This is a genomic window from Paenibacillus sp. FSL H7-0323, assembly GCF_038002725.1.
Taxonomy (GTDB): Bacteria; Bacillota; Bacilli; order Paenibacillales; family Paenibacillaceae; genus Paenibacillus_AQ; species Paenibacillus_AQ odorifer.
In genome coordinates, this window is the sequence record NZ_JBBODB010000001.1 from 4670959 (window position 1) to 4786301 (window position 115343).

Annotated in this window: 105 protein-coding genes, 1 pseudogene and 3 riboswitches (2 of these 109 only partly in view); of the genes and pseudogenes, 34 read left to right on the plus strand and 72 right to left on the minus strand. The window is 42.9% G+C overall.

The annotated features are described in order from the left end of the window. From MHH89_RS21095 to MHH89_RS21120, 6 genes are all read right to left on the minus strand, one after another. Positions 1-836, minus strand: the 5' portion of a protein-coding gene (locus tag MHH89_RS21095; protein ID WP_076181893.1) for a CdaR family transcriptional regulator. 199 nt of this gene lie to the left of the window's left edge; the window shows 836 of its 1035 coding nt (coding positions 1-836); its start codon is at positions 834-836; the stop codon falls past the left edge of the window. Between the two features lie 109 nt (positions 837-945). Next, positions 946-2097 (minus strand): glycerate kinase family protein, encoded by a 1152-nt coding sequence (locus MHH89_RS21100; RefSeq protein ID WP_076222377.1) that lies wholly within the window; start codon positions 2095-2097, stop codon positions 946-948. Positions 2098-2130: 33 nt separating this feature from the next. Beyond that, complete coding sequence (locus MHH89_RS21105) at positions 2131-3429, minus strand: GntP family permease (protein ID WP_076218260.1); 1299 nt, start codon at positions 3427-3429, stop codon at positions 2131-2133. Between the two features lie 211 nt (positions 3430-3640). Next, on the minus strand, positions 3641-4960 hold the full coding sequence (locus MHH89_RS21110; protein WP_036682206.1) for a nucleobase:cation symporter-2 family protein: 1320 nt from the start codon (positions 4958-4960) through the stop codon (positions 3641-3643). Next, positions 4954-5568: a xanthine phosphoribosyltransferase gene (locus MHH89_RS21115; protein ID WP_036682464.1), complete on the minus strand. Its 615-nt coding sequence runs from the start codon at positions 5566-5568 to the stop codon at positions 4954-4956. The genes MHH89_RS21110 and MHH89_RS21115 overlap by 7 nt, the downstream gene beginning before the upstream one ends. A 168-nt stretch (positions 5569-5736) precedes the next feature. Next, positions 5737-5840: riboswitch (purine riboswitch) on the minus strand. 160 nt (positions 5841-6000) lie between these two features. Continuing rightward, positions 6001-6948: a sugar-binding transcriptional regulator gene (locus MHH89_RS21120; protein WP_341088036.1), complete on the minus strand. Its 948-nt coding sequence runs from the start codon at positions 6946-6948 to the stop codon at positions 6001-6003. Between the two features lie 199 nt (positions 6949-7147). Between MHH89_RS21120 and MHH89_RS21125 the strand changes: the two genes are divergently transcribed. The 4 genes from MHH89_RS21125 to MHH89_RS21140 all read left to right on the plus strand — a co-directional run bounded on the left by MHH89_RS21125 (position 7148) and on the right by MHH89_RS21140 (position 11108). Then, positions 7148-8116, plus strand: coding sequence for a Gfo/Idh/MocA family protein (locus MHH89_RS21125; protein ID WP_076191635.1), 969 nt, complete (start codon positions 7148-7150; stop codon positions 8114-8116). 129 nt (positions 8117-8245) lie between these two features. Continuing rightward, complete coding sequence (locus MHH89_RS21130) at positions 8246-8788, plus strand: hypothetical protein (RefSeq protein WP_081387069.1); 543 nt, start codon at positions 8246-8248, stop codon at positions 8786-8788. A gap of 210 nt (positions 8789-8998) precedes the next feature. Further along, a complete protein-coding gene (locus MHH89_RS21135; RefSeq protein ID WP_076124110.1) occupies positions 8999-10207 on the plus strand; it encodes an MFS transporter in 1209 nt (402 codons plus the stop codon). 58 nt (positions 10208-10265) lie between these two features. Further along, a complete protein-coding gene (locus tag MHH89_RS21140) occupies positions 10266-11108 on the plus strand; it encodes an aldo/keto reductase (protein WP_076222381.1) in 843 nt (280 codons plus the stop codon). Positions 11109-11112: 4 nt separating this feature from the next. Here the strand turns inward: MHH89_RS21140 and MHH89_RS21145 are convergent, their stop codons facing one another. The 4 genes from MHH89_RS21145 to rlmN all read right to left on the minus strand — a co-directional run bounded on the left by MHH89_RS21145 (position 11113) and on the right by rlmN (position 14338). Then, a complete protein-coding gene (locus MHH89_RS21145; RefSeq protein ID WP_341088038.1) occupies positions 11113-12042 on the minus strand; it encodes an AEC family transporter in 930 nt (309 codons plus the stop codon). Between the two features lie 156 nt (positions 12043-12198). Beyond that, positions 12199-12678 carry a transcription elongation factor GreA gene (gene greA, locus MHH89_RS21150; protein WP_036682220.1) on the minus strand — a complete coding sequence of 160 codons (480 nt, stop codon included), beginning with the start codon at positions 12676-12678 and terminating at the stop codon, positions 12199-12201. Between the two features lie 222 nt (positions 12679-12900). Then, complete coding sequence (locus MHH89_RS21155; protein ID WP_036682221.1) at positions 12901-13188, minus strand: DUF6509 family protein; 288 nt, start codon at positions 13186-13188, stop codon at positions 12901-12903. A 79-nt stretch (positions 13189-13267) separates the two neighbouring features. Then, on the minus strand, positions 13268-14338 hold the full coding sequence (gene rlmN / locus MHH89_RS21160; protein WP_076181880.1) for a 23S rRNA (adenine(2503)-C(2))-methyltransferase RlmN: 1071 nt from the start codon (positions 14336-14338) through the stop codon (positions 13268-13270). A 155-nt stretch (positions 14339-14493) separates the two neighbouring features. On the opposite strand from rlmN, the gene MHH89_RS21165 reads away from it, so the two are divergent. Then, positions 14494-15552, plus strand: a complete 1059-nt coding sequence (locus MHH89_RS21165) for an endonuclease/exonuclease/phosphatase family protein (protein WP_076191625.1) — start codon at positions 14494-14496, stop codon at positions 15550-15552. Between the two features lie 16 nt (positions 15553-15568). Here the strand turns inward: MHH89_RS21165 and MHH89_RS21170 are convergent, their stop codons facing one another. From MHH89_RS21170 to MHH89_RS21185, 4 genes are all read right to left on the minus strand, one after another. Beyond that, positions 15569-16822: a polysaccharide deacetylase family protein gene (locus MHH89_RS21170; protein ID WP_341088040.1), complete on the minus strand. Its 1254-nt coding sequence runs from the start codon at positions 16820-16822 to the stop codon at positions 15569-15571. 5 nt (positions 16823-16827) lie between these two features. After that, positions 16828-17550, minus strand: a complete 723-nt coding sequence (locus MHH89_RS21175) for a hypothetical protein (RefSeq protein ID WP_076124118.1) — start codon at positions 17548-17550, stop codon at positions 16828-16830. A 175-nt stretch (positions 17551-17725) separates the two neighbouring features. Further along, a complete protein-coding gene (locus tag MHH89_RS21180) occupies positions 17726-18391 on the minus strand; it encodes a glycosyltransferase (protein ID WP_175617270.1) in 666 nt (221 codons plus the stop codon). Between the two features lie 134 nt (positions 18392-18525). Next, a complete protein-coding gene (locus MHH89_RS21185) occupies positions 18526-18882 on the minus strand; it encodes a nucleotide excision repair endonuclease (protein WP_036682230.1) in 357 nt (118 codons plus the stop codon). A gap of 255 nt (positions 18883-19137) precedes the next feature. Here MHH89_RS21185 and MHH89_RS21190 point away from each other — a divergent pair, with 255 nt between their 5' ends. After that, a complete protein-coding gene (locus MHH89_RS21190; protein ID WP_076124120.1) occupies positions 19138-20628 on the plus strand; it encodes a peptide MFS transporter in 1491 nt (496 codons plus the stop codon). A 67-nt stretch (positions 20629-20695) separates the two neighbouring features. Here the strand turns inward: MHH89_RS21190 and MHH89_RS21195 are convergent, their stop codons facing one another. Together MHH89_RS21195 and MHH89_RS21200 are read right to left on the minus strand one after the other, a co-directional pair. Then, positions 20696-22111 (minus strand): hypothetical protein, encoded by a 1416-nt coding sequence (locus MHH89_RS21195; RefSeq protein ID WP_076278256.1) that lies wholly within the window; start codon positions 22109-22111, stop codon positions 20696-20698. A 163-nt stretch (positions 22112-22274) separates the two neighbouring features. Then, entirely contained in the window at positions 22275-23027 is a 753-nt protein-coding gene (locus MHH89_RS21200) for an SDR family NAD(P)-dependent oxidoreductase (protein ID WP_038573803.1), read from the minus strand. Positions 23028-23214: 187 nt separating this feature from the next. Between MHH89_RS21200 and MHH89_RS21205 the strand changes: the two genes are divergently transcribed. Beyond that, positions 23215-23856: a TetR/AcrR family transcriptional regulator gene (locus MHH89_RS21205; protein WP_076124124.1), complete on the plus strand. Its 642-nt coding sequence runs from the start codon at positions 23215-23217 to the stop codon at positions 23854-23856. A gap of 124 nt (positions 23857-23980) precedes the next feature. Here MHH89_RS21205 and MHH89_RS21210 read toward each other — a convergent pair whose 3' ends face one another. From MHH89_RS21210 to MHH89_RS21220, 3 genes are all read right to left on the minus strand, one after another. Continuing rightward, positions 23981-25102, minus strand: coding sequence for a nitric oxide synthase oxygenase (locus MHH89_RS21210; RefSeq protein ID WP_076307563.1), 1122 nt, complete (start codon positions 25100-25102; stop codon positions 23981-23983). 139 nt (positions 25103-25241) lie between these two features. Next, positions 25242-25520, minus strand: a complete 279-nt coding sequence (locus tag MHH89_RS21215; protein ID WP_038573810.1) for a hypothetical protein — start codon at positions 25518-25520, stop codon at positions 25242-25244. A gap of 80 nt (positions 25521-25600) precedes the next feature. Then, entirely contained in the window at positions 25601-26422 is an 822-nt protein-coding gene (locus MHH89_RS21220) for a methyl-accepting chemotaxis protein (RefSeq protein ID WP_036682244.1), read from the minus strand. Positions 26423-26530: 108 nt separating this feature from the next. Here MHH89_RS21220 and MHH89_RS21225 point away from each other — a divergent pair, with 108 nt between their 5' ends. Both MHH89_RS21225 and MHH89_RS21230 read left to right on the plus strand, forming a co-directional pair. Next, positions 26531-27379 carry a metallophosphoesterase gene (locus MHH89_RS21225; RefSeq protein WP_076124127.1) on the plus strand — a complete coding sequence of 283 codons (849 nt, stop codon included), beginning with the start codon at positions 26531-26533 and terminating at the stop codon, positions 27377-27379. A gap of 185 nt (positions 27380-27564) precedes the next feature. Beyond that, on the plus strand, positions 27565-28671 hold the full coding sequence (locus MHH89_RS21230; protein WP_076278254.1) for a PdaC/SigV domain-containing protein: 1107 nt from the start codon (positions 27565-27567) through the stop codon (positions 28669-28671). Between the two features lie 63 nt (positions 28672-28734). Here MHH89_RS21230 and hmpA read toward each other — a convergent pair whose 3' ends face one another. The 9 genes from hmpA to MHH89_RS21275 all read right to left on the minus strand — a co-directional run bounded on the left by hmpA (position 28735) and on the right by MHH89_RS21275 (position 37251). Further along, a complete protein-coding gene (gene hmpA, locus MHH89_RS21235; RefSeq protein WP_076278253.1) occupies positions 28735-29940 on the minus strand; it encodes an NO-inducible flavohemoprotein in 1206 nt (401 codons plus the stop codon). A gap of 207 nt (positions 29941-30147) precedes the next feature. Then, the gene (locus MHH89_RS21240) at positions 30148-30984 is read right to left on the minus strand and encodes a YitT family protein (protein WP_036682251.1); all 837 of its coding nucleotides are present in this window, start codon (positions 30982-30984) and stop codon (positions 30148-30150) included. Between the two features lie 38 nt (positions 30985-31022). Continuing rightward, on the minus strand, positions 31023-31544 hold the full coding sequence (locus MHH89_RS21245; protein WP_076124132.1) for a VanZ family protein: 522 nt from the start codon (positions 31542-31544) through the stop codon (positions 31023-31025). Further along, positions 31544-32395 (minus strand): M15 family metallopeptidase, encoded by an 852-nt coding sequence (locus tag MHH89_RS21250; protein ID WP_076124134.1) that lies wholly within the window; start codon positions 32393-32395, stop codon positions 31544-31546. Before MHH89_RS21250 ends, MHH89_RS21245 begins: the two co-directional genes overlap by 1 nt. Positions 32396-32503: 108 nt before the next feature. Then, complete coding sequence (locus MHH89_RS21255) at positions 32504-33199, minus strand: response regulator transcription factor (RefSeq protein ID WP_076124136.1); 696 nt, start codon at positions 33197-33199, stop codon at positions 32504-32506. 112 nt (positions 33200-33311) lie between these two features. Continuing rightward, a complete protein-coding gene (locus MHH89_RS21260; RefSeq protein ID WP_076307566.1) occupies positions 33312-34319 on the minus strand; it encodes a sigma-70 family RNA polymerase sigma factor in 1008 nt (335 codons plus the stop codon). A gap of 141 nt (positions 34320-34460) precedes the next feature. Then, positions 34461-35495, minus strand: a complete 1035-nt coding sequence (locus MHH89_RS21265) for a C40 family peptidase (protein ID WP_076124139.1) — start codon at positions 35493-35495, stop codon at positions 34461-34463. A 177-nt stretch (positions 35496-35672) separates the two neighbouring features. Then, the gene (locus MHH89_RS21270) at positions 35673-36137 is read right to left on the minus strand and encodes a RidA family protein (protein WP_076132951.1); all 465 of its coding nucleotides are present in this window, start codon (positions 36135-36137) and stop codon (positions 35673-35675) included. Positions 36138-36192: 55 nt separating this feature from the next. Further along, positions 36193-37251: an LLM class flavin-dependent oxidoreductase gene (locus MHH89_RS21275; RefSeq protein WP_076278251.1), complete on the minus strand. Its 1059-nt coding sequence runs from the start codon at positions 37249-37251 to the stop codon at positions 36193-36195. A gap of 284 nt (positions 37252-37535) precedes the next feature. Between MHH89_RS21275 and MHH89_RS21280 the strand changes: the two genes are divergently transcribed. Continuing rightward, positions 37536-39200 (plus strand): histidine kinase N-terminal 7TM domain-containing diguanylate cyclase, encoded by a 1665-nt coding sequence (locus tag MHH89_RS21280; RefSeq protein ID WP_076124145.1) that lies wholly within the window; start codon positions 37536-37538, stop codon positions 39198-39200. Between the two features lie 55 nt (positions 39201-39255). Here the strand turns inward: MHH89_RS21280 and MHH89_RS21285 are convergent, their stop codons facing one another. Continuing rightward, the gene (locus MHH89_RS21285; protein WP_341088046.1) at positions 39256-39597 is read right to left on the minus strand and encodes a zinc ribbon domain-containing protein YjdM; all 342 of its coding nucleotides are present in this window, start codon (positions 39595-39597) and stop codon (positions 39256-39258) included. 221 nt (positions 39598-39818) lie between these two features. On the opposite strand from MHH89_RS21285, the gene MHH89_RS21290 reads away from it, so the two are divergent. Together MHH89_RS21290 and MHH89_RS21295 are read left to right on the plus strand one after the other, a co-directional pair. Next, positions 39819-40157 carry a DUF4234 domain-containing protein gene (locus tag MHH89_RS21290; protein ID WP_051491231.1) on the plus strand — a complete coding sequence of 113 codons (339 nt, stop codon included), beginning with the start codon at positions 39819-39821 and terminating at the stop codon, positions 40155-40157. Then, complete coding sequence (locus MHH89_RS21295; RefSeq protein ID WP_076124149.1) at positions 40138-40548, plus strand: DUF2752 domain-containing protein; 411 nt, start codon at positions 40138-40140, stop codon at positions 40546-40548. Before MHH89_RS21290 ends, MHH89_RS21295 begins: the two co-directional genes overlap by 20 nt. A gap of 12 nt (positions 40549-40560) precedes the next feature. Here MHH89_RS21295 and MHH89_RS21300 read toward each other — a convergent pair whose 3' ends face one another. The 7 genes from MHH89_RS21300 to MHH89_RS21330 all read right to left on the minus strand — a co-directional run bounded on the left by MHH89_RS21300 (position 40561) and on the right by MHH89_RS21330 (position 55972). Next, positions 40561-41214 (minus strand): response regulator, encoded by a 654-nt coding sequence (locus MHH89_RS21300; protein ID WP_076191591.1) that lies wholly within the window; start codon positions 41212-41214, stop codon positions 40561-40563. Beyond that, positions 41211-46292, minus strand: a complete 5082-nt coding sequence (locus MHH89_RS21305) for an AAA family ATPase (RefSeq protein ID WP_341088047.1) — start codon at positions 46290-46292, stop codon at positions 41211-41213. The genes MHH89_RS21300 and MHH89_RS21305 overlap by 4 nt, the downstream gene beginning before the upstream one ends. 84 nt (positions 46293-46376) lie before the next feature. Next, positions 46377-47012 (minus strand): response regulator, encoded by a 636-nt coding sequence (locus MHH89_RS21310; RefSeq protein ID WP_076124152.1) that lies wholly within the window; start codon positions 47010-47012, stop codon positions 46377-46379. A gap of 244 nt (positions 47013-47256) precedes the next feature. Further along, positions 47257-53070 carry an NPCBM/NEW2 domain-containing protein gene (locus MHH89_RS21315; protein ID WP_341088049.1) on the minus strand — a complete coding sequence of 1938 codons (5814 nt, stop codon included), beginning with the start codon at positions 53068-53070 and terminating at the stop codon, positions 47257-47259. 257 nt (positions 53071-53327) lie between these two features. Further along, positions 53328-53414, minus strand: a riboswitch (cyclic di-GMP riboswitch). 157 nt (positions 53415-53571) lie between these two features. Continuing rightward, entirely contained in the window at positions 53572-54138 is a 567-nt protein-coding gene (locus tag MHH89_RS21320; RefSeq protein WP_076282228.1) for a hypothetical protein, read from the minus strand. Between the two features lie 116 nt (positions 54139-54254). Further along, positions 54255-55292 (minus strand): EAL domain-containing protein, encoded by a 1038-nt coding sequence (locus MHH89_RS21325; protein WP_339245463.1) that lies wholly within the window; start codon positions 55290-55292, stop codon positions 54255-54257. After that, a complete protein-coding gene (locus MHH89_RS21330) occupies positions 55289-55972 on the minus strand; it encodes a Crp/Fnr family transcriptional regulator (RefSeq protein ID WP_076278248.1) in 684 nt (227 codons plus the stop codon). The genes MHH89_RS21325 and MHH89_RS21330 overlap by 4 nt, the downstream gene beginning before the upstream one ends. Before the next feature lie 135 nt (positions 55973-56107). Between MHH89_RS21330 and MHH89_RS21335 the strand changes: the two genes are divergently transcribed. After that, positions 56108-56959 carry a leucine-rich repeat domain-containing protein gene (locus MHH89_RS21335; RefSeq protein WP_341088051.1) on the plus strand — a complete coding sequence of 284 codons (852 nt, stop codon included), beginning with the start codon at positions 56108-56110 and terminating at the stop codon, positions 56957-56959. A 16-nt stretch (positions 56960-56975) separates the two neighbouring features. Here the strand turns inward: MHH89_RS21335 and MHH89_RS21340 are convergent, their stop codons facing one another. The 3 genes from MHH89_RS21340 to MHH89_RS21350 form a co-directional block, all read right to left on the minus strand. Beyond that, positions 56976-57965, minus strand: coding sequence for a sensor domain-containing diguanylate cyclase (locus MHH89_RS21340; protein ID WP_341088053.1), 990 nt, complete (start codon positions 57963-57965; stop codon positions 56976-56978). A gap of 38 nt (positions 57966-58003) precedes the next feature. Next, complete coding sequence (locus MHH89_RS21345; protein ID WP_076124162.1) at positions 58004-58798, minus strand: alpha/beta fold hydrolase; 795 nt, start codon at positions 58796-58798, stop codon at positions 58004-58006. A 427-nt stretch (positions 58799-59225) separates the two neighbouring features. Then, on the minus strand, positions 59226-59987 hold the full coding sequence (locus MHH89_RS21350) for an SDR family oxidoreductase (RefSeq protein ID WP_076124164.1): 762 nt from the start codon (positions 59985-59987) through the stop codon (positions 59226-59228). 203 nt (positions 59988-60190) lie between these two features. On the opposite strand from MHH89_RS21350, the gene MHH89_RS21355 reads away from it, so the two are divergent. Continuing rightward, positions 60191-60823 (plus strand): TetR/AcrR family transcriptional regulator, encoded by a 633-nt coding sequence (locus tag MHH89_RS21355; protein WP_254847725.1) that lies wholly within the window; start codon positions 60191-60193, stop codon positions 60821-60823. Positions 60824-60887: 64 nt separating this feature from the next. Here the strand turns inward: MHH89_RS21355 and MHH89_RS21360 are convergent, their stop codons facing one another. Genes MHH89_RS21360 through MHH89_RS21370 form a run of 3 tightly spaced genes read right to left on the minus strand, consistent with a single transcriptional unit; the run spans position 60888 to position 64430 of the window. Continuing rightward, positions 60888-62990, minus strand: a complete 2103-nt coding sequence (locus MHH89_RS21360; RefSeq protein ID WP_341088055.1) for a carbohydrate-binding domain-containing protein — start codon at positions 62988-62990, stop codon at positions 60888-60890. 23 nt (positions 62991-63013) lie between these two features. Beyond that, positions 63014-63694 carry a DUF4956 domain-containing protein gene (locus MHH89_RS21365; protein WP_076124168.1) on the minus strand — a complete coding sequence of 227 codons (681 nt, stop codon included), beginning with the start codon at positions 63692-63694 and terminating at the stop codon, positions 63014-63016. Beyond that, the gene (locus MHH89_RS21370) at positions 63687-64430 is read right to left on the minus strand and encodes a polyphosphate polymerase domain-containing protein (RefSeq protein WP_076105108.1); all 744 of its coding nucleotides are present in this window, start codon (positions 64428-64430) and stop codon (positions 63687-63689) included. The genes MHH89_RS21365 and MHH89_RS21370 overlap by 8 nt, the downstream gene beginning before the upstream one ends. Positions 64431-64737: 307 nt before the next feature. Between MHH89_RS21370 and MHH89_RS21375 the strand changes: the two genes are divergently transcribed. Further along, positions 64738-65415, plus strand: coding sequence for a response regulator transcription factor (locus MHH89_RS21375; RefSeq protein WP_076099753.1), 678 nt, complete (start codon positions 64738-64740; stop codon positions 65413-65415). Further along, positions 65415-66689 carry a sensor histidine kinase gene (locus MHH89_RS21380; protein ID WP_076124170.1) on the plus strand — a complete coding sequence of 425 codons (1275 nt, stop codon included), beginning with the start codon at positions 65415-65417 and terminating at the stop codon, positions 66687-66689. The genes MHH89_RS21375 and MHH89_RS21380 overlap by 1 nt, the downstream gene beginning before the upstream one ends. A gap of 59 nt (positions 66690-66748) precedes the next feature. Here MHH89_RS21380 and MHH89_RS21385 read toward each other — a convergent pair whose 3' ends face one another. Together MHH89_RS21385 and MHH89_RS21390 are read right to left on the minus strand one after the other, a co-directional pair. Next, on the minus strand, positions 66749-67504 hold the full coding sequence (locus MHH89_RS21385; RefSeq protein WP_339188947.1) for a class I SAM-dependent methyltransferase: 756 nt from the start codon (positions 67502-67504) through the stop codon (positions 66749-66751). Further along, positions 67501-68061, minus strand: a complete 561-nt coding sequence (locus MHH89_RS21390) for a hypothetical protein (protein WP_076124175.1) — start codon at positions 68059-68061, stop codon at positions 67501-67503. The genes MHH89_RS21385 and MHH89_RS21390 overlap by 4 nt, the downstream gene beginning before the upstream one ends. 95 nt (positions 68062-68156) lie before the next feature. Here MHH89_RS21390 and MHH89_RS21395 point away from each other — a divergent pair, with 95 nt between their 5' ends. Next, entirely contained in the window at positions 68157-69071 is a 915-nt protein-coding gene (locus tag MHH89_RS21395) for a phosphatidate cytidylyltransferase (protein WP_076132799.1), read from the plus strand. A 22-nt stretch (positions 69072-69093) separates the two neighbouring features. On the opposite strand, the gene MHH89_RS21400 is transcribed toward MHH89_RS21395, so the two are convergent. The 6 genes from MHH89_RS21400 to MHH89_RS21425 form a co-directional block, all read right to left on the minus strand. Then, entirely contained in the window at positions 69094-69777 is a 684-nt protein-coding gene (locus MHH89_RS21400; RefSeq protein ID WP_341088058.1) for a uracil-DNA glycosylase family protein, read from the minus strand. A gap of 73 nt (positions 69778-69850) precedes the next feature. Further along, positions 69851-71089: an amidohydrolase gene (locus MHH89_RS21405; RefSeq protein WP_076191571.1), complete on the minus strand. Its 1239-nt coding sequence runs from the start codon at positions 71087-71089 to the stop codon at positions 69851-69853. Between the two features lie 104 nt (positions 71090-71193). After that, a complete protein-coding gene (locus MHH89_RS21410; RefSeq protein WP_076124183.1) occupies positions 71194-71958 on the minus strand; it encodes a polysaccharide deacetylase family protein in 765 nt (254 codons plus the stop codon). Beyond that, positions 71958-72563: a YkoP family protein gene (locus MHH89_RS21415; protein WP_341088060.1), complete on the minus strand. Its 606-nt coding sequence runs from the start codon at positions 72561-72563 to the stop codon at positions 71958-71960. Before MHH89_RS21415 ends, MHH89_RS21410 begins: the two co-directional genes overlap by 1 nt. A gap of 22 nt (positions 72564-72585) precedes the next feature. Continuing rightward, positions 72586-73182, minus strand: a complete 597-nt coding sequence (locus tag MHH89_RS21420) for a sensor domain-containing protein (RefSeq protein ID WP_341088062.1) — start codon at positions 73180-73182, stop codon at positions 72586-72588. A gap of 182 nt (positions 73183-73364) precedes the next feature. Continuing rightward, the gene (locus MHH89_RS21425; RefSeq protein WP_076307574.1) at positions 73365-75155 is read right to left on the minus strand and encodes a helix-turn-helix transcriptional regulator; all 1791 of its coding nucleotides are present in this window, start codon (positions 75153-75155) and stop codon (positions 73365-73367) included. Between the two features lie 282 nt (positions 75156-75437). On the opposite strand from MHH89_RS21425, the gene MHH89_RS21430 reads away from it, so the two are divergent. From MHH89_RS21430 to MHH89_RS21440, 3 genes are all read left to right on the plus strand, one after another. After that, positions 75438-76046, plus strand: a complete 609-nt coding sequence (locus MHH89_RS21430; protein WP_076124191.1) for a LysE/ArgO family amino acid transporter — start codon at positions 75438-75440, stop codon at positions 76044-76046. Positions 76047-76212: 166 nt separating this feature from the next. Then, on the plus strand, positions 76213-77196 hold the full coding sequence (guaC, locus tag MHH89_RS21435; RefSeq protein ID WP_036682307.1) for a GMP reductase: 984 nt from the start codon (positions 76213-76215) through the stop codon (positions 77194-77196). 135 nt (positions 77197-77331) lie between these two features. Beyond that, positions 77332-78222, plus strand: coding sequence for a diacylglycerol/lipid kinase family protein (locus tag MHH89_RS21440; RefSeq protein ID WP_341088067.1), 891 nt, complete (start codon positions 77332-77334; stop codon positions 78220-78222). Positions 78223-78325: 103 nt separating this feature from the next. Here the strand turns inward: MHH89_RS21440 and MHH89_RS21445 are convergent, their stop codons facing one another. The 3 genes from MHH89_RS21445 to MHH89_RS21455 form a co-directional block, all read right to left on the minus strand. Next, positions 78326-79507, minus strand: a complete 1182-nt coding sequence (locus tag MHH89_RS21445) for a multidrug effflux MFS transporter (RefSeq protein ID WP_076124195.1) — start codon at positions 79505-79507, stop codon at positions 78326-78328. A gap of 272 nt (positions 79508-79779) precedes the next feature. Beyond that, positions 79780-80316, minus strand: a complete 537-nt coding sequence (locus MHH89_RS21450) for a DUF2798 domain-containing protein (protein ID WP_076124197.1) — start codon at positions 80314-80316, stop codon at positions 79780-79782. Then, positions 80313-80879 (minus strand): TetR/AcrR family transcriptional regulator, encoded by a 567-nt coding sequence (locus tag MHH89_RS21455; RefSeq protein WP_076278238.1) that lies wholly within the window; start codon positions 80877-80879, stop codon positions 80313-80315. Before MHH89_RS21455 ends, MHH89_RS21450 begins: the two co-directional genes overlap by 4 nt. Before the next feature lie 212 nt (positions 80880-81091). Between MHH89_RS21455 and MHH89_RS21460 the strand changes: the two genes are divergently transcribed. Beyond that, positions 81092-81490 carry a hypothetical protein gene (locus tag MHH89_RS21460; protein ID WP_076124201.1) on the plus strand — a complete coding sequence of 133 codons (399 nt, stop codon included), beginning with the start codon at positions 81092-81094 and terminating at the stop codon, positions 81488-81490. A 67-nt stretch (positions 81491-81557) separates the two neighbouring features. Here MHH89_RS21460 and MHH89_RS21465 read toward each other — a convergent pair whose 3' ends face one another. Next, a complete protein-coding gene (locus MHH89_RS21465) occupies positions 81558-82970 on the minus strand; it encodes an alanine/glycine:cation symporter family protein (RefSeq protein WP_036682317.1) in 1413 nt (470 codons plus the stop codon). Between the two features lie 230 nt (positions 82971-83200). Between MHH89_RS21465 and MHH89_RS21470 the strand changes: the two genes are divergently transcribed. Then, positions 83201-83542 carry a hypothetical protein gene (locus tag MHH89_RS21470; RefSeq protein WP_076221325.1) on the plus strand — a complete coding sequence of 114 codons (342 nt, stop codon included), beginning with the start codon at positions 83201-83203 and terminating at the stop codon, positions 83540-83542. Here the strand turns inward: MHH89_RS21470 and MHH89_RS21475 are convergent. After that, the gene (locus MHH89_RS21475) at positions 83501-84088 is read right to left on the minus strand and encodes an NAD(P)H-dependent oxidoreductase (RefSeq protein WP_036682318.1); all 588 of its coding nucleotides are present in this window, start codon (positions 84086-84088) and stop codon (positions 83501-83503) included. The genes MHH89_RS21470 and MHH89_RS21475 overlap by 42 nt on opposite strands. 121 nt (positions 84089-84209) lie before the next feature. On the opposite strand from MHH89_RS21475, the gene MHH89_RS21480 reads away from it, so the two are divergent. Further along, the gene (locus MHH89_RS21480) at positions 84210-84647 is read left to right on the plus strand and encodes a MarR family winged helix-turn-helix transcriptional regulator (RefSeq protein WP_076220469.1); all 438 of its coding nucleotides are present in this window, start codon (positions 84210-84212) and stop codon (positions 84645-84647) included. Positions 84648-85098: 451 nt separating this feature from the next. Here MHH89_RS21480 and MHH89_RS21485 read toward each other — a convergent pair whose 3' ends face one another. From MHH89_RS21485 to MHH89_RS21515, 7 genes and pseudogenes are all read right to left on the minus strand, one after another. Beyond that, entirely contained in the window at positions 85099-85980 is an 882-nt protein-coding gene (locus MHH89_RS21485) for an SMI1/KNR4 family protein (RefSeq protein WP_076124209.1), read from the minus strand. Between the two features lie 222 nt (positions 85981-86202). Beyond that, positions 86203-87120, minus strand: a complete 918-nt coding sequence (hprK, locus tag MHH89_RS21490; RefSeq protein WP_076124211.1) for an HPr(Ser) kinase/phosphatase — start codon at positions 87118-87120, stop codon at positions 86203-86205. 118 nt (positions 87121-87238) lie between these two features. Then, entirely contained in the window at positions 87239-88315 is a 1077-nt protein-coding gene (locus MHH89_RS21495) for an ankyrin repeat domain-containing protein (RefSeq protein ID WP_341088071.1), read from the minus strand. Positions 88316-88563: 248 nt separating this feature from the next. Beyond that, entirely contained in the window at positions 88564-88800 is a 237-nt protein-coding gene (locus MHH89_RS21500) for a YiaA/YiaB family inner membrane protein (protein ID WP_305953524.1), read from the minus strand. 57 nt (positions 88801-88857) lie between these two features. Then, a pseudogene (locus tag MHH89_RS21505) lies at positions 88858-89040 on the minus strand (YiaA/YiaB family inner membrane protein); the annotation flags it as partial. A gap of 229 nt (positions 89041-89269) precedes the next feature. After that, on the minus strand, positions 89270-89554 hold the full coding sequence (locus MHH89_RS21510) for an alpha/beta-type small acid-soluble spore protein (protein ID WP_036682328.1): 285 nt from the start codon (positions 89552-89554) through the stop codon (positions 89270-89272). Positions 89555-89629: 75 nt separating this feature from the next. Further along, a complete protein-coding gene (locus tag MHH89_RS21515; protein WP_076278308.1) occupies positions 89630-90817 on the minus strand; it encodes an MFS transporter in 1188 nt (395 codons plus the stop codon). A gap of 294 nt (positions 90818-91111) precedes the next feature. On the opposite strand from MHH89_RS21515, the gene MHH89_RS21520 reads away from it, so the two are divergent. Both MHH89_RS21520 and MHH89_RS21525 read left to right on the plus strand, forming a co-directional pair. After that, positions 91112-91693, plus strand: a complete 582-nt coding sequence (locus MHH89_RS21520) for a TetR/AcrR family transcriptional regulator (protein ID WP_076220826.1) — start codon at positions 91112-91114, stop codon at positions 91691-91693. 80 nt (positions 91694-91773) lie between these two features. Beyond that, complete coding sequence (locus tag MHH89_RS21525; RefSeq protein ID WP_076278234.1) at positions 91774-92493, plus strand: DUF4386 domain-containing protein; 720 nt, start codon at positions 91774-91776, stop codon at positions 92491-92493. Between the two features lie 8 nt (positions 92494-92501). Here the strand turns inward: MHH89_RS21525 and MHH89_RS21530 are convergent, their stop codons facing one another. From MHH89_RS21530 to MHH89_RS21565, 8 genes are all read right to left on the minus strand, one after another. Next, positions 92502-93086 carry a Crp/Fnr family transcriptional regulator gene (locus MHH89_RS21530; protein WP_076179254.1) on the minus strand — a complete coding sequence of 195 codons (585 nt, stop codon included), beginning with the start codon at positions 93084-93086 and terminating at the stop codon, positions 92502-92504. Positions 93087-93100: 14 nt separating this feature from the next. After that, a complete protein-coding gene (gene helD / locus MHH89_RS21535; protein WP_341088076.1) occupies positions 93101-95527 on the minus strand; it encodes an RNA polymerase recycling motor HelD in 2427 nt (808 codons plus the stop codon). 571 nt (positions 95528-96098) lie between these two features. Continuing rightward, on the minus strand, positions 96099-97685 hold the full coding sequence (locus tag MHH89_RS21540) for an ABC transporter substrate-binding protein (protein ID WP_076276301.1): 1587 nt from the start codon (positions 97683-97685) through the stop codon (positions 96099-96101). Positions 97686-97739: 54 nt separating this feature from the next. Beyond that, a complete protein-coding gene (locus tag MHH89_RS21545) occupies positions 97740-98621 on the minus strand; it encodes a carbohydrate ABC transporter permease (protein ID WP_341088078.1) in 882 nt (293 codons plus the stop codon). Between the two features lie 40 nt (positions 98622-98661). Further along, complete coding sequence (locus MHH89_RS21550; protein WP_036682339.1) at positions 98662-99582, minus strand: ABC transporter permease; 921 nt, start codon at positions 99580-99582, stop codon at positions 98662-98664. 196 nt (positions 99583-99778) lie between these two features. Continuing rightward, positions 99779-101359: a response regulator gene (locus tag MHH89_RS21555; protein ID WP_305953987.1), complete on the minus strand. Its 1581-nt coding sequence runs from the start codon at positions 101357-101359 to the stop codon at positions 99779-99781. A 5-nt stretch (positions 101360-101364) separates the two neighbouring features. Continuing rightward, on the minus strand, positions 101365-103101 hold the full coding sequence (locus tag MHH89_RS21560) for a sensor histidine kinase (RefSeq protein ID WP_076191558.1): 1737 nt from the start codon (positions 103099-103101) through the stop codon (positions 101365-101367). Positions 103102-103201: 100 nt separating this feature from the next. Beyond that, positions 103202-103636, minus strand: a complete 435-nt coding sequence (locus tag MHH89_RS21565; RefSeq protein WP_076191556.1) for an Lrp/AsnC family transcriptional regulator — start codon at positions 103634-103636, stop codon at positions 103202-103204. Between the two features lie 158 nt (positions 103637-103794). On the opposite strand from MHH89_RS21565, the gene MHH89_RS21570 reads away from it, so the two are divergent. The 5 genes from MHH89_RS21570 (at position 103795) to MHH89_RS21590 (ending at position 108105) form a co-directional block, all read left to right on the plus strand. After that, positions 103795-104259, plus strand: a complete 465-nt coding sequence (locus tag MHH89_RS21570) for a VOC family protein (RefSeq protein WP_036682343.1) — start codon at positions 103795-103797, stop codon at positions 104257-104259. A 385-nt stretch (positions 104260-104644) separates the two neighbouring features. After that, complete coding sequence (locus tag MHH89_RS21575) at positions 104645-105232, plus strand: class I SAM-dependent methyltransferase (protein ID WP_076191549.1); 588 nt, start codon at positions 104645-104647, stop codon at positions 105230-105232. 248 nt (positions 105233-105480) lie between these two features. Next, the gene (locus tag MHH89_RS21580; RefSeq protein WP_232061486.1) at positions 105481-106023 is read left to right on the plus strand and encodes a sigma-70 family RNA polymerase sigma factor; all 543 of its coding nucleotides are present in this window, start codon (positions 105481-105483) and stop codon (positions 106021-106023) included. Continuing rightward, on the plus strand, positions 106016-107176 hold the full coding sequence (locus MHH89_RS21585) for a DUF4179 domain-containing protein (RefSeq protein WP_076124235.1): 1161 nt from the start codon (positions 106016-106018) through the stop codon (positions 107174-107176). The genes MHH89_RS21580 and MHH89_RS21585 overlap by 8 nt, the downstream gene beginning before the upstream one ends. Positions 107177-107199: 23 nt before the next feature. Further along, a complete protein-coding gene (locus MHH89_RS21590) occupies positions 107200-108105 on the plus strand; it encodes a DUF5643 domain-containing protein (RefSeq protein WP_076278231.1) in 906 nt (301 codons plus the stop codon). A 104-nt stretch (positions 108106-108209) separates the two neighbouring features. Here MHH89_RS21590 and MHH89_RS21595 read toward each other — a convergent pair whose 3' ends face one another. Further along, positions 108210-109427 carry a HAMP domain-containing sensor histidine kinase gene (locus MHH89_RS21595; RefSeq protein WP_341088080.1) on the minus strand — a complete coding sequence of 406 codons (1218 nt, stop codon included), beginning with the start codon at positions 109425-109427 and terminating at the stop codon, positions 108210-108212. A gap of 182 nt (positions 109428-109609) precedes the next feature. Here MHH89_RS21595 and MHH89_RS21600 point away from each other — a divergent pair, with 182 nt between their 5' ends. Next, positions 109610-110761, plus strand: coding sequence for a metallophosphoesterase (locus MHH89_RS21600; RefSeq protein ID WP_341088082.1), 1152 nt, complete (start codon positions 109610-109612; stop codon positions 110759-110761). A gap of 165 nt (positions 110762-110926) precedes the next feature. Here MHH89_RS21600 and MHH89_RS21605 read toward each other — a convergent pair whose 3' ends face one another. Continuing rightward, positions 110927-112339, minus strand: coding sequence for an amino acid permease (locus tag MHH89_RS21605; RefSeq protein WP_076191542.1), 1413 nt, complete (start codon positions 112337-112339; stop codon positions 110927-110929). A 147-nt stretch (positions 112340-112486) separates the two neighbouring features. Beyond that, positions 112487-112569, minus strand: a riboswitch (glycine riboswitch). Positions 112570-112920: 351 nt separating this feature from the next. Here MHH89_RS21605 and MHH89_RS21610 point away from each other — a divergent pair. The 3 genes from MHH89_RS21610 to MHH89_RS21620 form a co-directional block, all read left to right on the plus strand. Then, entirely contained in the window at positions 112921-113859 is a 939-nt protein-coding gene (locus MHH89_RS21610) for an ABC transporter permease subunit (RefSeq protein ID WP_139331004.1), read from the plus strand. Between the two features lie 12 nt (positions 113860-113871). Next, positions 113872-114756: a carbohydrate ABC transporter permease gene (locus MHH89_RS21615; protein WP_076278228.1), complete on the plus strand. Its 885-nt coding sequence runs from the start codon at positions 113872-113874 to the stop codon at positions 114754-114756. Positions 114757-114828: 72 nt separating this feature from the next. Beyond that, a protein-coding gene (locus tag MHH89_RS21620; RefSeq protein WP_076282202.1) for a DUF3502 domain-containing protein crosses the window boundary here: on the plus strand, positions 114829-115343 show its start. It continues 1021 nt past the right edge of the window; the window shows 515 of its 1536 coding nt (coding positions 1-515); the start codon lies at positions 114829-114831; its stop codon lies beyond the right edge, outside the window.

Sequence of the window (115343 nt, forward strand, 5' to 3'; positions counted from 1 at the left end):
CCCGACTGATCCAGTAGAGCATAAATCGTCCCGGGCCGTTCTGCCCCGTCATAGGAGAGATGAATTAAGAATCTTAGTTCTTCATAAGTGTACAGTATCTTGAGCGGGTCGACTCTACTACCAACACTAATCGCCGCCTGGGCCTGTTCAAGTGAATAAGCAGCTAACTCCTCTGCTTCGCCAGAACCTATTCGCCCCACATTCGCACATGAATTTAGTTTTCCTATGAGCTCTTTATAAAGAAAAACATCCGTTATAAAAAAAACCGCCTTATCATTCTCCAAATTCCAGTAATGTGGATAGGACCTAAATACATTTTTGAATTCTTTTCCGTTCACATCGCCTTCCACTAGGATCGCCCAGCATTTTTTCTTAAGATCAAGCCCATAGCTGCCCGCCCGTTCCAGAAACTCAAGATCATATGCTTCTTTACGATAAGACAATTCATGATAAAATTTCACACGTTTTACTCGCTCATCCTGTTCCAGCTTGTTCCTTGCTTCCTGCTCAATAAGTAATATAGTAGTGACTCTGACCAGCTTACTAAACGGCCTAACCTCATCTGGATGTCCCGTAATACCTACCACACCCAAAACTTTATGATCTATAATAATGGGTTCATTCACCCCCGGCTTCATGCCGCTGCCATCCTCGTACACTTCAAAGACATGCCCACTTTGAATGGCTATTCTCGCTCCCTCATGTAAGGTTCCGACCCGTTTCAGATCTCCGCTTCCTACAATAAAGCCGCTCTCATCCATAACATTAATGTTATAAGGAACTACGCTCATCATTTCTTGTGCTATTTGTCCTGCGAGTGATTTCGATATCTTCATGTCTGTACCTCCTGTCCCTTTATATTCTACTCAGAAAGCTTCTACCTTAAAAAAGAAAAAAGGGGCTGACTCCGTTCAGTCAGCCCCTCTATCACTTTGTATAATTCAATCAGCTTCCTTGGTTCAACATGACTAACCTAGCCACATTCTCAGCCGTTCTTTCCAGATTCTCTTGCCCTTTATTCAAGGCATCCTCCAATGAAGCTGCACCTGGCATGATCCCAAAAATAGCATCAATCCCTTTATCATACAGCACTTCCGTCTGATCGCCGATCCGTCCCGCAAAAGCCAGCACAGGTTTATTATATTTCTTAGCTACCTCAGCAACGCCAAGCGGAGTCTTGCCATATTGGGTCTGGAAATCGATGCTTCCTTCCCCGGTCCACACCATGTCCGCCTGCTGCACTTTTTCTTCAAGTCCAGTATAGTCGATCACAAGCTCAATGCCTTTTTTTAATATTCCGTTTAAGAACACCACCAGTCCTGCCCCAAGGCCACCCGCTGCACCAGCACCAGGCATATCTATAATATCGAAACCCAATTGCTCTTTGATGACACTCGCATAATGATGCAGATTGCTGTCCAGCTGTTTGATCATATCCGAAGTAGCCCCTTTTTGCGGACCAAATACATTGGAAGCCCCGGTCGGACCACATAATGGATTCGTAACGTCGCAAGCCACTTCAACCTGTACTTCCTTAAGGCGAGGGTCAAATCCACTCAGATCAATACGGGCTAATCTGCCGAGCTCACCACCACCAAACAACAGCTCATTGCCTTCGGCATCCAGCAGCCTGCCGCCTAATGCCTGCACCATCCCGGCGCCTCCGTCATTGGTGGCACTGCCACCGATACCGATCAGCAGCTTGCTGACCCCACGATCCAGACATGCTTTGATTAATTGTCCTGTCCCGTAGGTGGTTGTAATCAACGGGTTACGTGTCTCAGGGGATACCAGCTGAATACCACTCGCACTAGCCATTTCCAGCACCCCTGTCAGCCCGTCTCCTGTGATTCCGTAGGATGCGCTAACTTCATTGCCCAGTGGCCCTTTAACTTTTGTTATATATACTGTACCTTCCGTTGCATCGACCAAGGACTGCATCGTTCCTTCGCCGCCATCTGCCATGGGTACATGAATACAAGTAATATTAGAATTTACTTTGTGAATGCCTTTTTCCATGGCTTCACAAGCTTCTTTGGCTGTCATGCTTTCCTTGAAAGAATCCGGTGCCAATACGATGACAAAGTCTTTATTCATAGAATATCCGTCCCTTCTAGTTGCAAATATAAATTATAGGATGAAGCCGTATAATATAGTGGCGACGATAGCCATCGTCAGACCCACGAGACTTTCATAAGGAATCAGTGACATCCGGTCCTTAATGTTCATCTTAACGGAATCAGCGGTCACGTGGAAGAAGTTACCGTGTGGCAGATGGTCAATAACTGTAGCCCCGGTGTGCACCATAATTGCTGCATTTAGCGGCGCTGTGCCCATCGAAAGAATAGCGGGACCAAATGATCCGGCAGCCACGATAGAAGCCGTAGAGGTTGATGCTGTAGCAGCCGCCATCAGGATCCCTGCAATTGGCGCAAGGAACGTTCCGGAAATCCCCATAGCCGTTATTGCATCTACAACAGTAGCACTCAAATCCGATTTCGAGATAATACCAGCGATAGCACCAGCACCAATCAGGATAATGGCTGTACCTGTCATTTTATTTAACCCTGAGGTTGTAAAAGAAATGATGTTCTTCGTTTGTTTCATAGCAATCAATCCAATAATGCCGGCAAGAGGCAAGATGATCATAGAATCGACTTTAAATGATTTCAGCAATTCAATATTTAGAATATTTCCGATTGGGTTAATGGCTAGAAGTAAAATAGCGACAACTGGAGCGACGATGGCACGGCCAAAGCTAGGTTTAACCTTAGTACTGTCTTCCTCTTTAGTTACAACGTCGCCCTCTGCAATTTTCACACCTTTGTTGACCAGCAGATTAGCAATAATAACAGTGACAATCAGACCCGCAATGGCTGGGATGAATCCATGAATCATGACCTGAGCCAAATCTACATCAAAGCCTTTAGCTACGGCAATGGTGTTCGGGTTCGGTGAAATAATGTTACCGGCTTTACCGCCACCGACCAGTGCGAGCAGCAAAGCGGTTTTGGAAATGCCGATCTTCTTACCTACGGACAAAGCGATTGGAGCGACAATAATGATAGCGACTGTGATGAATACGCCTACCGCTGTAATAATCATAGTTGCCAGCGCTATAGATAATAACGCTTTCTTTTCGCCAAGCTTATCTACTATGGTCTCGGCCATTCGTTCGGCTGCCCCTGATTCAATCAATACCCCGGCCAGCACACCAGCTGCGAGAACACGTACAACTGCACCCATAACACTATTCGTTCCGTCGATGACATATTGTACTGTCTCTGCAATGGATGCCCCGCCTAATATTCCTCCGGCAATCGCGCCTAAAAAAAGTGCGTAGACCGGGTTAACCTTTTTGAAAATCAATACGACGGCCAGAATCAATCCCGCAATCGCGCCCATCCAGTTAATTACTGTGCCTTCCATCTCTAGTTGCCCCCTAGTATAAGAATTTGACACTATACAGTGTGTAATTTGATAACGCTTTCTAAACTGAGTATACTGCGCTTACAAACCCAATAATATTGACGGGACAACCTATTTTTTTGTGCATATGCACAAGCTCTGAGCATGAGAAAAAGACCAAGCTTAGGTTTCAGCACACCAGAGCTTGGTCTTTTAACATGAATTAGACGTATTAAGAAACTTGAGTTTCTTTCGTTAGAACAGGGGCAGCAGGATCTTCTGCCAGAACATTATCCTTTGTCTTGGAGAGGAAGATATTCAGCACAATCGCTGTAAGGGAACCGGATACGATACCGTTTTGCAGCAGCATCCGAGCGAATTCAGGCAATTGATCGAACATTGCAGGTACTGTTGCCGAACCCAATCCAACAGCGATACTACAAGCGGCAATCAGCAGATTACCATCCTTGCGCAGATCTACCTCTGACAGAATCGACATCCCGGAAACAGCAACCGATCCGAACATCACGATCATCGCTCCACCCAGTACGGCATTGGGAATAACTGTTGTCAGAGCCGCCAATTTAGGCAGGAGTCCAAGCACAACCATAATCCCGCCGGCTGCAAAAATAACATTCCGAGTTTTGACCCGAGTCAGCGAGACCAGACCTACATTTTGCGAAAATGCTGTGTACGGAAATGCATTAAAGATCCCGCCCAGCATAATCGCCAAACCTTCCGAACGCAGCCCGTTTACGATCTGCTTTTGTTCCACTTTCTGATCCGTCACTTTACCAATCGCAAAGTAAACACCTGTGGACTCTACCATACTAACAATATTAACAATGATCATAGTGAAAATAGCCGTAAGATTGAACTGAGGCCATCCGAAGTAGAAAGGCTGTGCAACACTTACCCAAGAGGCTTCACCTACTGTAGAGAAACTAACAATGCCCATTCCATAAGCAATAATTGTACCCACTAAAAGACCTATCAAGACAGAGACCGAGCGAAGAAATCCTGTAGTAAAACGGTTAACCGCTAAAATGACCAGCAGCGTGATCAGTGCAAGCAACAAATTGCGGGGATTCCCAAAATCAGCGCTGCCTTCTCCGCCAGCTACGCTATTCATAGCTACAGGAATAAGAGATAACCCAATAATGGTCACGACTGAGCCCGTTACTATCGTTGGGAAAAACCTCAGTAGCTTCCCATAAAGGGGGGCCGCCAGTACCACGAATAAACCAGATAAAATAATTGCTCCGTACACCGTCGCCAAATTGTTGGCACTGCCGATAGCGATAATCGGCCCTACTGCCGTAAAGGTACATCCAAGAATAACCGGCAGCCTGCTGCCAAAATACTTAGTGCCCATAATCTGCAGCAAAGTAGCTAACCCGCAAGTAAACAAATCAGCTGCGATAAGATAGGCCATTTGGGTGGCATTCAGGTTCAGCGCGTTCCCTACGATCAGCGGAACAACAACTGCTCCGGCATACATCGCCAGTACATGCTGAAATCCTAACGCAAATACTTTTTTCTTGCTTAACATCTCGCACTCTCCTTGATTGGCTCTTTTGAACTTTCATTATCAATGAAGTGAATTTCACCTGGTGACATAGATGTAATCCGGGCTAAAGCATGGACTTCTATCCCTCTATCCTCGAGTAGACTCCGGCCTTCTTGGAAGCATTTTTCAATCACACAACCAACGCCAAGGAGCTCAGCGCCAGCCTCTTGCACGATATCAACCAGTCCAACAAGAGCAGCACCAGTAGCCAAAAAGTCATCTACAATAAGCACCTTATCGCTTGGTCCGATATATTTTTGCGAGACACTAACCATATAATCCTCTTTGCGTGTAAAAGAATGTACCGGCGCGGAATAGACCGCTTCAGATAAGGTCACTGCTTTCTTCTTCTTCGCATATACAAACGGTACGCCTAAGGCGATGGCCGTAGCCATGGCAAATTGAATGCCACTCGCTTCAATAGTGATGATTTTAGTGATAGGCAAATGTCCGAACAACCGCTTGAACTCCTGTCCAATTTGTAAGGCAAGCTCCGTATCCACCTGATGATTCAGAAATGAATCTACCTTTAGTACCGTATCTGATAAAATAAGACCCTCTTGTCTGATGCGCTCTTGAAGTACCTTCATAGTAAACTTGATCTCTCCTTCTGAATTAAAAACAAAAAAAGGACAAATCCCTTGAGTCGTTTCTCTCAAGTGAATTTGTCCTTCTGGGTTTTTGTCCCTTAGTGGTGTAACACTGCATAGTGTCCGCATCGCTCGGTCCAGTCCTTCCATAGTCAGGAAGCGGAACCCTAGATGCGCTATTTCACTCATAGTCGGATAATTACAGTGGTTATCCGGTAGAAACTTATGGGCCATATTCCCAAGATTATATGAGTTGACAAGCAAATATAAGGATAATGTATAATGTGAAACTTATATTTTTATAAATGTTCAAAATGAATACCTTGTATATCTTACACGCTCTGTCTGGTGCTTACAAGCAAAATTTTAAGCAATTTGCATGCCATTTTCAGGTTATTTTCACGAAATTCAATTGTTTACATTTAGTAGTTACTACTCCAATATCTTCTGCGCTGTTTCTTGGGTCGTTACAAGTACATTCATATAACCCCCATTTAGTGCCCCAAGGATCCCCGTTACCTTCTCAAGTGACTCCGCTACACCAATCGAATACCGTGCTTGCTTAATTTGCTCCAGCTCAATGGTCAGTGTTCGATCCGATATTCCGGTATGCACGGGAATCCCGTTGCCATCATAGAATCGTGAACAGATATCACCAGCGACCTTTCCATTCTCCAGCTCAGCAATCACTGCATCACCATAAAAACCGCGCCACGCCTCTTCCCCTTTCATTTCCGGCGATCCGATGCCGAACACAGCGATATCCAGATGGTCCCACGCCTTGGCAATGGTCTGATAATACTGGGAATTCATCAGTTGATCTCTAGTTTCCTTTTGCTCCGTGATCGCTGGAACATCAATCATTAACGAGCGCGCACCCCATTTTAGAGCAGCTTGATAACAGATGTTATTTACATGGTACCCGCTCTCCATCTTTCCTGATGGGCCGCCGACCGTAGGTACACAGGTTACAAAAGGTCTCTGGGCTTGTGTTAGGCTTTCTACAACGCTAGCTAAGCTGCTTCCCCAAGAAAACCCAATCGTATCTTTCGGGAGAAGCACTTGCTCGAGCCATCTCGCACAGGCTTGTCCTATAGCTTTGCGTTTAATCGTGCTGGACTGTGCAGGATCTACCTCCACAACAATGGCTTCCCGTAGCCCGAACCGCTCCTTCAACTCCTGCTCCAATGTAAAATGATCGCCAGTATCGTAATTAATAGTTATTGTAACGATCCCTTCTTCACGTACCCTCTTTAGCATCCTGCTGATAGTGGTACGATATATACCAAGTTGGCTGGAGATTTCACTCTGCGTTAAATTCTGTTCATAATACATTTGTGCTATTTTAATAAGCAGCTTCTTATCTTCTGTTCGATCCATGTTACAACGCCCCCGCGTATTCAACAGTTTGACGGATTTAGACCCCCCCCCCGCTATACTGTAGACGATTGTTTTGCACATTTATTATTATAATGCACAAATGTGCTTAATATTAAAACTTTTATGAAGATGAATGGTTCAGATGGAATCAAGGTATCTCTAAATAAAAACAAAAAATCAAACAAGTGAGGTGCTGGAAATGAACCCTTTAAAGTGGGCAATTGTCGGTCCAGGAAGTATAGCTGCCGAATTTGCGGCTGCGCTGAATGAAACGGGAGGAACGTTGTATGCGGTTGGGTCGCGAAGCTTGGAGAAAGCACAACAATTCGCTAATCAATATGGAGCCACGAAAGCTTATGGCAGTTACAGTGAAATGCTGCAAGATCCTGCAATTGATGTAGTGTACATCTCTACGCCACATAGCAATCATTATGAATACATCATTGAAAGCTTACAGAATAACAAACATGTTCTCTGCGAAAAAGCAATCACGGTGAACAGCAAACAACTTCAAGAAGTCACCCGACTTGCCGCTGAAAAGGATCTGGTTGTGGCCGAAGCTATGACCATCTACCATATGCCACTGTATAAGAAACTGCGGCAGCTCATTGATGACGGCATCATCGGGCGCCTCAAAATGGTGCAGGTCTCCTTTGGCAGCCATAAAGAATATGATGTGAACAACCGTTTCTTCAGCAAAGATCTGGCGGGCGGAGCACTGCTGGATATTGGGACATATGCGCTGTCCTTCACAAGATTCTTCCTGTCCAAACAGCCCCATGAGATTCTTACTACGGTAAAACAATTCGAGACAGGAGTGGACGAGCAATCCGGTATTATTCTTAACAATGCGGCAGATGAAATGGCGGTAATCTCCCTTACAATGCGCTCCAAAATGCCTAAACGGGGGGTGGTTGCAGGAGAGCTCGGATTTATTACCGTAGACAATTTCCCGCGGGCCAGCAAAGCCACCATTCAATATTTGGATGGCACAGTAGAGACGATTGAAGCTGGAGATACAGCCAAAGCTTTGCAATACGAGATTGAAGATATGCAGCGGTATATTGCAGATAAAAGCCATAAAGAGACCCTCAACCTCTCCTTGGATGTCATGGACATTATGAGCAATGTCCGGGAGCAATGGGGGATCAAATATAGCTTTGAATAAATAAACCGTTTAGTAGGCAGCTAACTTAGGCAAATGATTGTTTTTCGAGGTAGATCGCCCGTATTCATCACTTATTCCCCCCATCTGCATTAATGTTAATGAAGTCAAAGTATGGGAGAGTGAATATGGGTGGCCTATAAAAGAGACCGGATCGTTGTCATTATTCAAAAAGGAAAACGGCGCATAATTACAAGGACCCCCCTCCACGGAGTGGACAGATTAGTCTTTGTCATCAACAATCAATATACGAACGCCCCCAACACTACACAAATTGCAAGCGGTGCAGGGCGCAGCAGCGCAAGCGGTAATAATGCCGCCATTGCTTCTCCCTATACACGCCAACAACAAAGTGTCGGCGCAGGCGGTGATGCGACTAACCTAGGCAGTGGGGGCTACAAACGCGGCAAAGCTAAGCCCCTCTTATTATATCCGTATCGCAAAGAAGTTGTGGTCGTTATCAATACCCAGACGGTTAAACTGCCTAAACGGAGCCAGAATGCCTCCGCAACTCAGGTAGCAAGCGGAGGCGGAACGTTCAGCACCGGTGGAACAAACTCCGCTATTGAAAGCCCAGGAACAAGACAACAGCAGGCGGTTGGTGGAGGATCGGGTGGGCACGCCACTAACAAAGGCACAACTAAACGGCGCCACCTCAAACAACGGTCTAGTTAACCCTATTGGGACTATATAACAAGCATAGCAAAAAAGCATGGGCAAACCTGACGAGATCAGGGTGCCCATGCTTTTTGCGGTTTGGCGAGTTGTGCTATAGGTACTTTTTAGTACCTATAGCACTTTAAAGTACGTACTATACTAAATGGACAGATCTCTTCATAATAGCACTTACCGGCCGGTGATTAACACAGCGTAGGAGTGAAAGAAATGTCCTTAGATAAAAAAAGAAGCACCTTGGCACTCTTAGCTCTAGCCATTAGTGCCTTTGCGATTGGTACCACTGAGTTTATAAGTGTGGGGCTGCTGCCTCTAATCGCCACGGATCTGCATATACCGGTAACCACAGCCGGGTTGACCGTTACTTTATACGCTTTAGGAGTAACTTTTGGCGCACCCATCTTAACGTCGCTAACCACGTCGATATCGCGCAAAACCTTACTGCTAAGCATTATGATCGTCTTTATTATCGGCAATAGTCTTGCGGCGGCTGCGGACGGAATTACATTGCTGTTAATCGCGAGAGTAATTTCCGCTCTGGCCCATGGCTTGTTCATGTCGATTGCTTCGACTATTGCCGCCGACCTCGTGCCTGAGGATCGTAAGGCCAGTGCCATTGCCATCATGTTCACTGGACTTACAGTAGCTACTGTTACTGGCGTTCCGCTAGGTACGTTCCTTGGCCAACAACTCGGCTGGCGTGCTGCATTTGTTGCTATTATTGCTATCGGGCTTATAGCACTCATCGGCAATCTGATCCTTGTTCCTTCATCCGGGCTGCGCAAAGGTACCCATACACCCCTTCGTGAGCAAGTTAAGCTGGTCACCAATGGGCGTTTACTGCTTGCCTTCGCGATTACGGCTTTGGGCTATGGGGGCACATTTGTAGTCTTTACTTATTTATCACCCCTTCTGCATGAGATCAGCGGCTTCAAAGAGAATACAGTCGCCGTAATCTTGCTTGTATACGGCATTGCGATTGCCATCGGGAACGTGATTGGAGGTAAAGCCGCCAACCGCCAACCGATGAATGCTCTATTCTATATGTTTGCAGTCCAAGCTGTCGTCTTATTTGTCTTAGCTTTTACCGCACCTTACAAGGTTGCCGCACTGATTACGATCTTCTTTATGGGACTGTTAGCTTTCATGAACGTGCCCGGCTTGCAAGTACATGTTGTTACGCTTGCAGATCGATATGCGCCAAGTGCACGAGATGTAGCTTCTGCATTAAATATTGCTGCTTTTAACGCTGGTATTGCCATTGGTGCGTACCTTGGCGGCATCGTCACAGATCATATGGGACTGATTCATACCACTTGGGTAGGTGCCATCATGGTTCTGTCCGCAGTAATACTGACGGCATGGAGCCGTGCTCTGGAGAAGAAAGATGAGGCTCCTCTCCAGACTAAAGCTGCTTAAAGAGCAGTCCATTAACAACCCAAACAAACTTTTAAATATCTTAGGAGGTTACTTTATTATGGCTCAACATCTACAGGATACAACTACATTACACAACGGTGTAAATATGCCTTGGCTAGGGCTTGGCGTATTTAAAGTGGAAGAAGGCGCAGAACTGATACAAGCGATCAAATCCGCTATTAGACACGGTTACCGCAGCATTGACACTGCCGCAATTTATGAGAATGAAACAGGCGTGGGACAAGCCATCCAAGAGGCTCTGCAAGAGAACAGCTTGTCCAGAGAAGAGCTTTTCGTAACCTCAAAGGTCTGGACCGCAGATATGGGCTACGAAGAAACCATTGCCGCCTACGAGACTAGCTTAGCTAAACTCGGACTTGAATACCTGGATCTGTACCTTATTCACTGGCCTGTAAAAGGAAAATATAAAGAGTCTTGGAGAGCGCTTGAAACGTTGTATAAAGAGGGCCGGGTAAAAGCCATTGGGGTCAGCAACTTCCAGATTCACCATCTTGAAGATGTACTGAAGGATGCTGAGATTAAGCCGATGGTCAATCAAGTTGAATTACATCCTTATTTGAATCAGCAAGAGCTGCTCGACTTCTGCAAAGAGCAAGGAATCCAATTAGAAGCTTGGTCTCCGTTAATGCAAGGTCAATTGTTCGATCAGCCTGTACTGAAACAAATTGCCGTCAAACATGACAAATCCGTCGCTCAGGTTATTGTCCGTTGGGACCTGCAACGGGGGATTATCACCATTCCTAAGTCTACTAAAGAACACCGGATCATCGAAAATGTAGACGTGTTTGATTTCAAATTATCTGACGAGGATATGACTCTAATTAACTCTCTCAACCAAGATCAGCGGGTAGGTCCAGACCCAGATCATTTTGATTTCTAAGGGATTACGCACCTTGCACTAACACTATAAGCACCGGCAACACGAGAAACGAAGCAAGCGTCGTCCACAAAATACATTTGGATACCAGCTCCGGTGAGGCATTAAAACGCTCGGCTAGCACGACGGCGTTGACGGCAACTGGCATAGAAGCCAAAATCAGCAGCACAGAGAACAAGGTTCCGGTAATTTGCAGGATCGATAATCCGAGGTAAGCCACTAGCGGCGCTAAGATTAATCGAATCGACAGCCCAGTCCAAAAAGTAGACTGACCCTTGCGTGCGGATGGCATGTTTCTCACTTTAACCATCTGTGCGCCAAGGATCGCCAGTACCACCGGTGAATATCCTCCAGCTACCAAGGCAACCCCTGTAGCCACCTCTGCCGGCAAATGCAGGCCAAAGATACGGAGAAAAAGGGCCAACAGAGCTGCGTAAATGGCAGGAAGTGAAAAGACCGATTTTACTGCATTTTTTACCGAGAACTGAGATCTTGCTGCAAAATAAACACCTATCGTATTCACGATAATCATCTGTCCGATCACATATACAGAGGCCTTATCGAGACCAAGCTGTCCGAAAGCTAGCAACACCAGCGGAAGTCCATAATTCACGCTATTCGTAAACGTTGAAATCAAGGTCAGACCGGATACTTCGGATGGATCTAGCTTCAATAATTTGCCGACTATATTCGCAATCGCCCATAAGAAGATTAGATTTAGAAGCGAAAAGGCGAGCGTCTTATAAATATCATCCATGGATATCTCTGCAGTAGCCAATGTATTTAAAATAATTGCCGGCGTTAAAAAGTATAGATAAAGCGTCAATAACGGCTTCGTATCCAGATTCTTAAACCGCCCAAGTAGCGCACCCACGATCACAGGAATGGACAAAGGCACGATGACTTGGTATAACGTCGATAACACACTTTGGATCATGAATAGAACTCCTCTGCTGTAGGTTACTTCAAACTATAAGCGCAACAGCACAGAACGTCTAAGATATGAAATCAATATACCTCATAGCCAAAACCTATCATACCAGCAAAAAAGCTCCCAACCCTTACAAAGGGTTGGGAGCTTTTCGGTATATTGTTACATCATTTTGATCTCAAGCAACTCATATTTAATGATGCCCATCGGTGCATTTACACTAACAATATCGCCGACCTTTTTACCCAGCAATTCCTTGCCTAGCGGGCTTTCATAGGAAATCTTGTTATTAAGAACATCTGCCTCAGCAGCTCCAACAATTCTATATTCGATCTTCTCCGAATATTCGATGTCATTCAGAATAACAATACAACCCATACTAACCTTTGACAGATCCATTTGGCTCTCATCCACGATCTTGGCTTTGGTCAACATTTTCTCCAGAATCATAATACGAGTCTCCATGAACGATTGATCGTCCTTGGCCGAATGGTACTCACTATTTTCCTTCAAGTCTCCATAGCTGATCGCCAATTTAAGCCGTGCGGCCAATTCCTTACGCCCTGCGCCTTTCAATTCCTTCAGCTCTTCCTCTAATTGAGCCAACCCTTCTTTGGTCAAGAACACTTCTTCATTAGACATGTATACAACTCCTATTTTGGATGCTTTATAATATTTTAACCGATATATCCCAAACTTGCGAAAGATCTTACAAGAAGAAACAACATTGTCGTCCTTAAAGGACGACAACCATTTCTCGTAGAAATATAAAGATACTTTAAAGTACAAAACATATAAATGCTTATATTTTAAAAAAATCCCTGCCACAATTGAACATTGGGCAAGGAGGTCAATGCTGCTTAATTATTCTGGCAAATGCTCTTTACAAAAAAGGAGTAACGCTTCTTCCTCGTCCTCTTCCATATCGAAATCGAGCAGTTGACCTGAAGTTGTCTCCTGTAGATCATAACTTACGATGCTGACTTGATCTTCATCCACCTTAATAATCGCTCTAGCGGATACTCCGTTCTCTACATACAGCTCATCATCCTCTGGAACGTCCAGTTGAACGACAAATTCATACCGTTTACCGGTTAGTATACCGAAAGGATCTTTTACATTCTCCACATTGTAGCCCGTAAATGTCAACATAACTCAATCAACCTCTTTTCCTAATACCTGCCACGTCATTGTATCACAAAAAGTAACATATTGTTGTCGAGGTAGTCCGTCAAGCCATGGCTTTGGATTTCTTGATTTGTTTGCTTCGCAGCTGTCCGCAGGCAGCATCAATATCCACACCATGCTCCAGACGAGTGCTTACGCTGACACCCTGCTTCTTCAAGGTATCAAAAAAGGCCCGCACCGTCTCCCGCTCGCTTCTTTGATATTGGCTGTGTTCATCCACCGGGTTATAAGGAATCAAATTCACATTGACGAGCGGGCGTCGATCGCCAATCAGCTCGGCCAGTTCAAGCGCATGCTCTCTGCCGTCGTTTACATCCTTCATCAGAATGTATTCCAGCGTAATTCTCCGCTTGGTTTTCTCCAAATAATAATCTATAGACTCCATTAGCTTCTCTATTGGAATGGCCTTGTTAATCTTCATGATCTGCGTCCGCAGTTCATTATTAGGGGCATGCAAAGAAACCGCCAGATTCACTTGCGTATTCGCATCCGCAAATTCAACGATTTTGTTAGCCAATCCGCTCGTTGATACGGTAATCCCTCTACCCGCAATTGCTAGTCCCTTGTGATCTTTGACAATCGCCAGGAAATCGAGCAGGTTCTTGAAGTTATCGAATGGCTCGCCAATGCCCATCACTACGACGTGACTGACCTTTTGATCCAGGTTCGCCGTATCCAGATGCTGCTGGACCTTCATAATCTGCTCCACAATCTCTCCGCTGGAGAGATCCCGGCTCTTCGCCAATAGCCCACTTGCACAGAAGCTGCAGCCGATATTGCAGCCCACTTGCGTGGTTACACATACAGACAAGCCGTATTTCTGTCTCATAAGCACGGTCTCGATCAGGTTGCCATCCTTTAGGCGGAACAGGAACTTAATCGTCCCATCCGCAGATTCCTGCTTCACATGTTCTTCCAAGGTATGAATGACAAAATTCTGCTCTAATAATTCTACACAATCTTTATTTACATCGAGCATTTCCGAAAAGTCTGTAATCCGCTTCCGATAAAGCCAATCCCAGACCTGCGTAGCCCGAAACTTTTTATGTCCACGTTCTAACAGCCATGCCGCCAGTTGATCAAAAGTTAATCCATAAATGGATTCTATATTCATTCGTTATCCTCTTTTCAAAACGTTAAAGTTCAGACCATCACTACTCATTGTCTCAAATTTTTTTTATTAAAACAAGGGGAGTTATTGGGTTGTGTCGAAGTTTACACCATTAAAGTCTGTTCTATGAACATGTATCTAAGGAGCGATGGAATCATATGGGTTCAACAAGAATAAAAGCAATCAGCCTCACCCTTCTAGCTGCCGTTCTAATCCTTGGCGGTTTTTTAGTGTATATTACTCTCACTGACTATAAACCACAGGAGATTACTACACTTACTGTAAACAATAATCCGCAGCAAGTAATGAAGCAGGGAGAGTCCTTTTCTGTAACTACCTTTAATATTGGCTACGCCGGGTTGGATAAAGGCCAAGATTTCTTTATGGATGGCGGAACAAAGTCACGCTCAAGCAGTAGGGAACAAACGAAGATAAACCTTGAGGCCGTAGCGTCCCTTATGACAGTTACAGACTCGGACCTGTTCATGCTGCAGGAGGTCGACATCGATTCTTCCCGTAGCAACGGTATAGATGAAGTCTCTTACTTGTCGAATAAATTCGCTGATTACAGCAATGTTTTCGCGACCAACTACAAGGTACCTTGGGTACCGCTTCCTGTTCTTGATCCGATGGGCTCGGTGAACAGCGGTTTATTAACTTTATCCCGTTTTAACAGCACAAGTAATATTAGATATGATCTCCCGGGCAAAGAAACCTGGCCTCGCCAACAATTTGATCTCGACCGTGCTTTTGTGGAGAGCAGATTCCCCGTTGATAATGGAAAAGAACTGATTCTAGTCAATCTTCATTTATCAGCCTTTGACCAAGGCGGAACGATTCGCAAACAGCAATTGGAGTATTTATCGGCTTATATCAAGAAGGAGAATGACAAAGGGAATTACCTCATCTTAGGGGGAGATTGGAACCATTCCCTTCCGGGTACAGCTCCTGATGCTTTCGAGACAACGCAGGATTGGCCGCAATGGCTGCAGGAATTCCCTGAACATTTTCAACAGGGCTTTCAGTGGGCTGTAGATGCCAAGGTACCCTCCGTCCGGACGCTCGATGTTGCCTATTCAGAAGGTGTGAATTTCCGCGCAGTGATTGATGGCTTCCTAGTCTCACCAAACGTCAGCATAAGCGGCGTACAGGGTCATGAGTTATCCTTCGAACACAGTGATCACAACCCTGTAACAGCCACTTTTATTCTGCAATAACATGGATTCTCTGATTCTATTTAAAAACAACAAATTTTAGGTTTTTCTCTTGGAAATACTTAATGATAGCGGGCAAAGCTTCTACAGTAATCTTCTTTTCGTGAAATAGATAGACTCCGCCGGACGGATCGGCATGATGAACATATTGAAGAATATCCTCTGGGTTCTTGACGTTCCAATCCTCGGGATCACGATTCCACAATAATACCTTCATCTGCTGTTCCGTCACCTTGGCGGTTAACTTGTCATTGATCGCCCCATATGGCGGCCGAAAAATAGTAATCGGTGATTGTGTAATTTCCTCCAGCGCCTGATTAGTCTTCGCCAAGTTATTCCGGTTCTCCTCAACGCCATTAGCAGTCATTTTGCTATGATCCCACGAATGACTCCCAACCGACATCTTATGCTCATTAGCATACCTAACGGCTTCCGCATTATGAGCTACCTTATTCCCAATGAATAAAAAGGTGGCAGCCACCTTATGTTCTACTAGAATATCTACGATCTCTTTCGTATACTTTGACGGTCCATCATCAAATGACAAGGCAACATAACCCTTCGGCAAACTATACAAAAATTCATTCTCGGGTAATTCATACTTTTCGTACGGTAATGTCTGTTCTTGAAGAGGGACTGAAGGTTCTGGTGTAGGCTCAGCTTGCTGGTTATGAACCGATATCGTCTGCGCTAGGGTAACGAACGGTACCGAAAGTAATGGCTCAGAGTCGGCCCCTAATACGGGTTCCTCCAGCGCTTCAGCACTATCTACGAGTTGTCCATCCATTCGCAGAGGTAACACAAATATCAAACAAGCGAACATGAGACACAGCAGTGCAACCAGTCCAATTCGTTTGGTCTTCTTTCTGCTTATCCTATGCCCTGGTTCTGTAGAGGGAAGCATGGTCTGAACTACCCTCTCCTCTTCTACTTGAGGATAGTCCTGCTGCTTTAATTGAAGAAGTTGGGTTACATAATTTTCAGAACAGGCAAAATACAATGTTTCGCTGTAAGCTCTGTTCATTATAATCAGCGTGCTGTAGTAACTATTCCGAAACGGATCCCACTTCGGATACAGCGACAATCTCATTCTCCCTCCGGAAAAGGGACCTAGCGCCTTCAATTGTTCGTATGTAAATTCATCTATGGTGAGCTTGCTTCTTGCGTACCCAACATTACGGGTTAGACCTACCTCAATCTGATAACCGGCCTGTTCATGCTCAAGCGACAGTAACTCAATCATTAGAATGGTGTCCGGTTCCTTAGATGCCATGAATCCTATGTATCTCCGTTTCCATCGTTTCGATCCGTCAGACTACTGCCACTCCCAAAAGGAACCGTCATCCGATTGGTGAAATCGCTGATCATACCCGAGAGATACGCCTTTTCTTGGCGAATCGTATCGTACTTTTGTTTTAGATGTGCATTCTCAATCTCAACCCGTCCGATTTTCTCTTCCAGATCATTCATCTTTTTGAGTTTCTCTGCATGGGCTTCGTTATGTTTTTGAATCAGATTTACATATTTTTGCTGCTCCAGCTCAATGGTACTCTTCAATTCCTCAATCTCAGCTGTGAGCGTAGTTTGAAGCTCCCGGTAATCCTCCAGCACTTGATCGACCTTCAAATTTCTCTCAATCAACTTATGCTCAAGCTCGCGGACATTCTTTTCTCTTTCCTCAATAACCTTATTGAGGTTCTTCATATCCCGGTTTAAGCGCTCCACATGACTGCTGGAATGGGTTAACCGATCCTGAAGCTCATTAATATTGGTCTCCGCATGTTGTCTGGCCTGAATAATCTGCTCCACGGAGAAGATCAAATCGAGTGATTTTTTATCAAGCTGAGCTTTGCCTGTAGTAACCAATCCAGCTAAAGTCTCGTCTGAGGTCTTTTCTTCTATTTCTTCGACCTGTTCATCTAATAATTGTACCTTTTGAACCATATCCGACTTGGATTGCTTATCCACTGAATCTTTCTTTTTAAAAAAGGGGGAAATCATCGATTTTATCACCTCAATTATAAAAAAATGTCAAAAAATGTCGAGTGCCCACGAGTCTATTATAGTTTACTTATCTTGTATGTAAGTGAGCCTTTATATCTAACTTTCTGAAATGCACCTAAAGACCTATTCTCTTCTGCAAAATAAAAAAAGCACCCCTTCGGGTGCTTTGATTTCAATTGAATTTATCGGGAAATTGTTTGATCAATCCCTCGGTTAAGATATCTGCGAACATGATCATATGCTCCAGCCCTTTATCAAATGCGGCAATTTCGGCATCCCAATCCTTTTTAACTCTAGCTGTCACGTCATCAGTAATCAATTCCAGATGTTCATGAAGCATTTCCTTTAATTGTTCATAAGAATATTTGGGGTTCTGGCTACTTAGAAACTTGGCAATGTCATCAGCGTTGGCATACCACTCTTTATTGTATTTTTCCACATCGGCCTGATTTCCAGCCTTTACAGCACCTAGAACTTTTCCGGCAATAAGAATATGCTCCCGCAATAATTGAGCCAGCTTATCTCCAACTGCCTCACCGTAATACGGTTTAAAGACATCCCCTATGTCCTGCTGATTCTGTAACAGCCTTGCCAGTACCTTATCCTTGTCCTCAGAATCTGCAAAGGCGCTAACAATGTAGTTCTTTGTCCATACCACATGATCGATCCATAACTTCCTAAGATTATCCTTAAGCTCAATTACGGAGGGGGTTAAGCATTGCTTGTGGGAGCTCTTTTTCTCTTTAGCTGCTGCAGCATCGGCAATTGTAGGTGTAACACTTACAACCAGAAACATACACAATAAGGTTAGCTTCAACATCAAATACTTATTTTTCAATATGACCTATCTCCTTGTGAACAGTGATGGATTTGAATATCTTGTATATTGTGCACCTTTACTTCCATTTCATTCGCAACTATTCTCAGAACACAAAAAAGCACCATCACGTGGACGGTGCCTGGGTCTTACTTTTATCTAAACATCACTTTATCTACGTTGTATTTAGATTTCAGTTCATTAATGATATAGGTTTCATAGATCTCTCTATGAACTGGACTTTCGATCAAACACACATCAATTCTGGTGACCTCGTCCCGATGTTGCTTGATGTCAGATACGGTGTCTTCAAAATGTTTTTTAATTCTTGGTCTTAGCTTTCTCGCTTTACCTACAAACAACAACTCATCCTGATCATTGTAGAACATAAAGATACCGCCGTAATCTCTCGGAATCAGGTGAAAGTCCGTAAATCCGTAAATATTGCTTAACTGCGGGTTAATTTGTTTAGTAATACTAACATCCGCTTTTGGAATCGTTATGTTGATCATTAGCTCACGTCCTCTTTCTATATAGGAGTAAATAGTATCATAAATCGCTAAGTAAGACCATTCAATCTGGCGCAGTCAAATAAATACAATAAAAGCAAGTTCGATTGATCTAATGGAAATATTACTAAAAAATATAGCATTATTCAAAACCTTCCTGCCCAAGGGTTGCGGTCTTAGACAGGAGAGGATTATAAATAAAATAGAGGCGTTTGCATCATGATATATAGATATTTGTCATCTAGGAGGATTTGATTCATGGCAGTAACAGACCGGCAAAAAATAGTAGATAGCGTCCCGCAAAAGGGTTTCTTCGGACATCCTAAGGGACTTTTCACCCTTTTCTTCACAGAATTTTGGGAGCGTTTCTCTTATTATGGCATGCGAGCTATCCTTGTCTACTACATGTATTATGAAGTGAGCCAAGGCGGTCTCGGATTACCTGAAGATATGGCACTTTCTATTATGTCTATCTATGGATCGCTTGTATATATGTCAGGGATCATTGGAGGCTGGCTTGCGGATCGGCTTCTCGGGACTTCGAGGGCTGTTTTCTACGGCGGCGTTTTAATCATGTTCGGGCATATACTACTGGCTATTCCAGGCAATACCACATTGTTTTTTGCTTCGATGGTTTTAATCGTACTCGGAACGGGTCTACTGAAACCCAATGTTTCAAGTATTGTCGGCGAAATTTATAGCGAGCAGGATAACCGCCGTGACGCTGCCTTCAGCATTTTTTATATGGGCATTAACCTGGGAGGATTTCTCTCCCCACTAATTGTTGGCGCAGTAGGCATGAATAATTTCCATCTAGGTTTCTCGATTGCCGCAGTCGGAATGTTTGTTGGACTAGTCGTTTATATTATGACTCGCACAAAAAATCTGGGTTTGGCCGGTACAATTGTACACAACCCTATTCCTGCAGATCAGAAGAAAAAGATCTTTACTTGGATTGGTGTAGGATTAGTTGTACTTGCGATTTTGATTACGATCGGCATTCTTACCGGAGTGCTTACCTTTGAAACATTAATAAAAATAGTAGGGGTATTAGGCTTACTTATTCCTACGATGTATTTCATTATGATGTACCGCAGTCCCAAAACAACAGCCGTTGAACGGTCAAGAATTCTCGCATACATTCCTTTATTTATCGCATCGATTATGTTCTGGGCGATTCAAGAGCAGACTTCCACAGTTCTAGCTAGTTTTGCTGATAAACGGACCCAATTGGATTTTGCAGGCTTACACATTTCTCCTGCTTGGTTCCAATCGCTTAACCCGCTGTTTATTATCACTCTTGCACCTATATTTGCCTGGTTGTGGTTAAAGCTCGGTAACCGTCAACCCTCGATTCCGCAAAAGTTCTCGCTTGGTTTATTGTTTGCCGGTTTATCCTTCTTGGTGATTCTAGTACCTGCTTATTTCGGTGGAGCTAATTCACTTGTGAATCCATTATGGCTGGTACTCAGCTATTTTATCATCGTAATCGGGGAGTTATGCTTGTCCCCTGTGGGCTTATCAGCAACGACCAAACTGGCACCGGCGGCTTTTACCGCTCAAATGATGAGTATGTGGTTCTTATCGAATGCCGCTGCTCAAGCAATTAATGCTCAAATTGTGAAGTTCTATACCCCGGATACCGAAATGATGTACTTTGGAGTAATTGGTGGAGTGGCCCTTATCCTTGCGCTTATCCTCTTCCTATTCTCTTCCAAAATTCAGAATTTTATGAAAGGGATACATTAAAGACACCCAAAGGCTGTCCGAGATCTTCTCGGCAGCCTTTTTTTGGTTTCCTATAGTTATCCAACCTCTACACCAGAAACATGGCGACAATCGTCGTGACTACCAGCCCAATCAATACAGGCTTAACATTCCGTCTTGCCAGCTCAAAGGGGCTTACTCCGCAAATAGCAGCCGCCGGAATCAATGCCCACGGAATCAGCGTGCCTCCACCCACCCAAATGGCAGCTACCTGACCCAGCGCAGTTAAAGTCGCCGCATCGGAATGTGTGGCCACCGCAAACAATTTCCCAATAGACCCGGCAAGTGAAATGCCCGAGAACCCTGAACCATCTAGGCCTGTAATGGCTCCGGTTATAGTTGCGGTCACAGCACCCACTGCACCGTTCAGAGGAACGTTATGAGCTAGAGCGACCCCTAGATCATTTACAATCCCCTGAGATGCGGCGGGCAGCACTTTGCCGAATAATTCAGCAAACGCCGAATCCCCCAGATAGAAAAAAGCGGCAATCGGTATCACAGGACCAAATACTTTGAAGCCAAACGTAAGTCCATCAATCAGATAAGTAGTTACTTGCTCCAATCCTTTATTACGATGTGCCAACAAGGTTACTACAACCAGAATGAACACCGCAGTACCACCAACTAAGGCAGTTGCGTCTCCACCCTGCAAATCGAGCAGAAACATGCCTGCTACATCGGCTAAAAACAGGATGGGAATGGCGATGGCCAGCCATTGTTTCAATGCTGGATGAATCACCGCTGGATCTTCTGCCGTATCATTCTCTGCAGATAACGCACTCACGGCACTTTTCCCGGCAATAAGACCGTCTCGCCAAGTTCCCTTCTTCTGATCTCTGCGCATCATCCAATACGCCGTTATCGTAGTCACCACGCCCATAACAATTACAAGCGGAACACTCGCCTCCATGACACTGGTCACCGGAAGTCCGGCCGCATCTGCTGTTAGTTTAGGTGCACCTTGAATAATGTAATCACCTGAGAGCGCAATCCCGTGGCCAAATAAATTCATTGCCATCGCCGCTCCAAGAGCCGGCAGTCCCACTCGAATGGCAACCGGCAGCAGCACAACCCCGATCAAGGCCACTGCGGGTGAAGGCCAGAAGAACCATGAGGTGACCATCATAATCAGACCGATCCCCCAAAAGGCTATGAACGGTGTGCGCAAAAAGCGGGTAAGTGGAGCAACCATGATTTCGTTAATCCCCGTGCGTGTTAATACCCGGCTCATGGCTACTATGATCGAAATAATCATGATCGTACCCATTAGCTCCTTGGTTGCATATACAAAAGAGTTGAATACACCTGTGACCGAACCACTGACAGTTTCTGTGGCTAACCACCCAAGTACAAAGATGCCCGCAATACAGATCATCGTTGTGTCCCGTCTCTTGATCAGAAGTGCCATTATAAATACGATAAATGCCAGATATACATAATGGAGCGCTGTTAACTGGATGCCCATCTCTGCACCACACCCTTCTCCTACTATCCGAGTGCTATATGGTATGCAGGGGTGTAGGCTAATGTTCAGTAGAAATGGGCCTAAAACAGCAAAAGAAGCCGTCCCGCGCGTAGAGAAAATCTACGTATGGGACGGCTTCTTAATGTTTCTTAATTAGAGATTATTATTTAGCTACAACTCCGCCATCAACCGGCAGCTCAACACCTGTAATGTAAGAAGCTTCATCAGAAGCCAAGAACAATACAGCTTCAGCTACTTCAGAAGCACGTCCAACACGTGGCAGCGCAGTCTGAGACATAAAGAAGCTATGCATTTTTTCGTTATTTACAAATTCAGCACTCATTGGGGTTTCGATAAATCCTGGGTGAACAGAGTTCACACGAATGTTATCTTTACCAAAGTCTACAGCTGCTGCTTTACTAAGCATACGAACTGCACCTTTTGAAGCTGTATAAGCACCAGCACCGCTGCTGCCAGTCAAACCTGCGATGGATGAAATATTAACGATGGAACCACCTTTATTGTTCTTCATTTGAGGAACAACATGCTTCATGCCAAGGAATACGCTGCTCACGTTGATGTTCATTACTTTGTTCCATTGATCAACAGTGGATTCGAGCAATTGAACCGGGAATGAGATCCCTGCATTGTTTACCAAAATGTCGATTTTCCCGAACTTGCTAATCACATCTTCTACAACCTTGATCCAGTCTTCTTCGGAAGCCACATTATGTGCATAAGCTGCTGCTTGACCACCATTTGCTTCAATTTCCTTCACAACTGCTTGTACGGCAGCCTCGTTAATATCAGTGGCTACAACTGTAGCACCTTCTTTGGACAATAAAAGGGCTTCTTCACGGCCCATGCCGCTGCCTGCACCTGTAATAATTGCTACTTTATTAGTTAGACGATTCATAATTAGGTCTCCTCTATAATCATATTGTGATATAATATTTGAGTGATGATAGTCACACTATCACTGTGATATACATCATATCATTTTTACAAAAGAACTACAACCACTCCTTGCTTAATCCAATAAACGGTGGATATAATACTAATAATTGAAAACCCCAATCAAAAAATGGAAGGGTCTAGCCCTCATGAATCCTAAAACACGATACGAAAAAGAAAGATCCGATGGTAAGCAGCAACGATTAATTACGATCCTCGAATCCGCAGAACGAGTATTATCACAAAAAGGAATCGAAAAGTCGACGATGCAAGATGTCGCAAGCGAAGCCAATATCGGGATTGCGACGTTATTTCGCTATTTTCCCAGAAAAGAAAAACTCGTAGTGGCTGTAGCCACCCGAATGCTGGAGCCTATGCTCGATCATTTTAAATACGTAGCTGACTTGCCCCTTACTTGTCTTGAACAAATCGAGAAATTATTTGATTTCTTTATTCAGGATCAAAATCATCTAAGTATTATTTTTATGGTCAATTTCGAAAGCTACGCCTCACACTCAAATGAACCTGTTGAGGATGTTCTGAGCTTCAATGCACTCAACCGCAAAATTTGGCATGAATACTCCAGGATCATTCAAAATGGGGTAGAAGACGGCTCTATTCGTGCGGGTCTCCCCGTAAAAGAGACCTTAATTACGCTCATGAATAGCTTTGCCCTCTTTTCCAGAAAACTAACGATGAAAAAAAACATTCTCCTGCTGGAATCGGATCTAGACTCCGACGATCAGCTTGAGCTGCTTAAACAAATTTTTCTGGATCATTTAAAAGCCTAAAAAGCGCCAGTTTCCTTAGGAGGGGAACTTGGCGCTTTTTCTATAGTCAAAACAAAAAGAGACATTTCCAAGGAAATTGCCTCTATCCAGATTCAAGTTGCGACCTATATACTGCCTTCGTTAGCTAGTGAAATGGGCAGGTTGCGACGGGTGATTGTTGATAAAGAAAACGAGGGCTGAAATCATATTCTTTTAACGTACGATCATGCCAAATCGGTGTAGACGAGGGTGACATAGGCGGAATCAACCAGGACCAGCGCCCTGAGACTTGGCGCCCCTGCTCGTTCTCCTGTTGCTGGAATCGAACAAATTGATCTGCTGCTGTATGGTGATCCACGATGCTGACACCTGCTTGCTTGAAGGAATGCAGCACTGCGCGATTCAGCTCAAGAAGCGCCCTATCCTTCCAAAGCGTTGTGTTGCTGGAGCGATCCAGTCCCATCACATCAGCTATAGCTGGCAAAGTGTTGTATCGTCCGGTATCCCCCAAGTTACGCGAGCCGATTTCAGTCTCCATGTACCAACCGTTAAAAGGAGCAGCCGTGTACAGAATACCGCCAATTTCCAACTGCATGTCCGCGATAATGGGTACAGAATACCAACGAAGCTGAAGCTCAGCAAAACGTTCAATTTCAGGATGTGTTAACGGTACCTCCTGAATGAAGTGATCAGGAATAGGGAAAACGTAGGGATGCCCGTTGCCAATACTGATCACTAACGGCAACACATCATAATCGCCACCCGTTCCTTGCCAACCTAGTTGCTGGCACATTTTTGTGAATTCATCCGATGCCGGATCGCCTGCACGTCCGTGTTCTTCATCGCCAGGATAACCGGCATAACGAATCAATTGGTGGTTCCAGATCCGAATCCGCTGATTCGGATCTTCTCCGCTGCGGAAGACCGTGATGAGTGAACGAATACGTCCTCCGTTGTTCGCCTTTTCCAGATGTCGCAGCAACGCTTCAGCAACTTGTTCCTCAGTCTCTGCTTGGCGTTCATCGATTAGCTCAATGGATTGCCAAAAAAGACGCCCAATGCAGCGGCTATTATGGCGCCAGGCCATTCTTGCACCATGCGCTAATTCTTCCGTTGTATGTGTGTAACTGCCTGATTGGTTAATTTCCTCATGTACGGCTAGGATGCGATGATCCGTCTCGGCTTCAGACTTGTCTAGTTCAGCGTAACATTGTCGAATGAAAGCTTCCGCCTGCCGGGTTAATTCTTCGATGTGCTTGCCATTCATATCCCTTATCCCCCATCTAAACCCTTGCTTAAACTCTCAATCCAGTATAACATCCCTCTTCCTATGCCACATCTTTCAGGGAAAAGCGCATAAGAACAACCCGTGAAGCTTGGAGCTTCACAGGTTGTGGCAGGAACATTTAGCGCTCTGAACGTTTCCCTTGCTTATTCAATGAGGCAAGTCTGCTCTTATCCTCGGTCAACAGTTCTTCAGCCAACTCCACACCTTGAGGACCTAGCCAGTCCTGAGCTTGCTGAATCGCCTGCTCAGTATGTGCCAGGCGGTTCTCAGCCTGTGCCAAAGTCTGTTCTGTTGGATGACTAAGTGCCTGAGAGACAGAGAAATGAAGCTTGCCCAAAGAATTTTTGGCTTGAGTTACATTGTCATTCGCTTGCAGACTGGAATCGGGTTGTTTCATAAATGAAATACGCTCCCTTCTGAAATGCGCCTGTTCTCTTCTAGCATGGTTTGGGTGAAGTCATCTTATGCATTCACTATCTACTGGATAATGGATTGCATAAAGGACGTCATTTCATTACTCGCTTTATTCAGGCGCTCAATGACACCGCTGAATTCAGTGACCAATTCTGCTTGTGAGTGTGAAGAAGCAGAGATCGCTTCAATTTCTTGCTCCATTTGCTTAATGGACTTTTGAACATCACTCAGTGATTTTTCAATATTATGGGTTGCTTCTTTAGTGTTAACGGACAGTTTGCGTACTTCCGTAGCAACCACCCCAAAACCTGCCCCTTGCTCTCCTACACGCGCGGCTTCGATTGCCGCATTCAGCCCAAGCAGGTTCGTCTGCTCAGAAATCTCACGAATGAAGCCGGCAACCTTATTCACTTCTTGTGATTCTGTTACGGCTCTACGCGTATTATCTAATATTTGCTGCGAGGTTGCTGATAATTCCTGAGATTGGGCAGCTACGCTCTGCACCATCTCCATTAGATGACTGCTTATCTCATTAATCTCATCTGTGAATCCTTCAAGCTTATTCTCGTTCTCTAGTGTATAGGCAATGGCAAAAACCCCGATTACATCATCATCCGTTCCGTAGATAGGTACACATGTTGAGATTACAGGAGCTCCATAAATTTCTGCTGGGATTCGGTTAGAGCTTGCTATACCTTTCAGTCCATTTGAAAGCGACAGATCTTCAGGCGGGATAGGGTTACCCTTAACCAATCCGAGATCAATAACTTTACTCGGTGCGTAATAATGGAAGATCTCCCTGTCCGTGATTCCAATCATAATATCCTGCGAGTGAATCTTTTTGAAATAAGGTGCTGCGAGGACTAAGGCATCGATAATACTCATCTCTTCATCTCCCATATAAAAAAAATGTATATGTAGTTTTATCGTCACAATGGGTTATTAAATGAATATTGTCATAGTAGAGTAACAATCCCCGCGTAGGATTTGTTTATGAATACTATTAGCAGACGACAATTTCTACAGAAAAGCGCTCAAGTAACTCTAGGCCTTCTTGGAACAGCTGGTGCATCCGGCATCTATTCACATTGGATCGAACCCTACTGGCTGGAAATCAAATACGTAGATATTACACTCCCTAGACTTTCTCCAGCCTTCGATAAATTTCGTATCGTTCATTTTAGCGATTTACATCAGGGGGTATATTCCAAGCCGCAAGCTTTAACGGAGCTAGCGCAGCAAATTCAACAGGTAAAGCCAGATCTGATCTGCTTCACCGGCGATTTATTAGATCATTCAGCCGATTATATTTCAGAAGCCGTAGCCTTGTGCTCTCAGTTGCGGGCTCCCTTTGGACAATTTGCAGTATTAGGCAATCATGATGCTTTTGGGACCAGAAAGGTTGTAACGAAAGGGCTAACACAATCGGGCTTCCACGTGCTCCATAATGAACATATCGTCTTAACCCAAGGTACGGACAAGCTCTATATTGCCGGAATAGATGATCCTTGGGTCGGAAAAGCAGACATCGCCCAAGCGCTGCTTCATATCCCGGAAGAGGCTTGCACAATTCTCCTTGCCCATGAACCTGATTTCGCCGATGACTTTTGCAAGCTGCCTATAGATCTGCAATTGTCTGGTCATAGTCACGGAGGCCAAGTGCGGTTTCCAATTGTCGGAGCTTTATATACCCCGCCTCACGGAAATAAATATTCAAGTGGATTATATCAACTGCCCAACAGCCAACTTCAGGTCTATACCACTCGCGGGATAGGAGTAACTCGTATGCCTGTTCGCTTTAATTGTCGCCCCGAACTCACCGTAATTACTTTACATTCTTAATGCTAGTGTCTTAATCGTACAAAATGGTTAAAAAGTATATACCTTTTGCATATCTATGCAACAACACTGTAACCGCCTTTGTAATCAAATCTATTTGGGACCTAGGTATAATTGTAGGAGTGATAGAGGAAAAAATATCATATTGCAACTACATAAGCCCATCCTTGGGAAGGAGAGATTAAGTTATGAATAAAAGTATGAAATGGACCTCAGCCATCTTGGCTGCTGGAGTATTGCTTGGAGGGTCGGGACTAGTAGGAGGAACCTCAGTTCAAGCCGCAGCTACCGGAGGAAGTACGGTAAAACAAGCCGCACAGCAACCCTCTGTAGTGCTTAAATATAAAGGCCAGACCTTATCGCAGCAAGCGAAAATAGTAAACGGCAACACCATGATCCCTTTAACTGTACTACGGGATGCTTTTGGCCTCTCCATTAACTATAATGCAAGCACCAAAACTTATAGTGTAGGCAGCGATTCCATGAAGCTGGACATGGAGGTCTCAGATTACGGTGTTAGTACAACCCTGAATGGCTATTACATTTATAGCATGACCGGCAGTCATGATGTGAAGGTCATCAACGACCGGATTTATGTTCCGTTCAAACTGTTGTCTGACTATTTAGGAGTGCAAGGCGTTTATAATCCTTCATTGAAATCACTTGATCTAAGTAAAAAAGTAATGAATGACATCAAAATTACCTCTGAAACCTTAGATAAGAGCAATAAAAATGCTAGTATCAAAGTACAGTATCCCAAAATCAGTGGCTTAACGGATGAAGTGCAGACTAAGATTAATGCGATCTTCAAAAAGCAAGCTGAACAATTCGTCGCAGAGAGTGAAGAACAGGCTAGCCGTAGAGATGGTACTATAGAGAATAAATATGACTTCTCTCAAACTTTTGTTGTCTCCTTTAACCGTGAAGGGGTTCTGAGCATCGTGACTGATCAATATGGCTATACTGGTGGAGCACATGGTGGAGCCCTTCGTGAAGGATTTACCTTCTCGCTGAAAGACGGCAAACCAATTGAACTTAAGGACCTGCTGAAGGCAGAGCCAAACTACAAACAAAAATTAGATAAAATGTTGAAGGAAAGCACCAAGGAGCTAGCTTTTCCAGATACACCTGGCGGACTAACAGAAAAACCAAACTTCTACGTTTCCGAGAGTGGCCTTGCAATCTTCTACCAACAGTACGAAATTGCCCCTTATGCGGCTGGAATTCCTACGTACACCTTTAATTTCAGTTCAATATTACCAAAGGGAACTAACCCATTCGCTGCCTTCAAATAAACTTCTATTGTAAAAAAGAGCGTCACAGTCATTAGGACTGGGACGCTCTTTTGGTTTTACAGCTTAGGCTTCCAAACTTCCAGCCGGGCCGAAGAATTCATAATGAATTCTGTCTTCAGCCACCTTCCATTCCTTAAGAGCCTTATATATCGCCTTCATAAAAGGAGTCGGTCCGCAGAAATAGAATTCAGAGTTTACGTCTGTTACTTCTTGCAACCAAGCTAGATCAATATAACCTGTTTTATGGAACGTATCTCCTTTACTTGGAGTTTCATAACATACATAGGATCGTAGGGTAGGATGGGACTGCTCCAAATCCGCCACCATTTCTTTCATAGCATGCAAGCTTCCATTGATGGCTGCATGAATGTACGTTACCTCTCGTTCTGGCTGCGTAGCAATTAATGTCTCCAGCATACTTACCATAGGGGTTAGTCCAACCCCACCACTGATAAGAACCACTGGACGATCACTATCTTTATTTAGTACGAAATCACCTGCTGGCGAGCTTACTTCCAATATAGCTCCCACTTGTACGACATCATGAAGGAAAGTAGATACGACTCCAGCCGGTTTATCCGGCCCTTCACCTTCCCGTTTAACTGTGATGCGGTAATACGTCTGTCCCGGCGCACTGGACAAACTATAGTGGCGAACATGGGTGTATTCCTCGCCCTCAGGCTGAACACGAACCGTGATGTATTGACCCGGCAAGTAAGAAGCTATAGCCCCTCCATCCTCAGGAGAAAGGTAGAAGGAAGTAATAAGTTCACTTTCTTTAACCTTCTTAGTAACCACAAAGTTTCTAAATCCACTCCAACCCCCGGGAATTTCGGCAGCTTCACGATACTTCTCTGCTTCGACACCAATAAAGGCATCTGCGATCACGCCATACGCCTTTGCCCAAGCATCAATAATTTCCGGCGTCGCCGCATCGCCAAGTACTTGCCCAATAGCAGCTAACAAAGTCTCACCTACGATGGGATAATGTTCAGGTAATACGCCCAATGCCCGATGTTTCTCCGCAATCTGTTTTACCACAGGCAAAATATTTCCCAGCTGATCAATATTCATTGCCGCCGCGAGTACGGCGTTAGCAAGTGCAGTCTGCTGTTTACCTTCCCGTTGGTTGGCATGATTAAATATATTTAGTAACTCCGGATGATTTTCAAATAACATGCCATAGAAAGTAGTTGTGATGGTCTTCCCATGAACCTGCAATACGGGCACCGTTGATTTTATGATTTCAATGGTTTGTTGATCTAACATCTAAATACCCTCTTTCCTGCAATAAATTAATTCCTCTATAAAAAGCATATAGAAGCTGCACATGCCGGAGTGTGCGTTCAATCACACGGGAAATTGAAAAAATGTGAACGATTCAACAATTGCAATGATATCCATCACAATAATGCACCCGAAATCAAAAAAACTATCCAAGAGCCATAATAGCTTCCGGGATAGCTTTTTATCTTATTATTTTGACAGCTCCACAAAACCTTCTCCGAATACATCTCGTACATCGTGGATGGTAATAAACGCCTCTTTATCAATGGATTTGACGATTTTCTTAAGCATAGTCACTTCCTGCTTGCTAATCACAATATACAGCAGCTCTTTAGGTGTCTTGGTATAGTACCCACGGCCATATATTACTGTGACGCCTCTATCCATAATTCCATTAACCTGTTCAGCAATTTTGTCCTGCTCTTGGGATACAATCGTAACAGCCTTCTTAGGGTTCACTCCCTCAATAATGAAGTCCATTATCTTAGTGGCTACATAGAGCATCACGATCGTAAACATCAGACTTTGTACTCCAATGATGAAATACGAAGCGAACACCACAATTAAATCAACGAGCAGTAGCGCGTAACTAACATTCCAGTCCAAATATTTATGTAGAATTCTGGCGATGATGGTTGACCCTGCAGTCGTTCCACCCACTCGTATAATTAGCCCGATACCCACACCTGAGAAGATACCCCCGAATATTGCATTAATTATCAACTCATCGCTGCCAATATTCCAATTTTTCGTAAGAATCAGGAATAACGAATTGAAAAACACCGCAATAATCGTGTATACCGTCGTAGTTTTGTCTAGAAATTTGTACCCCACAATTAATAATAAAGCGTTAAGAATCAAACTAACAATACCGGGTGACCACTGATACAAATAGTAAGTAATCATAGTCAGTCCCGTGACCCCGCCTTCACCGAACTCGTTCGGAATCACAAACAAATTAACGGCCAAGGAGAATAACAAAGCTCCTACAATGATGGAAACAATATCCGAAATACGCTTTTTCATACCATGCCCCTTCTACCCTAGATCTATATCCACAAATACTAACACCGCTTTGATATAGATGCAATCCATCCGAAAGAAGTCAACAGTCTATAGATACAGTAACCAGCCACCCCGCCGCCAGTGTTCAAAATAAGATCATCCACATCAAAGGTGCCGATATACAATACTAATTGTGTGAATTCAAAACAGAAGCTCAGCGCCAGCGAGAGGAAGAAAACTCTTCGAAACAGCCTTACTTTTTGCGATAACAGCATGGGCACCAAGATCCCAAACGGAATAAAGGCCAACAAATTCCCTACTAAATTAATCGATGAAAAAGGATCTGAAAGCGACAGATCGTCCATCCCCCGGGAGATCTCCTTAAAAGGGATATAGTTGCCTCGCCGATTAAAAATCCGGTCTGGATGTTCAAACATACGTCCCGCTTGCTCCCAAAGCGATAATAAGTTCACTGGTGCACCTTTAAATAAAATAATTCGAATTAAAAAATACATATAGACGATAAATATCGCTGCCAGCAAAAGGTTTATAGCAGACTTTTTTTTCGGCTCTTTAGTCATTAATATGTAGTAACAATTATGCCATCCATGTTATCGCCTGACGTCATATATTGCCCTTCCTGTGGAATTTTGATCGTAGTGTATTTGGATACCGGAAAATAACTTACTGTATAAGCTTTGCCGTCTACTGTTGTTGAAATCTCTTTGTTCTCTTTCAAGAAATCCAAATATTGTTCTAGCACAAGCCCCTTCTCATGAATAATGGCGCTGTGCGGCAACCCTACATAACGGAAATGCCAGGGTTCATATTTTATCCCCGTAATCTCGGTTTTGTCTTTCGGATAGCGAAGAATAAAGCCGTATTTCCAGGCATTTTTTTGCAGCCATTTCCCTTCAGGCGCTTTACTCATTTCTGATTGGGACGACCCGATATCCAGAGATAATCCTAAATTATGTTCACTATATTGCGCCGGTAAAGCATAGTCCGAACCTTTTTCCTGATATAATTTCTCTTGCTCTTCAAAGTCCCTGTACCCGCTGCTAATTAAAAAATGATTCACACCCTCTTTTTCGGCAGCTTTGACCATCTTATTGAATTTATGCGCTACACTTTCAGACAAACGAATCGAGGTATCCAGCAGCCCATAACCCTGCACCAGATCCGCCTGCTCATATAAGGTCACGATATCAGACTTCACACTATCCTCATGTACCGGGTATTGTTTGTTCACCAGCAACAAATCCCCTTGATACACTTGATCTTGTGTTACTACCTCTAAGCTATTGTTATTTCTAATAGATTCTTTGCGAATCTTATCATCGTATCCTAAATTACCCGTATTCGGTAAATAACGAGCCGCTGCATACCCAAGCAACAACACAACCAACGCCAAAAAGCCCCACTTCTTCATCAGCAATGTCCTCCCATTTCCTTGATAGGAATAGAATAACGAAGACACTTTAAAGAAAAAGCAGGACAAATATAAAGTTTTTCTTAAAATAAATAAATCTCACTGGCTTTACCCATTAAAAGTATATCCAACGCCCCAGATCGTCTTAATGAATTTATTCTTATTGATGTCTTCACCGAGCTTTTTGCGCAAGGTACGGATATGCACCATGACCGTGTTCCCACTCTCATAATAAGCATCGCCCCATACCTGTTGAAAAATGTTCTCCGCACTAAACACCTGCTTAGGATGGCTGACCAATAAGTGCAAAATATCAAACTCTTTTGGAGTTAGCTCAATAACCTCACCATAAAGAGTAACCGTATGCTCATCCGGTGAAATCATCAATCCCCGAACCTCTAGCACCGATTTAGGTATGGCAGCGGGCTGACTGAATTGTATGGAGCGCCGCAACTGGGAATTGACCCGGGCGACCAGCTCCATTGGGTTAAACGGTTTGGTCATATAATCATCTGCGCCCATAACCAGTCCGGTGATTTTATCAAGATCGGAAGTTTTAGCACTCAGAAAAATAATCGGCAGATGATGATGCTCCCGAATATGGCGGGTGACCTCGTAACCATCCAGCCCCGGCATCATGATATCCAGAATCGCCAAATCTATCGTTTGCGACTCAATGGCTTGTACCGCTGCCCTTCCATCGGACACTTTGAGGATATGATACCCCTCTTTTTGCAAATGCAAGGCCACCAAGTCGGCAATTTCCGCCTCATCATCCGCAATTAAAATGGTGATGCGCTTCATCTATTTTTCACTCCTATAGGTTGTGCTGTACACTCTTCATCCATTATACCCTAAACTCAAAAACCACTCCTAGAAAGAAGTGGTTTCCGATTAAATCTATGATTTATATAGTCTATTTCCTTTTATTATAGCTGTCTAACAATAGCTCTAATGAAACCCCATTTACTGTGACGCCTGAAAGATTGCAGTCTCTTATATCTACATTCGAAAGATCACAATCTACAAAGGATGTCCCGTTCAGCTGGCATCGCTCAAACTTATTGCCTTTACCGTACAAATGAATATCGTGGAAATAAGCCTCCCCTAGTTCACTATTACTAACCTCTATTTCCCACAGCCCCACTTCATTAAACTTAACAGAATGCATATTGATGTCATTAAAGGTAGTACTGCTCATATTAATATTATCGAATCCGGTCCCCTCCATATTTACATTGGAGAAGTTTGTTTTATGCATATCAATATCATCAAATTCACTCTGGCCCATAGCCACACGACGAAAATTCGTTTCAGTCATTCTTTCATCCTGAAAGACTCTCTTCTTAAATTCGTCCTGTAATTTGTTTTCACTAAGATTATTATTCACTGTACTCAACATCTCCCTTTTTAAGATCGCTCTTGATCTGCGGAGTCTACTCTCAACAGCTTCGCTGGATAAATCAAGGAAATCGGCGATTTCCCTGACCTTGTAACTGTCGATATAGTAGAGAATTGTGACTATACGGTTAGCTTCTGATAGGGTGTTTAAGGCTTTCCACACATCTTGCTGGAGTTCTTTTCTGAGCAGCTGATCTTCGGTAGATTCTGGCTGCGGAACCTCCATTTTTTGCATGAATTCGTAAGCAGTTTTCTTTTTATTTGACCTAAACCAATCCATGCATTCCCGTGCAGTAACCGCATATAACCAACTGGCGAGTTTCTCAGGCTCCTTTAAGTTAGGTAATTTGCGATAGGTTTTAACAAAAACCTCTTGGGCAATGTCTTGTGCGGTATGAAAATCACCCAATTTACCATAAGCAACCCCGTATACTGCATTGGAATATTTGCCGATAAGTACACTGAATGCATCCATGTCACCTTTACACACCTTATCTACCAGTTCTGCGTCTGTACAAGTCACTATTTTCCTCCTTAACATCAAGCTCATAACATAGACGGAAAAGAGACTCAAAAACCGTCTTTATGCCTGCAAATAATTTTTAATGGAGAGGGGATTTCAACTTTTCTTCACCGTGATAATTATAGCCTAATTATTACCTAGCTAAAACAATCTGCGAGCCGTCACCAAACGTTTCTTCCACTTGTCACTTAAGGCTTCATAATGAACGCCAAGCTCCTTGGAGTACGTATGTAGGATCTGATTATTTCCCGCGTAAATCGCCACATGCCCAATATCGAGTCCTCGTGCACTGAAGAATAACAGGTCCCCTTTGCGCAGCTCGTTAATTCCAACCTCTTTGCCCTCTTTGGCCTGATTGTAAGAGACACGTGGCAGGTCAATTGCCAACACATCCTTAAATACATGTCCTACAAAAGAAGAACAGTCAAAGGTAGATGTCTGGTCAGTAGCAGCACCAAATTCATAAGGTGTTCCCAGATATTTTTCTCCGTAAGCAAGCAGCTCGCTTCCCTGCCGCTCTACAAGAGCCGTACTAGTATAATTGCTATATTTGGGTTTAGCAGATATATAGCCACTCTTGTTATCTTGTGTTCGCACTTCTAACCATAAAGCATCTACTTCTCTAAACACATGTACCTTATCTCCTGCTGACAACATTTGCTGCACTGTTGATTGGGCTGACGAGTCTGGCAAACTTCGCAGGTTAACCCCATATAGAATTGTCGTATCGTAATCCACTGCCGAGTAGATACGAACGGCACGAGTAGTGGTATCCCACTTCACAGTGCTGCCCAAAGCTTCGCTGACAAAACGCAGTGGCATCATCGTATAACCGCCGGCAATCTGGCCGGGAACCGTTACACTTAAGGACTGGCCATTTTTATTCGCTGCCTGATCACCAATACGATAGGTCAGCACCAGGTCTCCCTTGGTTGCCTTAACGGTCTTGGTATCATTATTCCAAGTAATCTTTGCCCCCTGAGCTTCAAATAACTTGCGCATAGGGACTAGTACTGTATCGTTTACTAACAAGGGCTGAGCCCCCAATTGTAGCTGTTGATCATCCAGATAGACGGCTGTAACCGGAGTCTGAGGCGTTGTCGCCGCATAGGCCGGAGCAGTATAGAGCATAGATGTAAGTAGTAAAAGTAACATAGCTTTCTTTTGAAATTTCATGATGTCATCACCTCGTTGATTGATATGTACACCTATTGTTACTAAAAAAAGGGTGATTAGTTTTGTTACAAATTTTGGGGTAAGCATCTACCTACGGCATAAGCACCTAAAAAAAAGAGGACTACGATCACCTTTCGGTATCATAGTCCTCTTTTTAAATATGCCTCATGGAGCCGGCTAGACAGGTTCCTCAACTTCAAAAATGGAATCAATAATGATCGGAAGATTATCCCTTACAGAAACAGCACCCAATACAGAACGAGCATGAACACCCTTGTCTCCGAACACCTCAAGCATTAAATCTGAACAACCATTAAGCACTTTATGATGTTCTTCAAAAAGGGGATCTGCATTAACGAAGCCTTGAATTTTGACTACTCTTTTCACTTTGTCCAAAGAACCTAAAGCTGTCTTCAGGACGGCAAGGATTTCTATACCCGTTAAACGTGCAAAATGGTAGCCTTCCTCGGTAGTGTAATCTTGTCCCAGCTTCCCTTTGGGATGGCCCGCTGGTCCTTTTCCCGACACAAAACATAAACCATTAACAATTACGTAGTTAGCGTATTTTGCCGCCGGTTCACTAGCCTCGGGCAGGACAACTCCTAATGCTTCGAGTCTGCTCGCTATAGTGTGCTCTGTCATATCCATCTCCCCCTCCATTATCAACAGCTTCAATAATTAAGTAAGATCATAGTTACTACTTAGCTTCAACCTCTGCTTCCCATCTCGATATCTCAGAGCGAACAATGGGTGCTACTTGGGTACCCAATAGCTCAATGGCTCTCATTACATCCTTATGAGGCATTGTGCCAAGCGGCACATGCAGCATAAAACGTGTGATGCCTACTTGCTTGCGCAGGTGAATGATTTTCTCAGCAACGGTCTCTGGGTCACCTACATACAAGGCACCTTCAAATCTACGCGCCGCATCATAGCTTGCACGGGTGTATTGACCCCATCCGCGTTCCCGGCCAATAACATTCATACTAGCTTGTGTAGAAGGGAAGAACATATCGGCAGCCTGCTGATTGTCCTCTGCAATGAAGCCGTGCGAGTGCGAAGCAACGGGCAGCTTCGATACATCATGTCCCGCTTGCGCTGCAGCCTTCTTATAGAGCTTCACGAGCGGAGCAAACTGTAGCGGACTGCCGCCAATGATAGCCAGCACAAGCGGTAACCCTAGTAGACCTGCACGAATTACGGATTCTGTATTTCCTCCGCTGCCAATCCATACTGGCAATGGATTCTGCACGGGACGCGGATAAATCCCCAGATTATTAATGGCAGGACGGTGCACGCCGCTCCAGGTTATTTTTTCGGATTCCCGTATTTTGAGCAGCAAGTCCAGCTTCTCATCGAACAGCTCATCATAATGATTCAAATCATACCCAAACAGCGGGAACGATTCAATAAAAGAACCCCGGCCTGCCATGATCTCTGCGCGTCCATTCGAGATTCCATCCAGGGTAGCGAAATCCTGAAACACACGTACGGGGTCATCAGAGGAAAGTACTGTAACCGCACTGGTTAGCCGAATCCGTGTCGTCTGTGAGGCCGCCGCAGCCAGTAAAACTGCTGGAGAAGACGCCGCATAATCTTTGCGATGATGTTCGCCCACGCCAAATATATCTAAACCCACCTGATCTGCAAGCACAATCTCCTCTACAACCTCGCGCAATCGCTGCGCATGACTTATCACTTCACCCGTCTGAACATCCGGTGTTGTTTCTACGAACGTGCTTATTCCTATTTCCACTTACAAATCCCCCTTAACTATAATTTCCTCTTTAAATTGTTTGTTTGATTATAACACAAGTTAAGGTTAAAAAAGCTAGTCATTCTGTCCAACCCTAGTTTCCCGGGAAACTCATCCTTAAAATTTGCAAAACCACGCTTACAAATAGAGGATTTTGAAGGAATATGTTGAAAGACTCTTAAACAAATAGCGGTTGTCGTAGAACAAATAATCATATGGCAAACGAATAAAATTCAAGGTAACATGAAAGAACTGTTAACCGGGTGGGAGAAGGTGTCACTGAAATGAATATCATGACATGGATTGATTTGTTATTATTTTTTGTTTTGTTCGCTTTGTTCATCTACATATTTGCGTCTGTAACTATCACTAACCTACATAAAGCATACTTAGTTTTTCATTTTACTATGATGTTATGGCCCTTCTGCCAATTCGCTATCAAAACGACCGACGATCCCAAGTTTCAATTGTTTTATGTAAAGCTCGCTTTTATCGACTCGGTTCTGTTAACGATTGGCTGGCTTCTGTTCACGGTACTACTCACCGGGAATTCACATCTTCTTCGAAAAAAGAACACATTGATCCTATACATTCTCGCAGCTTTGATCTTAGTAGGGGTGATCGCCAATCCAAACGGAAGTTTTGTTCTCCCTATGAACGGCGGATATATCGAAAGATATTATGGTCCGATTTTTTGGCTGCTTATTATCTTCTTAACCACCAGCGTAATGATTTCTCTGTATATCATCTATTCAGCGCTAGTCTCAAACACTACACAGCGGATCAAAAAACAAGTTGCTCATGTGCTCAAAGGGGTGCTGGTGCTAACGGTATTTATTTTATTGGATGTTTTTCTTAATGTGGTATTGCTTAAATCTGATCCAGTTATTCCAGGGCTGACCTCTCTGGGGATCTTAATCTCGGCAATCTTTTTCGTAATTGCTATCCATCGGGATAAAATATTTGATCTCGTAACCATCGCCCATCAGGATATCATTGACACCATTACAGAAGGAATTCTTGTACTGGATGATAGTGAGACTGTAGTAGAAATCAATCGCTCGCTTTTTCCAAAAATCCATCTGCAAATCGGTGCTCACTTTGACGTGTCGACCATCGCACCCATAGAGCAAACTTCCGGAGCTTTCGATTTATTCCTTCATACATACTTGAACCAGCCCATGGAGAGGACTGAGGTTGAACTATTCTACACCTCACTCGATGCATACATTAACATTACTGCGGCGCCGATTGTGGTAGGTGGAATCAGGGTTGGACGCATTCTCACTTTTCAGGACAGAAGCGAGCTGCATCGCCTCATAGCCGAGACCAATCACCAGAACGAGACCCTGCAAGAGCGTAATGCTGCATTAACTGAAATCCAGGATGAATTATCGCAGACTAACCAAAAACTTAAGCAGATGGCCATAACGGACAGCCTAACCGGTTGTTATAATCGTCATTACTTAACGTTGCACTTAGAGCATGAGATCATAGAAAATATGAAACTCAAGCAGCCTTTTGCTATCATCCTTCTGGATATCGACTTTTTCAAAACAGTGAATGATAATTACGGCCATTTAATCGGTGATGTCGTCATTTGCAGCACGGTAGAGGTAATTAAGAAAACGTTGAGGGAGACGGATGTTCTGGCGCGTTATGGCGGAGAAGAATTTATCATTTACTTACCAAATACAGATCAAACACAAGCAAACCACTTAGCAAAACATATCAAATCTATAATAGAAGCTAATAAAGTACATGTAGAGGATGTTGCTCATTCCCTCTCGATTACTGTTAGTATGGGACTGCTGTCCATTAGTAATTTTGCAGCACAATATACAGAAAGCCTGACCAATCAACTAAATGATTTATTCGAATCAGTGGACAAAGCCTTATATCAAGCAAAAAATGCCGGACGAAATCAGATTGTTGAGATTAATAGATAACGTTTAAAATAAAGAATCAGCCTACTTCTGTTGAAGTTAAGCTGATTCTTATTTTTTAGATCTTTTTAACTAACTCGGACTTTAATTTCATAGCTCCAAAACCATCGATTTTGCAATCAATATCATGATCTCCGTCCACTAAACGGATGTTTTTCACCTTTGTTCCTATCTTCAGAACGGATGAGCTTCCTTTTACTTTAAGGTCTTTAATAATAGTTATAGCATCTCCATCATTTAAAATATTTCCGTTGGCATCTCTGACAACCTTGTTCTCTTCACTGCTTTCAGCCTCTGTGTCGAGGCTCCACTCATGCGCACATTCCGGGCAGACGAGCAAACTACCATCTTCATAAGTGTATTCTGAATTACATTTCGGGCAATTTGGCAAAGTTGACATCAAAGTGTCCTCCATTCGTTAATGTAAATCTAGTTGTGGTTCCAGTGCATAGCCTCAAAAGTATATTTCATATTTGGTAAGGTTTCCACTAGATATCAGCAGTAAGTTTGTCTAGATTTCGACAGCGGACAGTAATTCTCAAATATTGTCTTGTATATTTTTTCCTAATTCAATAAGATGGAAATGTCGAATTTTTATGTAAATACATAGGAGAGTGAGTAATGATAAGTCGCAGAAGTGTTGCATTCGCCATTATTTTGTCATTAATTACATGTGGGCTCTATACAATCTATTGGTTTATTGTTCTAACCAATGAGGTAGGCGAACTGAGTGGAGACTATACATTTACAGGAGGAAAACATTTCCTTCTAACGTTGGTTACGTGCGGGATCTGGAGCTTCATTTGGGCCTATCAGGTAGGTAAACATATTGCTGAAGCTCAAAGACAGCGCGGCCAATACCCGTCAGATAATTCAGTGCTTTATGTGATCCTGACACTCTTTGGCCTGGGTATTGTCACGTATGCCTTGGTACAATCCGATGTTAATAAACTGGTATAAGTTTACGATTTATAAAAGGACACATCCTAAACTATTTTGGGGTGTGTCCTTAAGTCTCGTCGGCGTAGTATATCTCAAAGCATGGATACCCTTAACCAATATTAGTATCCCTTGTCCATTTCATGAATGGACTGGATTGTATTGCCCCGGATGTGGAGTCACAAGAGTTATTCTTTCCTTGCTGAAGTTCGACGTTATTCAAGCGTTTAGATTTAACCCGTTGCTGTTTATTTTAGCACCTCTGTATATGTTGTATTGGATTACTAATAAGAAGCAAATCCGGCCTCTTAGCCAGGCAATTATGGCTATAATGTTGATTCTGACCGTTACATTTGGAATACTGAGGAATCTCCCGCTGTTTGAATATTTGGCCCCGACAGTAATTCGTTAACAGCAACAATTATTACAAAATAGCCTGCAGTCGCACAATTGCTTGGGCCCGATCAACCACTTCTAATTTGCTGTAAAGATTGCTAATATAATTGCGCGCCGTACCTTCCGCAATATGTAATGTATCGGCGATTTCACGGTTGTTCAGTCCCCGGATAATGAGCTGTGCCAGCTCCTCTTCCCGTTCTGTCAGACTGATACGATCCAGACCCGATCTTTGCCAGTGTTCATAGTCCTCTGTTAACCTGTTCATCCTCGATGCCAGTTTGGCTGCTACCGGAGCTGGCAGAATAAATTGCCCGGATAACGTATCATGAATCGAAGCGATCATTTTATCTGCATCCATGTCCTTCAGCATATAACCGCTTGCTCCGTAGGCCATTCCCTCTACAATATAATCAGTCTCTATAAAAGTAGTCAGAATCAGAATGAAGATGTTCGGGCGAATCTGCTTTATTCGTTTCAAGGCGCTAAGGCCATCCATAACTGGCATTTGAATATCGAGCAGCACCAGATCAGGCTGGAATGCCTCAACCATCTCGCAAGCTTCTTCTCCATTCTTGGCAGCACCAACCACTTCCATATCATCTTCCAGATCCAAAATGGTGCGAAGTCCTTCCCGCGTCAACAATTGATCATCGGCAATTACAATTTTTATTTTACTCATGTTCTATCCACAACCCTTCGCATGGGCAGATCAATCTCCAGTAAACAGCCTTCATCCATTTCTGAATCGATGGATAAGCTGCCTCCCAGCTGCTCAACCCGTTCCTTCATCGTCCTAAGTCCAAATCCCATCACGATTGGACTCATCCCTAGCCCACAATCCTTGAGTCTAAACTGCAAGTTCGCTCCAACAGACTCCAGACTAAAATGGAACTCCACACTCTTCCCATGTCTGATCCCATTAGTTAAGCCCTCCTGCAAAGCATGATAGATTGCCTTTTTATAGGCTGTTGACATGGCTTCCGGCAGATCATAAATAACTGCATGAACAACAACGCCTGCATTGCGTTCTGTATCTCGAATCAACTGCTTCAGCATCACGGTTAGATCAGAATACCTGTCCTCTTTCAGCATATGGACAGAGCCGCGGATTTCATTCAAGCTATGCCGCACAAGATCCTGGGCCTCAGCCAGACGCTGAAAGCCGCTGTCTATCTCCTTCTTCTGAAGCAGCCGCTTGCCAGCTTCAATCTGCAGAATCGTCGATGTCAGGGTATGCCCGACAATATCATGAATCTCTTGGGCAATACGATTGCGTTCCTCAAAAACAGTAGCTTCGGCCAACGCCGCAGATGTTTCACGCATCGAACGCTCCAGGCTACGAGTTCTTTCTACCACCTGATCCTCCAGATTTTTTTTGAGATATTGGATTCCCGAATACAGCTTGGCATTAGCGATTGAGATTGCGCATTGTGAACCAAGCAGCTTGAGCACATCGAGTCTGCTTGGAGTAAATACACCCGGCGATAGATTATTCTCTAAATAGAGCAGGCAAACCAATTTATTCTGATTCATGATGGGGAGACATAGAACCGATTTCAGTCTATTATTCCTAACGTAAGTATTACGTGTAAATATTCCTTCACTGAGTGCATCATGTAATACAACCTGTTCTTGTGTTCTTGCCGCGTAAGCTATAATCGCTGCCGGGACCAACCCCGATTCTTCCCCAAGTGGAACAGATTCGATATGCTGGGCTTCTGAGGTCCCATAAGCTTCCACCATCCATTTGCCGTCATGATCAAAAATAACAGCCCCATATTCTGCCCCAGCATTGTGGAGCATGATTCGCATCAGCGTGGCCAATAATCGGCTCATCTCCATTTCGCCGGATAATGCTTGGGCAGACATTACCACAGAAAGGGAATCCACACGATCGAGCCCGGGCTCTCGTTTAATATGCAGCAAATGGCGATGCTGCTGCTCCAGGTCAGCCGCTTTAGCCTTTGCGCCCCATTGCAGATAAGCCTCATAGGCCTCAGTCATATAGATTCTTGCCAGATGCATTTTGCCATGACGAAGCCCGTATTTACCATAACATTCCGCTGCCATCGCTAAATCGTGAATATGACCGTGGATCCGAGCGTTCTCAATGGATTGCTCATACAATGCTTCAGCTTGGCGGGGATCTCGCGATAGACGAGTTAACTCAGCCTTCATTAACAGATATTTATGCTGATAATTCCCCGGACAACGCCTGGCAAGCTTTTTCATTTTCTTCAAGCATTTACGCATTTTTGCCCGATATGTACGTTGCTCTTCAGCGTTATATTCCTCATACAACTGAGCCCAGACTAAACATTCATACATGATCTGCATGGGACTGTCTAGGCCATCTTCGCGTGATTTTATAATGGCCGCTGATTTGGCTAATGCCTCACTGGCTTCTCGGTATTCCCCAAATACATAGCCCGTCAAATATTGATAGATCCAGACCATTTCTTGTATAAAATCAAAGGTGTCCCCATGAACCGACTGTGCAAAAGCAGGCTCGCTAATCTCCGCGATGGGAAAGGGATCATCTATAGAGCGATAACCTGTCAAGCGAACAAGAATGGCCGCTGCTACAATAGCCTGCTTACAATGAAGACTGTTGTTATGGCGCAGCAAATCACCGGAATGAGTAATTAATCGCTCATAGATATCGCCGAGAGGATGACCAAATTGCAAAAGGGAGGCACAGTTGATCAACACATTCTGGTTGCCCTTCCATAAGTCACCTGATTCCAGTCCTACTTTACCAGCTTTCTCGGTAAACGTATGGAGCATAGCAGGATCATAATGCCGCCAGCTATCGTAGCACATGGCGAACGCGGCTAAGGTTGTCATGTGCTGTTTCGGATAGGGTTCGGATAAGCTGAACGCCAGCATGGCCCATTTGAATGTCTCTTCATCATTACGGAAGTAATAATATTGAAACATTGCATAACCTATGAATCCAATGGAAGCCTCCGGAGTCATCCCATAATCAAGCGTTAATTCAATCATGGTGAAGGAAGAAGCAAGCCACCCTTCTCGATTGACGTAAAAGCAAGCATTGCTTGAATGATCTAAAGTAGACATTGCGATTCTACGTGCTTCATCAGTCATTGGAGGTAAAAGAGTAAGCGATTCGAGTGAGACCTTCTTGAGTCTATGCCGCAATCGTAACCATTGAAGCGTCAATTGAGCATAACCAGGATCAAATTGATGCTTCACTTTCAGTAACGATAAGGTATGCTGGCCTAAGGAGATCACCTCTTCATGGTTATCATTACTTGCTTCCAACTGCACCTTCATTACGTAGACGTAAGCCTTATCCATATTTGTCGTAGCTTTATCAATTAACAGATGGAATAATTCATTAGCCGTATCAAAATGGGAACATAAATATTCGAGCTCCGCCCTCTCACGGAATACCCGGAAGGTCAGCCCATAATGCGCCTCCCAGCTCTGCTCCTCTAATAATGACGTTGCCTGAAGCATATATTGCAAGGCTGTCTCATGTGCGGTTGTTTGCTTCGCTTTTATCCCTGCCTGTAAGTTCAGCTCTACTAGTTGAAGCCTCTCTTCAGGGCGGTCTAACCATGTAAGTGCCTGATTCAAATGATGGACAGCTTCGAATAGAGTCGTTCCTTCACTAAGCGGGCCTCGGCCTAGCAATAACAGACCAATCCTCCAATGCAGCTCGGAACGCTCCTCTTCGGAAATAAAAGTATATGCTGCCTGATGAATGCGGTTGTGCTGGAACTTATAATGCGGATATTCCTCCCCGTTAACGGGCTGCAACAAGCGCCCATGTACAGCAACCGCCAACGCATCGTTCAATGTCTCTATCGGTGTCTCCGTAATATCAGCAAGTGTACGTAAATCAAATAGGCTGCCTATAAATGCGGCTCTGCTAAGTGCATATACCGTCTGTTCAGGAAATTGCTGCAATTTACTTGAAAGGTATGAAGCTACGTTATCGGGTACATTCAATTCAGTAATACGCTGGAGATCCCATTTCCAGCTTCGAATATTCTCATCAAATTCCACTCGCTGATCATCTATCAAATCTTGAAGGAATTGCTTAATAAATAACGGGTTTCCATCTGTCTTATGAAGCAGCACGCGCGCCAGCTCGTCCAAGTCAGCTGCCTCGTAACGCATAACATCAAGTAGCAGTTGTTTTAAATCGGTGAGTTCAAGCGCTTGTAAAGAAATTCTGCTCATCGCTACGTTGCGGTCAATCAGATGTTTTTCCAGCCTACTGAGCGGGTGCAGCCTTGTAATCTCCCGATTGCGATAGGAAAGCACGATTAGCAGATGAGTCGTTGCTGTACCCTCTATAAGCGAAGTGAGATATTGCAGCGACGTATCATCAGCCCATTGCAAATTATCCAATACCAAGATCAAAGGATGATCCTCATGAGGAAAGAGTTGAATAAATCGGCTCATGATTAATTGAAAGCGATGCTGAGCTTCCAGCGGTGGCAGTGGAGGCACGGAGGGTTGAGGGCCAATCAAGAGTTCAAGCTTAGGAACAAAATCGATCAGCAACTGACCGTAATTGTCCACTGCTTGTAGAATACGCAGCCTCCAAACCTCCACCTGCAGCTTTGTTTCCATCAGCAGCTGACTAACCAACTCTTCTATGACTTGATGCCAGATGCCATAAGGGAGTGAGGTATGTCGGGATTCGAACTTGCCTCTGGCGAAGAAACCATCCAAAGAGACTGTATTGCTAAGGGTCTCCTTCAGAAAGGTTGTTTTGCCGATACCACTCTCCCCGCTAATCCAAACCGTCTCTACGGCACCTTGTGATGCTCGTTGCAGTGCTTCTCTTAAGCTTTGTTGCTCAAGATGTCTTCCATAGAAGCGTCCTGATACCATCCAGCGCTCTGGGATATCCCAGCTTCCTAGTGGAAAAGGCTCAATATGCCCGGATTCTTCTAGACAGGATAGACATTCCTCAAGATCCGATTTAATGCCAAACGCGCTGGCATACCTCGCTTCAGGCATTTTCTCCATGCATTTACCAACAATATCAGAGACCGATAGAGGGATAGTGGGGAACCTGCGGTGCAGAGGCTCAGGTGTATCTGCAAGATGACGATATACAATATCAACAACATCATGCAGCTCAAAGGGGCGGCTGCCCGAGAGACATTCATACAGGATGATCCCCAGCGAATAAAAGTCAGAACGGTAATCCGGTTTGACTCCGGTTCGTCCCGTTTGTTCTGGAGCGATATAAGGAAGCAGAACATCGGGCCGGCCGCCTAACGGTGACAAAGGACTCGTGGTGTTTTCGGTAGAACACATTCTTATATCAATAAATTTCACTTCAAAAGTAATGGGATTGACGATTAGATGAGCGGGGGTTAGTTCATTTAGTGTTATTTTTTCACGATGAATTTGCATAAGACAATCAGCAATAGCTGTAGCGATTCGAATTAGCGCTGGAAGACCCAGTGAATTAACAGGTATACGCAGGATCTGCCCAAGGGTACTCCCCTCTATATCTTTTAAGAGAAGGACTGGTCGGTCCGCCATAATTTCCAAACTGTACGGCTCTATTGCACCACGACCGCAAAGTCGCTTAAGCATGTCATACTCATGACGAAAAGCATCGACCATGGCAGCTCCCGGATATTCTCCTATTGTTGTCTTAGCGATAACTCTTAGGCCGTCCTCTTGACGTAGGAGTCTGTATAACCTGATATCTGCGGTATTATCTATCAGATCTAAGGTTTGGTATCCTGGCAATTCAAACATCAACAGCACTCCCTAATTACAATTAGACAGAATACTCAATCTCACAAAGTAGTTAAAGCCATTATAACATCTGATCTTGCCGTTCTACTCATAAGACATTTCATATTTCGTTAATCCTATCGCGTTCGCGCACAATGCCGCCTGTGTCCGGTCAGTAACCTGCAGCTTCGCTAAAATCTGACTGACATGCTTCTTCACCGTAAATTCACTGATAAAAAGACGTGTGGCAATCACTCTATTGCAAGCACCTTGTCCAAGCTGAATCAGGACTTCCTTCTCTTTTGGTGTCAATTCATCTGTTGGACTGCTGGCGCTCATTCGCATCTTTTCTTCCATTAGACCAGGATCATAGTATTTTCTCCCTTTGTACACCAACTGGATAGCAAACAGTAATTCCTCCGGCAGTGCCTCTTTCAGAACATATCCGTCTACCAATACTTCTTCAGCCCTCAAAAAATCCTCTCTGCTCGCAGAGGAAGTCAACAGTATGAATTTACTAACAATGCCGCGGGTACGTGCTATCTTAATGACATCCAGTCCTGATTCATCAGCAAGCTTAAGATCAATGAGGACAATGTCTGGCTTTGTCTCTTCAATCACATCAAGTGCTTCCGGACCATTCGTAGCTTCACCGGCAAATTGCATATCCGATTGCATTGCAATGACAGATGCCAGCCCTCTTCTAACTAAAGGATGATCATCTACAATGATGATTTTCACAGAAACAGCTCCCTCTAAACCGCATACATTATTTACTTCTTTGTATAAAAAGCTTCAATTGGAGTATTCATTTAAATTTGGCGCATTTCTGATTAAGTATAGTTAAAAGACTACACCGCTTATAGTGAGCGTTGTCATTTCTTTTGTCATATGACAAAATGGATATTTTTACATAAAAACCCCTCATTTAAAAACTGGCGAACCATGGTTATAGAGACCACAATCCGCCTGCTTTCTTGGGAATTTAATTATTATCAATAAAAGAAATGATTTGCACGAGATTACCTGCGACTTGGTAAGTTAACCCCAGCATGTAAGTTCCTTTCTCCTCGTTTGATAGGTCAATAGTGAACACATCCGGATTAGCAGCCCATTCCTTCATATCAAACACAATTTCTTTAGATGTTCTAGTGTTTCTTACCCCAGCCGAATTAGGGATCACTTTGCTGCCATCGAGCCCTTTCACCAGATTGGCCACTTCAACTACAGGTCCCTTAAATTCTCCTACCTCTACCATTTGTGGGTCGGCCAATAAGCTCGTTAGTTTAGTTAATCCTTGTAATGGGGAGAAATCTGTAATTTCATTTCCAGTAATATCAAGTGTCTCTAGGTTCTTCGCGTACTGCAAACCTTCCAAGGATCTGGCTCTTCTGGTTTCGCTAGTTAACATTGTAAGGTTATTCATATCACCTAATGTTAATTCTCCAGTTACGCCCAATGTAGTCTTGATCGAAGCACTTAAATACGGGTCCGCCACAGTAATCACTTGCGTAAGATCTATTTGGACCAAACCTTCGGTTGCTTGTTGCAACGCTGCTACAGCTTCGTCTACTTCACTTTGCGTAACAGAAGAGTTAGCCAACACTGTCTCTGCTATCGAGAGGCTGGACGTAAATGCCGCGATGCTCTCAGGTGTGAAGCCTTCTAGAGAAATTGCTTTAGCCGCTGCAATCGCCTGTTCGAGATCTCTAGTGAATAAGTGATCTCCATTCGCGAAATGTAGTTTGGCTCCACCCCATGTAGCATGGTCAGATCCGTTGCCATTTCCCCCGTCTGTGACGACTAATTTCAGTTCTTTTGCTTCATTAATATCCAATTCGATGAATTTCTGCGGATCTCTCGAACCCATGACCCCACTATCGAATTTCTTCTCTCCATCGACAAACACCTCAAAGCTCACCGAACCAACAGAACCGTACATTTGTCTATCTACACCTACATAGGAAGTGAAATAGTCCGCGTTTTTGTCGCTTAGATTGTATACAATCGTCGAGTTAGAGTGCGCTCCAATTCCTCTTTCATAGGACACTACCTGATTGTTCTCATCTGTTAATCTCAGCGTATTTGCACTAATAGATTTATCCTTCAAAGGTGCAGTATAGCTGTTCTGAGTAGAATTCCAGTCGTAATCCGTCAGATACGTAAAGTCCGTCATGTCTACTACGGCTATAGTTCTAATCTTCGTGGTCGTATTTCCATCACTATCTGTTACTGTGTAAGTGATTGGATACTTTCCAGCCCGGTTGAATTTAACTTGCGCTTGACCTGTGACCTTCACTTGAGCCGTCAATTCACCGTCTTCCGAATCCATTGCGGAATAGCTTTCACTGATATCAATCGCTTGACCCACTTTGGTTGAGACAGATTTAGGTATGGTAAGCTCTGGTGTATTGTTCAAGATCATAAACTTCGCATCAGCAAAATCACCGTGATCTGAAGCATTTCCGTTACCTGCATTATCTAACACCAGCTTCAATTCACTTACACCCTTAACAGGTATCCGCGCAAGCTTGGCTTCTGTACCAAATTTCATCAGTCCGCTGTTATAAACCTCTGCCCCATCGGCAAAAATTTTGAAAATTACACTGGAGTTGCTTTGCTCAGGGATATTTCTATCAACCCCTACATACGTTTCAAAATATTCATAGTTTGCACCTGCCAGATTATACACGATTTCAGAGCTGGCATGGGTTCCTAAGCCCTTAGCGAACTCTTTGACCTCGCCATTTACCAGCAGCTTAATCGGATTGTTAGAGCTAGCCTTATCTTTTCGAACCACATTATAATCCGTTTTTGCCGATTGCCAATCTATATCACTCAGGTATTTACTAGCGCTGTATACAACAATCTTTCTGGCCTGCACAGCGGAGTTCCCATCTGAGTCTGTAACTGAAAACTCGACGTTGTAAGTCCCTGTTTTGCTTGATGTGAATCCATTTGAATGCACTTCAACGGCTCCAATTAAGTTACCATCTTCCGTATCAAAAGCTGTTACATCGCTCAACACATCAAATTCGCTGTTCAGCTTAACGAAGGTTGTCTCTTCCGGTACTGTAATGGTAGGTTTGCTTGAATTATTCGAGAACTTCGCATCCGCCCATACCGTATGGTCTGAAGCATTGCCATCCTTAGCATCTGTTGTAACCAGCTTCACCTCTCTTGCGCCAGTCACAGGGATTTTCACAAATTGATGTTCTGTTCCTGCCCGGAAAACATCACTCTCAAATTTCTGTTCTCCATCCACATACACTGCAAAAGTAGCCGAGGAAGGTTTCCCTTTCATGGCTTGATCAATCCCAATGTAGCTTTCAAAGAAGTCGTAACCCTTACCTTCAATATCGTAAACTACCTCAGAGTTGGCATGAACACCAATCCCTTTCGCGTACGTCGCAGCCAACCCTTGGCGAACAAGGGTTATGATTCCTCCGGAAACGGCTTTATCTTTCTTTAATTCACCCCAGCCTACAACGACTGACTTGGCATTGAGATCGGAAATATAGGCGTAGTCGCTCGTTACCGTAACCTGTGTGGTTTTCGTTTCCGTAACCCCTTCGCTTTTCACTTCATATACAATTTCGTAGTTGCCTTTTTGCGTTACATCAACGTTATTGGCTTTCAGAGAGACATCTGCAGTAATATCATTTCCTAGATAGTTAGCCGCTTTTACATAGCTCATCGGATCAAAGGTTTGATTAAGCTTTAAAGTGAGCTGATCTTCAACAGACAAGGCTGGCTTAAAGGCTTTAACCTGTACGGGCTTCAGTGGGTTCAGCTTTTTATCATAACCGACGATCTTGTACGTATAGTTGATACTCACATCTACATTCTGATCCACAAATTGCTCAGTTCCTGTAAAACCAACTAACACATCATTTCTATACACTTCATATCCTAAAAAGTCTTGCTTAAGCTCTTTATCTATACTGAAACTTAACGTGTTCGTTCTAGCCGTGGTGTTAGGTGTGATATTAACCTTAATGGCCAGATTTTTATCCGCTATTCCAGTTCCCTCATAATTAATCACCGAGTTATTTAAATACCATAACTTTTGCGGTGCCGGATACTTGGCTACTTTCGCTTTTGTCTCAGGATTCACAGTGAAGCCATGTCTGGCAAAATAGCTGCTTAAATCTAATCCCAGTACTTCGGAGGAGAACTCCACCAAATACTGCTGCTTGGAATTGTCACCGTTGGTAAGGGTGACCTTCCGCTCCCGATATAGCTTGGTTAGCTCTGTCCAGTATCCCGGATGTGCCAGCTCCAGCTGCCAATAGGCTCCGAGTTGTGCAAATAAGCCCTGCTGATTCATAACCACTTTATTTTCTTCGAGGACATATTTATAGATATCTGATTCATACGGTATACGATTATCTATCGAATTCGCTGCGACAGACATAAACATAGACACCATATTATTAGTTACTTCGCCATATTCCCGTTCACCCATAGCCAAGCGATGCCCAATTTCGTGATTCAGTCCCCAGCCCGGATAGGCTTTGTTAAAATCACCTAACATGGTTCCTACTGTTCCAAGTTGGATCCCTGTATGATCTCCCGCTGCATACATCGCACCATAAGGCTGCATCAAGCGAATATTCTCACGAATTAGCTTGGCATCATGAATCTCACTACTGCCATCCAAGCCATAGAAGGAAAAAATACTCTTCATCCAGGTGTCATACCCAGTTACGGTGTCCAGCGGGTTATTTCCTTGCGTAATATATTTGTTGTACGCCTCCGTCGCCGTTCCTGTGAAAATAACATGATCGCTGGACATTTCTACCACATCTATGAGTTTACGATCTTGAACATTTGGATGAGCCGCTTTATCTTCGTCCAGTCTTTGTTTGTATGTGATTAAGAAGGTTTTGAATTGTTCTGGATCCGTGGTCTTGGTCATAAAAGGAATCTTTTCTAAACCTTCGAAGCGAATCAATGGCGCTTTCCCTTGTTCCTCAGCTGTATATGGATTGACGATATACACTGTACCGCCCTTAGTCACTTCATGTGCATAATAACTATTCGTAGCAAATTCAGGAACGGTTATAATGTTCTTACCTGGACGCAATTGCACACCTCTAGCCCAAACATTCCAAGCGGCCTCTTGTTGAGAAAAGACTAAAGAAGGTAGCTTATCGTTAGAAGCTGCGTCCACATAAACGTTGATCGTATCTCCAGGCATTGCAACGAGACCTGTAGGCTGGTTGTTCGTACCAAAACCAATTCTCAGGTTTTCCTGCGCATGCTTTTTCATATCTCCACGTTGTTCCGCCTCAATGATGGTGCCTTCGGTTTGAACTTCACCATTCACTAGCTTCTTAGCTAAATCCAAAGAATCTTTCAGGATTGGATAGAGCGGATGTACTTTTGCCGCTTCTTCTAATTCGTTGATTGCTTCGACGCTATTATAAGCAGGCACAACTGCACTCATCGTTCCATCTGTGAAAATACCATTTACAGCTTCGCTTACTTTATCTTCTGTATAAAATCTAAATTCAGCCGCAAAAGGTCTGTTGATATTAGCTTTTGTGAACTTAAATTTTAATCTTTTAAACTTCGTCGGTTCGAATTTAAATTCCAGAAAGTCATTGGTACTAATCGCGGTTCCGCTAGATACAAGTTGGAAGGTCTCTCCTTTACTCGTCTCTGATGCATAGATTTCAAAAGCCTCTGGGAATCCTTTGCGGTTATCTCTAGCCAAAAAAGCTACTCTGTCCAGCACTTCCGCTTGCGCTAGTTCAAACACAACTTCATTCGTGAAGCTTGCATCATTGTTTTTGTTCGTTTCCCAATGCGTAGTGGGCTGGTCATCCAGCATATATTCAGGCTTCGTACCTGGGTAGCTTCCACCGTTCACCGTTACTTTTGATACGTTTGCATTCGGCATTCTATAAGCTTGGCTATAGGCATTTTCATAGGCTGTTCCATACCCTTTTAGCTTCGAAACCTTGGCTGCCGTTGCCTCTACCTGATGGTTCTCCAAAAGGATCTTTGCATTTTCTATCTCTTCTTTAAACTGCGCATACAGTGGATGTGCCTGCACTTCATTCTCTAAAGCTGTTAATTTCTCTGCCGTATCAAAAGCAGCACTAACTTGGCTCAAGGTATCATCTGTAAATAAATTTTTCATTTTAGCAGAAACACTATCCTCTTTATAAAAAGAAAACTCAGCCGCACTCGCCCAATCTTGGTTCGCTTTTTTGAAGACAAATTTAAGTCTCTTAAAAGCCGTAGGTGCGAACTGAATCTCCACTACATCACCGGTTGAGCCTGTATATTCTCCAGAAGACACGAGCGTAAAATCACCCGCATCGGTAGTGGAGCCGTAGATCTCAAATTCTTGAGCAAAACCTTTACCTTTCGCACCGGATTGCCTAGCCGCGTATACCATTCTATTTAATTCAGTGGACTCATTGAAAACAAACACAACCTCATTCGTAAACGTTGAACTATTCGGTTTGCCAGTCTCCCAATGCGTGCTCATATCCCCATCCATAGCCTTAGCTATAGGCGAGCCTGAGTAGTTGCCACCGTTATTTGTGATGGATTTAATATTTGCTGGATTCATTCTAAAAACCTCATTATAGGCATTTAGAGCATCCTTGCCGTACAGCTCAAACGGAATAACCGAAGCGTTGCTTAATAAGTTAACCTTACTTTGCGCCACTGTTTTTGTTACATTTACCTTGCTTACCTCACTTGCTAAAGCATAACCTGCCTCACTTGAAAAACTGGCCAACATGGCCGCCGATGTAGCGATCGCAATCATTTTCTTCATCTCTTCTTACCCCCAGATGTTATATGAATCTCTCCAGTGCCCAAAAATGGGCATAAAAAAAACTACCCCAAAAGAGTAGCTTGATTGCGTATAAAGTCGCCTAAAAATTAAGACTTAATTTTTATTAAACCTTAACAAGCATAAACGCCTTCGGCGTCCTATAAGGACGGTAAGCGTTTAAGCGAGAAATATAAGATATTAAGTATAGGTGTATAACTTATACTTTCTTATATTTTAACAAAAAGCGTTACACACTCTTTGGCAGCTGGCTGACAATAGTTATGATAACCTTAGTCCCTTTAGCTTTGCGTCCCTACATTTCCATAGGTTTGCCTATGAAGTTTCGAATACATTCAAAGAGTAACATAAGCCTAGATCGGATCGCATGATTAATTGGTATGAAATGAGTATAGGTAATTGCAATTAGTTTTTCTTATGTGATAGATATTATTTATCGACTATCCCGGAAGAGAAGGGCATCCTTTAGGACTGTAGGTCTACTTAACTCTCCGATCCAAACAAACCCCGGAACCAATTCCACACATCGCCCGTGACGGGAATTAATCCGAAACCATGTTCGCCAACTGCGATTACACCATATGCCCATTGTCCGATAGCTATGGCACCCCCAGCGATCCTGCCTATCGCTATCGCACCAAACGCCGTATCCCCTATGGCGATGGCCCCCAACGCTTTTTCCGCGATTGCGATCGCTCCTACAGCCACGCCTGCAATCGCAATCGCTCCCACTGCGAAGCCAAGCCAGCTAAGTGCTATTGCTCCGATCGCTAACCACATTCCCAGTGATATTGCTCCTAAGGATAATACGCCCACGCTTATCGCACCTATGGAAATCAATCCGACAGCTACATCTCCAATAGCGATTAATCCAACGGCTGTCTTCACACGGGGTTTACCTCCACGACCATACGCTTGACCTGAGTATCGCCCTAGATTACTGCGAATACTGATGACCGGAAATGAGGGAGAAGGCCATTGATAATCAATCTCTCGTCCATCAAAGCCCCTAGAATCTGCCCAGCGCGTTACAAATTGATGCCATTTCATATCCATCCCGTCCCCCTTTTCAAATTACCTAAATTATACAACCCCGGGGGTTGGCTGTACTCAGACTCTGACCTGAAATTCATCTCATCCTCTGGACGGATATATACTCATTAGGATTACTGTTTGGGAATAGGATCAGGCTTTCCAAATAAATAACCCTGAAACAACTGATAACCACTCTGCTTAAGCCATTCAAAGTCCTCTCTAAACTCCACACCTTCTGCTAAAGGAACGGATTGGATTTCTAAAGCTTTTTCTAAAAATTGCTTTGCTATTTTCTGTTTGTTCAGATCGCTGGACACACCCTGAACATATTTCATATCCAGCTTCATGTAATGGGGTTTAAGCTCCAATAACATCTCGATCGTGCTGAAGCCCTCACCAACATCATCTAAAGCGTATTCAAATCCCCGATCCTTGTAATATGTCAAAATAGCTTTCAAATGAGCGAGATCATCCACTTTCTCCGTCTCAACAACTTCAAAGACAAAAAGAGAAGGATCGACGCCTAATTGATTGGCCAGTTCAACGGTTGATCTTAAGCAGAACTCTGGAGCGTAGATCGACGTTGGGATAAAATTAATAAACGTTTTTTTATTTAAGGGTGCAGCATATTTTACAGCCGTCATTCTACATAACCGGTCTAAAGCATATAAACGCCCACGATTCCGTGCCGCCGCAAAAATCTCATTAGGATAGATAAGAGATCCGTCTTCTTTTTTAAATCTGGATAGGAGCTCGTATGCAAAAATCTCTTCCCTTACGTTCACAATCGGTTGGAAGTAGCAAGTAACAAGACCCTTAGTGATAACCTCATCAATCCACTCCATATCAAGTACAGTGGGTAATTCGGATAGAGGTCTCCATGTTTGGTCATCTATACGGAATTCAACCTGCTCCGACTCCATATGGTCATTACAGAAATCCAGAAAATCCCGCACCCCAGCCTCCTTAACTGTAATCACATTTTCTTCCACCTTATGTATCGTATTACTTCTACTCAAGTGATGAATAACCTCAGGTAAAACCCTAAGATTAAGCTCACCATGAGCCTTGATTTCAAAATTCAGATCTCTTACTACACAATGATTACAAGCCACATTCATAACCCCTTTAATAATCGATTCTCTGAATCCCGGAACGGCTCTTCTCAATCGAAATCCGTATACTCCAGTAAATACGCCGGGTCTAACACGGTGATCTGCTGATGTTGAATCTCAATAATCTTTTGCTCTTGCAGATCTTTAAGCACAAGGGTAGCCGTCTCCCTTAACGTTCCGATCATATCCGCGAACTGCTGATGGGTCAATCGAAGATCAATCCTCTGTTTGCCTTGCTCCTCTACTCCAAATCTTTGGTATAGTCTTCTCAGCGTAAAGATCGCACGCGCTCTCGCATCATGAAATTTCATTTCATGTAATAACCGATTCGATAAAAATAAACGCTCCATTTGCAGCAGCATCAATTGCTCCTTAATCAACGGGTAATCGGCAAGCATCTGCTTAAAAGGCTCATGTTTAATCTCAAATAATACAGTATCATTCATAGCCACCGCAGACAGCACTCTTATATTGGAGGGATGGATCACTTCCAGATCGCCAAAGAAATCGCCTTTTCCAAAAAGATCTACGGTATGCTCTTTCCCTTTCGTGGTAGCATACACCCTTATAATCCCCGAATAGATAATGTAGGCATGATCCCCCGGATCTGATTCTGCAAACACCAGGGTTCCCTTAGAATATGCCTTATAAGTGAATAATCCTGAGACCGCCTCGATTTTCTCCGAGGGTAAACCCTGAAAAAAGCGAGTGCCAGTCCAAAAAGAAGCTTCCATCTCATTATTCCTTTCTAACACATTCCATAGTTTTGTATGCCAACATACTGATAATAAATCATCATCCTGTTATATTCTATCGTAACGTTGTCACATAGGCTTGATGCCAATACGATTTACAAAGGAGATCCATTCATGAAATATAATTTTGACGGAAAAGGACTTATTGAAACGCCAGATGTCGTGTTTGAGAGCAATCCGCTACTAGAACTGAGCATGTACAACAATCATATTAAAGAGATTCCCGATCAGCTCTTCCTTCATGACGAATTAGAGGTACTAAATTATGCGGGCAATGAAATCGAACGCTTATCCGAGAACATCGGTCGCTTAGTTCACCTAAGAATGCTGGATTTAGGCCATAATCGGCTGAAGGTGTTGCCGGAGAGCATTGGCGGATTGCAGGGGTTGGATTCTTTTCTATACCTAAGCAATAATCAGTTCGAACAGCTGCCGGAGCAGCTCTGTAATCTCCAGAAGCTCAAGTATCTGAACGTAACAGATAATCATCTCAAGCAATTGCCTACCCGTATAGGCGAAATGAGCAGTCTGATTGAATTGCGGCTTTATTATAATCAGCTGGAACGTTTACCTGATTCGATCACACAAATAAAAGGCCTAAGAGAGATCCATCTCTATGGTAATCAACTGGTCATGTTACCAGATCATTTGGATTCTATAGAAGAACTTCGGATAATCGATTTAAGTGATAATCGAATCACTAAGCTGCCTTCATCTATCGGTAATTTAAGCAAGTTAAGAAGACTGAACCTTAGAAAAAATAAACTGAATAAACTCCCTGAGGAAATAGGTCAATTAAACAGCCTCGTTGAGCTTGATTTAAGAGATAATAATCTGCAAAAAATCCCGGATTCGATTCTACAACTTGGACGATTAGAGAAACTGGATTTAAGATGGAATCACAGCTTGAAGGGAACAGACATTTTAGAGCAATTAGAGCAAAGAGGATGTATCGTTTATAAATAACAAAAAAAGCCTCCAATTAAAGAAGCTTTTCACTCAAATCCATAATATGCGTAACGCCATTTCTCCCCTGTTCTTTAGAAACGTAAAGCGCTTGATCAGCTTTTTCCAGAAGAGTGATGTCTGTATCAGTTGCTTCAAAGGTAGCTATGCCAATGCTTACCGTAATGCTGCCAATCTCCCAAGTGGAGCTGGCTATGAATTGTCGTAGACTCTCAGCTATAGCCGTGGCATCCGATGAATCTGTATTAGGCAGCAGAAGGATAAACTCCTCACCACCATACCTAGCTACGATATCTTCTTTACGTGATTGGGACTTCAGGATACTCGCTAATTTCTCCAGGACATAATCACCCATCTGATGACCGTAGGTGTCATTCACATTTTTAAAGTGATCAATATCTAGAATACATAATGAAAAAGGCGCCTGATCACGGTGATACGCTGCAATCTGCTCTTCCAGCTTTTCTTGCAGGAACCTTCTATTCTTTAATCCAGTAAGCTTGTCTGTAGTAGATAGCTCTACTAAAACGGCATTCATCTCCAGCAACTCAGCTTGCTTTTGCTCGATTTCCAGGTGAATTTGTTTGAGCTTTGCCAGCGCCTGATCTTTTTCCCAATACGCCTCTTCTATTTGCTTCTTCGCAGATCGTAACTCTAGCTCATAATCAATACGTTTGCCCATCTGTACGAGAATACAATCAATGACCTCTACACCTTCACATTCAAGGCGTCTACCATTTAACAAGTAAGGCACGGCTTGCCCCTTGCTGTCCTTCAAATTGATAAATAGCTCTTCTACATGTCCATTCAGATTGATAAAAGGATAGAAGTATGAATGAAAAATAAGCTTGTTGGCCGTAGACATGATAGATTCAAAATGTTTATTTACCAAATCAACCTGCTGATATCCCATCCCATCCAAAAAGGTTTGATTCACATCGAGGATCATTCCTTCATGGGTAATGGAAACATATCCGCATGGCGCATATTTTAACCGGTCATCCATTGTCTAAATATCCTTTCAACACCATAATCTTCTCCATCTCACCCAAGGTACTCATTAATCAAAGTAATGGTCTCCTGGGGATGGCTAATATGTGGATAATGGCCCTTGGCCTCCATTAACCGGAGCGTACTATTATTCATATGTCTATGTAAATATTCTCCTACTTCTATAGGAACGATACTATCATCCGAGCATTGCAATATGAGTGTAGGCACTGTCGCTTTAGGCAGATCTTCTCGATGATCCGAAAAAAATGTAACTTCCGCAAATTCTCTAGCGATAATAGGGTCGGCCGAAATAAAGCTTCGTTCCAGCTGTTTAGTCAACATCGGGTCAGGGTTATTCATCGCAAGTGGAGCCATAAAGCTAGCCCAGCCCGCGAAATTCATCTCCATCATATCCAGAAGCTCAGTAATATCACTTTTTTCAAAGCCCCCGAAATAAGCATCTCCCTCATTTAAATAACGTGGGGAAGGTCCGATCATAATCATTTTATCAAAATAATCCGGCCGCTCGATTGAAGCAAGCAAACCGATCATAGAGCTAATAGAATGACCTATAAAAATAAGATCCTTGAGTTCAAATGTTTCGATAACATCTAGTACATCCTGTACATAACCATGGAGAGTATGATATTTATCCGATGTATATGCGCTTAAATCTGAATGGCCTGAGCCTACATAATCAAATAGAACGATTCGATACTTTTTCTCAAATGATGGCGTGATAAACTGCCACATGCTTTGATCACACCCAAATCCATGCGCAAAAAGGATAGTTTTTTCTCCTGCTCCAATGACTTTTACATGATTCCGCACCATAACATCGTTCATTTCATATAACTCCTCTATAGTTAGCATTCTCTCTATTTTGCAGGGTTCCCCTGGAAATATCAAGCGTAGAAAAAACTCCGCTAGATTAATCTCTAGCGGAGTTTTATGTAGCCTCCCGTTTGGGTCATCATTTGGCAAAATGGTAGCGTGCTGGGGCACCCCTGCGTTCAATCCGATAACATTTTGCCCCAAAAAATTGGTTAGCGGACCCAGAAGACCTTAAATGCGCCATTATTCCACATTTGAATTGCTATCGGACTCCACTGCAGCTATTGGCGCGAAAACACAAAATATGGGCCGATTTATATGAAATAGCGTCTCTGGAGTCCGAATTCCTTCTCAAAAGGCTGAAAATTTGCGAATAACATCATCTGGGTCCGTAAGACTCCGTGGATAAACTGTTGAGGCAGAGGTAGACAACCAACATTTAGAATGCAGAAGTCCAACCCGCATCAGCAGCGATGATAGCTCCGTTTACAAAACTGGAATCATCCGAAGCCAGGAATAACGCAACTTGTGCGATTTCTTCAGGTGTACCTACACGAGGGATCACAGCCTGTGTTAATTGCGTACGGCTCACGCCGAATTCATTTATATTTTTCATTGAAGCACTGATGTTTGTGGCAGTAGCTCCTGGTGCGATAGCATTACAACGAATCCCTTTGTTGGCATACATAAAAGCTGTGTTTTTCGTCAAGCCTACTACAGCATGTTTAGAGGCAGTATAAGTTGCTCCCGCATGGGCACCACTTACCCCACCTGTAGAAGCAGTATTAACGATAACCCCTTTTCCTTTTTCCAAAAAAATAGGCAGTGCTTTACGAGTGGACCGCATTACACTTTTGGTATTGATATCAAAGATAAGATCCCATCGTTCATCTGTAATATCACCAACTGGCTCAAAGCCATCCATAATCCCTGCGTTATTCACTAAAATATCTAACGTGCCATATTCTTTTACAGCGGTATCAATCATGCTATCAATATCTCCAACCAGGGCAACATTTACTTTCAGTGCCTTAGCTACTCCACCGTTACTATTGATCCCTGCGGCTACTTGTTCAGCACCTTCTAGGTTCAGATCGGCTACAATCACTTTTGCCCCTTCTTTAGCGTACAACTCTGCGATAGATTTCCCCATACCCGATGCCGCCCCAGTAACCACTGCAACTCTGTCTTGAAGTTTCATGTTGGAAGTCTCCTTTACGTTTATCTATAATGTAAATATCAATATATAAAATCTCTTTAACGCTTAAAATTTATACTACTCAAGTTTAATCCTCTAAAATTTAACTATCAATATACAAATGGGACACCAAATGTTCATAAATATATATAACGTGGGATTCTGTTCAAATAGGATTAGAAAATAGACAGTTAGGTGGTCTTCTGTTGCTTAAAAATAATCGGAGAACTAGCAAATCGCGTAAAGAGCTTAAAAACGCATTGATATTACTCATGGAAAAAAAGAATTTCCGCACCATTACGATAACCGATATCGTTACTCTTGCCGATTTAAACCGCGGAACCTTCTATAAACATTATCAAACCAAAGAAGAACTTCTAAATGAGCTAATTGATGATGTGTTGGAGGATTTAATTAAGGCTTATAAAGAACCCTATCTTCATACCGATAAATTTATAGTTAGTGAGCTGACCACCTCGAGCATCAAGATTTTTGAACATGTGGTCTCTTACTCTAATTTTTATACCATCATTATAAATTCCAATGTTCTGCCAGGGTTCCAAAATAGGATTTGCGACCTCTTAAAGGAGCTCACCAAGCGGGACTTAGTCGCAGTTAATAACACTAATACCAATGTAAATATCGAATTGTTTTCCAGTTATACCGCCTATGCTCTATTTGGATTAATCATAGAGTGGGTAAAAGGCGGATTTAAATATACAGCTAACCATATGGCAGAGCAGCTGATTGAAATTCTGTCTTTTAATTCACATAATGTGATCATCAACACTTCAAATCAACCGATTAAACAGAATTCCATCCCTGTTAACGGCGACTAATTTATCTCAAACTAAAAAAAGCCACTCCAAAATGCTGGAGTGGCTTTTGAATGCAATTTATAACCTAAGGTCTTCTGTTTCCACCGCCACCTGGACCTTGATTAGTGTTTGCGGTTGTTACTCCGGATTCATTTAGCCAAGTTACGCTGCTTGTAATTTCGAACGCTACTACTTTTGTTCCTCCTGTATATTCACCATCCGTATACAGTCCGTTCGCTTCACTACCAGTCGAGGTACCTCCCGAGTAGAGGGTGTAAGAACCGCCGTCCTTCAGATCCGGTGAACTAATCACCACCGTTTGATAGCTCTTCGAAGGAGCAAAGGTCAGGATCGAGTTACCTTCGCTGTCCTCTAGATGAACCAATGTTCCAGCCTCCTGGGTCTGAGGGAAAGTCATGCTGACTGCATGTTGGCTAGAGGTGTCAGACGGTGCTTGTGCCATGCCCGAACTTCCCGCAGCCACCAAAGTTCCTCCACTCTGTTCAAAGCTACCGTCGAAATCAAGTGCACCGTTACCGCTATTGGTAGGTCCATTAACAATAACCGTGCCACCCGACATTGTGATGGAGCCGTTCGAATCCAGCCCGTCACCTGAAGCATCGACCGTTAGTGTTCCTCCACTAATCGTTAGCATATTGCTAGCAGAATCGCTGAATTGATCCTGCTCCTGAGGGCCGCCGCCTACAGTCGCCTCATCGTTACCTCCTGCTACATTCACTCCATCATCAGAAGCAACCACATGAGCTTCGCCACCGGAAATCTCGATGTTTGCTCCTTCAATCCCTTCGTAGCTCTTCGTAATATCAATTTTACCACCAGATATCGCCACCAAGGCATCCGCATGAATTCCATCGTCGCCAGTTTTGATGTTGAATTCTCCATCAGCTATAGCAATGTTACTGTTGCTGTGCACTGCATCATCAGCAGAATCGATGGTAAAGGTTCCGTTATTTAAGCTAATATCTCCTCCAGCCTTCAAGCCTTTAGTACTTGGTGTTTCCGATTCTGTAGTTGTTGCCGTTGTTGCCGTTGTTGATGCTTCCGTTGTTGGTATCTCCGGTTTTGTTTCTGGCATCGTCTCTGGTTTGGTTTCAGATGTTGAGGTTCCTGTTGTTCCTGTTGTTCCTGTTGTTCCTGGTGTTCCTGTTGTTCCTGGTGCTTGATCCCCTGTTCCCTGACCTCGGCCACCTCTCATGCCCATACCTTGCCCTTGATCACCTGTTTTCACTTCACCCTTCTCGTTGCCCCCACCCGTAACTAAGGTGTATGTTCCGCCCTCTATTACAAGTGAAGTCTCAGCTTGAATTCCATCATTACCAGCCGTAATATCAAATGTTCCTGCTGCTATTGCTATGAAGCCTTTGTCCGTCTCAGTATCGTTGGTTGATTTCATTCCATCGCCTTCTGCCGTTATGCTGATATTTCCGTCTTGTACAGCGACAAGATCTTTACCTACAATCCCGTCATCGGCAGCCTTAATTTCAATAGTGCCACCCATAATTTTCAGATCGTCCTTGCTCGTAATTCCGTCATTATAGTTAGCGGAAACAGACAGCTTCCCGGTCCCATTAATCGTTAAATCCGCTTTACTGAAGATAGCCGCACTCGGTTCATCTGTAGTTTCATCGGCATACACGTAAGTTGCTCCATCAGATACGGAGTTCTCCGTCCCGTCTTCCAAGGTAATGATCACTTTCCCCGCTTCTTTAATATCAATTGCAGCACTATCGCTGTTCGTGATGTTCACACCGTTCAGTACCAAGTGCACAGTACCTTCATCCTGATTATTAACTACAATCTGTCCATCACTCAGTTTACCAGACAGCACATAAGTTCCTGCTGCAGTAATTGTCACTGAGCCATCCTTAGACTCAGCCCCGGTGCCGTCAACAAGCGCACTTGTTCCAGCCAAAGCAATTTCCGTCGATTGGTCAGCCGTCCAAGTTGTATTAGAATCCTCTTCATCGAACGTCACCAGATCGGATAGTTTGGCGCTTGCCAGTTGCACTCCCGTGACAGCCCCGTTCTGAGTTATCGTTGTTGCCGAGGCTGCTGCTGTACCCGCCGCTTCAGACTGTGTTGTTGTGGAATTGGTGCTGCAAGCCGACATAAGTAATGCACACAATAGCAAGATTCCTACTTTACTTCCGGTTATATATTTATCCATTTTTCATCCATCCTTTCGTTATCTTAATAGTCATTAGCAGTTGGAGTCATGGTCAGAGACAGGTCTAAATTACCGTTCCGGGTACGAATCGCATCCAAAAATTCCTTCTGGTTCACAGCCTCACCCAGCGTTACAGCGTAGACCAGTTCATATAAACTGCCAAGCTCAGTCGTTCTAATCTTTTTAAGCTCATACCCAACGTTATATTTATTGAACACTTCAGCGAAGGCTTCCTCATATCCCAGACTCTCCGGGATGGTTACCTTTAATGTTTTTTGCGACGTTGTTCTTACGCCAAAGTTAGTCCGGTTAAGGATAAACATAAGAGCGCATAGGATAAGGGTGAAAAAGACTGCATATCCAAAGGAACCCACTCCACAGGCAAGTCCAGAAGCCATGGTGAACAGAACAAATGTGATATCCTTCGGATCGCCCGGCGCACTTCTAAACCGAATGATGGAGAACGCCCCGGCAAGACTGAAAGCTCTGGCAACATTACTTCCGATAAGCAAAATGATGATGGCCACAATTACGGGCAGCAGTACCATTGTTAGTGTGAAGCTTTGCGAATAGCCGCTGGCATTGGTCTTCATATAGGTGTAGCTAATGATCCCGCCAAGAGCAATAGCTATAAAAATAGTAAGCAGTGCGTTGGTAAACGTTAACTCTGTACTAGTTGCTACGGTAAATAATGAATCAAGCATAGAGGGCACTCTCCCGTTCTGTTTTACTGTTCTTCAGCATTTTTTTATATTCGTTGCCGTACTTGGAGAAGCTTGTACGGTACATTTGATGCTCTGAGAGCATTTTGGCCAGCCAGACCGGAATCGTGTTCTCAGCCTTTACTTCCATAAGCCACTGCCCCGGCTCCAGCAAGGGTTCGCCATGAACACCGTGCTCCATCTTCAGATCGTACCGGCGGCTGCGAATATTTGTATCGAATGTAATTCTTAGATCGCGATTGTTTTTACAGAACAACGCTTTTCGGTCATAAGACAGATACACCTTGGGCTGCAAATCATAGCGTGTCAGAAAATATTTGATCTCTTCAATCACCTGTTTATTCATGTAATCCTTGAATTCCGGTTCCATACCGGTGGCGACAAAATCATAAGCCTCGTTTAATTTGAGCGACGTTCTTCTTTTATTAACAAGACCAAATACCTTCTTTTTGATTTCCAGATACACCTTCGTATCTTGATTTGGAACACCGTATGCTCTTAAACGAAGCTTCTCTTTGTACTTGGGCTTCGCAAGACTGTTACGAATCAGGGTGTTGTGCTCCGTGTCATAATATAAGTTGGTTATGGAGTAAAACTCATGTTGCTTGTTGAAATCGTCTAGTTCCATGTATTCAAGCAATTGGTTATAAAATTTATAGTAGGCTTCGTTGTCCAACAAATATTTGTTCTCATAACGGTTGAATACCTCAATCGCCATATGTGATCAATCCTTTCTGTTTATCGTTGTCTCGTGTGCTTATGAATGTATCTTAGATCCCAAACCTTTAATGAATCTTAAATGGTTTTACAAATTATTGATTATCTTTTACATTCCCTTAACACAGGTGTAAATCGTAACTGCGGTGAATGTTGTTCTTCCGGCCGCTGTTGTCTGCAGATTTCTTGATTTCAAACTGCTGTTCGCAGTCACTTCTATCTCAACCTTCATTAAGGTTCAATAAAGGTAATCCTGATATAATGACCTCAATAACAAATACTGGTTCTATGTAGGGGATGGCAAAACCATGAGAATATTAATAGTAGAAGACGAGCTTCATCTCGCTGAAGCCTTAACTCAAATATTAAAAAAACATAATTATTCGGTGGATGCAGTCCATGACGGCAGGTCGGGTCTGGATTACGCACTGAGTGGAATCTATGATTTGCTGCTGCTCGACATCATGCTGCCTGAGATGGATGGGGTCAGCGTCCTCAAGACGCTGCGGAAAAAGGGGATACCCACTCCCGTTATCCTGCTTACCGCAAAGGGTGAAATTACAGATATGGTCACTGGGCTGGACTATGGAGCTGACGATTATATCGCCAAACCTTTTTCCTCGGAGATCTTATTGGCAAGAATAAGGGCTGTACTAAGACGTAAAGGCGAGGTGATACCAGATGATGCTTTAAAGTTCGGGGATATTGAACTGAATACATCCAATCTGAAACTTACCGTGGGTGGCAAAGAGATCAAGCTCAATCTAAAGGAATGCGAGCTATTGGAGCTTCTGATCTTGAGGAAACAAGCTGTAACCTCCAAAGAACAAATTATTGAGAAGCTGTGGGGCTTTGATTCAGATGCTGAGCACAATAATGTAGAGGTGTATATTTCTTTTTTGAGAAAAAAACTGACCTTCTTAAATTCGACCGTACGCATTAGTACGATCAGAAACGTAGGGTATGTATTAGAGGTGACGACCTGATGTTCACAAAGCTCAGAAATCGGTTTCTTATTGTTAACTTAGTCACCATCTCGGTGATCATGCTTGTGGCCTTCATCTCCATATATGTAATTACGTACCGGGATGTCCAAAACGATATTCAGATGGATCTTCACAGAATCATGGAAAACTACAAGTCTCCCGGTGGTGACACAGGACGATTAGGCAATACCAAAGGGGGAGCCACGTTACCACGTGTGGATAATAAACGTACGGATAACGGAACACCTCCTCCAGAACGCTCAATCTCATTTATGCTGAAAATAGATACAGCGTCCAACCTTACGGGGAAAGATTCCAAATTTACTATGGACGATGAATTTTATAATACGGCTCTGCAAGAAGCACTAAGCGCCGGTAAAGATACCGGAAGGTTCACCTTGGATAGCAGCAAATGGATCTTCAACATCCAGCATACGAATGATGGGGCGATGCTTGTATTTCTGGACATCACTGCAGAGCAAAAAATCCTCACCAATCTAATCTATACCTTCTCTGTAGTTGGCTCAGTGATGCTGATTATCTTGTACTTCGCTAGCCGCTTTTTTGCTAATCGTTCAATTGCGCCGGTAAAGGAGGCTTTTGAGAAACAGAAACAATTTATTGCGGATGCTTCCCATGAGTTAAAGACGCCGTTGACTATTATTAACACCAATGCGGATGTTCTCCTGTCCAACAGTGATGACACCATTCACAATCAGTCCAAGTGGCTGCACTATATCAAGTCGGAAACAGAAAGAATGACCAGCCTGACCAATGATCTGTTGTACCTGACCGAGATGGACGATTCCAGATCGAGAATGATTTATTCGAAATTCAATCTGAGCGACGTGGTTGAAAATATCATTTTAACGATGGAAGCTGTAATCTTTGAGAAGCATATCTCCCTTGAATATGACATCGAGCCTGATCTGACAGTGCTAGGCAATAGTGAACAGATCAAACAAGTGATTATGATCCTCTTGGACAATGCTGTAAAATATTCGAACCCTAAAGGTTCAGTCACCTTATCCCTTAAAAAACAACATAATGACATGGTGTTAGCGGTCACCAATACGGGGGAGGGCATTGCGCCGGAGCACTTAGCGAGCATCTTTGACCGATTCTATCGTACAAATGCTTCCCGGGCGCGTAAACAAGGGGGATATGGCCTAGGGCTGGCGATTGCCAAATCGATTATTGAACAGCATAAGGGAAAAATTTATGCCAAAAGTTTTGTCGGCGAGTCCACCACGTTTTACGTACATCTTTCATAACTACAAGTAAAAAAGACTCAAACCCTGTTATCTCTAAGGTTTGAGTCTTTTTATTTACTTTACACTTCGCCCCAATAAATTTCGGTCTTATAATCAAAAAACACTTGCCCACCCTGGTTATTTCGTTCAAAAATATTCCGCAGCTCGGCCATCATATTCTCATAGCTTGGATCTCCGGGGACCGGAGTGTAGGAAGACGATCGAAGCCGCCCGCTTAAGCCCTCCAAATCAAATACCTGCTGATTGCTAAAATGCGCTACTTGCATCTGTCCTTTCTTGAAAAAGGAACTAAGGATCTCAGGGGTAATGTTCTTATGATTAACTTGAGTGTAGTTCGTCCCGAAGGTCTGCAGCAGCTGCTCATATTCCTCCAGAAATGGGGTACCGTAAGTAAGCCGGGAGTTCCATATCAGAATAACTTTTCCACCCGGTTTTAGAATCCGCTTGAATTCCAATTGCGTTGCGTCCCTATCAAACCAATGAAACGCTTGGGCGCATACGATAAAGTCCATGGACTGATCGGATAATTCTGTATGTTCAGCAGACCCCGGCGATACAGAGAAATGGTTATCCTTTGCGAAATTCTCTTCCGCAGCTCTACGCATTTCCGGATTGGGTTCAACGGCAGTCACACGACTCCCGCGCTCCAGAAGTAATGCTGAGAAGATTCCTGTTCCTGCACCAATATCAGCAATATCACAATTGGGTTGGAGCCCAATAGTATTGTACAAATAATCAATGGCTTCTCCAGGATAGCTCGGCCGATATTTTACATACGAATCCACCCGATTAGAAAATATTTCTTTGCTATTCATCCTTCGTCTCCTCCTAAGCGCTCAGGTTCATAATCACTTAATTTACCTTGGTAAACCAAACGCAGCCGATCACTTTGGCGAAAATCATCCGGAGTAACGAGTGCGGGCAGCTTATCCCATAACTTAATGCCCGACCGCTCTAGAATTTCCGCTACAAATTGCGAACAAAAATAAGAGTTGCTGAATTCGACAGGCTCCTTCAGGGCAATGCCAATTACGCCGAGAATATTATAGAGATACTTTTGACGGCTTCGGATAAAGACTTGCAAGACCCGCTCCATTTTCTCCACTTCGCGGGCTGTAACTTGAAGTTCATATAGGACACATGTTGTATTAGGGTATTTGCTGAACGTACCTGTCTTAATATCCTCCTTCACAAACCCTCCATTCAGGGGGTTGCTCGGATGCTTTCTGCCAAAGCTATACAGCTCGGAAAGCTCCCGATTAAAGGAGATCGAGGCATGATTATAGGGTGCTTTTGTATAGCCTTGAATGAGCTTCGTAAAAAGCGTCCCGGTATTCGTCAGTAATATAAAGACCGATGGATCTGCTGCCATTTACAATTTTCCCCTTATCAAGTTTGAGCGTTTCCTTCATAATAACATATGAACCCATTAATGGAATCTACTCTAGGACAAGTTGGTGATCAATTATCGACCGCTCTTTATTAACTATAATTCTTATCTTTGCGGCCTTATCGGCCATTCACTTGATGTATGTAGTTATAGGGAAGCTACAGCCAAATAAGGATTATACGGGCATTGGCTTTCGTATCAAGACGTGGTGGGGAATGCTTTTTATCTTTTGCCTAGCTACCCTATTTAATCCCGTCGTCTCTCTGCTGTCTCTCATGGTGCTCTGCTTCTTTGCACTGAAAGAGTATTTCTCTATGATGAAATCACGAAAATCCGACCGCAGGCTATTTCTGTGGGCGTACTTATCCATTCCGTTGCAGTTCTACTGGATTTATATCGAGTGGTACGGAATGTTTATTGTCTTCATCCCGGTATATGTATTCTTGCTCCTACCGCTGCCCAGAATGATTAATAAAGGCACGGTTGGTTTTATGCGTAGTGTCAGCTCCACCCAATGGGGGCTTATGCTGATGGTATTCGGACTTAGTCACTTGGCCTACTTTCAATTTGCTACACCGGAGTATGGAGCGGGGCTTGTACTTTTTCTAGTAGTGCTAACGCAGCTCAATGATGTGGTCCACTATCTGGCGTCACTTTATGTAGGAAAGCGGAAAATAGTTCCCACCGCCAATCCGTATTTAACTTGGGAGGGTTTCGCTTTCGCATTTGTCATCACGACAGGAGTTTCCTATCTAATCTATCCCTACCTGACGCCGCTCAACCCAATCTTCGGGTTACTGTCAGGCATGTTGATCAGCTTGAGCGGCTTCTTTGGCAGTTTAACGGTTTCCGTGTTAAAGCGGGATCTGCTAATCGGCGATGGCGATAAATTCGTGGCATTGAAGCAAAGCCATTTAAGCCGGATCGATAGCTTAACCTACACTTCACCGGTCTTTTTTCATGTCATTCGTTATTTTTTCGACTTCATGTAGATCATCTGATGGGGAGCTTGAATCAGCCCTTCCATGAATGATTATGCAGTATCTTCACCATTTGTTCTTGCTGGCTGGCGAACTGCTTATATCGATGTCCGTTGGCGCCCGAGGGGTGGGGAAATCCCCATAAGCAGCGTTGTTTATCAAGCTCACCTGCGGACACAAGGAGTTGAAGTATACTTTCCACTGTTTTTCCTAAGGGAATAATTAAGGCCCGGCTCAGGATGTTCAGCTCCTCACGCAAGGAAGATAATGCCTGCGCCCTGAGGAATGAATTTGAAAGTAGCTTGGGCTGGGCCCCACTATAATTTTTCTTATCCACGAACACGGGAAAATGTAATAAAGAGCTGGTGTGCAGGATCGTCTGCTGCTGCTGAAATAGTTCTTCACAAGAGGTTAGGTTCAAGTGTTGATGCAGTTTAAGTGTATCTAACATATGAATTAACGTGTTCCGCATGGAGCCTGCGAATCTGGCCGCTTCCTTCGCTGTCCTACATACCTCTTCATCTGACAAACCAGCCTCCAGACCTATGATCGCTTCTTGTATCGCTATGCCCATTTGTGTGAACCCGGGCGTTAACCCTATAATGATCACCTTAGCAGAAGGATTAATGTACTCATTATGGGGGGCATAATACATTTCCACCTTGCCATTACGCTCCATTAGAAGCTTTTCCACCTGCAGATCCTGTTTAGTTAGCACTGTACCCTTCGGGAGTGAGAGGATCGCCGATTTATACTGTTGCAGATAGGTAGAGAGGAGCATATCATCTGCCTCACAGGTCTCTATTTGTTATCGAACCACTCACCAGTCGGCCTTCGTACCAGACGGCTTGGCGCTGCGCTCTTCGGGCTACTGCTTCAGCCGAACAGCTGGCATGCAGCAGCACAAAGCTAGCAGTGTCGCCAACCTTTGGCCATACCTGCTCGCCTTTTGGATCAAGGGGTGTTAATCCTCCTGTTATAAATCTGAGGGATTGAGATAATGCCAATTCATCATTGCAGCCGTACAACTCCGCGTAACGCCCTGCCTTCTCCAGTTGATCTCCATTTCCAAAAGGGGACCAGTGATCAGTAAGGCTATCCGTTGCCAGCTTCACTTTTACCCCTTGGCTGTGCAGCATCGGAAGTGGCATCATCATTCTTCCAATAGGCACTGTGGATGCAATAGTCATACCCAGTGATGCCATCCGTTTAGCTACCTCTTCTGCCTCTTGCTGCTGAGCTCCTGCGAACCAGAACGCATGACTGACCGTGACCTTTCCTTGCAAGCCAGCTTCTTCCGTCAGATCAGCTAACCGCGTCAGTGTTTTCTTTCCCGCTTCTTTTCCATCATGTAAATGAATATCAATGCCGGCATTACTCATCACTGCTAATTCCACCATCGTCTGAAGTGACTTCTCGATATCTCCATCCACCGTATAAGGATCTACTCCGCCTACAAAGGTTGCTCCCTCAGCCAGAGATTGTTTTACCAGCTGTACAGAATCCGAGCGCAGCAGGCCATGTTGCGGAAACGCCACAATTTCAGATGAAATTTTACCCGCGAATGCATTTAATGCTTGTACAGTCGCTTCTAATCGTTGCAAGCCACTGACAGGCTCAATATTGCAATGGCTGCGCACATGTGTGGCACCAAACCCCTGAATAAGCGTCAGGATACTCTCTGCTTGTTGTCTCGCCATGGGCAGCAGCTTAGGCAATAATACCTTCTCTTCCTCAATCCGTTCGAAAACACTGGACGCAGGCTTTACCGCTCTCCAAGGTCCATCGAAATACGTTTTATCTAAATGGATATGTGCTTCTTCGAAAGAAGGCAGCATCAACAACTCTTTACAGTCATATTTCGGGAGCTGGCTCTGAAGCTCGATGTCTGCTCCAACAACTTCTGAAATCTTATCCCCGTCAATACGGAGATGACAAACCTTCGTATTCGTACCCGCTACTTGCCCATCCTCAATAACATAACCTTGTTCTAATCTTATATTGGTTAACCAGTAAGAAGCATTCAACATGCTACCCCATCCTTTTCTCAACAATTTATATAGGTACGGACCGCTTTACTCTAAATGTTACCATAGCCCTTGCCATATAAAAAATGATTGAGAAATTTCAATAGCTACAGATCAATCTGACCCCGATGTTTGACTCTTGATCTAGCTTCTCTACTATAACTAACTTCCTTGTTCAGCAGTTCATCTATCCGCAGACACTTCAGACCCTTTTTATCCATTTCTTTTAAGACTTCTTCTAATCCAGTGATCATATTCAAGGGCGCTTCTTCATCTGCCCACGGTGTATCTCCGCTGTCGTGTAGAACAATGATTGAGCCTGGTTTTATTTTTTTTATTAAGGCATCCTTTAATTGCTCTGCACTCAGTGACGCTTTCCAATCTCCGACCATAACAGACCACAATACGATTCGATAAGATTCTCTCAGCAAAAAGAAATCCCCTAGATTGAGAAGCCCCCAAGGTGGGCGGTAAAAGATAGGCCGCTCTCCTGTAATTCGCTCAACAATGTCTGCTGTGCGATCTACTTGCTTCCGTCTATTGGTCCAGGGGAACTGGATCCAGTTGGGTGTATGAGTATAATTATGAATGCCGATTTGGTGCCCTTCTCTGTGCATACGCTCGATCAGTTCCGGATATTGCTGCGCTTTTTTGCCCAATACGAAGAAGGTCGCTTTTATGCCATGCTCTTTTAATAGATCTAGAAGTTCAGGTGTATAACAAGGATCCGGACCGTCATCGAACGTAAACGCAATTTCTTTCTCTGCACCTACCTCCGAGTGAACCCCCCATCCCAATATTCGGGTAAGCGCAAAAGGAACGATCATATAAAGAACAATCACATCCACTGCTAAAATTATGAAGGCCCACATTAGGAAGCCGCCTCTGTCTTACGCGGGGCAAACCGCGCTTTCAAGGACTGCTTGCTAAGCACAAGCATCATGGGAGATAACTTCTCTGTGCTGTCCTCTACACGATGTTTCCCTTCCGGATGCAGCATGCGAAGTAAAAAACGAAGGTATATCCCGAACCAGTGCCGCTGCCATTTGGACTTGATAGGACGCTGCTCAAACCCTATTCCATGAATAATCCCCCGGTGAAGCAGTGTAATCCCGGTTAGCGCGTTTACTTTGCTTAGTTCCGGATTGCTGTCTAGATCACGACTGATCTCCTTCATAGCCTCGCGAAGCATGCGTGCCGTACGAATTCCGGCCCGATCTGCGCCAAGCGTACGTGTCAGCTTCACAATCTGGCGATTGTCCAAATGAAGCTCACCCACCCAATCTCCCGGAAGTATCCGTTGCCCATCTTGGCAGACCAAAGTTTCTCCGTGATATTTCAACACTACCAACTTACATATCCCATATCTACGCACGGACTGACTACGAAATTTGGTGATGACAGCAAATATGTTCTCCCACATCATCCAAAGGGATTGTGAGAATAATTTTATAAATGGAACTGAGGTTACCATCATTTTTCCTTCTTCCTGTTTAAGTTTATCTTCTAGCAAAATCCTTCACTAAACGCCGCGTATACCTGCCGATCATCTTTACCAGACTGTTTCCGAGATAAGCACCTATCCATAGAGACACTGCACCTAACAACATGAAGAAAAGTGAGATGTTGAATGTTTTATTTTCAATCCCAAATAGCGATATAGAGGGCACATCTAATAAATACAGGACAGGTGACAACAAGAGAATAATAGGGGTCAAGTAAAAAAGAGTGGCACAAATGAGACTGACCATGCCGATTCCAAACTGCAACATCAACCCTAAAATCGCTCTCCAGTTATGTTCATCCAGAAACTCTGCCTTAACCCTTTCCCACAAGCTGCCTTCTTCTTGAGATCGGGTTGGGAGCGTGCGAACCGAGATATCCGTATAGACTTTAGTTCGAATTCGCTCATGCTGTAAAAAAGTCTCGGTAGAACGCAAAACATAATAAAGGATCGGGATCCCCACTAAGGTGAAGGACATCGAAACTCCAAAGGTAATGCCCACCAGATAAAAACAAAAGTAAAATAGCCCTGTGGCAAAAGTAATTAATAAGAAACAAAAATTTCTCACATGTTTCCGGATTATTTGATTCATGCTTTTCTCTCCCTCTCTGCAATAAAAATTGTTCATTTCTAAGTAACTCCTATGCTAGTGCTTTTGGTGTAAAATCGACCAGTGCCATAATGTCATATGACAAAAAAAACACCCTACTGCCCACTCCCACAAGGGAAAGCAAACAATAAGGTGCTCATCAATTTCAAATACTTCGGTCAGGATTAATCCGAAATGCCAAAAGCCTTCTCGACTGCCTCCTCACGGTTTCGTACCCCGAGCTTGGCATAGATGGTGGACGCGTAATTTCTCACCGTTCCATCGGACAGATATAGTTTAGCGGCAATAGATTTATAACGCATTCCCTTCGAGAGGCATTCTAGAATCTCCAGCTCACGCGGGGTCAGTCCATATTCATTACTCTTCTCTGTCGGTGGTGCCTCTGAAGCTGGATGCATCTCATAGTGATCAATTAATACATTCGTAATATCGGGTGTAATCATCTTTACGCCCCGATGTACAAGACGTATTCCTTCGAACAGCTCCTGCGGCTCGGTAGACTTTAGCAAGTAGCCATCTGCCCCGTTTTGCAGTGCTTCGACTGCCATATCTGCTTCTTGAAAAGTAGTCAGGATCAACACTCGTACCCCTGGCCACTTTTGCTTAATAAGCTTGGTCGCTTCCGCACCGTCCATGCCCGGCATATTTAAGTCCATCAGCACCACGTGAGGTTGTTCCTGCTCGCAGAAGCTTATCGCTTGTTCACCATTCTCAGCTAACCCATTGATCACAAAATCCGGCTCCTGCTCTAGAATAATTCGCAGACTATCCCGGATATAGGGTTGATCATCTACCAGCAATAAACGAATCGTTTCCTCCTGTATCTCTTCAAGCCTTGGTAAACTGCAGGTCACTAAGGTCCCTTCCCCTGGCTTAGAGTAGAAATACACTTGTCCTTGCAAGTTGGAGGCACGCTCCTTCATCGCATTCACACCAAATCCTGCTTTTAAATCTCCAGTGCCTAATCCATTATCCTGCACATCCAGCCGAATCAGCTTCTCTTCATAATGTAAGCTGATGACAATTTCACTGGCCTGACCATGACGTACAGCGTTGGTTATCGACTCCTGCAAACATCTGTATAATGTCATTTGGGCCTGCTTAGATACTGTATACGGCTCTCCGAATGTTCTTAAGCGAATCTTAACCTTGGAGAAGGTCTGGAAATCATCCACTAATTTCTGCAGGGACTGCATTAGCGTCAATGAATCCTCCGAAGCGCCCACATGGTGCAAATATCGCCGAACATCATCCAAGCCATTGCGGGTTAACTTTAACAAGGCATCTATTTTGTGCTCCCCTTCAGAAGTATTCACCTCCGAACGTAAAGTCTCTAGCCCCATAATAATTGAAGTATAAGAATGCCCCACCGTATCATGCAGATCTTTGGATAAACGATCTCGTTCTTCCAGAAGTGTCATACGTTCAACTTGCGAGATGTACTGCTCTAAAACAGCATTTTGCTCCTTAATAATTCTGCCCTGCTTGTGATTCACCACCAGTAAATGAAAAGCGAACCCAAGCGTATACACCAAACCCATGTTAACAATCATCGATACAGCATCCATTTGTTGTGACAATCTAGATAACATAATTGGAATCAAAATGACCGTGATCGGAGCTGTCCAACGATAGGACTTCTGTGCACTATTGCTGGCGATCATAAAAGCGATAGGCAGAAAAGTTACGTACGATTCAGGAAACAAAGCAGCCAAATATAAACAAAGCCCACCCGAAAAAAGGATCTCCGCTATCAGATAATACTTGTAATGCAGCTGCAAACAAAACCAAGGCACAGAAAAAGAGACCACGCCCCAAACAAACGCGATCCAGAAAGGAATCGTAAAATCCTCCGAAAGATAACACATGGTGACCAAAAAGGAAGTAGAAAAACAAATCCGAAACAGGAGGACGAGCCAATCGTACCAGAACCACTGTTTGACCAGATTAAACAAGGCATTTCCCCCTATATACTCTGCTGACTTAATCTTTATTATAGTGTAACCCCTTAAGGGCTCACTAGTTACAAAAAGTCATGAGTTGAGATGACATTTTTACTAATGGTGTAATTAGTGTAATTAATCATTCAATGTCCCTCTGAATAAGCAGCTTTTTAAATCAAAACACAGACTGTATGATAGTACATATTATTTGTCCATAAAATTGTAGTAAACCAATTGAACCAATAGGACAGCCAATTCTATAAAGTATGAACACTATCGGAGGAATAATAAACTATGTTAGCCGCACTACTTCATGGCATTGCACTGGCCTTTGGATTAATTCTTCCACTTGGCGCACAAAATGTCTTTGTATTTAACCAAGGGGCCTCGCAGCCACATTTTAAAAAAGCCATTCCCGTTATTGTTACAGCCGCTTTATGCGATACCCTGCTTATTTTATTAGCCGTATTAGGTGTTTCAGTCCTTGTGTTTGCCATTCCCGTTCTGCAGACCGCTTTATTTGCTGTAGGACTTTTATTTCTTTTGTATATGGGGTGGTCTATCTGGAAAAGTACACCTACATCGTCAGCGCAAGACGCAACGCCTCTATCCTCCAAAAAACAAATCCTGTTCGCGCTGTCCGTTTCTTTATTAAATCCACATGCGATTTTGGATACTATTGGCGTCATCGGCACTAGCTCACTTAGTTACACAGGCGTAGACAAAGTTGTATTTGCTGGCGCGACTATCCTAGTGTCATGGATTTGGTTCTTTGGGCTGGCTGTAGCCGGAAAAACCGTAGGACAAATCGACTCAAGTGGCAAAATCATGCGGATTATTAATAAGATCTCCGCGATCATTATTTGGATCGTTGCTGCTTATATTGCCTTCAAGCTTTTTTAAATGGAGGAAAAAGAATGCTGTACACCAATTTGCCGTATAATTATGTCCAATTTACACCATAATGTACTAGAATTTTGACTTACGGCGCAGAATGAGGTACATTACAATTTGGACGAACAATTAACAAACCAAAATACTATAATGTTCGCATTTAGAGGTGTAAATTATGAAAGAAGTATTCGATTATGAAGATATTCAATTAATTCCTGCAAAATGTATCGTAAACAGCCGTTCGGAGTGTGATACATCAGTCACCCTCGGTGGGCATAAATTTAGATTGCCGGTGGTACCTGCCAACATGCAAACCATCATTGATGAAAAGATCGCTATCTCCTTGGCGCAAAATGGCTATTTCTACATTATGCATCGTTTTGAACCGGAGAAACGTACGTCTTTCATCAAAGACATGCACTCCCGTGAATTAATCGCATCCATCAGCGTCGGAGTTAAAGAAGAAGAGTATGATTTCGTCGAACAATTATCCAAAGAACAGCTGGTTCCGGAATTCATTACAATTGATATTGCACACGGCCATTCCGAAGCAGTTATTCGGATGATCAAACATATTAAACAATACCTGCCTGCTAGTTTTGTTATTGCAGGAAATGTAGGAACACCTGAAGGCGTTAGAGAATTAGAAAACGCTGGAGCTGATGCTACTAAAGTTGGGATTGGACCAGGGAAAGTATGTATCACTAAGATCAAAACTGGATTCGGTACAGGCGGCTGGCAGTTAGCTGCACTACGCTTGTGTGCCAAGGCTGCAAGCAAGCCAATTATTGCCGATGGAGGCATTCGCACACACGGTGATATTGCTAAATCCGTACGATTCGGCGCTTCTATGGTCATGATTGGTTCACTATTTGCCGGTCATGAGGAATCTCCGGGTGAAACCATTGAAATCGCTGGGAAGCTCTATAAAGAATACTTTGGCTCCGCTTCAGAATACCAAAAAGGTGAAAAGAAGAACGTCGAAGGTAAAAAAATTGCGGTTGAGCATAAAGGGGCTTTAGCAGAAACCCTAAGAGAAATGGAGCAGGATCTTCAATCCTCCATCTCTTATGCAGGTGGCAATAAGTTAGAGGCTATCCGTAATGTGGATTACGTTATCGTTAAGAACTCCATTTTTAATGGAGATAAAGTCTATTAATTGAACAAACAGGTGAGCAGGATGACTTAGGTCAATCTTGCTCATCTTTTTTTATGAGAACGAGTTCTGCCGGTCTACTTTGGGGTAATGGTAAGAATAAACTCCTACTAGATCACAATAGAGAGGATTATCCTTATGCGGCAAGCTATGATTATTATTAACCCCTCCTCCGGCAAAGAGGAAGCCAGCCAATATGTCAGATATGCAACAAGAGTTCTAAGTGATGAAGACTACTCCGTTACGATCAAGGAGACGGCAAAAGAACTAGACGCCACTCGTTATTCCATCGCTGCTTGTGAGGAAGGTTATGATCTGGTGATCTCCATCGGCGGGGATGGCACGCTTCACGAGACCATTAATGGTCTTATCGATCAGGAACACCACCCAAAGTTAGGTGTGGTTCCTTTAGGAACGGCTAATGATTTCGCCCGTGCATTACAAATTCCACTGAATCCCGAAATAGCCATTCAAACCCTTGCCTCCTCAAATTTAAAAACAGTAGATATCGGTCGCTTAAATGACCGCCTATTCGGCAACGTGGTTGCTGTAGGTTCAATTGCCGGAGCATTATCCTCTGTATCCTCCGAAGATAAAACCAAACTCGGCTCATTGGCATACTTGAAAGAAGGTCTTAAACAACTTACAAGCCCTACAGCCCACCCCCTTGTCATTCACCATGATGAACAAATATGGCAAGGAGACTCCTTACTCTTTCTCGCCGTATTAACCAACTCAGTCGGCGGGTTCGAGAATCTAATACCGGATGCTGCGGTTGACGACGGTCTGCTTCATTGTTTTATTATTTTGGACCTCAGTATATTCAATACCATTACAGCCAGTATATCTTTACTGCTGGGTACCCTTAAGGATCATAAAGACGTTGTCTATTTCACAGCCCACAATGTAAGTGTAAGCTCTCCAGAAACCGTAAGAACCAATGTAGATGGCGAAGAAGGTCCAACTTTGCCTATTACGCTAAGTGTTCTCCCTCGTCATATCCAAGTCATTGTGCCAGAAGTGGACTAACAAACAAAAAGCAGTCCGGAACTCAAAAAGTTCCAGACTGCCCTTAATTTATGGATGCCCCGATCCATATCTTCCTACTAATCCAATGACTAAGAAGTTATTTCTATTCCACTACAATAAATTTTTTGCCTAATAACCACATTCCGCCGCTAATCCCTAAGAAATAAATAGGCATCGTCAGTAATGAACCATTATGAAGAGCGCTCATTCCCCACGTCGCCAAGCTAACAAGCAAATAATAGCCCAAGCTGAATATCGCACCTGCTGTTCCTACAACATCCTGAAATTGAACAAGAGCAAGACTTAGACAATTAGGTAAAGCAATCCCTGCACCCATTAATAGGACAAACAGCGTTATTAGAATACATACGATCACTATCATATCCGGCAGCGAGTCAAGACTGCTTGCGATTGTTAATAGCAAGGCTCCGCTCGCCATTACTAGACAGCCGATATGGATTATTTTTTCTGGGGCATAGAGGGTTAATAATCTTTTGGAGATCATTGCGCCTACAATCGACGCCAAAGCCACAATAATGCCGAGAAAACCATAGACTCCTGGTGAAATCTGAAAGTGTTCAATAAATATAAAAGGAGCTTCAGCATAATAGCTGAACAAGATTCCGTTAATGCCTCCAATTAGTAATCCAAACACCAATACACGTGGCAATGCGAGCATTTTTTTGACTATAGGCAGAATAGCCACCTTTTTTCTCATGGAAACATCAGTGGTTTCTGGCAGCTTCCAAAAAGCATACATAAATAACAACACACTCATCATTACTAATGTAAAGAAAACCGCTCGAAAACCAAAAGCTTGATCCACCCATCCGCCAATTAACGGACCTACTGCGGGAGTAAAAGCAATGACCGCCGAGATTTGGGCAAACATAACATGCCGTTTATTCCCGGAGACACTCTCACGAAGAATGGTTTGGGTAATAATCGAACCTGTTGCTGCTCCAAACGCTTGTATAAACCGGCTGACTAACAGCAGATGAATGGATTCTGAGTAAAAACACATCAAGCTTCCCATACCGTATACAAGAAGTCCAGCCAGCATGGAAGATCTCCGCCCGATGAAGTCAGACAACCAACCCCAGCTAAAAACTCCTAAAGCAAATCCAATAAAATATATACTTAACGTTAACTGTACAGAACTATTGGTGGCCCCAAGTGCTACTGCGATATCCGGTAACGATGGAGTGTAAATCGTCTCACTAATTTGCGGAAAAGCCACAAGAACAATCATTAAAAGTAACGATGGTGCTGCATATTTTTTCATCTTATTTTCGCCCTCCTACAAGCTTATATCCTCGAACAACTACAAGAATATGAGCCTAGCTAGGGAAATGGGGGCATCATTATGGCAAGACGACTATAGATCATCATGTTAGAAAATCACCTTTCATTGTTATGCTTTCATTTTTTTATAGGAGGGCTTACCCGAAAGATATCGGGCAAAGATTTGAGTTTCAATTATTCAACCAAAACATCATTATACACGGTAATAGAAAAGCTCTCAAACGAATCGCTTCGCCTGAGAGCTTATTTAGGTTAGGAATTTTGTTCTGATAATCCATGTATAGTTACGCCAACAGCGCTGGATTTCTTTTTGTCCTGAGAAGCATGTAGCTTTACCATCACAAATCTTGCAAACGGCTGTATCAATATACTTTCAGCGAACAGTGCAATTAGGAAATTTCTTGGCCAATTGGCTAAGAAGTGATTAAACGTTTGAGAACTCAACCCGTTTCCGATAATGTCTCCAATAAACGTCATACAAAATGACATTCCTAGTACGGTGAATAAGATACGGAATAGGATTTTGGCGTTGAAGCTATCTGTAGGTTGTGTGAATATAGCTGTCAGCTTTTCGGCAATACGGCCAATAACAACAGGCTCAATAATCATGACAATTACCCAAATGATCGGAAACACCTTAAGAATCGTTAAGGCAACCTCACCATTAAATTCTCCAACCCCTAAAATGATATTTATTGAGGACATAAACAGTACCGTCAGTGTAGAAATGATTGCACCATATAATGCCCCCTCCTTAGCGTTTCTTGGTAATCTTGCTTCTTGATTCATGATGTTCTTCCTTTCAATATTGTCGGTAATAGTTTGGCGATAGTTTTTAAGGGAGTTGTAGATTTTTGCGTTAGGCACAACATCATCGCGCCTTCGATCGAAGCCGTCATCCACAATGCCATCTCGGAGGCTGATTCCTGCGAATAACCTTCAGTTACAAGCTTATCGCAGTAAATTCGTTCCATGTTCTCATAGAGCAAGCTACATGCCTGGCGAACAGGTTCACTCACCGTAGCCATTTCACTGACAATACTGCTAAAGGTATATCCGGTAATCGTGCCCTCGGTTTCTAAGTTGTGAATCAACTTGTCGATCATGGATTGTATAGCTTCTAACGTCGATGGATGCTTTTTAAAAATATCCTCAATATCTATCGTAATTGCTTCATTTAAGCCCTTTAAACAAGCAATTAATAGTTCTTCTTTTCCATTTGGAAAATGATGATAAAGCGCTCCTTTGGTCACATTACAGGCTTTTAAAATTTCATTCACGCCTACATTTTTATATCCTTTTTGCTGAAAAAGATGTGTCGCCGTCTCAATCATTAGCGATTTTGTATCCACAATAACGTACTCCCCCTAACATACCAACCGGTCTGTTTGTTATTATAGCAATATAAAAATGATTAATGTAAGTCTTTTTTTGCTTTTTTTCAAAAAATATTTCATTATTTTCATTTATAACTGAAAACAGGATATGATCTAGTAAGTCTAGAAGTTAATGTGGAGTTCAAAACATAATTGTCGTTATGAATACAAAAGAATAGGGTGTATATATGAAAAAAAACGCCTTAGTAATTATGCTGATAAGCTTGATTACTTTAATCTTTATCGCAGCTTGTAATGGTAATCAGAAAAAAGATGACTTTTTGACGCCATACCTTACTCAAGAAAATAAATCTTTTTCAATCCTAATTTTATCGGAGAACGATCGTTTTTTTGAGCAAACTAAAGAGCTTGAGGATATTTACAAGGAAAATATGACTTGTATCAGCAAAGCAGGTGTTATCAAAAAAGATTCGAAAGAGGGCGACCGCTTAAAAGAGGATTTGAAGATCAACACTTACCCTTCATATATCCTATTGGACAATAAAAAAGTGCTGCTTATAAGCGAAAATATTGAGCAGTTTAAAACAGAGTCAAAACAAATCATAGAAGAAATTCTCAACAAATAATGCATAGATATTTAAGTGCCTACAGCAAAAAGGGCTCAGTTTCCTGAGCCCGCAAATACTTACCCTACTATGTTTTTATATCTGAAGAATTGTCCCAACATTCCACGTTCTCCAAACCCTCTATGCTATCTTTATAAAAGACAGGGTCCTTCCCTGCGCGCTTCTGGCGCTTATAATCCTGCAGGGCGGCAAAGGCCACTTTAGATAACAAAAGGATAGCGATCAAATTCACGATGACCATGAAGCCCATAAATAAATCAGCCAAGTCCCATACCAATTGAACCTTAGCTACGGAGCCAAAAATAATCATCGCCAAGACGCTGTATCTATAGAATAGTAATACTTTTTTATTGGAGTTCAAGAATTCTATATTGGTCTCACCATAATAATAATTTCCGATTAACGTACTGAAAGCAAACAACAAAATCATGATCGCTAGAGATCCAGAAGCCCACGAACCAATATGTTCGCTTAATGCCGCTTGTGTCAGCTTAATTCCATCCAGCCCTGGCTGTTTATACGCATCGGATAACAAGATAATAAAAGCAGTACTCGAACAAATAAGTAACGTGTCTGTAAGTACACCCAGCGCTTGCATCAGCCCTTGTTTCACCGGATGACTAGTTGTTGCAGTTGCCGCAGCATTCGGAGCACTACCCATTCCCGCTTCATTGGAGAATAGTCCCCGTTTCACCCCTTGCAGAATAACTGCCCCAAAAGATCCCCCCGCGATTTGTTCAAATCCGAAAGCACTTTTCACAATAAGCGCCAGAATCGCCGGTATTTCCGTAATATTAATTAACATAATAATAACAGCAGCCCCAATATAGATCCCTGCCATAACCACTACAATATACTCGGACATTCTAGCAATACGTTTAACCCCACCAAAGATAACAGCCGCAAAAGCAGCAGCGACTACAAGTCCAAGAATCACCCGATTAGTGCCAAATGAATTCTCAAAGGCCACTGTAATCGTATTGGATTGAACTGCATTAAATACAAGACCAAAAGATAACGTGATCAGAACCGCAAATACCGCGCCCATCCAACGTTTTTTCAGGCCTTGCTCCATATAATAGGCGGGACCCCCACGAAATCCAGTCTTGTCCTTCACTTTATACACCTGTGCCAGAGTACTTTCAATAAATCCGGACGCTGATCCAATAATAGCTATGACCCACATCCAAAAAACAGCCCCTGGTCCACCTATTGCGATAGCAATTGCGATCCCTGTAATATTCCCTGTCCCAACCCTTGCTGCCATACTGATACAGAAAGCCTGAAATGACGAAATGGAATCTTTTGACCTTTCATTGGACTCTTTAAGAACCCTAAACATTTCTTTAAACATGCCAAACTGAACAAACTTCGATCGAATGGTGAAATAAATTCCACAAACAATAAGCAGAACCACCAAAATTTTCGACCAAAGAAAGTCATTTGTTGCACTAATCATACTGTCTAACATTTGTTGCATGTAAATCCGCCTCTCCATTGTGTCGATACCCAGTTGCTGAACCTTAAGTTACATAGTATTTTCAAATATAACAGCCCTTATTTCAAAAGCCAACAAAAAAAATTAGCCAGCAACACCATACCTTACACCGGTGTGAGAGCTATTTGCCCATCTTCATCTGAGCTCACAAGCTCCTTTAGATTAATCTAGGTATTATAAAAAAATGAAAAAGCATCCTTTGGAAGAAATGTATGACAACAATGTATGCGCGTATTTATATCGTGGAGAACATTTGGTTTGATTTGATTTCAGGACGAACGAGGAACGAAGCTATAACATCAGCAGCACAACTAGTGCCCTTATTAGCCGCAAAAGATATTGAAGAAATGGCTGTCCTCTATCATGAGCTAGCCAGCAAAAATAAAATCGTTCTGGCTAGTCAAATAGATAAGGATCCCACCGTTGTTTTGGACCATCCAACTATGGGATCGCTTGAGACATCCATTTCCGGGGTTATCTCGAATAATCATAGAGCAGATATTTTCGAGGTATTAATTAGCCACAGCTTTAAAATATTGGTACACCTGATTTAACTTCTTATCATGTTTCCCTTTTGGACTCTCCATATTCCCAAATTCGAAAAACTTCACTTTCTTGATGCCACAATATTGAAATAGTGCTTTTCTCATCAGCACTTTATGGGAATTATTCAGCCAATATAAAGGATAAAGGGTCGGCCCCTTCATGCTGGAAATGCAAACCACAGACTTTCCTTTCAGCAGCCCTTCGGGGATGAGACCACCCTTTTCTCTGTAAGCGAAATTAGAAGCAAACATTTGGTCAATATAACCGAGCAACATCGCGGGAGGACGTCCCCACCAGATTGGATACACAAACACAATTTTATCAGCCTGACGAATCTGCTCCCGATACTTCTCTAGCTTGGGATCGATATGCATGTCTCTTCTACGTTTATTTTCATTAAATACCAGCACAGGATCAAATTGCTCTTCGTAAAGATCAAGGACCTCTATCTTCGTGATCTTTTGATTCTCATTACTTCCCTGAATGACTTTATTGAAAAAAGCATAACTTAAACTTTTATGATTCGGATGTGTATAGATGACTAAAACGTTCATTGCTCCACCTCTTTAATTATCATTTGATAACAAAATGGTATCACAACCGTTATTTAGTTGTCAAATGATAATTGTATTATGATAATTATTTTGTTAAGGTTTACAATAAGAGGTGATCCTTATGGACAAACAAGCGTTTTTTCAGAAAATTGTTACCTTTACGACAGCAGTCCATGAAGTAACATTTGACTTTACCAAAGATGTTAGACCGGAAGGCATTACGCCCGTTCAATATAGTATTCTGGAATATATTGCGGTTAGCCAGCCTGTTACCCTCAGCCAAATCAGCGATTGTAAGAATATCTCTATGCCGAATACCAGCCGTGAGCTCAAGAAATTAACAGAAAAAAACCTGTGTGAGAAGCTTGATGTCGCCGAGGACAGGCGTAAGCAAATGATCCGGTTGTCTGATGCTGGACAAGCGATGATGAACGAGGCTTTTGAGCGGATCGGTGAACGTTTTCTGAACCGGATTAAAGAGGTTCCCCCAAAGGAATTAGCCGAGATTAACCATGCCCTCGATATCCTGCAATCTAAGGTGTTTAATACCCAGCAATGATCCGAGAAAAAGACAATAGAGCAGCAGCGGTTCCCCCATTAATGGGAGCACCGCTGCTCTGTGTTTTGGGTCGTTGGTTAGCTGACTCAAGACCGATTATTGGCTAGTTAAAACCTAACAAAATCGAATCAGCCTCACCTTCAGCTAAATCGCCGAATCGTATTCGTCCACTGAGGCTTTCGGACCCAGATGACGTTATAGGCATGTTTTTAGCCTTTTGTGCGTAGTTTCGGACTCCAGCGACGCTATCCTATGAATCGAGTTCATATTGGGTGTTTTTTATGCCAATAGCTGCTATACGGTCCGTTGGCATTCCAAATATGCGAAAAAGCTGCATTTAAGGTCAGCTGATTCCGAAAGACGCTTCCCTAATAATCCCCTAATAGAAATAGGCACTCCTCTTAAGGAATGCCTTGATTTGATTATAAGTATTCTTAGCCTGCGAAATAGACTATTTCACCAGTCCGCTGATAAAGGTCTCAAAATTGTCAGCCAAACGTGTGATTTTGTATTTGTTATCCCGATCTACATGAATAACCTCAGGTTCGCCATCATTCCCGAATTCACGGTAATCCAGCATCACCACTTCATTCTCAGAAGGACAATCACAAATCACCACACCAACTTCAGGATAACGTCCATTTTCAATCACAGTCCGGCTGCCTGAAGCCCCACACAGCGACTTATTCTTATCTCGTCCAATTCCGAGGATACCAGAAATCGTAATAAATTCTCCTGTTCCCGGAATCGGATAACGATTGTTATGAGGAATTCCCCCATTATGTAACTTCATCATATCCACATAGGAAGCAGGCAGCTTAAAGACCAGCTCTTCTTGTACTGAAGTAATCAATGCATCTGAAGGCGGGTCAGAAATATATTCTGAGAACGCATACTCGCTGTCATCCCAGAAATTAGTGGTATCCAACGCTATTACAGGCTTCTTAGCAGGTTTGTTTACAGGCTTTTTCGCAGCTTTTTTAGCCAATTTACGTTTGATCCAGCCCAGAAACTCCAATGTGTCTTCATCATCAGGTTCCAGCTGATCGGCAATCGTAAACGCTTTTAAAGCTTCGTCATATCTTTTCAGATAATAATAAGAAACCCCGATACGGTAATGCCAGAGCGGGTCACCTTCACCCTCATCTTCAATGCTCAAATACTGCTCTAAAGCCTCTTCATATTGCCCGAGATTATTAAGCGCCCTGCCCAAATGACTAGTTAGAACATAATCTCTTTCCTCTTCAGGAATTTCCGTGATTGCATCCACGATTTCTTGAAATTCATCTTCCTCATGCCATTCATCCAATTTTGCCAATAACTCATCACTCATCATTAATACCTCCTATTAACGATCACTCAAAATACCTATTAGAAATTATACCATTTCTAACCTATGCCCAGCCAATAACGCATGTCCTAGCCCTATCAATCAAAAAGCAACTTCCCTTTTTGCTGTGAAAAACAGACCGCAGCGTTTATCTGCGGTCTGTTTTTCGTATACAGAAAACCATTTTAATTATGGTAACTATAATTGCTGCTTTCTATCCTGCCTTTACGACTGCATCCCGTTTTCGATCCTCTGCAGGAACTCTTCAACGGCACTATAGCCAAGCTGTTTAAGGTACCAATTGTTCGCAGCCGCCTCGATCAGGCCAGCCACGTCGCGGCCAGGCTGAAGCTGAATTTCAATATGCGGAATTTGCACGCCAAGATATTCTGTGAACTGGGGTTCGATTTCGAGCTCATTATTCAAGGAATTCTCCCGCCATGGTGACAACTCGATGTCGAGTACAATTCGTGTCTCTTCCTGAAAAGCTCTACGCCCGTACTGCCGTACAACATTGATCAGACCAATACTGCGCAGCGCTAGGAATTCACGGGTCGTTTCATTATGCGTGCCTAGAAGCGTCGCCGGTCCCAGCTTCTTAAGCACAACTACATCATCGGCCACAAACCGATGGCCTCTTCTAATGAGCGTGTGAGCGGTTTCGCTTTTTCCGATCCCGGACTTGCCTCTTAATAGGACACCTATGCCAGACACGTTCACACACACTCCATGAATTGAAAGTTCTGGCGCCAGCGCCTTCACCAGATAAGTATCAATCTTTGCGATGAACTCTGACGTCGTCTCTTCCGTCCGAAGTAGTGGTATACCTTCTTGGTCGCAGAATAAAGTCAAATAGGGAATCTCCTGCTGACCCGTCGTCACAATAAAACATGGGGGATGATACTTAACGATATTGCCAATATGTAACTTGCGTTGCTCAACGCTTAGCTTTAGCAGATAATTGATTTCTTTACGGCCCAATACTTGTACTCGCTTCATGGGGAAAAAGTCGAAGTAACCCACGAACTCCAGGCCAGGTCTATGTGTCTTAGAGCGAGTGATCTCGCGGTCCATGCAGCTAGCACCCGCAAGCACTTCCAGCTTAAACGTTTCCGTAAGGCTTTGAACGGTAATCGATTTCAATGTTGTTCTCCTCCTGTGGCTACGTATTTTGAATACGTAATACGGTTACCGGGATATATTCAACGACGAATAGAATGATTCCTGCAAAAGAAATAGACAGATCATGAGATATTAACAACTATGTTCCTTCAAGAAAATTAATGAGGTATATCTCCGGTTGTGTGAGAAAATCTGCAAAACTACATAAATCCGCGTACGTCTGATGTTCCACGTCGTAACAGCCTATCAGGCCTTTTTTCTTCGGATTCCACATAAGCAGCAGATCAGAGTAATTATCTATATCGGCTGACAGACGGAGCAGCTTTTGCCGGCCGATTTTTATTTCAATGGTATCAGTTAATGTGAAAAAGTCGATATATCTAATTTCATATTCATTTTGTGTTAGCTCAAGACGCAGTTTTGTTCCAGTAAGAAAGCTAACCAATTCATCAGACAATTTATATTTTCTCAGCTCAAACTTCTTATTCTCGATATCATGAAATTCAGCCGGCTCTAGCGATTTCAAAAAGTCAGCCAAAGCTGTATTCTTATTGCTCACAGCAATGGTGTAAGGGCGATCGCCATCTTTTTCCGCCAAGGTAACGTCTGCGCCACGTTCAATCAAATATTGTATCATCGCTTGATTACCCATTCTTGTGGCAACCGTTAACGGAGTGGCTTGATAAGGATAGACCATATCGGAATTGTTGTAATTAATGTCCACCCCATGATCCAATAAATAAGCAACGGTCTTAAGGTCGTGATCTGACACCGCTTTGCGTAATACAGCCCCACCATGCTGCTTAATATCTAATCCTAGCTCATGTATGAGCGGGATATTGTTTTTGTTGCCATAGTAGGCCTGCGAATATGCACCTGACTTGACCTGATTAAGCTTGTCCAGTTTGGCCCCTTGTGCTGCAATATAGCGGACGATATCTTCTTTGCAATAGCGAACCGCGAGCAAAAAAGCCGGATTATTCTTCACATTCAGATTTACCCCGTGCTGTACCAGCAGCTTTATGACATCCATTCTCTCTGATATAAGCGCCAAATCTAACGGGGTTAACGTGGTATATTTGCTAAGGACGATGCTCTCTTCAATATCCCAGCCTGCTCTAATGGCAGCCTCTAATTCCGGAATATTTCCTTTGTAAATATGCATGGCCATTTGCGGCAGTTCCTCGAACTTCCCTATATCCTTCAGACGGATCATCTATTATCCACTCCTACTTCAAGTATTATGAAGAGTATAGAGAACCGTATAGTAAAAAACAATCCAAACTAAGGATGTTGTTCTAACAAATAGTCCTCATAATGTTCAGATCGGTGAGATTATTGCTGCTATTTCAAAAAATAAAAAGAAGCTCCGTAGATTCACGAAGCTCCTGTTTACAATTTATGATGGTAAGTAAAGTTGAAGCAGCCTGCTGTTGCCAGCGAGAAAGCTGGCTATATTACTCTTTACCCTTGGATGTCCCGTCTCGCCTCTTGCTCGGCAAGAATCTCGTTATCTTCCGCGTTATCCCGCGTCACTTTCTGAACGCCAATAGCGCTATAAGAAATCAAGAGAATAACAGCTATGTAATACCCCTTTACATTTAATTCAAATGGAGCATTGTAAAGGCCAATAAAAAACATCGCATACCCGATAATCAAACCCACAAAAGCCATAATTGTGAAGGCCCCTGTGTTTCTCATCCTGTGTTTAGGGTTATCCAAACGAAATTCTTTATCCTCTGTATTGTCCCTAACCACCTTTTGCACAACGATACAGGAAATCGTAATTAACACCATACAAAGCAAATAATACCCTTTTACGTTTAGCTCCCAAGTGTCGTTGTACACTCCCAAACAGAATAGAAAAAGTCCTGCCCCCAATGCAAAATACGATGCCCCCGTAAAAGCAGCCGTGTTGCGTTTGCGATATCTCTGATTCATCTGATAATTCCTCTCCCACTACAGACTTGAATGATGATATATCCTTCTCCACTATACCGTGGAACATCGGTAAAATTCTACCATGAATCAGGTTGTTTTAGGGAATTCCAGGAATTTTTTTACTATACAAATATAAAATAACGCAAACACCGAAAGGACGGTCTCAGTCCCATACAATATAGGACGAAAACCGCCTCCCGCGATCTCTGCAACATATATGAGAAAAATGCTACTGCCTTTCCTGATCCACTAATTGTTGCTGTGCGAGACGAATCATTTCGCGGACCATCGATCCACCAATTTTACCGCCGATCTGGCCCACCGATTCTGTGCTCAAATGACCATTTTGACCGTGCTCCAAAGGGACACCCAGTTCTTTTGCGACTTCGTATTTCACATCATCAGGCCGCTCTGGATCTACATCATACCCCTCGCGCCGCATCACTTCCGCTTTAAAAATTTGCATTCCGCGGCTGGCTCCCGGCACTGCATATTTCCTGTTTCTTCTAGACATCCTTATCCCCTCCCAAACCTGTTTTAAATAACATGCCCGGAAAACGGAACCTCCACCCTTATGGACTTGCCCCGATTATTTCCAAGCAGGGCGTCGTTGCAACGCGGCATTCGTAGCACGCAAGGTTAAAGCCCAAAATAAAAAAGCCACAGCACTAACAGAAGCTCCAAGCCAACATACCCCGTTCCAGCCATAGTGAGAATAGATTTGAGTGGAAGCAATCGATCCGGTAGCACTTCCAATGGAGTAAAAAACCATATACCCTGCGGTGAGCCGACTACGTGCCTCCATGCGCAAGGTAAGTATTATACTTTGATTGGTGACATGCACCGCCTGCACTGCCAAATCAAGCAGAACAATACCAATGACCAATGCCAACAGCGACTGCTCCGTAAAACTGATAAACCACCATGAAATCAACAATAGAAGTAAAGCTATGCCTGTCGTTCTCTGTCCATGACCCTGATCCGCTAGCTTTCCCGCCCGTGCAGCAGCTAATGCTCCCACAATTCCCGCCAGACCAAATGCCCCAATTGCAGTATGTGAAAGTGATAACGGCGGAGCACTAAGAGGCAAGACCACAGAAGTCCACAGAATACTGAAAGCAGTAAAAATCAACAAAGCCAGAATAGCGCGGATACGCAATACTCTCTCTTGTACAAACAACATAAACACTGAGCTAAGCAGCTGAGCGTATGACAGTGTTTTTACCTCACGTTTCACATTTGGCAAGACCCTAAATAATGTACACACCATACAAAGCATTAAAGCAGCAGAAAAAAGGTATACGGAACGCCAACCTGCAAGATCTGTAAGTATTCCTGAAATGGATCGCGCAAGAAGTATTCCAATCACAATTCCACTTGTGACCATGCCTACGACTCGCCCGCGTTCGGCAGGGGCAGCCATTGTCGCCGCGAACGCAACAAGCGTCTGCGTTACAACAGCGAGTAGTCCCACTGAGGCCATACCTACGAATAGTACCGCGCTGGAAGAGGCAGTACCCACGATAATCAAAGCCAGCACAGATAATAACATCTGGCCGATAATCAGGCGGCGCTGATTCAGTAAATCTCCTAGTGGCACGAGCAGTAACAGCCCCACTGCATAAAAAATCTGCGTGATAGTAATAAGAATACCAATGGTTGAATAATCAATACCAAATTCTTTCGACAAATGATCAAGCAACGGTTGAGCAAAGTAGATGTTTGCAACCGACATCCCGCAGACAACGGCAAACAAAAGTGTCATATACCGAGGCATCGAGGAAGCATGAATAGAATCAGATGGCGTATGCGTCTCTTGTGACGAAAGCTTCTCTTTAGTCCCCTGCATTTTGGACACACCCTTTCTCTGTTAAATTTAAATCGCAAACAAATTTCATACTGATCAGTATGTTATTATGCTCAGTAAATTTATCTTACAAAATGGTGTGTGTCAACATAAATATTTGATTCTACCGACTTTGATTTGACAATATAGACGACTAGTTCTAGTATTATAAAATACTGTTCGGTAATAAATTATTGAAATCAAATATAACGAGGGGTGTTAATAATGGCTCGAACCCGCGAATTTGACGAGGAAAAAGTATTAGAATCAGCTATGGAGCTATTTTGGGAGAAGGGATATGAGGCTACCTCATTAAGCGATTTAACTTCCAGAATGGGCATTCAACGCCCCAGTATATACTCAGCTTTTGGAGACAAAAAAGAATTATTCGAAGCTGCGCTACGTAAATACACGATGTCCCATGCTTCCCGTGTCCGAGCCCAACTTCAAAGCAATCCATCCGCGAAAAAAGCCTTTCGTAGTTTTTTTGAAGATGTGGTGGCGGAGGAGTATGCAGGCAGTGTGAACCGAGGATGTTTTTGCATCAATACAATGGTCGAGCTGGCACCTCATGATGAGAAGTTCGAGATTCTTACAAGAGAACACCAAATGTATCTATCGGTTATATTTCAAGAAACTATTGAACGCGGTATACAATCAGGTGAGCTTAAGGGTGGTGTAAATGCGAAGGCCTTGGCACAAGCACTAATCGTATCGCTAATTGGGCTTACTGTACTCTTGAAATCTCGCCCGGAGCGATCCTTTGTTGATAACGCGATAACAATGATACTTACTTCGCTTGATTGATTCAGAGTCTTGATTTAAGTCAATGCCCGACATAGTACTCCTAATTACAATGAAATAAAAGTCCTTTAGGAGGCTATCTTATGGCTATCTCAGAAAAAGACCTATCGAACCAGCGTAAGTCCGCTTTAACAGCTGGAATATCACTGATCATCATGACCCTCGCTTCATTTTTTTCATATGGCTTTGTCCATGGGACTCTTGTTGTGCAAGGCGATGCCAGTGCCACATTTATTAACATCGTATCTTCCAACAATCTTTTCAAAGGGGAAATCTTGGGCTGGATCATCATTATGATTACTGACATTCTGGTCGCCTGGGCGTTTTATGTGTTTCTAGAACCCATCAACCAAAATCTTTCATTACTTGGCGCATGGCTCCGTCTAACCTATTCCGCTATATTGGCAATCTCTATATTAACTTTGATATTTGTGCTGCTGCTCACGGGAAACACAAATGGCTTTTCCTCATTAACAATCGAACAAACTCAAGCACTTATGATGTTATTACTGGATGCATTTCAATTCATTTGGTCTATGGGGCTGGTCGTTTTTGGCGGGCATTTGTTAATAGTGGGCTATGTGGCTTTAAAATCCGATGTCATTCCTAAAGTAATCAGCATCTTGCTGCTGCTTGCTTCAATAGGCTATATTATCATTCATCTAAGCAAAATGTTTCTCCCACAATATGAGGCAGTCATTACAACACTTAATTTTATTTTTACTATTCCTATGATTGTAGGAGAACTAGGCTTTGGGATATGGCTACTGCTTAGAGGTGGAAAAATCCCCAAAAGTGTATAACGATTTTGCTATTCATCACCGGAATGAACCCGCTTCTTAATTCTACTTAATGACTCTGGCGTAATCCCCAAATAACTGGCTAATTGATGTTGGGGGACACGGGTAAGTAAATGAGGTCTTTTTTGTAACAAGGCTTTGTAACGTTCTTCAGGATTGGAAGCAATAAAGGAAGTCAACTCATCCTGAACCTCACCCAAGTTTTCCTCTACCATTTTGCGTATCATGGTTTCCAGCTGAGCGTGTTTATGGAGCATATCCTGTTCCGCAATAAGATCACCAACCACCAATATGCTGTCTTCTAGGCAGGTTAAGGTGTACGCTGAGGGTCTACTCTCCTGATGCCGATTAAAAATCGAAACCGCTTGCTCTTCCGTATAAAAATTAGATGTGACTTCTTTGCCCGATTCATCTATCGAGGACTGCCTCACACATCCCTTTAACACAAAAAAACATTTTGAGGGAACGTCTCCTTGTCTAAGGAGTACCGTTCCCTTCTTGTATTCCTCAATAGGAATACCTTCAACAATATCCTGCTGTTCCACTTCGTTAAGAGATGTAAATTTACTCATAAACTTATACAATATGCTTTTCATTTATCTCTCCAATCTCATTGCACGACCTCATATAAAAATCCCTCTAACGGCTGAAGAAAGTGTGACCAATCACCTGTTGTGTACAGCAGAAGCCGATGCATCGCACGCGTACAGGCTGTATAAAAAAGCTTGCGTTCGCTTTCCCGATCATACGTCTGAGTGGAAGCATCATAAATCAGTACGGCGTCGAATTCAACCCCTTTTGCGAGATAAGCGGGAATTACTAAAATGCCCTTCTCAAAAGTGAGCGTCTCCTTCGTAATAAGCCGCAGAGCTTCGCATCCTTGTGACTTTAATTCTTCATAGGCCGCACGGCTTTCAGCTGCAGTCTTGGTAATCACGGCAATAGAGTCAAGCCCTTCAGCCATCAACGCCGCGAGATCTTCTTTAATTCTTATTGCCCGCTCTACGTCGCTACTTGCCTTCACTAGGAACGGCTTCTTACCCTCTCTTTCAAAAGGTACGATCTCCTCATTAGGCAGCAACGCCTTCGTAAACTCCACAATCTGACGAGTTGAACGATAACTTCGAATTAGACGGATCAGGCTCGTTTCATCTTCACCATAAAGCCGGATCAAAGGTGAATCCACCTCGTGCAAATTCGTTGCTTGAGGGAAAATTGCTTGGCCGAAATCGCCGAGCACAGTCATGCGCGCGCGGGGAAACAGCTGTTTGAGAAACGCGTATTGGAACGGCGAATAATCCTGGCCTTCATCGATAAACAGATGCCGAACTTCTGTGTTCATACGAGTACCCTCGACAAGTTCTTTTAAATACAGGAATGGAGTGGCATCCTCGCAAAAGAGTTCATCGCGGCTCAGTTTTTCCTTTGTTTGCTTACAAATTTCCTGCCACTGAGCAGGTACCTCAGTCTCGTTCGTCATATGCCGATAACTGGCGTCGGCACTAAACAACTGATCGTATAACCCAATCGTATCTATGAACTTGAACCGTTTGACATCGCGTCTCAGCGGTGTAAAGTGCTCCTTCACAATCATGCGGCGCAGCAGTTCTTCTTCCTGCAGACCAAAGTCAAAAACATTCTCTTCCCCTTGGTCCTGATTAGGAAAATCCCCATAGTTCTCAAGATACTGAGTCGTAAAATCAAAGACGGCTTCCTCCCGCCGATACTTCTTAAGTATCTCACTGTAGGCTTCGGCATACTGATCGGTATCGAGGTAATCGAGTTCATCTTGAACCCAGAATGCCTCCTGTTCCTGACGCTCCAGCGAAGCCAACTGACGCAGTAGCCATTCACGCAATAAAACGATGCGGTTAGCCAAACGGATGGAGCTATCATAGCTGTAAAATTGCGATTTCATCTGCTCCGCAGTAATCAACTCGCGGTCCCGAAAACGGATACTATGAAACAACATCCCTTCCTGCCCTAACCACAACGCATAGTTTTGCAAAGCATGCAGAAAAGCTTCTGAAGCTTTATACTGCATTCCAGTTAGCCGTGCTTCATACTCTGGAGAAGCTTTGGACGTCAGTACATATTCAATCTGCTCGAACGGGTCCTCTAGACGAAGCGTAGATCCAAGCCAATAATCAATATACTCCTGAAAGGTTGTTTGCTGCATATTCTCCTCGCCAAGCTCGGGAAGCACCGTAGATACATAACTGTTAAACATCGGATTAGGCGAAAAAAGAACAATCTGATCCGCTTTGAGCCTATCGCGGTGTTTATATAGCAAATAGGCTACCCGTTGCAGCGCTGCGGATGTTTTTCCGCTGCCCGCCGCCCCCTGCACAATGAGCATACGGCTACTATCGTTGCGGATAATAGCGTTCTGTTCCTTCTGAATAGTCGCCACGATGCTCTTCATTTGTGAATCCGCACCCTTACCAAGCACCTGCTGAAGTAATTCATCACCGATCGTTAAGCTCGTATCGAACACGTTCTGAAGCTGACCCTGACGGATCTGGTATTGCCGCTTCAGCATCATCGTTCCTGAGATTTGTCCTCCCGGTGTATCGTAAGTGGCGGGGCCTGGCGAATGGTCATAATACATACTTGCAATAGGTGTCCGCCAGTCATATACCAGAAAGTTCACACCTGCTGCATCGATGAAAGACGCCACCCCGATATAGATTTGCTCACTGGAGTTCAACCCATCTTCTTGAAAGTCCATTCGTCCAAAATAGGGTGACGGCAGCAGCCGTTTCATGTTTTTATAACGCAGCAGCCGTTGGCGGTGGCTACGTTCCCGTTCAGACAACAACGCTTCTTGCTGTTTTATACTGTAAAAGGTCTCCTCGAAATCCTCATGTGTGCTCGTATTGACCGTAACTTCCTCCCAAAACTGCTTGCGGATGTCCGTCACCTGTTCACGTAATCCTGTCACTTCCGGTTCCAGCTCGCCAATCTTTGATTGCAATTCTTCCGTGACCGAATCTAGCCGTTTCTGTTCTCCCTGCCAATCTTTTTCGTTTAACATTTTTACTAACACGCTCCTTTTCAAGGTTGTTATCAAGAAGCAAAAATACAAATTTGACAAACTGCCAATCCGCGTGGTATTATTAATGTATAAATAAGATGTAATAAATCTGTCTGAAATACGCAGATTAACAGTGGTCTTCTCATAATATCACGTTATTTCATTGCGCGCAAATTATATATTAAGAAGAACCGGCAGCTCATGCCGGTTCTTCTTTTTTATTCCTTTCTGCAAAGAGTAGCCGTTCTCCCTAAGTATCCATTTCCCTAGCAAAAGGGTTGCTGCCTTTTGTTTCTGGTCTGCCTAACGGACCGAGGTGACTTTATTTACTGATTTTCAGCCTTTAAAGCAGACTTTCGGACTCCAGTGCAGCTATTCTTTATCCTGAACTTCATTCTAGGCGTGTTTTAGGCTAATAGCGACTATGAGGTCCGTTAGTATTCCAAAAGTGCGATAATGCTGCTATTAGGGTCAACTGTGTCCGATAGCGGCTTCACCCGCGGATGAGCCCAATTAAACAGGGAGACCTAACAGCCATTTGATGACTGTTAGGTCTCCCTTATTCTGTAGCTTATTTGTTTGCCAAGAAAGCATCGATTTGAGTTTGTAGTTCGGTTTGGATTTTATCAATGCCCGCGGATTTCAGTTGCTTGTTCAGATCTTCAAGACCTTTGTCGATATCTTTGATTACGCCGTATTCGAGCGGAATCGCATAACGGAGCATTACGTTACCAACATTGGCAATTTCCGTTTTCACTTTGCTGTTATCAAATACAAAGGTTTCCAGCGCGTAGTGATAGACATTTGCTTCCCAGCCTTTAGCCAGATCGTTTGCTTCTTGCGGGAATGCTTCATTGTCACGGTTAAGTGGCGAGTTGAAGTTCCAGTTAGAGAAGCCAGTATAGTTCGGATTCTTTTCAAGGGCTTTATATTTGTCATCGCCAACCGCTTCGTAATGTACACCGCTAAGGCCGTACATCATCAGGTCGTGCAGTTCTTTATCATTTTGCATCAGATCGAGGAACATCAAGGAACGTTCCACATTTCTGGAAGTAGCGTGGATCGAAGTACCGTTTTGGGTGGAAATCGCCACTGATTTCTTCTTGCCTTGGTTGATGTCAGCCAATGCTACTTCATAAGGGGAATTCTCTTGGCGCATCAAAGCCATAAGTGCTCCAAGTGTTCCGTTGTTGTGCGTAATTGATGCTGTTTTGCCTGCTTTAAAATCGGCCTGATGATCATTTTTACTGTTTAGAACGTTTTTCGACCATGCATTGTTATCAGCGAGATCTTTGTAATATACGAGTAGATCTTTAAACTCTTGCGTTTCATATACGTTAAATACTTGCCCTTTTTCATCCGTCAATTTGAAAGCAAACGGAAGGTCGAGATCAAACATATTCCATTCGTTTTGTTGCTTCAGCAATACACGGTCCAAATTATGATATTTCCAGTCTCCTGTTTCCGGGGTGAACGGTGTAATTCCTTTTTCGTTTTGTGCTATGGTTTTCAAGTAAGTGGCATACGCTTCTGGGCTGTTGATCTCCGGAAGATTGTATTTCTTACGCAAATCCTCGCGGTACAAAATCAGTTTTTCAACGGATTCCCCTCTGTTTTGCGGAACCATATACAGTTTGCCGTTTACCTTAGCTTGATCCCAGCTCACATCAGACATAGCTGCTAAAGTCTGCGGCATATATTGGGTAAGCAGCTCATCGGTCAATTCCAGAAATCCGCCTTTCAGCGCCTGGTCATTGTAACCAGCCCAGTTTGCCGAATAGATGAGGTCAAAATCCTCATTAGCTGCCAGCTTCAGCGGATATTTTTGTGCCCAGTCCGACCAATCCAGAAACTCGCCCTCTACAGTAGCATTGATTTTTTCTTTCAGCTTTTTATTAATCTCAGCAAAAACGCTATCATAGTCTATCGGTTTAGGGCCAACAAAAATCATTTTCAGCTTCACTTCTTTAGAGGTATCAAGGGTGTCTGAGGTAGTTGCAGGTTCTGAGGTGTTCGTAGTGTCGCTTCCTCCCTCTGACGCATTATTTGTAGCCTGTGCAGACGTATTAGCATTGTTATTGCCACCACCACATGCACTTAGAATCATTACGAAGGTTAAAACGAGCGCTAGCATCATCAATCTATTTCTCTTCAGCATCTCAAGCCTTCCCCCTTGTGTTTAATTATATTGATAAACCGAGTTTCCCCGGGTTCATCCTTTCACAGCACCAATCGTCAAACCTTGTACAAAATACCTCTGCACGAATGGATAAGCCAGCAAAATCGGGCCAGTGGCCACAACTGTCATCGCCATTTTCAAGCTCTCGGTTGGGATCGATGTCGTTACGACTGCCCCTGCACCCATCATCGCTTTGCGCATGCCATCTATATTGCCTAGCATTTTATACAAATAATATTGGAGCGGCATCAAGTTTTCATTCGATACAAACAGCAATGCATTGTACCAGTCATTCCAGTAGGCCAGCGCTAGAAACAATCCAATGGTAGCTAACGCCGGCTTGGACAGCGGCAGGATTAGACGAGCATAGATCTTAAAGTCGCCTGCGCCGTCAATTTTTGCTGATTCTACAATTGCTTCCGGAATGCTGCCCATAAAAGACTTCATAACAATGATATAAAAGACATTGAGCATCATCGGAACCACTAAGGCCATCAGCGTATCCTTCATATGAAGGTAGTTGACCATAAGCAGATACCACGGAACCAAACCGCCGCTGAACAAAGTCGTAAAGAAAAAGAAGAATGAAAATTTATTGCGCCACTTAAAATCTTTTCGGGATAGCGCATAAGCAGTCATCGAAGTCAGAAACAAGCCAAGCACCGTGCCGAGTATAGTAACTCCTATTGTCACTATATAGGCTTGAATCATCTGTTCGGGATACTTAAACAAAATGCTGTAGGCCTCAGTTGAGAAGGCAGTCGGTATAAATTGATAACCATCCGTTAGGATTTTGGATTCTTCCGTAAAGGATGAAGATACGACAAGTATAAAAGGAAAAATACATAAAACTGAGAGAAAAATCAGGGATACATAACCAATACCTGAAAATATTTTACGATCAAGCTGCTTCATATCGTTACCTCCATTATGAAAGACTTAACTCCTGATACGATTAGAACAGAGCGCGGTCTTTGTCGTATTTACGGACAGCATAGTTCACTGACATGATCGTCGCGAAGCCAAGAACGGACTGGAAAACACCAGCTGCAGCTGACATGCCGATATCATTCGAAGTAATCAGTGACCTAAATACGAAAGTGTCGATAACGTCTGTCGAGGAGAACAACAAGCCGTTGTTGCCGATCATGTTATAGAACATCCCGAAATCACCACGGAAAATGTTCCCGACTGCCAGCAGCACCAGAATAATAATCGTTGGATACAAATTCGGAATGGTTACTTTCATAATTCGCTGAAAAATATTAGCCCCATCGATTTCGGCTGCTTCATACATTTCTGTATCTATCCCCGTAATCGCGGCCAAGTACATCACCGTTCCGTATCCGAGACTTTTCCATGCAGAAACTATAACCAGAATATACGGCCAATAGGAAGGTGTATTATAAATATCGACAGGCTGGAGTCCGATACCTCTGAGCAAAGCATTCACGGTGCCAATATCATAATTGAGCAGGTTATAAGCAATCGCTCCGACAACGACCCATGAGATAAAGTAAGGCAGGAACAACGCCGATTGTGTGATTTTGCGGAACCATTTACCACCGACCTCAAACAACATAATCGCTGCAAAAATTTGCAAACTGTTATTGACGACGATAAACGCAATGTTATATAGTGCTGTATTTCGTGTTACCCGCCAAGCATCACCTGATTCAAAGAAAAAGCGGAAGTTGTCGAGCCCGTTCCAGGCACTTCCAAAAATACCGCCCGCATAATCGTAATGCTTGAAGGCAATAATAATGCCCGCCATCGGGACATAGGCAAACAGAAGGAAAAAAGCAACCGCCGGAGCCAGCATCAGCAAGAGAACCCTATAATTCTTTAAATCGCTCCAAAATGTATGCCCTTTCATCTTTGCACCCCTCTCTTCTCTATATCTCTTATTATAAAAGGGCGAAGGCGCCTAGATAATTCAGCGAAACAACTAAACATAATACTAATTCAACGATTCGACAAAAAAAGGTTAGCCGGCAGACCAAAAACACCCGGCAGCGATTCTCCAATAACCGAAAAATCATCGCCGGGTTTTCATTTTCACCGCTTTTTTGTTAGATTTTATTTTTCTTCCGGTACTCTCCGGGCGACATGCCCATGCATTGCTTGAACTGTCTGTTGAAATAAATAATATTTTTATATCCGGCTTGTTCCGCAATCTCATACACTTTCTTAGTCGGATCTTCGAGCAGCTCACATACCCGTTTCATCCGTAATTCACTTAAAAAATCGCTGAATAAACTGTTGGTTTCAACCTTGAATAAATGACCGAGATAGTTAGGCGTAAAATCGAAATGGGCGGCCACTTCGTTCAGCGTTATTTTTTGATCTAATCTTTCTTTCACATATTCCGTGATTTCATCAATTAACTTCCGCTTTTGTCTTTGCCGTTTCAAATAAAGCAGCTCCGACAACTCAAAAAATCTTCTTCTCAGCCAAGAGAGAATATCATGCACCGTTTCAAACTGAAACAGCACAAAGGGATGATGTGAATCCCAATTCAAAATCTCGTATAGATGCTCGTTCATTTGCTGCAGATCGGCATGAAGCTTGGAGGTAATTCGAATAATGATATCGTAGATGTCATTTTTCTGGGAGAGCGGACTGTCCCCGGCAAACAGCTGCAGCAAACAATCATCAATGGTGGTAAGGTCGTAATCAAGCATCGCTTTAAGCATCCGGTCCACAATAACCTCTAAATCTGAGGCGATTTTTTCCTTCGGGCTCCATTCCGAGGCATCTTGGATGATTCTATTTTTCCCAACAATCCATTTAATACTTAAAGCAGCCTGAGCCTGCCGATAGGAATCATGCAGCTTACCCAGTTCTGTTGTGTACATCCCTCTTCCAATCGTAATTGAACAGGAAAACTCCTGATAGAATGACCGAATGAGCTCTTCCATCAAAGTGGTAAAATATTGTTCCTGAACCGCAGCAAGGATCACAAAATGATAGTCATAGGTTGTGATGACCATGCCTAAATTTTGATCTTGCGCGAACTTCCGGATAAACTGATTGGCTGTGCTGCTCCATAAACTCCGCTCTTCTTCCGTCCAAGTTTGGATTTTCCGTGCCATATCGTCGATCTCGACGATGGCAACCGCCGACGCGCCTTGTAAGTAAGACGTAAGAACGTTGTGAATATGCGTCTCTACCTGCCCCGGGGCAGTCTCATTAAACCAGCGCAGCAGCAGCTCCTGATTCACAAGCGTCAGTGTTTCCGATAAGGAAATATGCTGCTTCCTCTCCTTCTCAATCTTGGCGCAGAGTTCAGTCAGCGTCTTATTTAACTCGTCATCATCGACGGGTTTAAGCAAATAACCAGAGGCATTTAATTGAATGGCCTCTTTGGCATAGTTGAAATCCTGATGTCCGCTAATAAAAAGCAGATGGACCTCAGGGTTAATCTCCTTCGCTTTCCGGGCAAATTCCACGCCCGACATAATCGGCATGCGGATATCGGAGAGAATGATGTCAATGCGGTGCTGCTCCATCATTTTTAAAGCGGAAAAACCGCTAGTTGCCGTTCTCACGCTATGCAAAGGCAAATGATCACTGCCCGCCACCCGCCGTCTCAGCCATTCCAAATCGATCACTTCATCATCCACCAGCAGAACGTTGATCTCCATCGCCATACTATTTACTCCCCCATAACTTCCCGGATTTCCGCATTATCCACCGGTAAGATAATTTGAACGGTCGTTCCTGCCCCAAAGTAACTGCCGATATGAATGCCGAAATCATGGCCGTATCTCAGCTTGATTCGTTCCTCCACGTTTCTCAGTCCATAGCTGCTCGAATGGAATGAGCTTGAACGCATATTTCGCAGTGTCTCCGCCCGCATACCAATTCCGTTATCGATGACCTTGAGCTCGATGCGTTCACCCAGCCGTTTTCCGGTAATCCGGATCGCAATCGTCTCCCCAAACCAAGCATGCTTGAATATATTTTCTACAAATGGCTGCAAAATCAGCTTGATGATAGGAACCTGTAAAATATCAGGATCAATATCATAATAAACCTCAAACGCATCGGCATACTTTACCCTCTGAATTTCAAGGTACATCCTTACCTGCTCCAGCTCTTTTTCAAGAGAGATATAGACATGTCCTTCATTCAAGGTGAGGCGATAGAATTTAGAAAGACCTTGTACCATCTGTGTAACCTTCTCAACTTCGCCCAAATTGGCCAAGCTGCCAATGGTCGACAATGTATTGTACAAAAAATGCGGACTGATCTGAGCTTGAAGCACATCCAGTTCTGCTTGCTTTTTCTGAATCCCTTGCTCATAGACGTTCTGGATCAGGTCCTGGATACTAGTCGCCATCTGATTAAAACTATTAGCAATGTAGACAAATTCATCATTCCCGGCAAACCCAATTCTTTTATAAAAATTCCCTTCCTGAAAGGACCGGACCAAATATACGATCCGTTTAATTTTTTTGCCTGATATGCGGGCAACGAGGAAGCCGATCACCGCCATGACTAAAAAGCTGATCAAACAAACCGTGGTGATCACCTTCTGCATTCGGCTAGCATCTTTATTCAAATAGGCATGCGGCACCCGTACCTCGATAGCATAGTCAGACAACGGAATATCTTCACTAATGATCAGATAAGCGTCTTGCTTCGCATGTTCATCGACAATACCTTGTTCATAAAGCGTTAATCCACTAACCCGATCCACTAGACGAAGGTCTATGCCCTGTTCAATCGGAAAGGTATCGAAATTGCCAAAAAGCTCGTCAATTCTCGCCGTGACGCGAATATAACCAATAATCGATGGGCCTCCCTTAGAAGAAACCAGCTTGCGGAAATACGAAATATTGCTTAGTTCACTGTCGCTGTCCGCCTGAAGCCACAAGCTGTCTTTGTTATTGGCAACAATCGACTTGAACCATTCCTTATCTTCAATAACCTGATCAGAAAGAATATAATAATCGCTTCTACCGATAGGTACAGACATATCATCACCGGGGATTTCAAGCATCGTCTCATTTGCGGTATAGAGCACAAGTCTCAGATTGTTCCCATACAATTGCAGAGGGGCTTTCATATAAGGAACGATATCATCCCTCATTTTGAGCATGTTTTCCAATGCATCTCCCCTAAACTGCAGAGCATTCTGAAAATTCGTATTGAGAAACAGCGAGTTAGTCATTCGTTTGATTTCATCTGTCTGATATTCGATATTGTTCCTCGTCTGCTTCAAAGCTGTCCGGACATTCGTTTCCGCCATTTCCGTTCTGGACTCTACTAGCATCGTATAAGCTATATAACCCACCAATACATCTGTCAGCAATACTAGAATGAGGTACGGTATCATCATCTTATAGGTGAACGGAATATACTTTTTACTGAATAAAAACCTCTCCATACCCATGCTCCCTTGTATCCGAGTTAATGCTAACGTTGTTTTCATCCATTCTACAATGGAATGAAAGCGGTTACTAGATATTGTGTTTGGAAAATGGGCTTTAGAGCAACACCCTGTTTTCCAATATATTTTTCAGACTGATATGAGATTTTGAAGGTCCAAACTTTATAAGGTTGTCTTGGAATTCAGCTAACTCCTCAATCGACGCGGTTTGCACCTTTATGAGGTAATTATATTCTCCGCTAATCCGATATAAATCGGTAACTTCCATAGCATATTTGCAAAAATCCGTAATCTCTTGGCAATGTTCTGTTTTTAATAGAATAAACGTAGTTGTGCCCCGATCCAGATCTCGTAGATTAAAAGCTGTATGATACCCAGAAATGATATTCCTTTCCTCCAGCTTGATCATTCGTTCTTTAACAGAGGGTTGTGACATCGAAACCTCTTTACTGATTTGTGAAATGGACATTCGGGCATTGTACTGAAGTAATTGCATAATCTTTTTATCAATGTCATCCACAAGTTGTTCCATAGCAAGCGCCTCCTAAACTCATTTTATAAAATAAACTTATTCCACTAAAATACCTTAAATTTAATAACCATATTACTACAAAACACTTATCTTATATATATATCTCATATTTTAATACAACTATAATAAGTATATATTAAAGTTGGGAGCGATTATAAATGAGTGTAAAAGGCCTTGCACATGTAGCGATTCAAGCTAAAGACTATAAAGCAACTATTTCTTTCTATATTGACGTTTTAGGATTCAAGCTAGGTCATCATTGGAGTCTGCCATCCTTTCAGATCAAAGAAGCCTCCATGCTGATTTCGCCTGACCGCAGAACCTGTATTGAGATTTTTGATAATGATGCAGTCATCGCCGCTCAAGGAAAAAAAGCCTTGTCTGATGAAGATATAGCGCACGGAGCGTTATTACACCTTGCCTTCTATGTAGATAATGTAGAGGAGATGTATCAAAAAGCCCTTGCACATGGGGCAAAGGCTTTTATAGCACCGGACTCTCTGTCTCTGGGTGAACCGCCTCTTCTAATAAAAAACGCGATCATTCATAGTCCCAATGGAGAAGTTATCGAATTTCTTGAAGAGGTTGATTTTGATATGTCCAGCAAAGTTCATGTAGAATAAACGCTAGGGAGGGTTATGAATTATAAAACATACCATTCTCAGTAAAAAGTCGCTTTTCCTCTTAATTTTTTTGATATTTCTTATAGGAACCTACTTTTTATTCTTTGGACTTCCGTGGAAGTCTCTGGCTTTAAAAAAGCAATTTGAAGTCTATTTAGAAGATAAATATCAAATCGATTTCCAGCTGGGTAAGATGGACTTTGATTTTATACATCGCACTTATCTTTCTTATGCCCATCCAGCAAATGATCCCACTCTGATTTTTTATGTAGGTCAAGATATTGAAAGCAAGGAAATTCAGGATCTTTATCCATATGAAGTTAATAAACGAAATGCTGGGAGAAAGTAAGAGAATTGAATCCTGCTTCTAGCAGATGAAGAAGGAATGATAGTATTGATCGTGATTCAAGTCATCGCTTGGCTCATCGCCTTCGCAGCCTTGTTATCCATGGTGTCGATTGTGCTGGTGAGCTGGAGGAACGGGATATCGCCGATGCCTACGTCAAAATCTGTACGCTCGGCTGTTGCCGTTGAGGTGAATCGGATTCCGGGATATAGCAGCATTGTGGAGGCGGGATCGGGTTGGGGAACACTTGGCATGGATGTTATTCGCCAATGTCCAGGCAAAAGGCTGACAGGCATTGAAAATTCCAGTATTCCCTTGTGGACATCCCAGCTGCTTGCTAGGTTCGGCACACGTATGCTGCGAGCAGACGAAGGCCAGAATCTGCTCCACGGAAGGCTTCGTTATGTACGTGGGGATATCTATAGCAGCTCTTACGAGCATGCGGATATAGTTCTTTGTTACTTATTTCCCGGAGCGATGAAACGGCTGGGGGACAAGTTCAAGCGTGAGCTACTGCCGGGCGCAGTGGTCATTAGCATTTGTTTTGCCCTTCCAGGCATGCAGCCTGTCCGTACCATAACATGCACGGACACACTGCGTACCAAGGTATATGTATACACTTTTTAATTCAGGATTACCCCACTACTTCTCTTCTGATAAGGTGGTAATTCCTGAATTTATTTCAGTTTATCCACTTGAAGTCCCCCCCTTTCTATTAACCTCTCCATCTTTGCCAAAAACAATGAATTGCATGGATTTTATACTACTACCGAGGTAAGTGATTTGTGTAGGAGAATGAATTTTATCCTAAATATAACTTTTTGGATGTCTTCTCCATCTAATTATACAGAGGGCCCTCAAGGAGGAAAAATCATTTGCTGGAAAACGAACTGGATATCAAAAAAGCGCAGAAAGGCGACCACGAGGCGTTTACCCGTCTTTTCAGGCAACTGGAATCCCAGTTGTACAGATTAGCCAAAACCATTCTGCTAAAAGATGAAGATTGCGCGGATGCTCTTCAGGAAACAACACTGAAGGTGTATAAAGGGTTGGCCAACCTTAAACAGCCTAAGTTTTTTAAAACCTGGGTTATACGCATCCTGATTAATGAATGCAATCAGTTACTTCGTATGCGAGAACGAACTATAGCTGTGGCGGAAATTCCCGAGGAACCGGTCGTTTCCTATGTGCATTTTGAAGATTCAGGCAACGTAGACCTGCAAAGCTTCATTAATCAGTTGGACGAATCCCTGCGGCTTGCTATCGTGCTTTTTTATTATGACGATTTATCCATTAAGCAGATTGCAGATGTGCTCGACATCTCCGAGGGAGCGGTCAGGGCACGACTTCATCGCGCACGGAGATTGTTGTCCAAACAGATACATCCTGTGCGGGAGGAGGGTCTTGCTAATGAATAATAACAATTTAGAAAAGCAGATCAGGGAGCTAGGGAAAGCTAATATACAGGAGCTTCCTCCTTTACTACGATCACGGCAGGATTCGATTTATGCATCGCTGGCCACCATTGTCCAGGATCCTGTGGAAAAGGAAAAGAAAAAGCGGATATATCCAAAAATCACAGCTGCTGTGACTGCGGCGATATTGTTAAGTGTTATGCTAACGGCTATCTATCCGCCTACGTTGGCCAATGCGCTCAAGCAGCTTCCCTTGATAGGCGGTATTTTTGAACGGGCAGATGATATAGGGTTACAAGCGGCCCAGCGTCTGGGACTGACTTCCCGTCTAAACAGCAGTGATACCCATGAAGGGATCACCTTGTCTGCCGAAGAGGCTGTATTTGATGGCAGCCGGTTGGCATTCTCGGTGAAGCGTGAGGGAGAAAAACTGGAAGGTAAGCTAGCCGGAGTAACGATTGGAGCGGATGGGAAGCCTTTTTTAGCGAAAGGTGCAATAACCTCTGCAGAAGTATTGATCGACGGCGCTTCCCTGGAGCAATTTTCTGATGGTCTCTGGAAAGCTATGCCGTTTCTAAGCTGGATAGAAGGTGCGGAAAGCAACACAGCTATTTTTAGACTAGTGGATTCCTCGAATTCCGGAATCTCCAACAAACCTTTTCCTGATCGATTTGTATTGACCGTAACTCTTGGCTTAAACGGTATGGATGAACCGTTTGTTCTCCAAATTCCTGCGCGGAAGGCTACGATTAATAAAATTTCCACACCTGACATACGCGCACAAGTTGGAGGATGGAGTTTGATCCTGAAAAAGCTGGAATATAGTCCATTAACGACACGCCTGTCGCTCATGCTGGAACAGGATACAGACGAAGATCATACAGCATTGAGTTTAGTGGGCTTTGAAGTAAAGGATCAACAAGGACAGGTGCTGAAAGATATTTCACAGAAAGTCCTCTCGACTTCCAATAGGTCACTTAATGTCGATTTGCTTACTGAGCCATTTGAGAAACACCCTAATATGCTCACAATCCGTGGCTATCTTTATGAGTTTGAGAACCCACAAAGTAAGAATGGAGCATTTAAAACAGACAGTTCTGGAAACCCAGTGAAGCATTATATTGACGGTCTAGAGATAAACGTGCTAGTTAAATAAAAATTAAGGAGCTTGATAATATCATGAAAAAAATGACTAAGAAGATGTCTGTAATTTTAAGTGCTGCTGTATGCCTAGGAGCGTTGGGAATGCCAGCTTTAACCCAAGCATCCAGTGCCCAACCCGCTGTTGAAGCTTCCCTGAATACAACAAAAGTGGCCGATTCACACGATCAGCTTACTTTAAAGGGCAATGCGCAGTTTGATGGTAACTATATTAAGATCGACCTGAGCCGTGAGGGATCGCTATTTTCAGGAATGCTCGCAGGAGTAACTTTAAATGATAAAGGTGAGCCCTATCTTGCAGAAGGTACTATTGTGGGAATAGACGCTAAGCTCACTCAACCAGGAGGCATTGATTTAAAAACACCACGCTGGATCAGTGACGGTGATGCCAACAAGGCGGTTGTTGTATTGCAGACCGGATGGTTAACTGAGCAACAAAAGGCAAACCTGGCTTCCTCTGAATTGAGTATCCATGTGAAGCTTAACGGAATCGATGAACCGTATGTACTTAAATTTTCTCTCAAGCAAGCAGGATTAGTGCATAACATTCAGCTGCCTGCTATAAAGAAAGACAACCAATTTGAAATCAAAACCACCCGTGTTGCTGCGGGAGAGACTTCTGTGCGTATCGCTTTAGCGGTTAAAGGGGTTGCCACCCAAGCACAGGCTTTAGGATATGACATTTATGATAATCTGGGAAATGAATTAGAATTTATTGCAAGGGATTCTGTTGCAGCAACTCAAAATACGGTTTCTGAAGATTTATTGTTCGAAGCACCTAGCTCAGCGGCAGAATATCTGATTATCAGACCGTATCAAGCCGTATTTGAAAAAGGCAACACCGGGGCTTATAAAGTAGATGCCAAAGGCAATGTAGTTAAAAATTACAACAAGCAATTGGAGATCAAAATCCCTCTGAAGTAACTTTTAGCGCAGCAAATATAAACATATTTACTAGGAAAGGGGATTACCTCTCCGGCCGAAGGCTTGAGGTAATCCCCTTCTTTCAATGGAAAGAATGTTCCGTTTTACTGGTCATTTATAGCTAAAAAGCGGATAGTAGCTGTTGTCCCCTTACCTTCAGAACTACTATAATAAATTTCCCCGCCGTACTTTTCTACGATATTAAAGCAAATCATTAATCCTAAGCCTGTTCCATTACTTTTTAATGAATAAAAAGGAGTCCCTAGCGACTTAACCTCAGCTTCCGACATCCCGCTTCCTTCATCGATGATTGTTATCTCAATAAAATTATTGTTCCTATTCGCCATAATAGAGACAGATTTACCAACATCCGAAGCCTCTAAAGCATTTTTTATTATATTAATAAGCAGCTGCTTAAATTCAATTTTATTAATAGAGATCATGCAGTCTTCTTCTACATAGGTAACAATTTGATTATCAGATAACATTGCGTAGGAATGGAGCAATCCTGTGACACTCTCAATAACATCCTTCACATCTACTTTTTCTAGTTTTTGTTCTCCATTTGGCTTTGAAAGGGTTAGAAATTGCGAGATAATCTGTTCTACTGTGTTCAATTCATCAATCATTAATTTAAATTTTCTTTTCATAGGATCATCAAATGAAGGATCCTCATCAAAAAACTGCAAAAAACCTCTAACCACTGTCACTGGATTTCTAATTTCATGCGCAACGGCAGCTGTCAATTGTCCAACCATCTTTAAACGCTCAGATTGCTGTAATTGTTCATAATAAAGCTGCTGTTTTTTCATCCGTTTAAATGATATTTGAAAAATGAAAAATAATAACACTTGAACCGCTATTATATTAATGAAATTCCCTAGAATATCATAATGTAAATATGTATATAGATCCCCTCTATCAATCAAGAGGATATAGCCAAATGTAATTACCATCAGTATTCCATTTATAATGAAGGAAAAATAAAACAATTTTAAATCAAAAAATAGAATAGAGAGTGCAGGAATAAGACAAATGAGGATATAGGTAGTCCAAGTTTGAGGATATAAAAAGAATAGCGTATAAAAATACGCAAATCCAAATAGAATGATAATCTTTCTAAAAGTATGTGTCTCATGCTTAGGGTAAATCCATAAACAAACCGTTAGAAACGCCACACATAAAAAATGAATGATATAACCAAAATCAATTCCATCTAACTCTAGAGTAGATAGTATTAATCCAGACATCATAAGAACGATGATCATTAACATTAATATGTAATAGGTTTTTCGATTCACCCGACTGTAGAACTCTCTCATGAATTCACCACTTTTAAATTGATTGTCGAAATAAGAATTATATCAGCTGAAATAGTAATAAACAATAACTGAAAAAACCAGTAAACTCAATACCCCATTTAATTTCTGAAACTAGTAATTATTGCTATAATTAATGTATTCACTTTAGTTCTGATATCTAAAGCATTAGGATGGTGTACCCTATGGTATTTGCATTTTTATTTATATTCGCTATGTACGCGGCAACTAACTATTACATTGCGAGAAAGATTTTTAAATGGTTACAACATATATTTCCACATATAAACGGGATCATATATGGAGTCATCTACAGCTTATGTGCGTTATCAATCATTATTAATTTACTATTGTCTTCTTCAGCTATGACGACCAATTCAAATATTGTTAATTTTATTGGTCAATTCGGGGACTATTGGATGGGTATCTACTTCTATTTGTTCTTGCTTTTGATCCTTTCAGATGTAATCTTACTAATTAGTAAATGGATCAAGGTCCTCCCTTCTCCTATACCAGCACGTGTTATTTTTCATACAAGGTCCATAGTATTAATTCTAGTCATAGGATTGGTGTCCTATGGGATTTATAATGCAAATCATTTAAAAGAAGTCACCTATCCGCTCCAAATACATAAAAACACTTCATTAGATCAGTTAAATATCGTCCTGATCAGCGACTTACATTTAGGCTACGTAAATGATGTAAAGTTTATTGAAGACGTTGTTGATCGTATTAATGGACTACAGCCGGATATAGTGTTGATGACAGGAGATATATTTAATGGTAACTACTATGCGCTCTCTAACCCTTCCAAAGGAATAGAGTTATTAAGTACTATTCAGTCAACCTATGGAGTTTATGCTTGTTTAGGTAACCATGATGCAGGACGCTCATACGATGAGATCGTGAACTTTATAGATAAGAGTAATATCAAACTTCTAAATGATGAGCATGTCGTTATTGATAATCAATTCGTTGTTGTTGGCAGAAGGGATTCATCACCGATTGGTAATCAAGGGAACCCTCGAGCAATTACTTCAGAAGTGATGAGTGACATTGATACAAATATGCCCGTTATCGTAATGGATCATCAACCAACCAATAGGATTGAATACGCAGATGACGTTGATTTGATACTTAGCGGACATACGCATCAAGGACAAGTATTCCCTGCAAATCTGATCACCAATGCTATGTTTACAGTAGATTATGGCCACTATCAGAAGAATCCTAACAGCCCTCACGTCATCGTTACATCTGGTGCAGGGACTTGGGGACCGCCATTACGAATTGGCACGAATAGTGAGATAGCACAAATCAAAGTTGATTTTAAATAGACGATAATTTTAGACTGATTAAAAAACATGGAAGAATATCCCGATAGCATACACAAGTTCGAAAAAGAGCATCGACCACATTAATGAGAAAATCCACCACCGTATGCGGTGGTGGATTTCTATGTCTGCCTATCCAACTGTAATATCAGCAAGCACCCTCATCGACTAATCATGCCGGATCTCCGTGTTAGTCCGAATACCTTCGAGACGTGCTCTTGGATCAGGCGTTATTCTTTCCCTCTTTCTTCTATTTATCGAATACAAAACAAATAATAATATAAACCATAAAGGCGTCAACAATAAGGCCGGACGAGTTTCATCAGCAAATAGCATAATTATGAGTATGATTGCAAACAAAGCTAGAACAACATAATTCACAAAGGGTGTAAACGGTGCTTTGAATTTTGATTTGGCCTGCAATTCCGGCTTCGTCTTTTTATATCGCAAATGGCAAATTAGAACGACGCCCCAAACCCAGATGAAACAAATGGCACTAATTGTTGTCACGATGCCAAAAGCCGTCTCCGGAATCAGCTTACTCAACAAAGCGCCTACAGATAAGACAAGCGTGGATATGAATAAAGCATTACTTGGTACATGATTTTTATTAAGCTTTGCAAAGTTGGCTGGAGCCTGGTCATTTCTGCTTAGATTGTATAGAATCCGGCTTGTTGAGAACATCCCGCTATTACAAGCGGACGCAGCTGAAGTTAATACAACGAAGTTAATAACCCCCGCGGCAATCGGAATCCCCACTAAACTAAATGTTTTAACAAAAGGACTTTCTGCCGGGTTTAGTTCTGTCCAAGCGTTGATGCATAATAAGGCAATAATAGCACCCACGTAGAAAAATAGAATTCGTAAAGGTATTTTATTAATCGCCGATGGGATAGTTTTTTCTGGATTGGAGGTCTCTGCTGCCGATACGCCTACCAATTCCACACCCACAAAAGCAAACACAACCATTTGAAATGAAAGCAGGAACCCTGAAATCCCGTTTGGAAATACTCCCCCATGTGCCCAAATATTACTGAGCGCAACCGTTCCGGTAGTTGTTTTGAATCCAATCACCAGTAAGACTACCCCGATAGCAATCAATGCGAGAATAGTGATTACCTTAATTAAAGCAAACCAAAATTCCAATTCGCCAAAGCTTTTTACCGTTAATAAATTGAGCCCTAATAAAATAATCAAACAAATGACTGCGGGTATCCATTGCGGGATATCAAACCAATATTGTACATAGACCCCAACAGCTATAATATCGGCCATAGCCGTCATGATCCAACAAAACCAATAGGTCCATCCAGTTACAAACGCCGCCCGCGGTCCAAGATAGTCTTCGGCAATGTCTGTAAAAGATTGATAACCTGCTTTAGACAACAGAAGTTCTCCTAATGCCCTCATCACAAAAAAAATAGCGATACCCACGATTAAATAAGCAAAAATGATGGATGGTCCTGCCAGCTGTATAGCTTTACCTGATCCTAAAAATAATCCGGTACCGATGGTTCCACCAATCGCAATGAGCTGAACATGCCGATTCTCTAAATCTCTCTTTAATTCTTGTGCTGCCATTTCAAACTCCCCCTTATGTGAAAAAATGTACAAGTAAAAATGATAACAAAAAAGAGATTGGATACGCTCCAATCTCTTAGGTCTAAGAATAATAAATAAAATACATTCCTTTATTCTGACGATGATCAGAATAACAAATGAATTATCTAGTACTCTTCTGTCCTTTTGCCTGAGATTGTGAACCCTTCGGCGCCGGGGGAATCCCCCACGGTCTCTCCAGAAGCTGCTCCTGCTATAGTGTGATCCATAGCAATCATAGCTTGCGAATTATTTAATTGTTATGCCGCTAACTTCATTTTTAATATTTTTCAATACTAATCATTGTCAAATATTTTGTCAATAACATTAATTACCGCTGGATTTAAACACATAATACGGATTTTTAATAAAAATGCGAGAAATTAATAGCCTAAACGAGGGTAAAATGCTCGTTTTTAAAAGCTTCTCCTCTAATTGCGATTTACTTTAAGACCCAAAAGATTACTATTTGGAGTACGTATTTCATTTAGCTTTTGAAAGCGTTTTATTAGAGGAGTACAGGTAGCTTGTTATGCATGGCAACTAAGTGAGGGGGAATTTATTTGAGACAAAAAACAAGCAATAGGTTTATGAGCGCACTCAAAAAAGACGGGCTTCTTTATATGATGGCACTGCCCGGCATATTAGCGCTGTTGGCCTTTTCCTACTTGCCAATGGCAGGGTCGATTTTAGTGTTTAAGGAATATCGCTTTGACGGAGGTATTTTTAACAGCCCATGGGCAGATCCCATCTTTAAAAACTTTCAATTTTTCTTTAACAATTTTGATACTGCAATGCGGGCGACATTTAATACGATAATGTTCAATATTTTATTTTTTGTATTTGGCACCATCTTCGCGGTAGCGATTGCTATTATGCTCAATGAAATTTCTAGTCGCCGATTCGTCAAAGTTAATCAAAGCATTATGTTTTTTCCGTTTTTTATGTCTTGGATGGTTATTGGCTCCATTCTAAATGCAATTTTGAATAATGAAACAGGCTTTCTAAATCAGATTATTAAAAGCATCACCGGTTCAACTTATGATTTTTATGCTACGCCGTGGATTTGGATTCCGATTCTGGTCATTGTGGTGATTTGGCAAAGTACAGGTTATAACTCCATTATTTATTTTGGTGTGTTGACTGGCTTTGATTCCTCCATGTATGAAGCCGCCGAGGTAGATGGCGCCAGTAAACTTCAGCAAATTTTTAAAATTACAATTCCTATGCTTAAACCGACCATCATTATTTTGTTTCTATTATCGGTCGGCAATATGCTGCGCGGTAACCTAAATATGATTATCGGCTTGACGAATATGAACCCGATTTTGTTACCCTTCACGGATCTGATCGATGTATTTGTTTATCGCAGCGGCGTAAGAAATGGTGAGATGGCGTTTGCGTCGGCGATTTCGTTATATCAATCTGTTTTTGGCTTCTTCCTTGTTATTATCGCTAACAAGATTACAAGCTGGTACGACAAAGATTCCACATTATTTTAAGGGGGTGTCTATTTGAAACGATCAAATGCTGATAAGTTAACTAATATAGCCTTTTATGTCTGCTCAGCAATATTTGCACTATTCTGCTTGTTCCCGATTGTTTTAGCGATTTCCGGTTCACTGTCTGATGAAATGGCGATCACTATGCAAGGTTTTTCGATTATTCCACGTCATTTCTCATTGGATACTTACCGTTATGTATTTTCCAATCTTGATTTTATGATCTTAAAAGCCTACAAGATAACATTGTTTACGACAATATTTGGCACACTACTATCGGTGTCGATAACAGCATGCTTTGCCTACGTCATTTCCGTAAAAGATTTTAAGCACCGTAATAAACTGGCGTTCTTCGCTTACTTTACTCTGCTGTTTAACAGCGGTATGTTGCCGTGGTATTTAGTGACCACACAATTTTTCGGCCTGAAGGATTCGTTGGCAGCATTGATTTTGCCTTATTCAATAAATGTATTCAATATGTATCTGCTACGTAATTTCTTCAAGTCCATCCCACATGAATTGCTGGAAAGTGCACAAATTGACGGCGCTGGTCATGGGCGGATTTTTATGCAAATGATGCTGCCGTTAGCCAAACCGGGGCTTGTTACGATCTCATTATTTTATGCACTGCAATATTGGAATGACTTCTATTTACCATTAATGCTCAATAATAATCCCGAGCTATATACGATGCAATACATCTTGTACAAAATGATGGCCAATATTCAATACCTTGCAGCCAATCCAAGTGGCACCATGGCAGGCCATGTTATTCTGCCCTCGCAAACGATTAAGATGGCAATTACCTGTATTGCGATTGGTCCGATTATCTTGCTGTATCCCTTTGTACAAAAGTACTTTGTTAAGGGCGTTACTGTTGGCGCTGTAAAAGGATAATAAGAAAAAACAATAGTAGTTAGGCCTATTTGAATTTTAGTAGGCTAAATATAAATTTGGGAGAGTGTACTTATGGGCAAATCGAGAAAAGGGTTCACCTTACTGCTTGCATCTTTACTGCTGGCGGGACTTTTAAGCGGATGCGGCGGCAAGTCGCAAGGGGACGAAGCTGGTAGCAACAATAGCAATAATGGCAGTGGCGATCAGCCGACCAAAGCAACGTTAGTGCTTTACGGGGAGCAGTCAAAACGTATGGCTGATTTTGCGAAAAATGAGTTTCATGACAAGGTTCTGCAAGCGATTAACGTCGATGTAAGTATTCAATATTTACCGTGGACCGAGTATGCAACTGGTAAAACCGAGCTAATGCTATCATCCGGCGAAAAATTCGCCACATATACCGATACTGCATTTATGGCAAAATCCGTTGCCAAGGGCTATTATGCTGATTTGACTGAAGCTGCTGAAAAATATGCTGGCGATTTAAAAAAGAATACGGGCGGCGATGAAGCGTTTGACATCTGGAAGGTCAACGGAAAGCAATATGCATTACCTTTCGGCAATAAACCAAATGCTGGAGAAAATTA

Bases quoted from the DNA above. Each gene is read 5' to 3' on its own strand.
- MHH89_RS21100 (WP_076222377.1), bottom strand. From the start codon at position 2,097: ATGAATAAAGACTTTGTCATCGTATTGGCACCGGATTCTTTCAAGGAA.
- MHH89_RS21105 (WP_076218260.1), bottom strand. From the start codon at position 3,429: ATGGAAGGCACAGTAATTAACTGGATGGGCGCGATTGCGGGATTGATT.
- MHH89_RS21110 (WP_036682206.1), bottom strand. From the start codon at position 4,960: ATGTTAAGCAAGAAAAAAGTATTTGCGTTAGGATTTCAGCATGTACTG.
- MHH89_RS21115 (WP_036682464.1), bottom strand. From the start codon at position 5,568: ATGAAGGTACTTCAAGAGCGCATCAGACAAGAGGGTCTTATTTTATCA.
- MHH89_RS21120 (WP_341088036.1), bottom strand. From the start codon at position 6,948: ATGGATCGAACAGAAGATAAGAAGCTGCTTATTAAAATAGCACAAATG.
- MHH89_RS21125 (WP_076191635.1), top strand. From the start codon at position 7,148: ATGAACCCTTTAAAGTGGGCAATTGTCGGTCCAGGAAGTATAGCTGCC.
- MHH89_RS21135 (WP_076124110.1), top strand. From the start codon at position 8,999: ATGTCCTTAGATAAAAAAAGAAGCACCTTGGCACTCTTAGCTCTAGCC.
- MHH89_RS21140 (WP_076222381.1), top strand. From the start codon at position 10,266: ATGGCTCAACATCTACAGGATACAACTACATTACACAACGGTGTAAAT.
- MHH89_RS21145 (WP_341088038.1), bottom strand. From the start codon at position 12,042: ATGATCCAAAGTGTGTTATCGACGTTATACCAAGTCATCGTGCCTTTG.
- greA (WP_036682220.1), bottom strand. From the start codon at position 12,678: ATGTCTAATGAAGAAGTGTTCTTGACCAAAGAAGGGTTGGCTCAATTA.
- MHH89_RS21155 (WP_036682221.1), bottom strand. From the start codon at position 13,188: ATGTTGACATTTACGGGCTACAATGTGGAGAATGTAAAAGATCCTTTC.
- rlmN (WP_076181880.1), bottom strand. From the start codon at position 14,338: ATGAATATAGAATCCATTTATGGATTAACTTTTGATCAACTGGCGGCA.
- MHH89_RS21165 (WP_076191625.1), top strand. From the start codon at position 14,494: ATGGGTTCAACAAGAATAAAAGCAATCAGCCTCACCCTTCTAGCTGCC.
- MHH89_RS21170 (WP_341088040.1), bottom strand. From the start codon at position 16,822: ATGGCATCTAAGGAACCGGACACCATTCTAATGATTGAGTTACTGTCG.
- MHH89_RS21175 (WP_076124118.1), bottom strand. From the start codon at position 17,550: ATGATTTCCCCCTTTTTTAAAAAGAAAGATTCAGTGGATAAGCAATCC.
- MHH89_RS21185 (WP_036682230.1), bottom strand. From the start codon at position 18,882: ATGATCAACATAACGATTCCAAAAGCGGATGTTAGTATTACTAAACAA.
- MHH89_RS21190 (WP_076124120.1), top strand. From the start codon at position 19,138: ATGGCAGTAACAGACCGGCAAAAAATAGTAGATAGCGTCCCGCAAAAG.
- MHH89_RS21195 (WP_076278256.1), bottom strand. From the start codon at position 22,111: ATGGGCATCCAGTTAACAGCGCTCCATTATGTATATCTGGCATTTATC.
- MHH89_RS21200 (WP_038573803.1), bottom strand. From the start codon at position 23,027: ATGAATCGTCTAACTAATAAAGTAGCAATTATTACAGGTGCAGGCAGC.
- MHH89_RS21205 (WP_076124124.1), top strand. From the start codon at position 23,215: ATGAATCCTAAAACACGATACGAAAAAGAAAGATCCGATGGTAAGCAG.
- MHH89_RS21210 (WP_076307563.1), bottom strand. From the start codon at position 25,102: ATGAATGGCAAGCACATCGAAGAATTAACCCGGCAGGCGGAAGCTTTC.
- MHH89_RS21215 (WP_038573810.1), bottom strand. From the start codon at position 25,520: ATGAAACAACCCGATTCCAGTCTGCAAGCGAATGACAATGTAACTCAA.
- MHH89_RS21220 (WP_036682244.1), bottom strand. From the start codon at position 26,422: ATGAGTATTATCGATGCCTTAGTCCTCGCAGCACCTTATTTCAAAAAG.
- MHH89_RS21225 (WP_076124127.1), top strand. From the start codon at position 26,531: ATGAATACTATTAGCAGACGACAATTTCTACAGAAAAGCGCTCAAGTA.
- MHH89_RS21230 (WP_076278254.1), top strand. From the start codon at position 27,565: ATGAATAAAAGTATGAAATGGACCTCAGCCATCTTGGCTGCTGGAGTA.
- hmpA (WP_076278253.1), bottom strand. From the start codon at position 29,940: ATGTTAGATCAACAAACCATTGAAATCATAAAATCAACGGTGCCCGTA.
- MHH89_RS21240 (WP_036682251.1), bottom strand. From the start codon at position 30,984: ATGAAAAAGCGTATTTCGGATATTGTTTCCATCATTGTAGGAGCTTTG.
- MHH89_RS21245 (WP_076124132.1), bottom strand. From the start codon at position 31,544: ATGACTAAAGAGCCGAAAAAAAAGTCTGCTATAAACCTTTTGCTGGCA.
- MHH89_RS21250 (WP_076124134.1), bottom strand. From the start codon at position 32,395: ATGAAGAAGTGGGGCTTTTTGGCGTTGGTTGTGTTGTTGCTTGGGTAT.
- MHH89_RS21255 (WP_076124136.1), bottom strand. From the start codon at position 33,199: ATGAAGCGCATCACCATTTTAATTGCGGATGATGAGGCGGAAATTGCC.
- MHH89_RS21265 (WP_076124139.1), bottom strand. From the start codon at position 35,495: ATGAAATTTCAAAAGAAAGCTATGTTACTTTTACTACTTACATCTATG.
- MHH89_RS21270 (WP_076132951.1), bottom strand. From the start codon at position 36,137: ATGACAGAGCACACTATAGCGAGCAGACTCGAAGCATTAGGAGTTGTC.
- MHH89_RS21280 (WP_076124145.1), top strand. From the start codon at position 37,536: ATGAATATCATGACATGGATTGATTTGTTATTATTTTTTGTTTTGTTC.
- MHH89_RS21285 (WP_341088046.1), bottom strand. From the start codon at position 39,597: ATGTCAACTTTGCCAAATTGCCCGAAATGTAATTCAGAATACACTTAT.
- MHH89_RS21290 (WP_051491231.1), top strand. From the start codon at position 39,819: ATGATAAGTCGCAGAAGTGTTGCATTCGCCATTATTTTGTCATTAATT.
- MHH89_RS21295 (WP_076124149.1), top strand. From the start codon at position 40,138: ATGTTAATAAACTGGTATAAGTTTACGATTTATAAAAGGACACATCCT.
- MHH89_RS21300 (WP_076191591.1), bottom strand. From the start codon at position 41,214: ATGAGTAAAATAAAAATTGTAATTGCCGATGATCAATTGTTGACGCGG.
- MHH89_RS21305 (WP_341088047.1), bottom strand. From the start codon at position 46,292: ATGTTTGAATTGCCAGGATACCAAACCTTAGATCTGATAGATAATACC.
- MHH89_RS21315 (WP_341088049.1), bottom strand. From the start codon at position 53,070: ATGAAGAAAATGATTGCGATCGCTACATCGGCGGCCATGTTGGCCAGT.
- MHH89_RS21320 (WP_076282228.1), bottom strand. From the start codon at position 54,138: ATGAAATGGCATCAATTTGTAACGCGCTGGGCAGATTCTAGGGGCTTT.
- MHH89_RS21330 (WP_076278248.1), bottom strand. From the start codon at position 55,972: ATGGAAGCTTCTTTTTGGACTGGCACTCGCTTTTTTCAGGGTTTACCC.
- MHH89_RS21335 (WP_341088051.1), top strand. From the start codon at position 56,108: ATGAAATATAATTTTGACGGAAAAGGACTTATTGAAACGCCAGATGTC.
- MHH89_RS21340 (WP_341088053.1), bottom strand. From the start codon at position 57,965: ATGGATGACCGGTTAAAATATGCGCCATGCGGATATGTTTCCATTACC.
- MHH89_RS21345 (WP_076124162.1), bottom strand. From the start codon at position 58,798: ATGAACGATGTTATGGTGCGGAATCATGTAAAAGTCATTGGAGCAGGA.
- MHH89_RS21350 (WP_076124164.1), bottom strand. From the start codon at position 59,987: ATGAAACTTCAAGACAGAGTTGCAGTGGTTACTGGGGCGGCATCGGGT.
- MHH89_RS21360 (WP_341088055.1), bottom strand. From the start codon at position 62,990: ATGGATAAATATATAACCGGAAGTAAAGTAGGAATCTTGCTATTGTGT.
- MHH89_RS21365 (WP_076124168.1), bottom strand. From the start codon at position 63,694: ATGCTTGATTCATTATTTACCGTAGCAACTAGTACAGAGTTAACGTTT.
- MHH89_RS21370 (WP_076105108.1), bottom strand. From the start codon at position 64,430: ATGGCGATTGAGGTATTCAACCGTTATGAGAACAAATATTTGTTGGAC.
- MHH89_RS21375 (WP_076099753.1), top strand. From the start codon at position 64,738: ATGAGAATATTAATAGTAGAAGACGAGCTTCATCTCGCTGAAGCCTTA.
- MHH89_RS21380 (WP_076124170.1), top strand. From the start codon at position 65,415: ATGTTCACAAAGCTCAGAAATCGGTTTCTTATTGTTAACTTAGTCACC.
- MHH89_RS21385 (WP_339188947.1), bottom strand. From the start codon at position 67,504: ATGAATAGCAAAGAAATATTTTCTAATCGGGTGGATTCGTATGTAAAA.
- MHH89_RS21390 (WP_076124175.1), bottom strand. From the start codon at position 68,061: ATGGCAGCAGATCCATCGGTCTTTATATTACTGACGAATACCGGGACG.
- MHH89_RS21405 (WP_076191571.1), bottom strand. From the start codon at position 71,089: ATGTTGAATGCTTCTTACTGGTTAACCAATATAAGATTAGAACAAGGT.
- MHH89_RS21410 (WP_076124183.1), bottom strand. From the start codon at position 71,958: ATGTGGGCCTTCATAATTTTAGCAGTGGATGTGATTGTTCTTTATATG.
- MHH89_RS21415 (WP_341088060.1), bottom strand. From the start codon at position 72,563: ATGATGGTAACCTCAGTTCCATTTATAAAATTATTCTCACAATCCCTT.
- MHH89_RS21420 (WP_341088062.1), bottom strand. From the start codon at position 73,182: ATGAATCAAATAATCCGGAAACATGTGAGAAATTTTTGTTTCTTATTA.
- MHH89_RS21430 (WP_076124191.1), top strand. From the start codon at position 75,438: ATGTTAGCCGCACTACTTCATGGCATTGCACTGGCCTTTGGATTAATT.
- guaC (WP_036682307.1), top strand. From the start codon at position 76,213: ATGAAAGAAGTATTCGATTATGAAGATATTCAATTAATTCCTGCAAAA.
- MHH89_RS21440 (WP_341088067.1), top strand. From the start codon at position 77,332: ATGCGGCAAGCTATGATTATTATTAACCCCTCCTCCGGCAAAGAGGAA.
- MHH89_RS21445 (WP_076124195.1), bottom strand. From the start codon at position 79,507: ATGAAAAAATATGCAGCACCATCGTTACTTTTAATGATTGTTCTTGTG.
- MHH89_RS21450 (WP_076124197.1), bottom strand. From the start codon at position 80,316: ATGAATCAAGAAGCAAGATTACCAAGAAACGCTAAGGAGGGGGCATTA.
- MHH89_RS21460 (WP_076124201.1), top strand. From the start codon at position 81,092: ATGAAAAAAAACGCCTTAGTAATTATGCTGATAAGCTTGATTACTTTA.
- MHH89_RS21465 (WP_036682317.1), bottom strand. From the start codon at position 82,970: ATGCAACAAATGTTAGACAGTATGATTAGTGCAACAAATGACTTTCTT.
- MHH89_RS21470 (WP_076221325.1), top strand. From the start codon at position 83,201: ATGACAACAATGTATGCGCGTATTTATATCGTGGAGAACATTTGGTTT.
- MHH89_RS21475 (WP_036682318.1), bottom strand. From the start codon at position 84,088: ATGAACGTTTTAGTCATCTATACACATCCGAATCATAAAAGTTTAAGT.
- MHH89_RS21480 (WP_076220469.1), top strand. From the start codon at position 84,210: ATGGACAAACAAGCGTTTTTTCAGAAAATTGTTACCTTTACGACAGCA.
- MHH89_RS21485 (WP_076124209.1), bottom strand. From the start codon at position 85,980: ATGAGTGATGAGTTATTGGCAAAATTGGATGAATGGCATGAGGAAGAT.
- MHH89_RS21495 (WP_341088071.1), bottom strand. From the start codon at position 88,315: ATGATCCGTCTGAAGGATATAGGGAAGTTCGAGGAACTGCCGCAAATG.
- MHH89_RS21500 (WP_305953524.1), bottom strand. From the start codon at position 88,800: ATGAGAAACACAGGGGCCTTCACAATTATGGCTTTTGTGGGTTTGATT.
- MHH89_RS21510 (WP_036682328.1), bottom strand. From the start codon at position 89,554: ATGTCTAGAAGAAACAGGAAATATGCAGTGCCGGGAGCCAGCCGCGGA.
- MHH89_RS21515 (WP_076278308.1), bottom strand. From the start codon at position 90,817: ATGCCTCGGTATATGACACTTTTGTTTGCCGTTGTCTGCGGGATGTCG.
- MHH89_RS21520 (WP_076220826.1), top strand. From the start codon at position 91,112: ATGGCTCGAACCCGCGAATTTGACGAGGAAAAAGTATTAGAATCAGCT.
- MHH89_RS21525 (WP_076278234.1), top strand. From the start codon at position 91,774: ATGGCTATCTCAGAAAAAGACCTATCGAACCAGCGTAAGTCCGCTTTA.
- MHH89_RS21530 (WP_076179254.1), bottom strand. From the start codon at position 93,086: ATGAAAAGCATATTGTATAAGTTTATGAGTAAATTTACATCTCTTAAC.
- helD (WP_341088076.1), bottom strand. From the start codon at position 95,527: ATGTTAAACGAAAAAGATTGGCAGGGAGAACAGAAACGGCTAGATTCG.
- MHH89_RS21540 (WP_076276301.1), bottom strand. From the start codon at position 97,685: ATGCTGAAGAGAAATAGATTGATGATGCTAGCGCTCGTTTTAACCTTC.
- MHH89_RS21545 (WP_341088078.1), bottom strand. From the start codon at position 98,621: ATGAAGCAGCTTGATCGTAAAATATTTTCAGGTATTGGTTATGTATCC.
- MHH89_RS21550 (WP_036682339.1), bottom strand. From the start codon at position 99,582: ATGAAAGGGCATACATTTTGGAGCGATTTAAAGAATTATAGGGTTCTC.
- MHH89_RS21555 (WP_305953987.1), bottom strand. From the start codon at position 101,359: ATGGCGATGGAGATCAACGTTCTGCTGGTGGATGATGAAGTGATCGAT.
- MHH89_RS21560 (WP_076191558.1), bottom strand. From the start codon at position 103,101: ATGGAGAGGTTTTTATTCAGTAAAAAGTATATTCCGTTCACCTATAAG.
- MHH89_RS21565 (WP_076191556.1), bottom strand. From the start codon at position 103,636: ATGGAACAACTTGTGGATGACATTGATAAAAAGATTATGCAATTACTT.
- MHH89_RS21570 (WP_036682343.1), top strand. From the start codon at position 103,795: ATGAGTGTAAAAGGCCTTGCACATGTAGCGATTCAAGCTAAAGACTAT.
- MHH89_RS21575 (WP_076191549.1), top strand. From the start codon at position 104,645: ATGATAGTATTGATCGTGATTCAAGTCATCGCTTGGCTCATCGCCTTC.
- MHH89_RS21585 (WP_076124235.1), top strand. From the start codon at position 106,016: ATGAATAATAACAATTTAGAAAAGCAGATCAGGGAGCTAGGGAAAGCT.
- MHH89_RS21590 (WP_076278231.1), top strand. From the start codon at position 107,200: ATGAAAAAAATGACTAAGAAGATGTCTGTAATTTTAAGTGCTGCTGTA.
- MHH89_RS21595 (WP_341088080.1), bottom strand. From the start codon at position 109,427: ATGAGAGAGTTCTACAGTCGGGTGAATCGAAAAACCTATTACATATTA.
- MHH89_RS21600 (WP_341088082.1), top strand. From the start codon at position 109,610: ATGGTATTTGCATTTTTATTTATATTCGCTATGTACGCGGCAACTAAC.
- MHH89_RS21605 (WP_076191542.1), bottom strand. From the start codon at position 112,339: ATGGCAGCACAAGAATTAAAGAGAGATTTAGAGAATCGGCATGTTCAG.